The 113,469-nt window shown below is 65.0% G+C and carries 104 protein-coding genes and 5 pseudogenes (2 of these 109 cut by a window edge); 73 read left to right on the forward strand and 36 right to left on the reverse strand.

Annotation, left to right across the window (positions count from 1 at the left end):
- Both ACM62G_RS08420 and ACM62G_RS08425 read right to left on the reverse strand, forming a co-directional pair.
- Positions 1-1,103, reverse strand: partial view of a CoA-acylating methylmalonate-semialdehyde dehydrogenase gene (locus ACM62G_RS08420; RefSeq protein WP_054056977.1) — the 5' portion only. It extends 391 nt beyond the left edge of the window; only the first 1,103 of its 1,494 coding nucleotides appear in the window; its start codon is at positions 1,101-1,103; its stop codon lies off the left edge, out of view.
- 73 nt (positions 1,104-1,176) lie between these two features.
- Positions 1,177-2,526: an aspartate aminotransferase family protein gene (locus ACM62G_RS08425; protein WP_419736992.1), complete on the reverse strand. Its 1,350-nt coding sequence runs from the start codon at positions 2,524-2,526 to the stop codon at positions 1,177-1,179.
- Positions 2,527-2,651: 125 nt separating this feature from the next.
- On the opposite strand from ACM62G_RS08425, the gene ACM62G_RS08430 reads away from it, so the two are divergent.
- The 4 genes from ACM62G_RS08430 to ACM62G_RS08445 all read left to right on the forward strand — a co-directional run bounded on the left by ACM62G_RS08430 (position 2,652) and on the right by ACM62G_RS08445 (position 6,304).
- Positions 2,652-3,572 carry a LysR family transcriptional regulator gene (locus ACM62G_RS08430; protein ID WP_054056979.1) on the forward strand — a complete coding sequence of 307 codons (921 nt, stop codon included), beginning with the start codon at positions 2,652-2,654 and terminating at the stop codon, positions 3,570-3,572.
- A 213-nt stretch (positions 3,573-3,785) separates the two neighbouring features.
- Positions 3,786-4,436, forward strand: coding sequence for a TetR/AcrR family transcriptional regulator (locus ACM62G_RS08435; protein ID WP_054056980.1), 651 nt, complete (start codon positions 3,786-3,788; stop codon positions 4,434-4,436).
- 24 nt (positions 4,437-4,460) lie between these two features.
- Positions 4,461-5,042 (forward strand): IMPACT family protein, encoded by a 582-nt coding sequence (locus tag ACM62G_RS08440; protein WP_419736993.1) that lies wholly within the window; start codon positions 4,461-4,463, stop codon positions 5,040-5,042.
- 578 nt (positions 5,043-5,620) lie between these two features.
- Positions 5,621-6,304: an SDR family oxidoreductase gene (locus tag ACM62G_RS08445; RefSeq protein WP_054056982.1), complete on the forward strand. Its 684-nt coding sequence runs from the start codon at positions 5,621-5,623 to the stop codon at positions 6,302-6,304.
- 7 nt (positions 6,305-6,311) lie between these two features.
- Here the strand turns inward: ACM62G_RS08445 and ACM62G_RS08450 are convergent, their stop codons facing one another.
- The gene (locus ACM62G_RS08450) at positions 6,312-7,400 is read right to left on the reverse strand and encodes a calcium:proton antiporter (RefSeq protein WP_419736994.1); all 1,089 of its coding nucleotides are present in this window, start codon (positions 7,398-7,400) and stop codon (positions 6,312-6,314) included.
- 159 nt (positions 7,401-7,559) lie between these two features.
- On the opposite strand from ACM62G_RS08450, the gene ACM62G_RS08455 reads away from it, so the two are divergent.
- Positions 7,560-8,513, forward strand: coding sequence for an adenosine deaminase (locus tag ACM62G_RS08455; RefSeq protein ID WP_054056984.1), 954 nt, complete (start codon positions 7,560-7,562; stop codon positions 8,511-8,513).
- A gap of 154 nt (positions 8,514-8,667) precedes the next feature.
- Here ACM62G_RS08455 and ACM62G_RS08460 read toward each other — a convergent pair whose 3' ends face one another.
- From ACM62G_RS08460 to ACM62G_RS08470, 3 genes are all read right to left on the reverse strand, one after another.
- Positions 8,668-10,044, reverse strand: a complete 1,377-nt coding sequence (locus ACM62G_RS08460; protein WP_273822287.1) for an MFS transporter — start codon at positions 10,042-10,044, stop codon at positions 8,668-8,670.
- A 127-nt stretch (positions 10,045-10,171) separates the two neighbouring features.
- Positions 10,172-10,888, reverse strand: a complete 717-nt coding sequence (locus ACM62G_RS08465; protein ID WP_054056985.1) for an ArsR/SmtB family transcription factor — start codon at positions 10,886-10,888, stop codon at positions 10,172-10,174.
- Positions 10,889-11,131: 243 nt separating this feature from the next.
- A complete protein-coding gene (locus ACM62G_RS08470; RefSeq protein ID WP_054064683.1) occupies positions 11,132-12,064 on the reverse strand; it encodes a LysR family transcriptional regulator in 933 nt (310 codons plus the stop codon).
- A 142-nt stretch (positions 12,065-12,206) separates the two neighbouring features.
- On the opposite strand from ACM62G_RS08470, the gene ACM62G_RS08475 reads away from it, so the two are divergent.
- Entirely contained in the window at positions 12,207-13,220 is a 1,014-nt protein-coding gene (locus ACM62G_RS08475) for a zinc-binding alcohol dehydrogenase family protein (RefSeq protein ID WP_419736995.1), read from the forward strand.
- Between the two features lie 205 nt (positions 13,221-13,425).
- The gene (locus tag ACM62G_RS08480; protein WP_192842657.1) at positions 13,426-13,602 is read left to right on the forward strand and encodes a hypothetical protein; all 177 of its coding nucleotides are present in this window, start codon (positions 13,426-13,428) and stop codon (positions 13,600-13,602) included.
- A 1-nt stretch (position 13,603) separates the two neighbouring features.
- Here ACM62G_RS08480 and ACM62G_RS08485 read toward each other — a convergent pair whose 3' ends face one another.
- A complete protein-coding gene (locus ACM62G_RS08485) occupies positions 13,604-14,791 on the reverse strand; it encodes a multidrug effflux MFS transporter (protein WP_419736996.1) in 1,188 nt (395 codons plus the stop codon).
- A gap of 132 nt (positions 14,792-14,923) precedes the next feature.
- Positions 14,924-15,124 (reverse strand): heavy-metal-associated domain-containing protein, encoded by a 201-nt coding sequence (locus tag ACM62G_RS08490; protein ID WP_054056988.1) that lies wholly within the window; start codon positions 15,122-15,124, stop codon positions 14,924-14,926.
- A 146-nt stretch (positions 15,125-15,270) separates the two neighbouring features.
- Between ACM62G_RS08490 and ACM62G_RS08495 the strand changes: the two genes are divergently transcribed.
- From ACM62G_RS08495 to cueR, 3 genes are all read left to right on the forward strand, one after another.
- On the forward strand, positions 15,271-15,657 hold the full coding sequence (locus tag ACM62G_RS08495) for a hypothetical protein (RefSeq protein WP_017903813.1): 387 nt from the start codon (positions 15,271-15,273) through the stop codon (positions 15,655-15,657).
- A gap of 84 nt (positions 15,658-15,741) precedes the next feature.
- Positions 15,742-18,129 (forward strand): heavy metal translocating P-type ATPase, encoded by a 2,388-nt coding sequence (locus tag ACM62G_RS08500; RefSeq protein WP_419736997.1) that lies wholly within the window; start codon positions 15,742-15,744, stop codon positions 18,127-18,129.
- Positions 18,130-18,139: 10 nt separating this feature from the next.
- Positions 18,140-18,547, forward strand: a complete 408-nt coding sequence (gene cueR, locus ACM62G_RS08505; protein ID WP_054060659.1) for a Cu(I)-responsive transcriptional regulator — start codon at positions 18,140-18,142, stop codon at positions 18,545-18,547.
- A gap of 9 nt (positions 18,548-18,556) precedes the next feature.
- On the opposite strand, the gene ACM62G_RS08510 is transcribed toward cueR, so the two are convergent.
- Complete coding sequence (locus ACM62G_RS08510) at positions 18,557-19,456, reverse strand: PA4780 family RIO1-like protein kinase (protein ID WP_054060658.1); 900 nt, start codon at positions 19,454-19,456, stop codon at positions 18,557-18,559.
- A 622-nt stretch (positions 19,457-20,078) separates the two neighbouring features.
- Between ACM62G_RS08510 and ACM62G_RS08515 the strand changes: the two are divergent.
- Together ACM62G_RS08515 and ACM62G_RS08520 are read left to right on the forward strand one after the other, a co-directional pair.
- Positions 20,079-20,969 (forward strand): annotated as a pseudogene (locus ACM62G_RS08515) (cache domain-containing protein); the annotation flags it as partial.
- Between the two features lie 261 nt (positions 20,970-21,230).
- A pseudogene (locus tag ACM62G_RS08520) lies at positions 21,231-21,827 on the forward strand (methyl-accepting chemotaxis protein); the annotation flags it as partial.
- Positions 21,828-21,966: 139 nt separating this feature from the next.
- Here ACM62G_RS08520 and ACM62G_RS08525 read toward each other — a convergent pair.
- Positions 21,967-22,758 (reverse strand): AraC family transcriptional regulator, encoded by a 792-nt coding sequence (locus tag ACM62G_RS08525; protein WP_054060656.1) that lies wholly within the window; start codon positions 22,756-22,758, stop codon positions 21,967-21,969.
- 108 nt (positions 22,759-22,866) lie between these two features.
- On the reverse strand, positions 22,867-24,144 hold the full coding sequence (locus tag ACM62G_RS08530; RefSeq protein ID WP_054060655.1) for an acetyl-CoA C-acetyltransferase: 1,278 nt from the start codon (positions 24,142-24,144) through the stop codon (positions 22,867-22,869).
- Positions 24,145-24,264: 120 nt separating this feature from the next.
- Here ACM62G_RS08530 and ACM62G_RS08535 point away from each other — a divergent pair, with 120 nt between their 5' ends.
- The 7 genes and pseudogenes from ACM62G_RS08535 to ACM62G_RS08565 all read left to right on the forward strand — a co-directional run bounded on the left by ACM62G_RS08535 (position 24,265) and on the right by ACM62G_RS08565 (position 31,036).
- Positions 24,265-25,617 (forward strand): 3-oxoacyl-ACP reductase, encoded by a 1,353-nt coding sequence (locus tag ACM62G_RS08535; RefSeq protein WP_419736998.1) that lies wholly within the window; start codon positions 24,265-24,267, stop codon positions 25,615-25,617.
- A gap of 2 nt (positions 25,618-25,619) precedes the next feature.
- Entirely contained in the window at positions 25,620-26,474 is an 855-nt protein-coding gene (locus ACM62G_RS08540; RefSeq protein ID WP_273822277.1) for a MaoC family dehydratase, read from the forward strand.
- A 126-nt stretch (positions 26,475-26,600) separates the two neighbouring features.
- On the forward strand, positions 26,601-26,906 hold the full coding sequence (locus ACM62G_RS08545) for a MazG-like family protein (protein WP_054060093.1): 306 nt from the start codon (positions 26,601-26,603) through the stop codon (positions 26,904-26,906).
- The gene (locus ACM62G_RS08550) at positions 26,903-27,652 is read left to right on the forward strand and encodes a methyltransferase domain-containing protein (protein WP_054060092.1); all 750 of its coding nucleotides are present in this window, start codon (positions 26,903-26,905) and stop codon (positions 27,650-27,652) included. Before ACM62G_RS08545 ends, ACM62G_RS08550 begins: the two co-directional genes overlap by 4 nt.
- Positions 27,653-27,665: 13 nt before the next feature.
- Positions 27,666-28,274 carry a DUF4136 domain-containing protein gene (locus tag ACM62G_RS08555; protein ID WP_419736999.1) on the forward strand — a complete coding sequence of 203 codons (609 nt, stop codon included), beginning with the start codon at positions 27,666-27,668 and terminating at the stop codon, positions 28,272-28,274.
- A 29-nt stretch (positions 28,275-28,303) separates the two neighbouring features.
- Positions 28,304-28,867 (forward strand): DUF4136 domain-containing protein, encoded by a 564-nt coding sequence (locus tag ACM62G_RS08560; RefSeq protein ID WP_419737000.1) that lies wholly within the window; start codon positions 28,304-28,306, stop codon positions 28,865-28,867.
- Positions 28,868-29,024: 157 nt separating this feature from the next.
- Positions 29,025-31,036 (forward strand): annotated as a pseudogene (locus ACM62G_RS08565) (pilus assembly protein TadG-related protein).
- Here the strand turns inward: ACM62G_RS08565 and ACM62G_RS08570 are convergent.
- Positions 31,025-33,778 carry a PAS domain-containing sensor histidine kinase gene (locus tag ACM62G_RS08570; protein WP_419737001.1) on the reverse strand — a complete coding sequence of 918 codons (2,754 nt, stop codon included), beginning with the start codon at positions 33,776-33,778 and terminating at the stop codon, positions 31,025-31,027. The pseudogene ACM62G_RS08565 and the gene ACM62G_RS08570 overlap by 12 nt on opposite strands.
- Positions 33,775-34,221: a TadE/TadG family type IV pilus assembly protein gene (locus ACM62G_RS08575; protein WP_273822269.1), complete on the reverse strand. Its 447-nt coding sequence runs from the start codon at positions 34,219-34,221 to the stop codon at positions 33,775-33,777. The genes ACM62G_RS08570 and ACM62G_RS08575 overlap by 4 nt, the downstream gene beginning before the upstream one ends.
- Before the next feature lie 75 nt (positions 34,222-34,296).
- Between ACM62G_RS08575 and ACM62G_RS08580 the strand changes: the two genes are divergently transcribed.
- Together ACM62G_RS08580 and ACM62G_RS08585 are read left to right on the forward strand one after the other, a co-directional pair.
- Positions 34,297-34,767 (forward strand): A24 family peptidase, encoded by a 471-nt coding sequence (locus ACM62G_RS08580; RefSeq protein ID WP_054060087.1) that lies wholly within the window; start codon positions 34,297-34,299, stop codon positions 34,765-34,767.
- A 111-nt stretch (positions 34,768-34,878) separates the two neighbouring features.
- Entirely contained in the window at positions 34,879-35,664 is a 786-nt protein-coding gene (locus ACM62G_RS08585) for a response regulator transcription factor (protein ID WP_419737002.1), read from the forward strand.
- Between the two features lie 6 nt (positions 35,665-35,670).
- Here ACM62G_RS08585 and ACM62G_RS08590 read toward each other — a convergent pair whose 3' ends face one another.
- The 5 genes from ACM62G_RS08590 to cpaB form a co-directional block, all read right to left on the reverse strand.
- Positions 35,671-36,561, reverse strand: coding sequence for a type II secretion system F family protein (locus tag ACM62G_RS08590; RefSeq protein WP_273822266.1), 891 nt, complete (start codon positions 36,559-36,561; stop codon positions 35,671-35,673).
- Position 36,562: 1 nt separating this feature from the next.
- Positions 36,563-37,459, reverse strand: a complete 897-nt coding sequence (locus tag ACM62G_RS08595) for a type II secretion system F family protein (protein ID WP_054060084.1) — start codon at positions 37,457-37,459, stop codon at positions 36,563-36,565.
- Between the two features lie 12 nt (positions 37,460-37,471).
- Positions 37,472-38,746, reverse strand: a complete 1,275-nt coding sequence (locus ACM62G_RS08600; RefSeq protein ID WP_054060083.1) for a CpaF family protein — start codon at positions 38,744-38,746, stop codon at positions 37,472-37,474.
- A complete protein-coding gene (locus ACM62G_RS08605) occupies positions 38,746-39,933 on the reverse strand; it encodes an AAA family ATPase (protein WP_054060082.1) in 1,188 nt (395 codons plus the stop codon). The genes ACM62G_RS08600 and ACM62G_RS08605 overlap by 1 nt, the downstream gene beginning before the upstream one ends.
- 104 nt (positions 39,934-40,037) lie before the next feature.
- Positions 40,038-40,964: a Flp pilus assembly protein CpaB gene (cpaB, locus tag ACM62G_RS08610; protein WP_419737003.1), complete on the reverse strand. Its 927-nt coding sequence runs from the start codon at positions 40,962-40,964 to the stop codon at positions 40,038-40,040.
- A 304-nt stretch (positions 40,965-41,268) separates the two neighbouring features.
- Here cpaB and ACM62G_RS08615 point away from each other — a divergent pair, with 304 nt between their 5' ends.
- From ACM62G_RS08615 to ACM62G_RS08630, 4 genes are all read left to right on the forward strand, one after another.
- Entirely contained in the window at positions 41,269-41,460 is a 192-nt protein-coding gene (locus tag ACM62G_RS08615; protein ID WP_054060080.1) for a Flp family type IVb pilin, read from the forward strand.
- Positions 41,461-41,528: 68 nt separating this feature from the next.
- Positions 41,529-41,942 carry a response regulator gene (locus ACM62G_RS08620; RefSeq protein WP_026007664.1) on the forward strand — a complete coding sequence of 138 codons (414 nt, stop codon included), beginning with the start codon at positions 41,529-41,531 and terminating at the stop codon, positions 41,940-41,942.
- A 196-nt stretch (positions 41,943-42,138) separates the two neighbouring features.
- Positions 42,139-42,432 (forward strand): hypothetical protein, encoded by a 294-nt coding sequence (locus tag ACM62G_RS08625; RefSeq protein WP_054060079.1) that lies wholly within the window; start codon positions 42,139-42,141, stop codon positions 42,430-42,432.
- Between the two features lie 51 nt (positions 42,433-42,483).
- Entirely contained in the window at positions 42,484-43,833 is a 1,350-nt protein-coding gene (locus ACM62G_RS08630; RefSeq protein ID WP_419737004.1) for an MATE family efflux transporter, read from the forward strand.
- Here the strand turns inward: ACM62G_RS08630 and ACM62G_RS08635 are convergent, their stop codons facing one another.
- The 6 genes from ACM62G_RS08635 to ACM62G_RS08660 all read right to left on the reverse strand — a co-directional run bounded on the left by ACM62G_RS08635 (position 43,834) and on the right by ACM62G_RS08660 (position 50,517).
- Positions 43,834-44,613: a DUF4123 domain-containing protein gene (locus tag ACM62G_RS08635; RefSeq protein ID WP_273822259.1), complete on the reverse strand. Its 780-nt coding sequence runs from the start codon at positions 44,611-44,613 to the stop codon at positions 43,834-43,836.
- Entirely contained in the window at positions 44,610-45,902 is a 1,293-nt protein-coding gene (locus ACM62G_RS08640; RefSeq protein WP_419737005.1) for a contractile injection system protein, VgrG/Pvc8 family, read from the reverse strand. Before ACM62G_RS08640 ends, ACM62G_RS08635 begins: the two co-directional genes overlap by 4 nt.
- A 250-nt stretch (positions 45,903-46,152) precedes the next feature.
- The gene (speA, locus tag ACM62G_RS08645) at positions 46,153-48,066 is read right to left on the reverse strand and encodes an arginine decarboxylase (RefSeq protein WP_054062186.1); all 1,914 of its coding nucleotides are present in this window, start codon (positions 48,064-48,066) and stop codon (positions 46,153-46,155) included.
- 289 nt (positions 48,067-48,355) lie between these two features.
- Positions 48,356-48,727 carry a translation initiation factor Sui1 gene (locus tag ACM62G_RS08650; RefSeq protein WP_017903778.1) on the reverse strand — a complete coding sequence of 124 codons (372 nt, stop codon included), beginning with the start codon at positions 48,725-48,727 and terminating at the stop codon, positions 48,356-48,358.
- Between the two features lie 173 nt (positions 48,728-48,900).
- Positions 48,901-49,446: an NUDIX hydrolase gene (locus ACM62G_RS08655; RefSeq protein WP_054060073.1), complete on the reverse strand. Its 546-nt coding sequence runs from the start codon at positions 49,444-49,446 to the stop codon at positions 48,901-48,903.
- Between the two features lie 3 nt (positions 49,447-49,449).
- Positions 49,450-50,517 carry a DUF2333 family protein gene (locus tag ACM62G_RS08660; RefSeq protein ID WP_419737006.1) on the reverse strand — a complete coding sequence of 356 codons (1,068 nt, stop codon included), beginning with the start codon at positions 50,515-50,517 and terminating at the stop codon, positions 49,450-49,452.
- A gap of 325 nt (positions 50,518-50,842) precedes the next feature.
- Between ACM62G_RS08660 and ACM62G_RS08665 the strand changes: the two genes are divergently transcribed.
- The 13 genes from ACM62G_RS08665 (at position 50,843) to ACM62G_RS08725 (ending at position 67,963) form a co-directional block, all read left to right on the forward strand.
- Complete coding sequence (locus ACM62G_RS08665) at positions 50,843-52,504, forward strand: response regulator (protein WP_054060072.1); 1,662 nt, start codon at positions 50,843-50,845, stop codon at positions 52,502-52,504.
- 972 nt (positions 52,505-53,476) lie between these two features.
- Positions 53,477-54,520 carry a methyl-accepting chemotaxis protein gene (locus ACM62G_RS08670; protein WP_419737501.1) on the forward strand — a complete coding sequence of 348 codons (1,044 nt, stop codon included), beginning with the start codon at positions 53,477-53,479 and terminating at the stop codon, positions 54,518-54,520.
- A 266-nt stretch (positions 54,521-54,786) separates the two neighbouring features.
- Complete coding sequence (aroQ, locus tag ACM62G_RS08675; protein ID WP_054059592.1) at positions 54,787-55,239, forward strand: type II 3-dehydroquinate dehydratase; 453 nt, start codon at positions 54,787-54,789, stop codon at positions 55,237-55,239.
- 48 nt (positions 55,240-55,287) lie between these two features.
- Positions 55,288-55,752, forward strand: coding sequence for an acetyl-CoA carboxylase biotin carboxyl carrier protein (accB, locus tag ACM62G_RS08680; protein WP_017903772.1), 465 nt, complete (start codon positions 55,288-55,290; stop codon positions 55,750-55,752).
- Between the two features lie 17 nt (positions 55,753-55,769).
- Positions 55,770-57,128 (forward strand): acetyl-CoA carboxylase biotin carboxylase subunit, encoded by a 1,359-nt coding sequence (gene accC / locus ACM62G_RS08685; RefSeq protein WP_054059593.1) that lies wholly within the window; start codon positions 55,770-55,772, stop codon positions 57,126-57,128.
- Between the two features lie 253 nt (positions 57,129-57,381).
- Entirely contained in the window at positions 57,382-58,260 is an 879-nt protein-coding gene (gene prmA, locus ACM62G_RS08690) for a 50S ribosomal protein L11 methyltransferase (RefSeq protein ID WP_273822249.1), read from the forward strand.
- A gap of 30 nt (positions 58,261-58,290) precedes the next feature.
- Positions 58,291-59,619, forward strand: coding sequence for a DUF3426 domain-containing protein (locus ACM62G_RS08695; RefSeq protein ID WP_419737007.1), 1,329 nt, complete (start codon positions 58,291-58,293; stop codon positions 59,617-59,619).
- A 174-nt stretch (positions 59,620-59,793) separates the two neighbouring features.
- Positions 59,794-60,807, forward strand: a complete 1,014-nt coding sequence (gene dusB / locus ACM62G_RS08700) for a tRNA dihydrouridine synthase DusB (RefSeq protein WP_273822247.1) — start codon at positions 59,794-59,796, stop codon at positions 60,805-60,807.
- On the forward strand, positions 60,804-61,124 hold the full coding sequence (gene fis / locus ACM62G_RS08705) for a DNA-binding transcriptional regulator Fis (protein ID WP_003186237.1): 321 nt from the start codon (positions 60,804-60,806) through the stop codon (positions 61,122-61,124). Before dusB ends, fis begins: the two co-directional genes overlap by 4 nt.
- A gap of 80 nt (positions 61,125-61,204) precedes the next feature.
- Positions 61,205-62,812: a bifunctional phosphoribosylaminoimidazolecarboxamide formyltransferase/IMP cyclohydrolase gene (gene purH, locus ACM62G_RS08710; protein WP_054059599.1), complete on the forward strand. Its 1,608-nt coding sequence runs from the start codon at positions 61,205-61,207 to the stop codon at positions 62,810-62,812.
- A 154-nt stretch (positions 62,813-62,966) separates the two neighbouring features.
- Positions 62,967-64,262, forward strand: coding sequence for a phosphoribosylamine--glycine ligase (purD, locus tag ACM62G_RS08715; protein ID WP_419737008.1), 1,296 nt, complete (start codon positions 62,967-62,969; stop codon positions 64,260-64,262).
- A gap of 100 nt (positions 64,263-64,362) precedes the next feature.
- Positions 64,363-67,143, forward strand: a complete 2,781-nt coding sequence (locus tag ACM62G_RS08720) for a hybrid sensor histidine kinase/response regulator (protein ID WP_054059597.1) — start codon at positions 64,363-64,365, stop codon at positions 67,141-67,143.
- Between the two features lie 223 nt (positions 67,144-67,366).
- Positions 67,367-67,963, forward strand: coding sequence for a MarC family protein (locus tag ACM62G_RS08725; protein WP_054059598.1), 597 nt, complete (start codon positions 67,367-67,369; stop codon positions 67,961-67,963).
- 7 nt (positions 67,964-67,970) lie between these two features.
- Here the strand turns inward: ACM62G_RS08725 and cobJ are convergent, their stop codons facing one another.
- The 4 genes and pseudogenes from cobJ to cobG all read right to left on the reverse strand — a co-directional run bounded on the left by cobJ (position 67,971) and on the right by cobG (position 72,402).
- The gene (gene cobJ, locus ACM62G_RS08730) at positions 67,971-69,671 is read right to left on the reverse strand and encodes a precorrin-3B C(17)-methyltransferase (protein WP_419737009.1); all 1,701 of its coding nucleotides are present in this window, start codon (positions 69,669-69,671) and stop codon (positions 67,971-67,973) included.
- A pseudogene (locus ACM62G_RS08735) lies at positions 69,668-70,398 on the reverse strand (precorrin-2 C(20)-methyltransferase). The gene cobJ and the pseudogene ACM62G_RS08735 overlap by 4 nt, the downstream one beginning before the upstream one ends.
- On the reverse strand, positions 70,398-71,024 hold the full coding sequence (locus ACM62G_RS08740; RefSeq protein ID WP_054062177.1) for a precorrin-8X methylmutase: 627 nt from the start codon (positions 71,022-71,024) through the stop codon (positions 70,398-70,400). Before ACM62G_RS08740 ends, ACM62G_RS08735 begins: the two are co-directional and overlap by 1 nt.
- Positions 71,017-72,402: a precorrin-3B synthase gene (cobG, locus tag ACM62G_RS08745; protein ID WP_419737010.1), complete on the reverse strand. Its 1,386-nt coding sequence runs from the start codon at positions 72,400-72,402 to the stop codon at positions 71,017-71,019. The genes ACM62G_RS08740 and cobG overlap by 8 nt, the downstream gene beginning before the upstream one ends.
- Before the next feature lie 135 nt (positions 72,403-72,537).
- Here cobG and cbiE point away from each other — a divergent pair, with 135 nt between their 5' ends.
- From cbiE to ureC, 25 genes and pseudogenes are all read left to right on the forward strand, one after another.
- Entirely contained in the window at positions 72,538-73,740 is a 1,203-nt protein-coding gene (gene cbiE / locus ACM62G_RS08750) for a precorrin-6y C5,15-methyltransferase (decarboxylating) subunit CbiE (RefSeq protein WP_419737011.1), read from the forward strand.
- Positions 73,741-73,830: 90 nt separating this feature from the next.
- Positions 73,831-74,928 carry a cobalt-precorrin-5B (C(1))-methyltransferase gene (locus ACM62G_RS08755; protein WP_419737012.1) on the forward strand — a complete coding sequence of 366 codons (1,098 nt, stop codon included), beginning with the start codon at positions 73,831-73,833 and terminating at the stop codon, positions 74,926-74,928.
- Between the two features lie 8 nt (positions 74,929-74,936).
- The gene (locus ACM62G_RS08760; protein ID WP_419737502.1) at positions 74,937-75,662 is read left to right on the forward strand and encodes a cobalt-precorrin-6A reductase; all 726 of its coding nucleotides are present in this window, start codon (positions 74,937-74,939) and stop codon (positions 75,660-75,662) included.
- 55 nt (positions 75,663-75,717) lie between these two features.
- Positions 75,718-76,053 carry a type II toxin-antitoxin system RelE/ParE family toxin gene (locus ACM62G_RS08765; protein ID WP_419737013.1) on the forward strand — a complete coding sequence of 112 codons (336 nt, stop codon included), beginning with the start codon at positions 75,718-75,720 and terminating at the stop codon, positions 76,051-76,053.
- A 5-nt stretch (positions 76,054-76,058) separates the two neighbouring features.
- Positions 76,059-76,382: a DNA-binding protein gene (locus ACM62G_RS08770; RefSeq protein ID WP_054060496.1), complete on the forward strand. Its 324-nt coding sequence runs from the start codon at positions 76,059-76,061 to the stop codon at positions 76,380-76,382.
- 162 nt (positions 76,383-76,544) lie between these two features.
- Positions 76,545-76,948 (forward strand): annotated as a pseudogene (locus ACM62G_RS08775) (DUF2946 domain-containing protein).
- 47 nt (positions 76,949-76,995) lie between these two features.
- Positions 76,996-77,481 carry a copper chaperone PCu(A)C gene (locus tag ACM62G_RS08780; RefSeq protein WP_054060498.1) on the forward strand — a complete coding sequence of 162 codons (486 nt, stop codon included), beginning with the start codon at positions 76,996-76,998 and terminating at the stop codon, positions 77,479-77,481.
- A gap of 21 nt (positions 77,482-77,502) precedes the next feature.
- On the forward strand, positions 77,503-77,964 hold the full coding sequence (locus ACM62G_RS08785; protein WP_419737014.1) for a DUF2946 domain-containing protein: 462 nt from the start codon (positions 77,503-77,505) through the stop codon (positions 77,962-77,964).
- Positions 77,965-78,107: 143 nt separating this feature from the next.
- Positions 78,108-80,141 carry a TonB-dependent copper receptor gene (locus ACM62G_RS08790; RefSeq protein ID WP_419737503.1) on the forward strand — a complete coding sequence of 678 codons (2,034 nt, stop codon included), beginning with the start codon at positions 78,108-78,110 and terminating at the stop codon, positions 80,139-80,141.
- A gap of 113 nt (positions 80,142-80,254) precedes the next feature.
- Positions 80,255-81,637 carry a PepSY-associated TM helix domain-containing protein gene (locus ACM62G_RS08795; RefSeq protein WP_419737015.1) on the forward strand — a complete coding sequence of 461 codons (1,383 nt, stop codon included), beginning with the start codon at positions 80,255-80,257 and terminating at the stop codon, positions 81,635-81,637.
- Between the two features lie 151 nt (positions 81,638-81,788).
- Positions 81,789-83,909, forward strand: a complete 2,121-nt coding sequence (locus tag ACM62G_RS08800; RefSeq protein WP_419737016.1) for a TonB-dependent receptor — start codon at positions 81,789-81,791, stop codon at positions 83,907-83,909.
- Positions 83,910-83,923: 14 nt separating this feature from the next.
- Positions 83,924-84,712: an ABC transporter ATP-binding protein gene (locus ACM62G_RS08805; protein WP_273822179.1), complete on the forward strand. Its 789-nt coding sequence runs from the start codon at positions 83,924-83,926 to the stop codon at positions 84,710-84,712.
- Positions 84,709-85,659, forward strand: coding sequence for an ABC transporter substrate-binding protein (locus tag ACM62G_RS08810; RefSeq protein WP_054062168.1), 951 nt, complete (start codon positions 84,709-84,711; stop codon positions 85,657-85,659). Before ACM62G_RS08805 ends, ACM62G_RS08810 begins: the two co-directional genes overlap by 4 nt.
- The gene (locus tag ACM62G_RS08815) at positions 85,656-86,666 is read left to right on the forward strand and encodes a FecCD family ABC transporter permease (RefSeq protein ID WP_419737017.1); all 1,011 of its coding nucleotides are present in this window, start codon (positions 85,656-85,658) and stop codon (positions 86,664-86,666) included. Before ACM62G_RS08810 ends, ACM62G_RS08815 begins: the two co-directional genes overlap by 4 nt.
- Before the next feature lie 290 nt (positions 86,667-86,956).
- A complete protein-coding gene (urtA, locus tag ACM62G_RS08820; protein WP_054061503.1) occupies positions 86,957-88,222 on the forward strand; it encodes an urea ABC transporter substrate-binding protein in 1,266 nt (421 codons plus the stop codon).
- A 177-nt stretch (positions 88,223-88,399) separates the two neighbouring features.
- Complete coding sequence (urtB, locus tag ACM62G_RS08825; RefSeq protein ID WP_419737018.1) at positions 88,400-89,905, forward strand: urea ABC transporter permease subunit UrtB; 1,506 nt, start codon at positions 88,400-88,402, stop codon at positions 89,903-89,905.
- The gene (gene urtC / locus ACM62G_RS08830; protein WP_054062165.1) at positions 89,905-90,984 is read left to right on the forward strand and encodes an urea ABC transporter permease subunit UrtC; all 1,080 of its coding nucleotides are present in this window, start codon (positions 89,905-89,907) and stop codon (positions 90,982-90,984) included. The genes urtB and urtC overlap by 1 nt, the downstream gene beginning before the upstream one ends.
- Entirely contained in the window at positions 90,981-91,841 is an 861-nt protein-coding gene (gene urtD / locus ACM62G_RS08835; RefSeq protein WP_273822171.1) for an urea ABC transporter ATP-binding protein UrtD, read from the forward strand. Before urtC ends, urtD begins: the two co-directional genes overlap by 4 nt.
- A 126-nt stretch (positions 91,842-91,967) precedes the next feature.
- Positions 91,968-92,666: an urea ABC transporter ATP-binding subunit UrtE gene (gene urtE, locus ACM62G_RS08840; RefSeq protein WP_054061350.1), complete on the forward strand. Its 699-nt coding sequence runs from the start codon at positions 91,968-91,970 to the stop codon at positions 92,664-92,666.
- Between the two features lie 30 nt (positions 92,667-92,696).
- Complete coding sequence (locus ACM62G_RS08845; protein ID WP_054062163.1) at positions 92,697-93,536, forward strand: urease accessory protein UreD; 840 nt, start codon at positions 92,697-92,699, stop codon at positions 93,534-93,536.
- Between the two features lie 52 nt (positions 93,537-93,588).
- A complete protein-coding gene (ureA, locus tag ACM62G_RS08850) occupies positions 93,589-93,891 on the forward strand; it encodes an urease subunit gamma (RefSeq protein ID WP_003221215.1) in 303 nt (100 codons plus the stop codon).
- Positions 93,892-93,899: 8 nt separating this feature from the next.
- Positions 93,900-94,433 (forward strand): GNAT family N-acetyltransferase, encoded by a 534-nt coding sequence (locus ACM62G_RS08855; RefSeq protein ID WP_054062161.1) that lies wholly within the window; start codon positions 93,900-93,902, stop codon positions 94,431-94,433.
- Between the two features lie 4 nt (positions 94,434-94,437).
- Positions 94,438-94,971: a GNAT family N-acetyltransferase gene (locus ACM62G_RS08860; RefSeq protein ID WP_054058374.1), complete on the forward strand. Its 534-nt coding sequence runs from the start codon at positions 94,438-94,440 to the stop codon at positions 94,969-94,971.
- Positions 94,968-95,288 (forward strand): urease subunit beta, encoded by a 321-nt coding sequence (locus ACM62G_RS08865; protein WP_054058375.1) that lies wholly within the window; start codon positions 94,968-94,970, stop codon positions 95,286-95,288. Before ACM62G_RS08860 ends, ACM62G_RS08865 begins: the two co-directional genes overlap by 4 nt.
- A complete protein-coding gene (gene ureC, locus ACM62G_RS08870; RefSeq protein ID WP_273822156.1) occupies positions 95,285-96,985 on the forward strand; it encodes an urease subunit alpha in 1,701 nt (566 codons plus the stop codon). The genes ACM62G_RS08865 and ureC overlap by 4 nt, the downstream gene beginning before the upstream one ends.
- Positions 96,986-97,139: 154 nt before the next feature.
- On the opposite strand, the gene ACM62G_RS08875 is transcribed toward ureC, so the two are convergent.
- The gene (locus ACM62G_RS08875; RefSeq protein ID WP_054058377.1) at positions 97,140-97,445 is read right to left on the reverse strand and encodes a chaperone modulator CbpM; all 306 of its coding nucleotides are present in this window, start codon (positions 97,443-97,445) and stop codon (positions 97,140-97,142) included.
- Positions 97,446-97,447: 2 nt separating this feature from the next.
- On the reverse strand, positions 97,448-98,395 hold the full coding sequence (locus tag ACM62G_RS08880; protein ID WP_054058378.1) for a DnaJ C-terminal domain-containing protein: 948 nt from the start codon (positions 98,393-98,395) through the stop codon (positions 97,448-97,450).
- Positions 98,396-98,677: 282 nt separating this feature from the next.
- Between ACM62G_RS08880 and ACM62G_RS08885 the strand changes: the two genes are divergently transcribed.
- A complete protein-coding gene (locus ACM62G_RS08885; protein ID WP_419737019.1) occupies positions 98,678-99,943 on the forward strand; it encodes an Hsp70 family protein in 1,266 nt (421 codons plus the stop codon).
- Positions 99,944-100,104: 161 nt separating this feature from the next.
- Here ACM62G_RS08885 and ACM62G_RS08890 read toward each other — a convergent pair whose 3' ends face one another.
- The 3 genes from ACM62G_RS08890 to ACM62G_RS08900 form a co-directional block, all read right to left on the reverse strand.
- A complete protein-coding gene (locus tag ACM62G_RS08890) occupies positions 100,105-101,115 on the reverse strand; it encodes an AI-2E family transporter (protein WP_054058380.1) in 1,011 nt (336 codons plus the stop codon).
- 159 nt (positions 101,116-101,274) lie between these two features.
- The gene (locus ACM62G_RS08895) at positions 101,275-101,574 is read right to left on the reverse strand and encodes a PsiF family protein (protein ID WP_054058381.1); all 300 of its coding nucleotides are present in this window, start codon (positions 101,572-101,574) and stop codon (positions 101,275-101,277) included.
- 92 nt (positions 101,575-101,666) lie between these two features.
- Positions 101,667-102,452, reverse strand: a complete 786-nt coding sequence (locus tag ACM62G_RS08900; RefSeq protein ID WP_054058382.1) for an AraC family transcriptional regulator — start codon at positions 102,450-102,452, stop codon at positions 101,667-101,669.
- 100 nt (positions 102,453-102,552) lie between these two features.
- Between ACM62G_RS08900 and ACM62G_RS08905 the strand changes: the two genes are divergently transcribed.
- Entirely contained in the window at positions 102,553-103,443 is an 891-nt protein-coding gene (locus ACM62G_RS08905; protein WP_419737020.1) for a DMT family transporter, read from the forward strand.
- On the opposite strand, the gene ACM62G_RS08910 is transcribed toward ACM62G_RS08905, so the two are convergent.
- Positions 103,424-104,314 carry an esterase/lipase family protein gene (locus ACM62G_RS08910; RefSeq protein ID WP_419737021.1) on the reverse strand — a complete coding sequence of 297 codons (891 nt, stop codon included), beginning with the start codon at positions 104,312-104,314 and terminating at the stop codon, positions 103,424-103,426. The two genes, ACM62G_RS08905 and ACM62G_RS08910, sit on opposite strands and share 20 nt — an antisense overlap.
- A gap of 253 nt (positions 104,315-104,567) precedes the next feature.
- Here ACM62G_RS08910 and ACM62G_RS08915 point away from each other — a divergent pair, with 253 nt between their 5' ends.
- Positions 104,568-105,098, forward strand: a complete 531-nt coding sequence (locus tag ACM62G_RS08915; RefSeq protein ID WP_419737022.1) for a ferritin-like domain-containing protein — start codon at positions 104,568-104,570, stop codon at positions 105,096-105,098.
- Between the two features lie 119 nt (positions 105,099-105,217).
- Here the strand turns inward: ACM62G_RS08915 and ACM62G_RS08920 are convergent, their stop codons facing one another.
- Entirely contained in the window at positions 105,218-107,287 is a 2,070-nt protein-coding gene (locus ACM62G_RS08920) for an AsmA family protein (RefSeq protein WP_419737023.1), read from the reverse strand.
- 361 nt (positions 107,288-107,648) lie between these two features.
- Here ACM62G_RS08920 and ACM62G_RS08925 point away from each other — a divergent pair, with 361 nt between their 5' ends.
- From ACM62G_RS08925 to ACM62G_RS08955, 7 genes are all read left to right on the forward strand, one after another.
- Entirely contained in the window at positions 107,649-108,212 is a 564-nt protein-coding gene (locus ACM62G_RS08925) for a hypothetical protein (RefSeq protein WP_054058387.1), read from the forward strand.
- A gap of 163 nt (positions 108,213-108,375) precedes the next feature.
- The gene (locus tag ACM62G_RS08930) at positions 108,376-109,008 is read left to right on the forward strand and encodes a TetR family transcriptional regulator (protein ID WP_273822144.1); all 633 of its coding nucleotides are present in this window, start codon (positions 108,376-108,378) and stop codon (positions 109,006-109,008) included.
- 291 nt (positions 109,009-109,299) lie between these two features.
- Complete coding sequence (ureE, locus tag ACM62G_RS08935) at positions 109,300-109,800, forward strand: urease accessory protein UreE (protein WP_054058389.1); 501 nt, start codon at positions 109,300-109,302, stop codon at positions 109,798-109,800.
- The gene (locus tag ACM62G_RS08940; protein WP_054062154.1) at positions 109,797-110,471 is read left to right on the forward strand and encodes an urease accessory protein UreF; all 675 of its coding nucleotides are present in this window, start codon (positions 109,797-109,799) and stop codon (positions 110,469-110,471) included. The genes ureE and ACM62G_RS08940 overlap by 4 nt, the downstream gene beginning before the upstream one ends.
- Before the next feature lie 9 nt (positions 110,472-110,480).
- Positions 110,481-111,095: an urease accessory protein UreG gene (gene ureG / locus ACM62G_RS08945; protein ID WP_419737024.1), complete on the forward strand. Its 615-nt coding sequence runs from the start codon at positions 110,481-110,483 to the stop codon at positions 111,093-111,095.
- A 25-nt stretch (positions 111,096-111,120) separates the two neighbouring features.
- A complete protein-coding gene (locus ACM62G_RS08950; protein WP_273822138.1) occupies positions 111,121-111,693 on the forward strand; it encodes a HupE/UreJ family protein in 573 nt (190 codons plus the stop codon).
- A gap of 256 nt (positions 111,694-111,949) precedes the next feature.
- Complete coding sequence (locus ACM62G_RS08955; protein WP_419737025.1) at positions 111,950-113,083, forward strand: AGE family epimerase/isomerase; 1,134 nt, start codon at positions 111,950-111,952, stop codon at positions 113,081-113,083.
- A gap of 71 nt (positions 113,084-113,154) precedes the next feature.
- Here ACM62G_RS08955 and ACM62G_RS08960 read toward each other — a convergent pair whose 3' ends face one another.
- On the reverse strand, positions 113,155-113,469 hold the final stretch of the coding sequence (locus ACM62G_RS08960; RefSeq protein ID WP_054059818.1) for an SDR family oxidoreductase. It continues 450 nt past the right edge of the window; 315 of the gene's 765 nt are visible here — the last part of the coding sequence; its start codon lies beyond the right edge, outside the window — the gene reads right to left on this strand; the stop codon is at positions 113,155-113,157.

Below are 113,469 nucleotides of genomic sequence, written 5' to 3' on the forward strand. Positions count from 1 at the left end.
AGGGTACCGCCGACGAAGTAACCTTCCTCATGGCCGGCAACGCTGAAGCCACGACCATCCACCACCAGTTCGGCGCCGGCAGCCAGACCGTCATCGATATAGCCCACCACCTTGTCCCGAGCAGCCGCAGTGACCAGCGGCCCCATGTCCAAACCACAGGACGTGCCGGCACCGATCTTCAGCGCCTTGATCTGTGGCACCAGCTTGGCCACCAGGGCATCCGCCACCTGGTCACCGACGCACACCGCCACCGAAATCGCCATGCAGCGCTCGCCACAGGAACCGTAGGCCGCCCCCATCAGTGCACTGACGGCATTGTCCAGATCCGCATCCGGCATCAGCACCGCATGGTTCTTCGCGCCGCCCAGGGCCTGCACGCGCTTGCCGCGCCTGGTGCCCTCGGCATAGATGTATTCGGCGATCGGCGTCGAACCGACGAAGCTCAGCGCCTTGACTTGCGGCGCCTCGATCAGCGCATCCACCGCGCCCTTGTCGCCATGCACCACGTTCAGCACGCCCTTGGGCAGGCCGGCTTCGTGCAACAGTTGGGCAATAAACAGGGTCGAGCTTGGATCACGCTCGGACGGTTTGAGGATGAAACAGTTGCCGCAGGCGATCGCCAGCGGGTACATCCACAGCGGCACCATGGCCGGGAAGTTGAACGGCGTGATACCGGCCACCACGCCCAGGGGCTGGAAGTCCGACCAGGCATCGATGTTCGGGCCAACGTTGCGGTTGTACTCGCCCTTGAGCAACTCCGGCACGCCACAGGCGTACTCGACGTTCTCGATCCCGCGCTTGAGTTCGCCGGCGGCGTCCTCCAGGGTCTTGCCATGCTCTTCGCTGATCAGTTGGGCGATACGCGCCTCGTTCTGCTCCAGCAGATGCTTGAAGCGGAACATCACCTGGGCACGCTTGGCGGGCGGGGTGTTGCGCCAGGCCGGGAACGCCGCCTTGGCCGAATCGATGGCCTGCTGAATGGTCTCGCGGCTCGCCAGCGGTACCTGGTGGATGACCTGGCCGGTCGAAGGGTTGTACACCGCGGCCGTGCGGCCGGAATCGTTGACCAGTTGGCCATCGATCAGATGCTGGATTGCGCTCATTGGGGGCTCCTGAATGGGGTCGGCGGGAGCGCAGCGTTCGCTCCCGCAAAAGGTTCTTTGCTACCGGGCGGAATCAGTCGAGCTTGTTCAGCACTTCGCCGACCGCATCGAACAGACGATCGAGGTCTTCCGGCTTGCTGTTGAAGGTTGGGCCGAACTGCAGGGTGTCACCGCCGAAGCGCACATAGAAACCGGCTTTCCACAGCGCCATGCCGGCTTCGAACGGACGCACGATGGCATCGCCATCCCGCGGCGCGATCTGGATCGCGCCAGCCAGGCCGAAGTTGCGGATGTCGATCACGTTCTTGCTGCCCTTGAGGCCATGCAGGGCGTTCTCGAAATGCGGCGCGACTTCGGCCACGCGCTGCACCAGGTTTTCCTTTTGCAGCAGGTCGAGTGCAGCCAGGCCGGCGGCACAGGCCACCGGGTGCGCCGAGTAGGTATAGCCGTGGGGGAACTCCACCGCGTACTCGGGGGTCGGCTGGCTCATGAAGGTCTGGTAGATCTCACTGCTGGCGATCACCGCGCCCATCGGAATGGCACCGTTGGTGACCTGCTTGGCGACGCACATCAGGTCCGGGGTCACGCCGAAGCTGTCGGCACCGAACATGGCGCCGGTACGGCCGAAACCGGTGATCACTTCGTCGAACACCAGCAGGATGTTGTGCTGATCGCAGATTTCGCGCAGACGCTTGAGATAGCCCTGAGGCGGCACCAGCACCCCGGCGGAACCGGCCATGGGCTCGACGAACACGGCGGCGATGTTCGAGGCGTCATGCAACTCGATCAGTTTGAGCAACTCGTCGGCCAGGGCGACACCACCCTGCTCCGGCATGCCACGGGAGAAAGCGTTGCTGGCCAGCAGGGTGTGCGGCAGGTGGTCGACATCGTGCATGGCCTGGCCGAACAGCTTGCGGTTGCCGCTGACGCCGCCCAGGCTGGTGCCGGCGATGTTCACACCGTGATAGCCACGGGCACGACCGATCATCTTGGTCTTGGTCGGCTGGCCTTTCAGACGCCAGTAGGCGCGGACCATCTTCACCGCGGTGTCGGCGCACTCGGAGCCGGAGTCGGTGAAGAACACATGGTTCAGGTTGCCCGGCGTCAGCGAGGTGATTTTCTCCGCGAGCTGGAACGACAGCGGATGGCCGTACTGGAAGCCCGGCGAATAATCGAGGGTGCTCAACTGCCTGGCCACCGCTTCCTGGATTTCCTTGCGGGTATGCCCGGCACCGCAGGTCCACAGCCCCGACAGCGAGTCATAGACCTTGCGCCCCTTGTCGTCGGTCAGCCAGCTGCCCTCGGCAGCAACGATCAACCGCGGGTCACGCTGGAAGTTGCGGTTGGCGGTGTAAGGCATCCAGTGCGCATCGAGCTTGAGCTGGCTGGCTACGGAAGACGGAGCGTTTTCAGGCATGTTCATCGGCGAAACCTCGCAGGGCATTTAAGCGGCGTGGACGTTGAGAGCGTTATTGCGAGTAAGTTGCCACGGCGATAAAGTCGGTGAAATGCAACTTTTCTAACCTTCAGTTAAGAGCACACTAAACCATGAGCAGCCGTCGCCCCGACCCGCTGGCGCAAGTCAGCGACTTCGATATCCGCCTGCTGCGGATCTTTCGCAGCGTGGTGGAATGCGGTGGTTTCTCGGCGGCGGAAACCGTGCTCGGCATCGGGCGCTCGGCGATCAGCCAGCAGATGAGCGACCTGGAACAGCGTCTCGGCCTGCGCCTGTGCCAACGCGGGCGCGCCGGCTTTTCCCTGACCGAGGAAGGTCGCGAGGTCTATCAATCGGCCTTGCAGTTGCTCAGCGCGCTGGAGAGTTTCCGCACCGAGGTCAACGGCCTGCACCAGCACCTGCGCGGCGAGTTGACCATCGGCCTGACCGACAACCTGGTGACCCTGCCCCACATGCGCATTACCCATGCCCTGGCCCAGTTGAAGGAGCGCGGGCCCGACGTGCAGATCCAGATCCGCATGATCGCGCCCAACGAAGTGGAGCAAGGCGTGCTGGATGGCCGCCTGCATGTCGGCGTGGTGCCCCAGGCCAGCGCGCTCTCCGGGCTGGAATACCAGCCCTTGTACAGCGAACGTTCGCTGTTGTACTGCGCGGTGGGGCATCCGCTGTTCTATGTCGATGACCGGCAACTGGCGGACGAGCGCCTCAACGCCCAGGACGCGATCGCGCCGACCTTCCGCCTGCCGGCCGAGATCCAGGCGCACTACCAGGCGCTCAACTGCACGGCCAGCGCTTCAGACCGCGAAGGCATGGCCTTCCTGATCCTGACCGGGCGCTACATCGGCTACCTGCCGGATCACTACGCCAGCCTCTGGGTGCAACAGGGACGCCTGCGCGCGCTCAAGGCCAGCAGCCGCTTTTACGACCTGAGCCTGGCGTCGGTGACGCGCAAGGGCCGGCGTCCGCACCTGGTACTGGAAAGTTTCCTGGAAAGCCTGGCGGCGACACGCTGAGTCCATGAACTTGCACAGCCCGGGTCCCATGGAAGCTTCTGCACCTGTGGCAGCCCTGGAAGCCTGCAAAACCGGGTAATTGACGTCAACTATTCGCCCAAAGCCCCCCAATCAGCCCACATTCAGGCTTTATATGATGTCAGGACTTGTCTGAACCCGGCGGGTAAGTTATCTGTGCACAGGTTGCACCCACAGACCAGCTCGGAACTGCCTATGACCGTTGAAGTCCCTGCCCACGCCGGAAAACCCGCCAGCCGCATTCGCCAGAAGAACGAAGAAGCGATCATCAGGGCCGCCGAAGACGAATTCGCCCGTCACGGTTTCAAAGGCACCAGCATGAACACCATCGCGCAGAATGCCGGGCTGCCCAAGGCCAACCTGCATTACTACTTCACCAACAAGCTGGGCTTGTACGTCGCGGTGTTGAGCAACATCCTCGAACTATGGGACAGCACCTTCAACCACTTGAGCGCCGAAGACGATCCGGCCGAGGCCCTGAGCCGCTACATCCGCGCCAAGATGGAGTTCTCCCGGCGCCAGCCACAGGCCTCGCGAATCTTCGCCATGGAGATCATCAGCGGCGGCGAATGCCTGAGCGAGTATTTCAGCCAGGACTACCGTGCCTGGTTCCAGGGCCGGGCCAATGTGTTCCAGGCCTGGATCGACGCCGGCAAGATGGACCCGGTCGACCCGGTCCACCTGATTTTCCTGCTCTGGGGCAGCACCCAGCATTACGCCGATTTCGCCACGCAGATCTGCCGCGTCACCGGCCGCTCGCGCCTGACCAAACAGGACATGGAAGAGGCCGGCAACAACCTGATCCGCATCATCCTCAAAGGCTGCGGCCTGACGCCGCCGCTCTGACCCTTCACTCAAAGCCGATTCCGTATGCCCTTTACCCTTGCCGGCGTTTGCGAATACCGAGAGGAAATTCGCAAAAGCCGCTTCATCACCCTCGCTGCGCCGATCACCGGCGTTGCCGAAGCCCAGGCCTTCATCGAACAGCACAGCGACCTGGATGCCACCCACAACTGCTGGGCCTGGAAGCTTGCCGACCAGTACCGCAGCAGCGACGACGGCGAGCCCGGCGGCACCGCCGGCCGGCCGATCCTGGCGGCGATCGAGGCGCAGGACTGCGACCAGGTCGTGGTCCTGGTGATCCGCTGGTACGGCGGCATCCAACTGGGCACCGGCGGCCTGGCCCGCGCCTATGGCGGCGGGGCCAACAAGTGCCTGCAGAATGCCGAGCGCATCGAACTGATCAACCGGGTACCGCTGCACTGCGCCTGCAGCTTCAGCGAACTGGCGCTGGTCAAGCTACGGGTGGCCGAGGCCGGCGGTCTGGTGGTGGAGGAACACTTCACCGCCAACGGCGTGGAGCTGCAACTGGCGGTCGGCGAGAGCCTGATCGATACCTTGCAACGCCAACTGGCCGACCTTAGTCGCGGACGCATCCTGCTGCAACGCTGAGACTTGTCCACAAGCGCTGACGACACTCAACGCCAGTTTGCCCACAATCGCTGTGGGCCCGACTGTGGATAACCTGAGCACAGCCGTCTGCAACCCTTCTGCACCGTGGCTTTGCGGGCGCTGATCAGTTTTCGTACAGTTGTTTGCCAGCGCCGGCGAAACGTTCTCGAAACAACGGCTTAGGGCGCATTTATCGCGTTTCGGAGATAGCCACACAGTGCTTATGCCCGGCTTCGGCGCTTGCTCACAAATACTGTGGAGCAAGCTGTGGATAACCCGTGCAAGGGTGGCCCGGCAGCCGATACGATCTGGCCGGCGAACAACTGGCTATTTTTTGATCAATCGTGCCCCATTCCCTCAGGTTTGAGCATCCAGCCCGTGCAACGCCAAGACTGATTCAAGGAACACAGAGCCTGGAGCCTGGAGTATGCTCGAAGGTCAAACCCTGCGCAGGTCACGCAACGGCTAAAGAGCAAGCCGAACCTGGTCGAAACGCGCATCACCGGGCCGGACGAACTGCGCCTGCAACAGCGTTGTCCCTTGAGCATCCAGACTTCATGACACAAGGAATTACCCCCATGAGCAGTAAGAACGCATTGATCATCGGCGCCTCCCGAGGCCTTGGCCTGGGGTTGGTGCAACAGTTGCTGGCCGATGGCTGGAACGTCACCGCCACCGTGCGCGATGCCGGCAAGGCCGACGCGCTGAAAGCGGCCGGCCCGGTGCGCATCGAGACCCTGGACATGGACGACCAGGCCGCCGCCGCCGCCCTCGCCGAACGCCTGCAAGGCCAGGTGTTCGACCTGCTGTTCGTCAACGCCGGGGTCAAGGGCCCGGCCGACCAGAAGCCGGCCAATGCCTCACTGGCGGATATCGGCCAACTGTTTCTGACCAACGCCATCGCACCGGTCGCCCTGGCCCAGCGCTTCGTCGGGCAGATCCGCCCGGGCTATGGCGTGATTGCCTTCATGAGCTCGGGGCTGGGCAGCGTGACCACCCCCGACGCGCCGGAGCTGGCCTTCTACAAGGCCAGCAAGGCCGCATTGAACTCGATGACCAACAGCTTCCTGAGCGAAATCGAGGCGCCGACCTTCACCGTGCTGTCGATGCACCCCGGCTGGGTGAAGACCGACATGGGCGGCGAAGACGCGCAGATCGACGTCGCCACCAGCACCCGCGGCCTGGTCGACCAGGTGAACGCCTTCGCCGGCCGCGGCGGCCATCACTTCATCAACTACAAGGGCGAGACCATTCCCTGGTAAGGCCGGCCTACAGTCCCAGCAGCGAGAGCATGACGAAGGTGGCGAACAGCACGAAGTGCGTCATGCCCTCGATGGCGTTGGTTTCACCGTCGTTGAGGTTGATCGCGCTGACGACCAGGGTGATCAGCACCATCACCGTCTGCACCGGCGTCATCGCCATCTGGAACGGCTGGCCGGTGTAGAGCGCCATGGCCTCCATCACCGGCACCGTCAGGATCACTGTCGAGAGCGACGCGCCCAACGCGATGTTGACCACCGACTGCATGCGGTTGGCCAGGGCCGCACGCAGGGCGGTGAGGATTTCCGGCGCGGCGGAAATGGCCGCCACCAGAATCGCCGTGATCACCGGCGGCGCACCGCTGCCTTCCAGGCCGAGATCGAGAGCCTTGGACATCACCTCGGCCAGGGCGCCGATCACCACGATCCCCAACACCAGGGTGACGATCGACTGGGTCAGGCCACCCGGCGCATGTTCCTCATGGCCCGCCTCACGACGTTTTTTCTCCGGGTAGCTGTAGCTGAAGAAGTAGCTGTGCGGGCCGACCTGCATGCGCAGGAACAGGGTATACAGCAGCACCATCGCGCCGATGGTGAACGCCGAATAGACCTTCCAGTCCGACTCGGGAATGAACTCCGGCACCACCATGGACACGCCCATGGCGGTGAGGATCATCACGCTGTAGGTGCGCGCCGAGTCATCGTTGTAGGGCTGCTCGCCATGCTTGATGCCGCCCATCAGCGCGGCCAGGCCGAGGATGCCGTTGATATCGAGCATCACCGCCGAATAGATGGTGTCGCGCACCAGGGTCGGCGACGCCTCGTTGCTCATCATGATCGCCAGGATCACCACTTCCACCAGCACTGCCGACAGGGTCAGGATCATCGTGCCGTAGGGGTCGCCGACCTTTTCCGCCAACAACTCGGCATGGTGCGCCACGCGCATCGAGGCGCAGACGATGGCGGCGATCAGCACCAGCCCGGCAATCAGTGCCACGCCACGGCCGTTGCCGAGCAGCGCATGTTCCAGGGGGAAGGCGAGCACGGCCATGATCAGGGCCAACAGCAGGTATTTTTCTTCTCGTAACAGAGTGAGCATCGGAGGATCTCGAGGGTGATGACTTACAGACTGCGGCGAACCGACAGCGTTTCTTCCTTGTAGGCGACAGAGGCACGCTGAACGCCTGGTCAGGTTTTAGCAAATATTTTGTTTCACATCTGTAGAATGTTCGCGATCTGCACCTGATGAGAACCGAACATGTACGACTGGCTCAACGCCCTACCCAAGGCCGAACTGCACCTGCACCTCGAGGGCTCGCTGGAGCCCGAGCTGTTGTTCGCCCTGGCCGAGCGCAACAAGATCGCCCTGCCCTGGAAGGATGTGGACACCCTGCGCCAGGCCTACGCTTTCAACAACCTGCAGGAATTTCTCGACCTGTACTACCAGGGCGCCGACGTGCTGCGCACCTCCCAGGACTTCTATGACCTGACCTGGGCCTACCTGCTGCGCTGCAAGGAACAGAACGTCGTCCACACCGAGCCGTTCTTCGACCCGCAGACCCACACCGACCGGGGCATTCCCTTCGAAGTGGTACTCAACGGCATCGCTGCGGCCCTCAAGGATGGCGAGCAGCAACTGGGCATCACCAACGGCCTGATCCTCAGCTTCCTGCGGCACCTGAGCGAAGAGCAAGCGCAGAAGACCCTGGACCAGGCACTGCCATTCCGTGATGCGTTCGTCGCGGTCGGCCTGGACAGTTCGGAAATGGGTCACCCGCCAAGCAAGTTCCAGCGGGTGTTCGACCGCGCGCGCGCCGAGGGCTTCCTCACCGTGGCCCACGCGGGCGAGGAAGGTCCGCCGGAGTACATCTGGGAAGCCATCGACCTGCTGAAGATCCAGCGGATCGACCACGGCGTGCGCGCCATCGAGGACGAGCGACTGATGCAGCGCATCATCGACGAGCAGATTCCGCTGACGGTCTGCCCACTGTCGAACACCAAGCTGTGCGTGTTCGACCACATGTCCCAACACAACATCCTCGACATGCTCGAGCGTGGGGTGAAGGTGACAGTGAACTCGGATGACCCGGCGTACTTCGGTGGTTATGTCACCGAGAACTTCCATGCCCTGCACACCCACCTGGGCATGACCCAGGACCAGGCCCGGCGCCTGGCGCAGAACAGCCTGGATGCGCGCCTGGTCAAGCCATGACCGATCCCTGTATCTGACCAATAGCTGTATCTGGACCGATACCTGTAGGAGCCGGCGGTGCGGCGATCCGACTTGCCCACGAAGAGGCCGTTGAGGCCGCTAAAAGCTTCGCGGGCAGGCCCGGCTCCCACAAGGGGCGTTGGCCACGGCCGAATCAGCCAGCGGCCTCGCTCAGTTCTTCCAGCGAACGCCCGCGGGTCTCCATGCCGAAGCAGCCGACCACCAGCGCCGCGATCGCAAAGCACAGCGCCCCCAGCGCGAACACCCCGCCCTGCCCCAGCACCGGAAACACCAAGCCGGTCACCAACGGCCCGAGCAGCGAACCGACCCGGCCGATGGCCGAGGCGAACCCCGAGCCGGTCGCCCGCGCCGAGGTCGGATACAGCTCCGGCGTGTAGGTGTAGAGCACCGCCCACATGCCGAACAGAAAGAACTGCATCAGCAGCCCGGAGCCGATCAACAGGCTCACTTCACCCCCGAACACCGCGCTTTGCCCATAGAGAAACGCCATTACCCCGCCGCCGAGCAGGGTGACGATGCACACCGGCTTGCGCCCCCAGAACTCCACCAGCCAGGCCGCCACCAGAAAACCGGGAATCCCGCCGAGGGAAATCAGCACCGTGTAGTACACCGACTGGGTGACCGCGAACCCCGACTGCTGCAGCAACGCGCTGAGCCACGAGGTCAGGCCATAGAAGCCCAGCAAGGCAAAGAACCAGACGCTCCAGATCATCAGGGTGCGCTGGCGGTACAGCGGCGACCACAACTGCCGGAACGCGGCGAAGAAGCTCGGCTCACGCCCGACACCACGGGGCAGGCGCTCCGGCGTCGGCAGCGCGGCGAGTTTCAGCGAGGCCCGTACGCGTTCCTCGATACCGCGCAGCACCTGGTCCGCCGCGTCGTGGTGGCCGGCCTGTTCCAGCCAGCGCGGCGACTCGGGGATGAAGAAGCGGATCGCCAGGACGAACACCGCCGGCACCGCCAGCACCAGGAAGATGTCCCGCCAGCCCACCAGCGGCAGCAGGAAATATGACAGCAGCCCCGCCGCGACAAAACCGAGCGGCCAGAAGCCATCCATCAGGGCGATATAGCGCCCGCGTCGTTTGGTCGGAATCAACTCCGAGAGCATCGACTGGGCGATCGGGAATTCCATGCCCATGCCGATCCCCAGCAGCACCCGAAACAGCGTCAGCATCTCCAGGGTCTGCGCCGTGGAACACAGGTAGCTGGCCAGCCCCCACAGCACGATGCTCCACTGGAACACCGGCTTGCGTCCGAAACGGTCGGCGAGCATGCCCGACAACGAAGCCCCCAGCACCATGCCGAAAAAGCTCGAACTGGCCAGCAGGCCGGCCTGGGCACTGCTCAGGGCGAACTCGGCTTTGATCGAGCCGAGCAGGAAGGTCATCATCGCCAGGTCCATCGAGTCGAAGAAAAAGGCCAGGGCAATGATGATGAAGATCAGCCGGTGATAACCGCTGATCGGTAACCGCTCCAGACGTTCCGCCGCGCTGTAGCCTTGAGTTTCCATGGGATATCCCTCGATTCGAATGCTCGATCGAGTGTGCGGCATCACCGGATGGCGTTGCGCCTGAGGACGACCTGCCTGCAACCGTGAGCGACGCCTGCGGCCTCCCTGCCGCAGACAGCGGCGCGGCTCAGCCGGCCAGTTCGAGCTCGACCAGGGCGGCGAACTTGTCGATCTGCCGTTCACCGTTGGCAGACACTCGCAGCGCCCTGGAGTCCTCCATCAGGCCAAGCCAGCCCGACTGCAGGAACAACTGCAACAGGCCCGCGCCAAGAACGCCGCCCAGGTGTGGACGGCGTTCGCGCACGTCATGGCAGACACAGACCGTCTCGTGGCGTCCATGGGCCAACGCCTGGATGTACAAGCCGCGCTCGGCGAAACGCTGGGCGCCGATGCTGGTCACCCGGATGCGCTGGTCGTGCTGCTCGATCCAGCCGGCCGCCAGCAGCCGCTGATACAGCTCGCAGGCCAGCTCGCCACCGAGGTGGTCGTGGCATTGTCGCGCACGCTTGAGCGCCGCCGCGTCCGGGGCCTGCAGCTTGATCGAGTGGTTCACCGCCAACGGTGCGCTGGCCAGCGATGCGTTGGCCAGGGCTTCCACGGCCGTCGCGATCTCCGGCGCGGACAGGCGGAAGAAACGCTTGCGCCCACGGGCCTCGAGGCGCAGCAGGCCGCCGGCACTGAGCCGTGCCAGATGGGCACTGGCGGATGAAAGGGACAACCCGGCCAGCAGGGCCAGTTCATCGGCGGACCGTGCGCTGCCGTCAAGCAACGCCCACATCATCGCACTGCGCTTGGGGTCCGCAAGCAGCGTGGCTATCTGACTGATGCAAGGTGCATATTCCATGTCTTCACTCCCTGTTGAAACATTGATCGAATACACAACGCCATACCGAGCATGTCCTGAATTCAAACCAGGATGCAAAAAGGCCAAAAGCCGGGAATTCCTGGCTATCCGTCGATCAACTCCGGCAAACGTAACAAAATACGTGTCATCTCTCGGGCATTGGATCCAATAGATTCAAGCCTAAACCACAATGCCACAGGCGCCGACTTTTATTCCTGCACGGGTTGTAACAAGAGGCGCCAGCTATTCCATGCCGCGCGCGGGGCGCACCGGGGCCCGCCGCGACAGCTCGGCGCAACGCCGGGTGAGCATCTCACGCAACAGGTTCACCGGCTTACTCAATTGAGCGCGATGGGCGCACAGCAGATTCAGCGGCGCCCGCTCGCAGGACAGTTCCGGCAACAGCACCTTCAGGCGCCCGGCCAGCACATCGGCACCGACATCCAGCCAGGACTTGTAGGCGATCCCCGCCCCGGCCAGCGCCCACAGGCGCACCACGTCGGCATCGTCGCTGAAACGGTCGCCGCTGACCGTCAGGCCGATGTCGCGCCGACCATCGTGAAAGCTCCAGTGATCATGGACCCGGCTGCCGAGCATGAACAGCAGGCAATTGTGCTGGGCCAGTTGCTCCACGGTCGTCGGTTCGCCATGCCGCGCCAGGTAGTCCGGCGCGGCGCACAGCACCCGGCGGTTGTCGGCGGCGATCGGCAGCGCGACCAGGCTCGAATCCTCCGGCTCGCCATAACGCAGGGCGATATCCACCGGCTGGCGGAACAGGTCGGCGATCCGGTCGCCCAGCAGCAGACGCACCGTCAGCCGCGGATGCTCGCGCTGGAACTCGTCGAGCCAGGGCAGCAACACGTTGCGACCAAAATCCGAAGGTGCCGACAACTGCAGCACACCGCTGACCTGGTCCTGCCCGCTGGCCAGCAGGCGCCGTCCCTCGTCGAGGTTGCTCAGGGCCGCACGGGCGTATTCCAGGAACCCCTCGCCTTCGGCCGTCAGCCGCAGGCTGCGGGTCGAGCGGGCCAGCAGACGCGCGCCGAGCTGCTGCTCGATGCGCTTGAGCGAGGCGCTGGCCACCGCCGGCGACAGGTCCATGACCCGTGCCGCGGCGGAGAGGCTGCCCAGGTCGGCCGCCCTGACGAACAATTGCAAATCATCGAAACGTAGCATCCCGGCCCTCGGCATTATCAAAAAATCATTGAAAGAGCCTGCAGTTCTAGCCGGTTTTATCGCCAAGGGAAATAGCCAATCATTGCGCCATCGAAGGGGCCCGCCCCTTCACTCATCCCCTGTCGCGTTTGCGGAGCCCATCATGAAAGCCATTGCCTTCTACGCCGCCTTGCCCATCGACGATCCACAGTCGCTGCAAGACATCGAACTGCCCACCCCGGTTGCAGGTCCCCGGGACCTGCTGGTCGAGGTCAGGGCCATCTCGGTCAACCCGGTGGACACCAAGGTCCGCCAGAACATGCCGCCGGCCAACGGCGAAGCCCGGGTGCTGGGCTGGGACGTGGCCGGCGTGGTCAAGGCGGTCGGCAGCGAGGTCAGCCTATTCAAGGTCGGCGACAAGGTGTTCTATGCCGGCTCGCTGATCCGCCCCGGCGCCAACAGCGAACTGCATGTGGTCGACGAGCGCATCGTCGGGCACATGCCGAAAAGCCTCGGTTTCGCCGAAGCGGCGGCCCTGCCGCTGACCGCGATCACCGCCTGGGAACTGCTGTTCGAGCGCCTGCAGGTCAGCGAAGGCCAGGCCGACCAGGGCCAGAGCCTGCTGATCGTCGGCGCGGCCGGGGGCGTGGGTTCGATCCTGACGCAACTGGCCAGCCAACTGACCGGCCTGAAGGTCATCGGCACCGCCTCGCGCCCCGAGACCCGGGACTGGGTGCAGGCACTCGGTGCCGACCTGGTGATCGATCACAGCAAACCGCTGAGCGAAGAGCTCAAGGGCCGGGGCCAGGCCCAGGTCACCCATGTGGCCAGCCTGACCCAGACCGACACCCACCTGGAACAACTGGTCGAGGCCCTCAAGCCCCAGGGCAAGCTGGCGCTGATCGATGACCCGAAAAGCCTGGATGTCAGCCAGCTCAAGCGCAAGAGCCTGTCGCTGCACTGGGAGTTCATGTACACCCGCTCGATGTTCGAGACCGAGGACATGATCGAACAGCACAACCTGCTCAACCGGGTCGCCGAACTGATCGACGCGGGCGTGTTGAAGACCACCCTCGGCGAACACTTCGGCCGAATCAACGCGAGCAACCTGCGCCGAGCCCATGCCCTGCTGGAAAGCGGCAAGGCCAAGGGCAAGATCGTGCTGGAAGGGTTCTGAACAGTGACGGCGGGAACGACGGTGCGGATCGTCGTTCCCGCGGTGATATCCCAGGAGAAAAAGCCGGCAACCGCCGGCAAAAATCGGTCATCCACCTCTGACAAAAGAGGCGGAAATACCGTCAGTCAGATCCTTGATCAGCGTCATATTCATACACGGATTCAGGTTTACAATGGCCGCCTTTGCCAACCAAAGGAAGTCAGCCATGAAGATCCTTGTAAAAGAGTTAGCAAAAACCAACGGCAGCCAGTGGCAGGTCCGGCTCGACCAGCATGCGGTGACATTCCGCAGCGAAGCCGAAGCCCGCGCCTTCGTCACCACCCTGCAAGCCCGCCTGCAGGCTCCCCATACCTTTCCCGAACAACAGCGTGCCGTAGGCTGATTCAGCCGGCGACCACCCGCGCCTTCTCCAGGCGCCGCGTGACCATGGCGACCGTCACCGCCAGCACACCGCACAACGCGATCACCAGCGCCATCGGCGTCGCACTGCCATCGTGCAGCAACCCGACCAGGGACGCGGCACCGGCGGCGACGCTGAACTGCAGGCAGCCAAGCATCGCCGAGGCACTGCCGGCCCGTGCGCCCTGACCGCGCATGGCACAGGCAGCGGCGTTGGGGACGATGCAGCCAAGGCTGGCGATGCAGATGAACAGCGGGATCAGCAACGGCCAGAGCTGCGTGGGGTGCAAGGTGCTGATACCGAGCAGGACCAGCCCTGCCAGCACGTAGGCCCACACCGCACGGCTCAGCAGCAGCGCCGGCCCCAGCTTGCCCAGCAGGCGGGCATTGACCTGGGCCATCAGGATGAAGCCCGCGGCGTTGCTGCCGAACAACCAGCCGTAATGCTCGGCGGGCACGCCGTACAACTTGATGAAGACGAAAGGCGAACCGGCGATGTAGGCAAACATCCCGGCAATGGCGATGCCACCGGTCAGGGCGTGGCCGAAGAACACCCGGTCGGACAACAGGCGCCCATACTGGCGCAGCGCGCCCGACAACGGCTGGCGCGGCTGGCCGGCGGGCAGGCTCTCCGGCAGGCCGAGGGCCACGGCCAAGGCGGACAAGGCACTGAACAACGTCAGCACGATGAAGATCGACTGCCAGCCGTAGAGGTTGACCAGCACCCCACCGAGCATGGGCGCCAGGATCGGCGCCAGTCCGGTGACCAGCATCAGTTGCGAGAAGACCTTGGCCGAACCCACCGCGTCACACTGGTCGCTGACCACCGCCCGGGAAATCACCGAACCCGCACAGCCCCCCAGCGCCTGCAGGAACCGCGCGGCGATCAGCCACTCCAGGCTCGGCGCGAAGGCACAGGCCAGCGACGCCACGGTGAACAGGCCGACACCGACCAGCAACGGTCCACGCCGGCCAAAGCGATCCGCCAGCGGACCGTACACCAGTTGGCCGATGGACAGGCCGAAGAAGTACACCGCCAGCGTCAGCTGAATATGTTTTTCGTCGGTGCCAAAGGCGACGGCCATCGCCGGGAACCCCGGCAGGTAGAAATCGATGGCCAGGGGGGCGAAGGCACTCAGGGCCCCAAGAATCAGAATCGTACGTAGGTTCATCAGGCATCCGGTCAGCAGCTGTGCGCAGGGCCGCGTAGTCTAACCGTGCACGAATGCCTTGAACATTCCGATAGGTCGCTAACTAAATAAATACCCGACCAACGTACTCGGTCAGTCGGGCAGGCCCCGATTTCAACTGGCCAGCTTCGCCTGGTAGCCTTCCTCGACGATGACGCTGATGATCTCATCGGCCGACAGTCGGCTCTGCACCCCGACTTCCTTCGCCCCGAGGTCGACCCGCACACTGGCCGCCGGGTCCCGGGCCTGGACCGCTTCGGTGATCGCCTTGACGCAGTGACCGCAGGACATCCCTTGAACATTGAAGACTTGCATGACGCTTCTCCTGTATTGAGGTTGAAGACAGTTTCAGGCTTGCCACGATGGCAAGGTCAAGTTCCTGGACAATCTGCCGGGCTGGCATTTCGCTCGCCCCTGCGCCAAGCTTCGTCATCAACGATTCAACCGTAGGAGATTCAGCCATGCGCTGGTCAGCTTTCGGCCTGTTTGGCCTTCTCAGCCTGTTCGGGGCGTCGCCCTTTGCCAGCGCCGCCGGAGAAAACTATGGGGTGCTGATCATCTCCCGCGAACGCCTGGAGGTCTCGACCCCCTGTGAAATCGGCGTCTACCTGCAGGACCAGTTGTCGGCGCGGCTGTTCCAGGAGCAGGCCACCTCCTTCAACCTGCCGCCTGGCGATGTTTCGGTGCGCCTCAAATCCCTGCCGAGCCAGGCCCCGGGCTGCAACGCCAGCATGCTGGCGGCGCCCGAGCAGGTGATCAAGCTCAACGGCGGCGACGTGCGCAAGTTCGCCATTGTCGCCAGCCCCGCCGGCCTGCGCCTCAAGCAGGTGCCCCTGGGTTATCAATAGACCGCAGGCAACCTGAAATAGAGGCTTGACCTTGCCCACGTGGCAAGGTTGATCCTGTGGGCAACTTCTTCAGGAGTATCGCCCATGCCGGAATCCATCTCCTTTGACCTGCCGATCGCCGGCATGACCTGCGCCAGTTGCGCCGGCCGGGTCGAGCGGGCCCTGCGCAAAGTGGCAGGCACCAGTGCGGTCAGCGTCAACCTCGCCACCGAACAGGCCCGGGTCCAGGCCCCCGCCGACAGCCTGCCGGCGCTGCTGCAGGCAGTCGAGCAGGCCGGTTACCAGGTGCCCAGCCAGGAGCTGGAACTGGATATCGGCGGCATGACCTGCGCCTCCTGCGTCGGCCGGGTCGAACGGGCGCTGAACAAGGTTGCCGGGGTACGCAGTGCCAGCGTCAACCTGGCCAGTGAACGAGCCCACGTCCAACTGCTCGGGCAGCCAGACCCCGCCACGCTGATCGCCGCTGTCGAGGCCGCCGGTTACTCGGCAAGCCTGCACGAGGCCGACAGCCACGTCGCCCAGGCGCAGGAACAACGCCTGGGGCGTGAACGCTGGCACCTGCTGCTGGCTCTCGCCCTGGCCCTGCCGCTGGTGCTGCCGATGCTCGCCCAGCCCTTCGGGTACGACTGGATGCTGCCGGCCTGGCTGCAGTTCGCCCTGGCGACACCGGTGCAGTTCATCCTCGGCGCACGCTTCTACGTCGCGGCCTGGAAAGCGGTCAAGGCCGGTGCCGGCAACATGGACCTGCTGGTCGCCCTCGGCACCAGCGCCGGCTATGGTCTGAGCCTCTACCAGTGGGCCAACGCCCACCCGGGGCACATGCCCCACCTGTATTTCGAGGCTTCGGCGGTAGTGATCGCCCTGGTGTTGCTGGGCAAATACCTGGAAAGCCGCGCCAAGCGCCAGACCGCCAGTGCCATCCGCGCCCTGGAAGCCCTGCGTCCGGAACGGGCGACCCAGGTGATCGATGGCCGCGAGCAGGACGTCGCCATCAGCGCCCTGCGCCTGGGCGACCTGGTGCTGGTCAAGCCCGGCGAGCGCTTTCCGGTCGACGGTGAGGTGGTCGAGGGCCAGAGCCACGCCGACGAGGCTCTGATCAGCGGCGAAAGCCTGCCGGTGCCGAAACAGCCGGGAGACAGGATCACCGGCGGCGCCATCAACGGCGAAGGCCGCCTGCTGGTCAGGACCCTGGCGCTGGGTGCCGAAACCGTCCTGGCGCGGATCATCCGCCTGGTGGAAGACGCCCAGGCCGGCAAGGCACCGATCCAGAAGCTGGTGGACAAGGTCAGCCAGGTGTTCGTCCCCAGCGTCCTGCTGCTGGCCCTGGCGACCCTGGTCGGCTGGTGGCTGTACGGTGCGCCGTTGGAAACGGCGCTGATCAACGCGGTGGCGGTGCTGGTGATCGCCTGCCCCTGCGCCCTGGGCCTGGCGACGCCCACCGCGATCATGGCCGGCACCGGCGTCGCTGCGCGCCACGGCATCCTGATCAAGGACGCCGAAGCCCTGGAGCGGGCCCATGAGGTCAGCCGCGTGGTGTTCGACAAGACCGGCACCCTGACCTCCGGCACCCCGCGCATCGCCCACCTGTCGGCCGTCGACGCGGATCAAGCGCAGGCCCTGCAACTGGCCGGCGCCCTGCAACGCGGCAGCGAACACCCGCTGGCCAGGGCGGTGCTCGATGCCTGTGCCGAACGCGGCCTGGCGGTCGCGGATATCCGGGTCAGCCGCTCGCTGACCGGCCGCGGCATCGCCGGCGAACTGGACGGCCGCGCCCTGGCCCTGGGCAACCGCCGCCTGCTCGACGAAAGCGGGCTGCAGCCCGGCCCCCTGGAACACGCGGCGCAAGCCTGGGAGGCCGAGGGCCGGACCCTGTCCTGGCTGATCGAACAGAGTCCGCAACCCCGGGTGCTGGCACTGTTCGCCTTCGGTGACACGCTGAAGGCCGGCGCAGCGCAGGCGATCGCCCAACTGAGCGCACGGCAGATCAGCAGCCACCTGCTGACCGGCGACAACCGCGGCAGCGCCAACGTGGTGGCCGAGGCCCTGGGCATCGACGATGTGCACGCCGAAGTGTTGCCGGCCGACAAGGCCGCTACCGTCGGCGAACTGAAAAAGAGCGGCGTGGTGGCGATGGTCGGCGACGGCATCAACGACGCCCCGGCCCTGGCCGCCGCGGATATCGGCATCGCCATGGGCGGTGGCACCGACGTCGCCATGCAGGCCGCCGGCATTACCCTGATGCGCGGTGACCCGCGACTGGTACCGGCGGCGCTGGAAATCAGCCGCAAGACCTATGCGAAGATCCGGCAGAATCTGTTCTGGGCTTTCGTCTATAACCTGATCGGCATCCCGCTGGCCGCCTTTGGCCTGCTCAACCCGGTACTGGCGGGCGCGGCGATGGCCCTGTCCAGCGTCAGCGTGGTCAGCAACGCGTTGCTGCTCAAGACCTGGAAACCTACAGACCTCGATTGAAGGAGACGGCATGAACATCGGCCAAGCAGCCCGCCAGAGTGGCCTGAGCGCCAAGATGATTCGCTACTACGAGTCCATCGGCCTGCTCAGGGCCGCCAGCCGCACCGACAGCGGCTACCGTCTCTACGGTCCGGATGAACTGCACACCCTGGCGTTCATCAAGCGCTCGCGGGACCTGGGCTTCTCCCTGGAGGAAGTCGGCAAGCTGCTGACGCTCTGGCAGGACCGCCAGCGCGCCAGCGCCGACGTGAAGGCCCTGGCACGCCAGCATATCGACGAGTTGAACCGCAAGATCGACGAGTTGGTCGGTTTGCGCGACACCTTGCAGGAACTGGTGGAGCATTGCCATGGCGATCACCGCCCGGACTGCCCGATCCTCAAGGACCTGGCCTCGGGCAGTTGTTGCGCCAAGGCCTGAGCCTGCGTATCAGCGCTGCATCCAGGGGGGCGTCGGCTCTTCGGCATGGCGCCCGCGCGGGGCATCTTCTGCCGAGCGGATCGCCTGCCGGCGTTCCTCGTCGAAACGCGCCGCCTCGATCTCGCGCAGCACGCCACGGACATCCGCCCGTCCCTTCTCCTCGGCGAACCGGCCGGTCAGGACGCTCTCCGGATGCAGGGTGCCGGCCTTGTACAGGGCCCACATTTCCTTGGCATAACGGGTCTGCCTGAGCTCCGGGGCGAAGCGGCCGAAGTACGCGGCCATGTTGCCGACATCGCGTTCGAGCATGCTGAAGGCATGGTTGTTGCCCGCCGCATCCACCGCCTGGGGCAGGTCGATGATCACCGGACCATCCGGTGCCAGCAGCACATTGAACTCCGACAGGTCACCGTGCACCAGGCCGGCGCACAACATCCGCACGATCTGCGAGATCAGCAGGGCGTGATACTCGCGCGCCTGCTCCGGTTCCAGCACCACATCATTGAGACGCGGCGCGGCATCGCCGTGCTCGTCCGCCACCAGCTCCATCAACAGCACGCCATCGAGGAAGTCGAACGGCTTGGGCACCCGCACACCGGCACCGGCCAGGCGGAACAGCGCCGCCACTTCGGCGTTCTGCCAGGCATCCTCGGCTTCCTTGCGGCCGAACTTGGAACCCTTGGCCATAGCCCGGGCCTGGCGGCTGTTACGGACCTTGCGGCCTTCCTGATACTCGGCCGCCTGACGAAAACTTCGTTTGTTCGCCTCCTTGTAAACCTTGGCGCAACGCAGCTCTTTGCCGCAGCGCACCACGTAGACAGCTGCCTCTTTGCCACTCATGAGTGGGCGCAGCACCTCGTCGACCAGACCGTCCTCGATCAGCGGTTCAATGCGTTTTGGAGTCTTCATCAGCTTTTATTCTGGGTCCTTGTTACCAAATACGCGACCATCATTCGTGCACGACCATCCTCGCACAGCGTGCGAAAGATGCCGAACTCGAATGCCCTCCAATGCACTCAATGTGCCAGATTCCTGCGGCAATTCCAGCGGGCTACAGGATGATAGCCGACACCTGCCAGAGCATTCCCACTCCTGCATCCTCTCATCTCCGACCGTGACCGGAACACGAATACTCGGCAAAAACGCGAATATTCGCCAGATGGTCTAAATTTTTTTCCATCTGGGCCGAAGCGCTCAGAGAGAGTGGTGATTTTGTCGGACATTCGGCACGCCGCCTGCGAAACGGATCTTCATTGCCGCTCGACCTTCACAGCAGCCCTGTTCCGCGTGTCATCGTCGCCCGCGGGCCAAAAAGAACAAATCTGGAGCGCGGATGAACATCAAGCAGAAGTTGACCTGGGCGTTTGCAGTCGTCGCCTGTTTGCCGGTGGTGCTGGTTGCCACCCTGGTGGTATTGAATCTGCGCAGTGAGGCGCGCACCAACTTCGTCGATGGCAGCGGCCGGGAAATCCGCCAGGTCAACAATGCGATACAGGTGTTCTTCGATGGGGTCAGCCAGAACATCGATTACATGGCCAATCATCCGCTGCTCAGGAATGCCGATGGCAGCCTCAAGACCTACATGAGCGCCACCCCGCCCCAGGGGCCACTCGGCGAGCAGGACAAGCAGATATTCGACCTGTTCGAAGGCCTGGCCAAGACCCACCCGGCCTACTCCTACGTGTCCTATGGCGTCGGCACCGGCGGCTATGTCAGTTGGCCGGAAGACCTGAAGCTCAACAATTACGATCCACGCGCACGTCCCTGGTACAAGACCGCTCTGGCCAACCCCGGCAAGACCGTGCGCACCGCGGCCTACTACTGGGCACCCGACGACGCGGTGATGGTCGCGACCGTGCGTACCGTGGACAACAAGCTTGGCGCCCAGGGCGGCGTGGTCAGCGTCGACGTGACCCTCAAGCAGCTCACCGAAATCGTCAAGCAAATCAAGCTCGGTGACAGCGGCTACCTGATGCTGATGGAGAACAGCGGCAACCTGCTGGTCGACCCCAAGCAGCCGGAGCACAATTTCAAGAACCTCGACAGCCTCGGCGGCGGCTATGCCGAACTGGCCAAGGCCGGCAAGGGCCTGGTGGAAGTCGAGATCGATGGCGAACGCTACATGGCCAATGTCTGGCCATCGGAAAAGCTGGGCTGGACCTTCATCGGCATGGTCAAGCAGAGCGAAGTGATGAGCAGCGCCAACCAGTTGACCTGGCTGATCGGGATCATCGCCCTGGTGCTCGCGGTAGTCTTCGCCTTGGTCGGGGCCAGCTTCGCCAGCCTCATCGTGCGGCCGATCCGTGGGGTTTCCAGCGGCCTGGAGGGCATCGCCCAGGGCAATGGCGACCTGACCCAGAACCTGACGGTCCGTGGCAGCGACGAAACCGCGCAACTGGCCGGCTGGTTCAACCAGTTCCTGGGGGCGATTCGCGGGCTGATCCAGCATATCGGCCAGTCGGCGAACAAGATCCTCGATTCGTCGCACAGCTCGACCCGCGTCTCCAACGACATGGCCGACGCCGCCGGACGCCAGCGCGAAGCGGTGGACATGGTGTCCACGGCCTTCCACGAGATGGTCGCCACCGCCAACGAGGTCGCGCGCTCCTGCAGCCAGGCTGCGGAGTCCGCCGACAGCGGCCAGCGCCAGGCCCGCGAAGGCCAGCAGCAGATCGACGCGGCAGTGCACAGCGTCGACCAGTTGAGCCATGAAATCGAACAGTCGGCCCAGTCGATGCAGCAACTGGAGAATGACAGCAACAACATCCAGTCGATCCTCGGCACCATCCGTTCGATCGCCGAACAGACCAACCTGCTGGCGCTGAACGCCGCGATCGAGGCGGCCCGGGCCGGCGAGCAGGGCCGTGGCTTCGCCGTGGTGGCGGACGAAGTGCGGGCACTGGCCAAGCGTACCGCGGACTCCACCGCGGAAATCGACGGGCTGCTGGGCAACCTGGCCAAGCGCACCAGCCAGGTGGCGCAACAGATGCACGCCAGCCTCGAGGTTTCGCAAGAGTCGGTGACACGCATCGGCCTGGCCCGCAGCAGCTTCGGGCAGATCCGCGAATCGGTGGACGTGATCCGTGACATGAACACCCAGATCGCCACGGCGGCGGAGGAGCAGCATCAGGTGGCCGAAGACATCAACCGGCACATCAGCCAGATTCATGGCGATGCGCAACTGGTGGCGGAACTGGCGAACTCGGCGCGGCTGGACTCCCAGAGCCTGGCCGGGCTGTCCAATGAGCTGGACAGCCTGGTCAAGCGTTTCCGGACCTGATTCAGGCATCCGCTCAGGATTCCCGGCAAGGCTCAAGGGCTCTTTCGCGGGCAAGCCCTGCTCCTACAGGTTTGTGTCGTACACCAAACGGCTGCTGTAGGAGCCGGGCTTGCCCGCGAAGGGCTCCTCAAGATTCGTTTCAGTGGCGGAACAGTTCCCCCGGCGTATAGCCGAACAAGCCCTTGAACGCCGCGATGTACGCCGAGGTCGAGTCATACCCGCAGGACAGCGCCGCCCGCGTCACGCTGTCCCCCTCCTCCAGCGCACCGAGGGACGACAACAGCCGCATGCGCTGGCGCCAGCCACGGAAACTCAGCCCCGTCTCGCGCTGGAACAGGCGCATCAGGGTCTTCTCCGACATCCCCAGGCGTTGCGCCCACTGCCCCAGGCTCGCGCCCTGTTCCGGGCTTTCGATCAACTCATTGCACAGGCCGAGCAGGCGCGGATGGCGCGGCAATGGCAGGGAAAACCCCACTTCCGGCAGACTCGCCAACTGATCGAGCAACACCTGTACCAGACGCGACTCGGCGCTGCCCTCCTGGGGATAATCCACTGGCAGCAGGCAGAAACTCTTGATCAGCTCCCGCGCCAGCGGGGTCACCTCCAGCACCCGGCAACGCTCCGCCGCCCACCGGCAGTCCTCCCTGCGCACATACAGGCTGCGCATTTCCGCCTGCATCGAAGTCACCACCTCATGCTCCAGCCCGGCCGGGATCCATACCCCCCATTGTGGTGGTGCGAAGAAGCTGCCCTCGGCGGTGTGCACACCCAGGACGCCGCTGATGGCATAGGAAAACTGCACCCAGTCGTGACTGTGCCGTGAGGTCCAGGAACCGGCATCCAGGCTTTCCGCCCGGGCATACAGCGGACGTGGCAGGGCCGACAGCGCCGGGATCTGCCGCTCGGGCCCGCGTTGTCCGTTGTTCGACATGACTGAACCTTATAGCGCCTGGTGGCTGACGGATGCGACCTTAGGCCAGAGCCAGACACAAGACAATGCCCCCTCCACAGAAAGCAGGTAATGCCCACAAGTACTGCATCAGCGCTCGACGATCGCCGTCACGCCCTGGCCGCCGGCCGCACAGATGGAGATCAGACCGCGCCCCTGCCCCGCCCGGTCCAGCAGTTTCGCCAGGTTGGCGACGATTCGCCCACCCGTGGCCGCAAATGGATGTCCCGCCGCCAATGAGCTGCCCTTGACGTTGAGCCGGCTGCGGTCGATCGAGCCCAGCGGCGCGTCGAGCCCCAGCCGGTTCCTGCAGTATTCCGGATCTTCCCAGGCCTTCAGGGTGCACAGCACCTGGGCGGCGAACGCCTCATGAATCTCGTAGTAGTCGAAGTCCTGCAAGGTCAGGCCGTTACGCGCCAACAGCCGCGGCACCGCATAGACCGGCGCCATCAGCAGCCCCTCAGCTCCCTTGACGAAATCCACCGCCGCCGCTTCGCCGTCACGCAGGTAGGCCAGCACCGGCAGCCCGCGTTCGCGCGCCCAGTCCTCGCTGCCCAACAGCACCAGCGAGGCGCCATCGGTCAGCGGCGTGGAATTGCCCGCCGTCAGCGTTCCCCTGGCACTGCGCTCGAACACCGGTTTGAGCCCCGCGAGCTTTTCCAGGCTGAGGTCGGGGCGCAGGTTGTTGTCACGGTTCAGGCCGAGAAAGGGCGTGAGCAGGTCGTCATGCCAGCCTTCGGCGTAGGCGGCGGCCAGCTTGCGATGACTCTCCAGGGCCAACTGGTCCTGCTCGTCACGCGGGATACTCCAGGCCTGGGCCATCAACTCGCAGTGCTGCCCCATGGACAACCCGGTGCGCGGCTCACCATTGCGCGGCAGTTCAGGTTTCAGGTGCCCAGGGCGCAATTGCAGCAGGGTCCTGAGTTTCTCCCCGAGGCTCTTGCCCCGATTGATTTGCAACAAGATCTGTCGGAGACCTTCATTGACCCCGATCGGCGCATCGGAAGTGGTATCGACGCCACCGGCGATACCGCACTCGATCTGCCCCAGGGCAATCTTGTTCGCCACCAGCAACGCCGCCTCCAGCCCGGTGCCGCAGGCCTGCTGGATATCGTAGGCCGGGGTCTGCGGCGACAGCCGCGAGCCCAGCACGCACTCGCGGGTCAGGTTGAAATCCCGCGAATGCTTGAGCACGGCACCCGCCGCCACTTCCCCCAGGCGCAGGCCATGCAGGTTGAAACGTTCGATCAACCCTTCCAGCGCCGCCGTCAGCATCGCCTGGTTGCTCGCGCTGGCATAGGCACCATTGGAGCGGGCAAACGGAATGCGATTGCCCCCGATGATCGCAACACGGCGCAACGTATTCATAAAAAACTCCCTATTATTCGAATGACACTACCGCTAAAAGAGTAGGACCTTTCTTAGAAAACGAACCACCGCCACGCCTTCGCGGTCCACCTTTGAACCCCTGTCGCCGGAGAGCGTTCCATGTCTGACCGTTATATCGACTTCGCCAACTCGACGATCGGCCAGCGCCTGGTCGGCGCGCTTGGCCTGCCGGCACCGACGCGTCTGGAGCGCTGGCAGGCCGGCCGCCTGCGGCCGGTCGAGGGCGCCCTGCTGCTGGGCGGCGGGCCCCTGGCCGCGCAGATCGGCGGGTTCGCCCAGCGGCTGACCGATGCGGTCTACAGCTACGGCAGCGAAGTGCCTGGCTGCAGCGCCTGGATTCCCGGCCACGGGCCCCGCCTCAAGGCGCTGGTGTTCGACGCCGGCGCCATCGAACAGGTGGACCAGCTCAAGCAACTGCGCGAATTCTTCCAGCCGCTGCTGAGGAACCTCGAGTCGTGCGCCCATGTGCTGCTGCTCGGACGCGCCCCGCAGAGCCTGCGCGATCCCTTCGCCGCCAGCGCACAACGGGCCCTGGAGGGCTTCAGTCGCTCGCTGGCCAAGGAACTGCGCAACGGCGGCACCGTGCAGTTGCTGTATGTGGATGACGATGCCCAGGACCAGTTGGAAGGCGCCCTGCGCTTCTTCCTGTCCCCGAAAAGTGCCTATGTCAGCGGCCAGGTGCTGTACCTGAGCGCCTGCAGCCACCGGGTGCTGGACTGGAGCCGCCCGCTGGCCGGCCGCAAGGCGCTGGTCACCGGCGCGGCGCGGGGCATCGGTGCTGCCATCGCCGAGACCCTGGCCCGCGATGGCGGCGACCTCATCCTGCTCGACGTGCCCCAGGCCAGGAGCGATCTCGAAGCCCTTGCCGCCCGCCTCGGCGCGCGCAGCATCGCCCTCGATATCTGCGCCGAAGATGCCGCCACGCAATTGCTGGAGCAACTGCCGGACGGGCTCGACATCCTTGTCCACAACGCCGGCATCACCCGCGACAAGACCCTGGCGAACATGACCCCGGAGTTCTGGGACGCGGTACTGGCCGTCAACCTCGACGCCCCCCAGGTGTTGACCAGGGCGCTGCTCGACAGCGGTACCCTGCACGACCATGGCCGGGTGATCCTGCTGGCCTCCATCAGCGGGATCGCCGGCAACCGCGGCCAGACCAACTATGCCGCGAGCAAGGCCGGGCTGATCGGTCTGGCCCAAGCCTGGGCCCCGCTGCTGCGCGAGCGCGGCATCAGCATCAACGCGGTGGCTCCCGGCTTCATCGAAACGCAGATGACCGCGCACATCCCCTTCGCCCTGCGCGAAGCCGGGCGGCGCATGAGTTCCCTGGGCCAGGGCGGTCTGCCCCAGGATGTCGCCGAAGCCGTAGCCTGGCTGGCCCAGCCGGGCTCCGGCGCGGTCAGCGGCCAGGCCCTGCGGGTCTGTGGACAAAGCGTACTGGGGGCCTGAGCATGCTGGTGAACTGGCAATACCTGACCACTGCCCCCGGGCTGTCCGGCCTGTATCTCCGGGCAGCCCGCCGCCGCAAGATCACCGGCACGCAACTGCCAAGCGAGGGCCTGCGCTGCTGGGTCACCGTCGACACCAAGCGCCTGGCCGCCTACCGGCGGATCTGCGGGTTCGGCGACACCGGCCTGATGCCGGCGACCTATCCCCATGTGCTGGCCTTTCCCCTGCAATTGCAGTTGCTGACCGCGAAAAACTTTCCCTTTCCGCTGCTGGGCCTGGTGCACCTGAGCAACCGCATCCGCATCCTGCGCCCGCTCGGCGGGGTCACCAGCCTGCGGGTCGGGGTGCAGGTGCAGAATCTGCAACCGCACCCCAAGGGCGCGACCTTCGACCTGGTGACCCAGATCGACGACGCCCTCGGGCCACTGTGGGAGGCCGAAAGCCGCATGCTCTGCCGCGGCGTCGAATTGCCGGGCGAACCAACCGTCCCCCTGCAATCCGAACCGGCACCGATGCAGGAACTGACCCGCTGGCCGTGTCCGAGCGATATCGGCCGCCAATACGCCAAGGTTTCCGGTGACTACAACCCGATCCACCTGAGTGCCCTCAGCGCCCGGCTGTTCGGCTTTCCCAAGGCCATCGCCCATGGCCTGTGGAACAAGGCCCGTACCCTGGCGGCCCTGGGCAACCACCTGCCGGCGGCGAATATCGAGATCGCGGTGACGTTCAGGAAACCGGTGCACCTGCCCAACGAAATGGTGCTCTACGCCAGCGTTCCGGGCTCCAGTGGCGACCTGCGGCTGCTCGGCGCCGGCGAGCTGGAACACATGAGCGGTCATTGGCAGCCCATCGCCTGAGGCAAGCTGACAATTGGCTGAGGCCGATGAATATTTCATCCGCCTGGCACGTTCTCTTCATGGCCAGGCCCTTGCTTCCCGCTCCCATCCACCGGAAGCTAGTCGCCTGGAAGGAGAACACCACGCATGAACCTCGACGAACTGACCCAACGCCTGCACGGCATCCGCGATCGCAACGACTGGAAACCATTCCACAGCCCGAAGAACCTGGCGATGGCCGCCAGTGTCGAGATGGCCGAACTGGTGGAGATTTTCCAGTGGCTGACCGAGGATCAGTCACGCCAGCTGCCCGCGGAGAAGCTCGCCCATGCCGGGCAGGAAGTCGGGGACATCGTCCTCTATCTCCTGCTGCTGTGCAGCGAACTGGGGCTGGACATGAACGAAGTGGTGCGTGCCAAGCTGGCCGACAGCGAACGGCGGTTCGCCCAATGAGCGACCGTCATTTCGACCAGTTGGCCACCCGCTTCGCCGAGAAGATCTACGGCGGCGCCAAGGGCGCGATCCGCCTCGCGGTGCTGCAGGCCGACCTCGCCGAAAGCCTGCCGGACCGGCCGCTGCGGGTGCTGGATATCGGCGCCGGGCTCGGCCACATGTCGCTGTGGCTGGCCCAGCGCGGTCATCACGTTACCCTGGCCGAGCCCGCCGAGCCGATGCTCGAAGGTGCCCGCCAACGCTTCGCCGAGGCCGGGCAGCCGGCGATCTTCATCCAGGCGCCGTGGCAGGAACTGCTCGGCCAGCTCACCGAGCCCTACGACCTGGTGCTGTGCCACGCGGTGCTGGAATGGCTGGCCGAACCCCACGCGATCCTGCCGGTGCTGCACCAGTTGGCGAAACCCGGCGGCTGGTTGTCCCTGGCCTTCTACAACCGCGATGCGCTGATCTACCGCAACCTGCTCAAGGGCCATTTCCGCAAGATGCGCAAGAACGACATGGCCGGCGAGAAACAGAGCCTGACCCCCCAACAACCGCTTGATCCTCGGGAGCTGGCGGCGCAACTTGAAGGTCTGTGGAGCGTCGAGACCCAAAGCGGCGTGCGGGTGTTCCATGACTACATGCCGGTCGAGTTCCAGAATCGCGCCGAACTGGTCGACCTGCTGGAGATGGAACTGGCCCATCGTCGCCACCCCAGCTTTGCCGGGCTGGGGCGCTACCTGCACTGGATCTGCCGTCCGGTGTGATACGGAGGATGCAATGAATCGCCGTTTCGTGCTGTCAATGCTGTGCCTCGGGCTGGCAGCCTGTTCGAGCCCGAACCCGTACACCGCCAGTTCGATGCCGATCCCGCCAGCGCCACCCCAGGCCGCCAGGACTCTCGACCTGAGCGCCTACCCGGCGCCGGCCCGTGACTATGGCCGTTATCGGACCTGGGCCTGGCTCAACGATCGCCTGCCCGCCGGCACCACCTGGGCCGACTCCGCGCAGTTGGCCGAGATGGTCGGCAACGCCCTCGACGAACAGGGCCTGCGGCCCCGGCGTGACGGAGCGCTGGCGGACCTGCGGGTGAGCGCCGACGTGCACCTGGAAAAACGCCTGCGCCAGGTCCAGGAGGACTATGGCTACGCCGGGGCTTATGGCGGGGGGCCGTATGGCAACCGCTACGGCGTGTACAACAGCGTGCCGATCGTGCGCACCTATGAAGTCCAGGTGCTCGTGGCGCGAGTCAGTCTGTTCGACGCGGCGACCGGCCAACCGGTCTGGAGCGCCAGCGCCGAAACGGCCAACCAGGGCAATCAGCTCGAACGCGCGGATGCCCTGCGCGAAGCGGTGCACAAGGCCCTGGCCGCCTACCCGCCCAGCTAACCAACCTGCCAGGCTACCGGAGAAAAATCATGTTCCGCCGTCTCGCTTTAGTGGCTTTTGCCGTGCTGCTCAGCGCCTGCGAAACCACCCAGGTCAACCACGACTTCGACGCCAGCCGCGACTTCGCCGGCTACCGCAGTTGGAGCTGGAAAGAACCCGCGCTGCAATATCGACCGGATGATCCACGGATCAAGAGTGACCTGACCGAACAGCGCATCCGCCAGGCGGTCGCCGAGCAACTCGACCAGCGTGGCCTGCGTCCGGCGCCGGTCGGTGGCAAGGCCGACCTGAAGGTGCAGGCCTACCTGATCGTCGACAACCGCCAGCAACAGATCAGCACCAACTACGGCGGCGCCTGGGGCGGCCCATGGCGTGGCGGCGGCCTGTGGGCGGGCCCGGGCTATACCGAGGTACGCAACATCGACTACCAGGTCGCGACGATCCAGGTGGACCTCTTCGACGGCAAGGACGGCAAGCTGGTCTGGCGCGGCAGCGCCGAACAGGCGGTGGACAACACGCCAACGCCTGCCGAACGCAGCGCCGCCATCAACCGGACCGTGGCCCAGGTGATGGCCAACTATCCGCCCAGATAAACGGCCCTTTTCCCGCCAGGTTGTTGACCGTGGCGAACGGACCTCACCGTTCGCCGCAAACCTGGCGACTGGCCAGCGCTGTGCGCCGGCCTTGACTACACTGGCAGGCAATACAGGAAAGTAAGCGCTCGGCCACGCGCCGGCAAAGGAGTGCTCGATGTCTTTCCCCCGTCGCTCGCCGGTGTTTCGCGGCCCGTCGAAGCAGCGCGGCGCGATCGGCCTGATGGCCGCCCTGACGCTCGGCCTGGCGCTGCTGAGCATGGTGGTGGTGGTCGATAGCGGGCGACTGTACCTGGCGAAGCGCAGCTTGCAGCGGGTTGCCGATACGGCGGCGCTGGAGGCTGTCACTCGTGGCGGAAACTGCCAGGCAGGACTGAGCGCGGCCAGCTATGCCACGCAAAGCGCAACCCGTAACGGTTTTACTCCAGGCACCGGCCAGACCCTGAACGTCACCTGTGGCCGCATCGTGACCAGCGCCGCCAACCTGCGAACCTTCTCTGTCGACGCCACTCAATCCACGGCCATTCGCGTGATCGCCACCAACACCGTCACGACCAGTATCGCAGCGGGGATCCAGGCGCTGTTTGCAAAAGGAACAACCAGCACCACCACCCAGTTGACAGCAACCGCTGTCGCCGCCACGCCCCAACCGACCATTGCCCAACTGACGCTGCGCAGTTCACTGGGAACGGTCGATACCGCCAAGTCCAACCTGCTCAACCCCATCTTCTCCGGGCTGCTGGGGGCAGCGTGAGTCTGACTGCAGCCGGGTGGAATGGCCTGCTCGGCACCGATATCAACCTGCTCAGTTATCTGGACCAACTGGCAATCAGGCTGAATGTCGCGGCAGGCAACTACACGCAGTTGCTCAACACGACGGTGGCAGTGACCCAACTGGTCCAGGTGGCCGCAACCGTTGCCCAAATCAATGGCGCGAGCGCCGATGTCGTGACGGCGCTGGGCAATCTGCAAATCGCCGCGGCCAATACCACCCCGATCAGGGTTGGCGACCTGCTGCAATTGCAAACCGGCACGCCCTCGAGCGGGCTGAACGCCAACATCCAGTTATTCCAACTGATCCAGGGTTTCATCCAGCTCTCCAACAGTCAAAGTGCAGCAGCAGCGACGCTCCCGGTCAATGTGCTGGGGCTGGCGGGTGTGACACTGCAGGTGAAGGTCATACAGGCGCCACAACTGTCCGCGATGGGCGATCCGAAACTGGCCGTTGCCGGCGACACTAGACTGGGCCCCAACCGTATTTATGTACGTACAGCACAAGTCAGAACCTTCATATCCGTCAACCTGCCCGTACTGTCGGGTATAACCGGCCTGGCCAATGCGACCCTGGGACTTGTCGCCAATCTGACCCCCACCCTGAACGCGCTGCTGAGCCTGAACCTTGCCGCAACCATCAACTCGGCAAGCTGCCTGCTGGGAGCCGGCTGCATGCAGCTTAGCCCGCAGATACTCAACACCCCGCAAATCAACGTCAGCCTGGACACCGGAGGGGCCGAAAGCTATGTCACCGCCTATAGCTGCCCGGTGAACAATGCCGGTACAAAAAGCCTGACCGCTCGGACCACCACATCGATAGCCAGCCTGAAAGTGGGCCAGATAGACCCGACGAGTGCCTTCTCATCCTCGGCAGAACCTACCGTCGCCCCACTGCCGCTGATCGATCTGGGAACCTGGACATGTCACAAGATTCTCGGCGTAGGCAGTTGCGGCCCGGCCAGAAACGCATTTGCGGCGGGGGGCATAGGCCTCATGGTAAACACCAGCGTCGGACAAAATACCCAGGACCTGGTATTCGCCAGCGCCGCCTCACCCTATGCGACGCCTCCCAACCTCAATCTGCCGCCCAGCGTATTGGCCGCGACGCCGACTTCGAATGTGGTCGCCAGCCTGGCCAGTACCTTGTCGGGCATCAGCTTGAACGTCTACCAGCCGGTCAACAGCAATCCGCTGGGAAACATCGTCGCTGCCGCTGGCGGCCTGATCAGCGGCGTCAGCAGCCTGCTGACGCCCGTGATAACCGGCCTGCTCAGTCCATTGCTGGACCCCCTGGTCAATAATCTGCTGTCCGCCCTGGGCATCAACCTCAACCAGACCGACGTCGGCGCCAACCTCACCTGCGGCCAGACCGGCAAGGCCTACCTAGTGATCTAGCACCAGCGGCAACTCGACACAGAACCGGGCGCCATCGTCGCCGTTGCGCACGCTCATCCGCCCGCCCATGTTCTCGACGATGCCGTAGCTCACCGACAGCCCCAGGCCGGTACCGATGCCCACCGGCTTGGTGGTGAAGAACGGCTCGAAGATCCGCTCCAGCAGGCGCGGGTCGATGCCGCCGCCATTGTCCTCGACGATCAGCCGTACCGAACGCTCGTCACGCTCGGCGGTGACCGAGATCCAGGGTTCGAAGTCGCGCTGCTTCTCGCGCTTGCTCAGCAGCGCATCCCGGGCATTGACCATCAGGTTGATCAGCACCTGCTCCAACTGGTCGACAAAACCCCGCACCTGTACCTCGAACTCGATCGGTGGCACGCGCAACTGCACGCCCTTGCCCTTCATGCCTTCGCTGAGCAGCGACAGGGTGCCCTCCACCGCCTGGGCCGGGTTGAACGGCGCGGCCTCGATCTCCGACCGACGGCCGAACACCCGCATGTGATCGACCACCCGCGCCGCCCGCTGGACCTGGGCATCGATGCGGTTGAGCTTGTCCTGCAGATAGTCGATCTGCACATCGCCATTGCCCAGGCGCTTGAGCACGTTGACGATGGCCATGCGCATGACGTTCAGCGGCTGGTTGATTTCATGGGCCAGGCCCGTGGCCATCTCGCCAAGGGTGGCCATTTTCGCACTCTGGGTCAGCTGTTGCTGGGAACGGCGCACCTCGGTGTTGTCGCGGCCGACGGCCTGGATCTCCTGCAGGCGACCCTGCGCATCGAACAGGCCACGGTCCGACCAGACCCACCAGGCATGCTCGCGGCCGGGCAATTGCAGACTGATCTCGGCCGTGCTGACCGGCAGCTCGGGCGTCAGTTGTTCCAGGCGTCGAACGAATGCCGCATGCTGCTCCGGCGACATCCAGTTGCCCAGGTTCATCCCCGGCAACTGCTCCGGCGCGTATTCCAGATACTTCGCCAGCGGCTGGTTGCCGAAAATCAGGGTCAGGTCCGGCCGATAGCGGCAAATCATCGCCGGCGAGTCCTCCACCAGGACCCGATAGCGCTCCTCGCTTTTTTCAATGCGTTCGGCGGCCAGGGTCGCCTCGGTGACGTCCATCCACAGCCCCACCGCCTCCACCGGCATCCCCAGGTCATCGCGCAACAACCGGGCCTCGTCGAGCAGCCAGTGGTAGTCGCCGCGCTGATCCTGGAGCCGGTAACGGCAACTGACATGGCCTTCGCGCAACAGTTGGCGGGTACGCTCGAAATAGCGGTCGCGGTCCTCGGGATGAATCCACTGCGCCAGGCCATCCCGGGTGCAATCGGCCAGGGTCCGGCCCAACAGGGGCAACAGGCTGTGGCTGAAGAACACGGGTATCAATGCCCCCTCGACGTAACGCTGGACATAGATCACCGCCGGTGAGCTGGCGATCAGGTTTTCCAGCCGCGCATGGGCAGCGGCAGCCGCCTGCTCCTGGTTCTTGACGTCGCTGATGTCGAGCATGAAGCCGACGATCCGTTGCGTCTCGCCGCTCCCCAGTGCCTGGCCCTGGAGCCGATACCAGCGCGGATTGTCCGCACTGTCGTCCTGGTACAGGCGCACGCAAAGCAGCATCGACCGGCCCTGGCGCAGATCATTCAGGCAACTGCCCAGTTCCTCGCGGTCCGCGGGATGGATCACCGCCAGCCAGTCTTCCATCGACAGCAGCGAGGTCGATTCGCCCAAGCCCAATGTCTGGGCCAGGGGGGCCGCCAATTGCAACTCGTCCCTGGCCGGCGACCATTCCCACCAGCCCGTGCCCAGCAGTTCCTGGAGGCTCTCCAGGCGTTCCTGCTGCTGCAGATGCAACTGCTGACGGCGCCGGCCCAGTAAGGGTGCGGCCAGGGCTGCCGTCAGTTGCAGCCAGTCCTGGTCGCTGAGCTGCGGTGCGCGTTGCCGCACCGGATAGAACCCGCACAGCAGCCAGGCGGCGACGCCATGCTCATCGTGAAAGGGCACCAGCAGACCATCGGCATTGCCCATCACGCCCAGCAGGCGCGGGTACTCGCTGAGGCCGTCACGCACGTCCAGACGCAGCGGCGCGGTGCCGTTCAGGCTGTCCAGGCCGGTGCCCAGGGTCTGGCCTTCGTGCCAGAGCGGCGGGGCGTCATGGGCCCGGTAGTGGCTGTGCACCTGCCACTGCTGCCCGGGCCCATCGAGCAGGGCCAGGGCCAGACAGGGAATATGCCAAAGCTGGGCCAGGGCCTGCAGTTGCTCGGCCAGCACCTGGGGCAGGCGCGCCACGCTGCACAGGCGCAACTGTTCGCTCACGCGGGCGGCGAAGTGCTGCAGGTACTCACGATTCTCCGCGGCCTGGTGGTCCTTGAGCAGATCACCGACATCCAGCGCCTGCAACAGCCAGCCGCCCTGATGGGGCTGGAGCCAGCCACGGGTGTGCACGACCTGTCCGGCCAGGCCGTTGAAGTCCAGGTCGAGGATATGCCCGAGCCAGTCCGCCGGCAGCCCTTCGACCGACAGGTGGCTGGACACCCTCAGCAGCTCCCGCAGGGGATAGCTTGCTGCCTGAGGCAGTGCCGCCAAGCCATGTCGCAGCGGCCCGGCAACCTCCAGTACGCGGCCGTCGCCATCGAGGCGGATCCGCAATTCGGCCGCCGAGGTCGACGGTTCGGGCGCAGGAGCGAGCGCGGGCTCCGCCGCCCGGCCGAGCAGACGACCCAACAGCCGATCCCCGGAACTCAAAACTGCATGCTCGCGCTGGCCTTGAGATTGGCTGGCAGGTTGGGCACCGTGCCGATCCCGGGCAGCACCAGGAACGGCAGCACGCTGCGCAAGCGGGAGGTCGGATACTGGATACTGACCGTCAGCAGGCCCCCCGTATAGGTGGCGGTGATATCGCTGGACGCATTGAAACTCAGCGTCGCCGGAATCCATTGCAGGCGTTGGGCCGCCGCCGCTGTCGCCGTGCTCTTGAGCAGCGTGGCGTAGTTGTTGCCGCTGGCCACCGGGTCAACCTGGGCGCCCTGCCGCACGCCCTCGGCGGTCGCGGCATTGAAGGACTGCACCATGAGCATCGGCAGGCTGTAGCTGACCAGGCCATAGAGCACCGCGAAGAAGATCACGAAGACCAGCGCGAACTCGATGGCGGCAGCGCCTTTTTGCTTTCCGGGGAGGCCTGGGATCATGACTGCGTCTACCCTGACAACTGCACGTTGCTATCAGCATAGAATCATTCATCGGAAAAGGACGTTTTTTAGCCGATGCACAGCCTCATCCTGCTTCTGTGGTTCACACTCTGCGCGGCACAGGACCTGCGCCAGCGGGAAATCGCCAACAGCCTGACCCTGGGGGGCTCGGCACTGGCGCTGTTCTATCTGCTCTGGAGTGGCACTACCTGGCTGGGGGCCTCGGCAGAGCAAGGTGGCTGGGCCTTTCTGCTGGCCCTGTTGCTGACCCTGCCCGGCTACGTCACGGCACGCCTGGGAGCCGGCGACGTCAAGCTGCTGATCGCCCTGGCCCTGGCCAGCGACAGCCGCTACCTGCTCGGGACGGTCATCGGCGCCGGCGTCGCCAGCCTGCTCTGGCTCTGGCTGGGCCCGCGGCTCTGGCCACTGCTGGGCAAGCCGCTGAAGCGGATGCTGCACAACCTCGAGCCGGGAACCTCGGACAAACAGCCGTTCGCGCCTTTCCTGTGGGTCGGCCTGCTGTGCATGACCACCAGCCTCCATTAGGGGCCGCAGTGTACAGCGGGCGAAAGTGCGTCTACTTTTATCTCAGGCCCCCAGGCTGCGCGCATGGGCGGGGAACTCGTGGTCATTGGCTTGCAAAGCATGGAGTAGCGCGTGAACAGGCTTGTCTCTGAGATGAAGGTGCTGGTGGTCGATGACGAACCGCTGATCGTGGAAGAACTCTGCGAATTTCTTGAAAAAAGCGGCTATCGCTGCGTGCCCGCCCTGACCAGCCAAGTGGCCATCGACCGTTTCAGGGAAGACTCCGGGATCGCCCTGGTGCTGTGCGACCTGCATCTGCCCGACCTCGATGGCGTCGAGCTGGTGCATGAGCTGCAGCGCCTGGCCGGCAAGCGCCGGATCTTCGAGTCGATCATGCTGACCGGGCGCGCCGACAAGCAGGACGTGATCAAGGCCCTGCGCGCCGGGATCGCCGATTACTACCAGAAACCGGTGGACCTCGCGGAACTGCTCGAAGGCATTCAACGCCAGGAGGCGGTGATCGCCGAACGCCTGCACCATGAAAGTCTGGGTCACCTGAATCAGAAGCTGCAATTTCTCGCCGAGTCCATCGATGACCTCTATCACGACCTGGACAGTGTCCGACGCTCGCCCCAGGGGCGTCGCGAGGAGGCCGCCGAAGACGCATCGAACACGGCGCAGGGCCCGTCGGGTGCGCAGATCTTCAGCCAGTTGTCACCGCGCCAGATCGAGGTGGCGCGCCTGGTGGGCAAGGGCCAGACCAACTACCAGATCGCCTGCGAACTGGGCATCACCGAAAATACCGTAAAGCTCTATGTGTCACAGGTGCTGCGACTGACCCACATGCATAACCGCACGCAACTGGCCCTGGCACTGTCGCCCGCCGGGCCAAGGCAGCGGGATGCGGCGGCTCACTGAACCCGCCTAGGACGTGCCGAAGGCCTTGCTCAGGGCGGTAAAACCCGGGCCGGCGAGCACGATCAACAACGCCGGAAACAGAAACACCATCATCACCACCGACATCTTCGCCGACATCTTCGAGATGTACTCCTGCAAGCGGGTCAGGCGTCGGTCATCGAGCAGTTGCTTGAGCGCCAGCAACGACTTCATCGCTCCACCGCCCTGCTGGAGCAGTTGCTGGAGAATGACGCAAGTGTCGTCGAACTCGTCGACCGCCAGAAACCGCGCCATCTTGCCCAGTTCCTCGCTCAACTCCAGACCGGAATCGACCCTGGCCAGGACCAGTTGCAACTCGCCGCTCAGCACCGGCAGCAGTTGCCGGGATTCGCTGGCGAGCACCCGCAACGCCTGCTCCACAGCCATGCCCGACTCGAAGAGGATGCGCAACAGCGGAATGAAGGTCGAAACCTCGACAGTGACCTGCCGCTGTCGACGCGTGGCGGCCATGACCAACAGGCGCTTGGGCAGCAGATAGCCGGCGGCCAGCCCGAGGAACGGCGCGATCCAGGGTGATTCCAGCTCGGTAAAGAACAGCCCCTGTACCAGCAGGACGAGCACCAGCACCAGTATCGGCGTGCCGATCTGGCAGGCGGCGAACAACGAGCGCTGGTTCGCCTTGCGCCAACCGATACGGTTGAGCAGCACTTGGGTTTCGTTGTCGATACTCACCGAGCGCTGGCCGAAACGGGTTTCACCCAGAACACGCAGCCAATCGCTCAGCTTGTGTCGCTCACGCACCATGTGCCCCTGCAAACGCTCGGTCACCGCCCGTTCGCGCTGGCGCCTCTGCAGCCTGTCGCCGACGATCAGCACCAGGGCGGCGAGAAACAGCAGCACACTCATCAGCAGGGCCATGTCATACGCTCCGCAGCATGCGCCACAGCGCCAGGCAACCGAGCGCCTGCAGACCAAAGGAAAACAGCAGCATCCGCTGGCCGCTCGGATCCTGCCACATGTTCAGCAGATACCCCGGGTTGGTCACCATGAAGTAACCCGCCACGCTGATCGGCAGGAGCGCCAGGACCACCGCGGTCATGCGGGTCTCGCCGGTCATCGCGCGCAGTTGCCGCGCGGCCTGATCGCGCTCGCGGATCAGCTTCATCAGGTTTTCCAGCAGTTCGCTGGCATTGCCGCCGTAACGGTGGTTGACCTTCAGGCCAAGGGCCAGGAAGCGAAACTCCTCGCGCTCGTAGAACTCGGCGAAATCGCTGGCCGCCTCCGGCAGGCTGACGCCCAGTTCGACGTTACGCCGGATACGCGCCATGGACTCGCGCAGCGGATCGGCCGACGCCTCGATGCCACCGAGGATCGCATCGGCCAGGGTCCGCCCGGACTTCAGGCTGCGCACCGCATAGTCGAGCATCTGCGGCAATTGCTCGACCATCCGCCGCACCCGCCGCCGGTAACGCCAGCCCACGAACAGCCTCAGGCCTAGCGGCGGTATCAGCAATACCAGCACCAGACCGACCACCCCCACTGACAACCCTCCCAGGAAGACCAGCGCCATCCAGACGACCAGCCACAGGACCAGCCGCTCACCCGGACGATCCAGCCCGGCACGCAGGAACAGCCGGTCCAGATGGTTCCTCAGCGGGCCGGCGGGACTGGCGACAGTCACCAACTCCGGCTGCCCCTCGGTCAGACGGCTGAGCACCCGCTCGTTGCCGGTCTTGCGCATCGCCAGGTAGAACAGCCGCAGCGAGAGCCCGAGCAGCAGCAGGCAGGTGAGCCCAAGCAACAGCGGAGCGAACATGGCCAGACCTCCTCAATCGTCGAAACCCAGGTGCAACTCGCGCCGCAGCTTGTCGCCCGCCGGGTTGACGGCATCGCGCTGGAAACTGAAGCCGTTGCGGCGATCGAGCCGGAACAGGGTGTTGGTGACATAGATGTCATCGCGAACCCCGACCACCTCCACCACTTCGCTGACACAGCGACGGCCATCGGGCAGGCGGGTCAACTGGATCACCACGTCCAGCGCCGCGCAGATCATCTGGCGCAGGGTCTTCTCCGCCACCTGGCGTCCGGTCAGCCCCACCAGGGTTTCCAGGCGCAGCAGGGCGTCCTGGGCATTGTTGGCGTGCACCGTGCTCATCGAACCGTCGTGGCCGGTGTTCATCGCCGTCAGCACGTCGAGCACTTCCACGCCGCGAATCTCGCCGAGGATGATCCGATCCGGGCGCATCCGCAGGGCGTTGCGGATCAGGTCGCTGGACCTCACCTCGCCATGGCCCTCGGCGTTCGGCGGACGGGTCTCCAGGCGCACCACATGGGGATGGTTGAGTTGCAGTTCGGCGACGTCCTCGATGGTGACCAGGCGCTGGTGACGGTTGATCAACTGGCTGAGGATATTGAGCAGGGTGGTCTTGCCGGTGCCGGTGCCGCCACTGATCAGGATGTTGCAGCGCTTGCCCACGGCGTCCTGGAAGAATTCGAGAATGGCCTGGTCGATGGTCTGCATCGCCACCAGATCGTTGCTCTTGAGCATGTCCTTGCGAAACTTGCGGATCGACAGGCAAGGACCGTCCAGGGCGATCGGCGGAATGATCGCGTTGACCCGGCTGCCATCGGGCATCCGTGCGTCGACCATCGGTGACGACTCGTCCAGGCGTCGACCGAGGGGCGCGAGGATCCGCTGGATGACCCGTTCCACGTGGTGGTCGTCGATAAAACGCAGGTCGCTCTGGTGCAACAGGCCATCGCGTTCGAGAAACACCCGATGCGGTCCGTTGACCAGAATCTCGGTGACCGCCGTGTCACGCAGCAGCACCTCCAGCGGACCGAAGCCGGTCAGTTCATCGACGATCTCCTCCGCCAGCCGCTCCATCTCGTAACGGGAAATCGCCAGGTGCAGGCGCGACACATACTCGCCGACCTTGTCGATGACGAACTGCGCCAGGACCTGGCGCGAGCCTTCCAGCAGGTTCTTCCCCGACTCCTCGATGGCATCGATGATGTAGCGATGCAAAACCAGCTTGAGCCCTTCATGATCGGTGTTGCCGGCCGCTCCACGGCTCTGGCCGCCGAACAGTTTCTCGCTCATCACTTATGCCCCCAGATCCGGTTGAGCCAGCCCTCGGCGGTCCTGGTACGGCCCTCGGAGCGCTTGGCCAGGTGCTCGCCCAGGGACTTGAGGCCCTGGGTCAGGGCTTCGCGCGGGGCCAGCTCGAACAGCGTCTGGCCCTGGTTCTTCGCATTCAGCCGCACCTCGACATTCAAGGGCAGTACCGACAGGACCGGCAGCCCGAACGTCTTGCCCAGGGTTTCGGAGTCCGGTGAAACATTCTTGAGATAACGGTCGACCAGCAGCCGCGCGTGGTCGAGCTTCATGCCCTTTTCCCGCCACAGGTTGAGGATCGTCAGGTTGCGTCGGCAATCGAGCACACTCTGGTCGGTGTACCAGAGCAGCTTGTCGCAGTGACTGACGAAAGTGCGCAGGGCCTCGCTGTCGGACTGTCCGGTGAGATTGACGATGATGTGCTGGAAGTGCTGGCGCAGGGCGCTGAGCAACATGTACAACTCGGCGGCGCTGGTGCGCTTGAGAGGCTCGTCGGCACTGGCATAGGCGAGGATGCGCAGCCCCTCTTCGGTGCGGGTGAAGGCACTGTCGATCATCGTCGAGTCCAGGCGGCGCAGGTGGCGCAGCGCGTCGCCAAAATGGAACGAGCTTTCCAGACCGAGCAACGCCAGGCTGTCGCCCCGGGGCAGGCCGAGGTCGAGCAGCAGGGTCTGTTGCCCGCTCTTCTGCACCACCAGGGCCAGGTGAGTGGACAACAGTGCCCCATCGGCATTGCCCTGGGCGCCGTACAGAACGGTGAAACCGCCCATCTGCGCACTCGGTGCCACCGCCGGCAGGCGCTTGCTCAGGCGTCGGACCAACCCGGCCACTTCGCTGGAGCGCGAGCCGTAGGCGACGAAGTCCCGGGCTCCGGCGCGCATTGCATTGAGCACCAGCTGGTTGTCCATGCCGTCGCCGAGGGCGACGATCGCCAGCATCGGCTTGGCCTCCAGCAACCCTTCGATCAGGGCGCTCTGGGCCACCAGGTTCTCCCGGTCGAGGCCGACGAAAATCAGCCCGGCAAAGGTGACGTCCACCAGCGACAGCAACTCGTCGAGACTGCCGCCGGCGCTGACCACCTGGCCCAACGGCGCCAGGGCGCCCTGCAGCCATTCCAGGTCGGTGGTATTGCGGGTGATTGCCAGGAAGGTCTGGCTCAGGCTCTGGCTCATTTCGATAATCCGCTACGTTGCACCGACAAACGCCACCGGAACAAGGCCCGGGCCACTCGTTTGACGCTCGACAGGGATCCACTCATCCGAAGTTTCCTTGCAGATCAGGGTGTTGATTGACTGACTTGGTTGCCACGGATCACCACGGCCCCCTGGCCACGCCCGCCGCTCTCGACAGCCGGGGGCTGGCCCCTGGGGGCCCCGGCCAGGGCCAACTGGTTGAACTGGAACAGCTCGGCGCTGGCCGCCTTGAGGTTGGCGGCACCGACCTTCTCCCCAGCCCAGTAGCGAGGCAACAGGTGCTCATCGGCACTGCGCACCGCCAGGCGCAGGGTGCCGACCTGGGTCGCCAGCATCAACCGGCTCAACAGCGGTTCGGGAACCGCCAGCACCACGGTACGGGCAGACGCGCGACGCAGTTCCTGATTGGCCCGCTCACTGGCACTGGCGCCCGACGCGGGCTTGCCATCATTGGTCAGGCCCAGTTGCTCGCCGACGCTGAGCAGACGCATCGCCGGAATCACCACCTGGGCCGACTGCTGCAGATTGCTGGCATCCTGGCGCAGGAACAGCAGCACATCGACATAGTCCCCGGGCGTCAATTGCCCGCCGGCCCCGATCACCTCGTCCACGGCCACTGCCAGTGCACGCTCGTCGGAACGGATCATGCGTGCCAGCGGGCCACCGGCCTGGAAACTCTCGTCACTGAGCCAGGTCCCGGCCTTCAGGGGCCGCCAGGGAATGCGGTCCACCGCTTCCTGCAACGAACCGAAGCTGCCGGGTGGGGCGATACGCAGGCGCTCGATCACCAGGTCGGCGGCCGTCAGGGGAACGAAGGGAGGGACATCGTGGGCCAGCACCACCACCGGCTGGCGCGCCGGTTCCTCGGCAGCGGCCGGGTTGTCCACAGGTGCGCTGACGGCCGGAACCACAGGTGCCGGCGGATGACTGAGCATCAGCCCCCAATATCCGACAACCAGCGCTGCGATCAACAAGATGGCCGCCAGCCCCATGGTCACTCGACTGTTCATGACGGCTCTCCCTTTCCGACTGCGCGACCCGCGAAACCCTCGCATTCAGGCAGCTATGAACATCAACTTTTTCGCTATTTGAAGGTAGTCCAGCTAGGACGAAATGCCATTACCCAACCGAAAATATCCGCAGATTAGAGAAAGGAAACCGACGTTTATTGACGCCAACCTTCGGACTAATACTTTGTGATTAATCCTTTCTTACAGTTGTTGCCCGCCGCTTTGTTGACGATGCTGTGATGGCATAGGGAAACCATGTCGTAAGGCGGCTGATACAGCGTTTAAAGACGTAAGGAGTTGTCAGATGATCCTTGATTTCATTACCAGGCTGTATGTTCAGGTTCAGCTTTTCATGAGTCGCAAGGAGGGTGCTTCGGGTATCGAATATGCGATTGTGGCGGCGATGGTGGCTGTCGTGATTGCAGGGCTGTCGACTGGAATCGGTGACAAGATCAAGACAGTTTTCACAAACCTGTCCTCAGGCTTGGGGACTTGAATTCAGCATTCTTTTCTACCTCGAAGAGGCGCTACACTCTCAAGACGAATCAGCCACAGGAATCGTTCATGACTTCCTCTGTTCCCCCACGCCAACAGCTCCTTCTAGTGGATGACGAAGAGGACGCACTCCTGGAGCTGGCCGAGTTGCTGGAAGGAGAAGGGTTCTCCTGCTTCACCGCGACCTCGGTCAAGCAGGCCCTGTTCCACCTGACCAAGCACCCCGACATCGCGCTGGTCATTACAGACCTGCGCATGCCCGAGGAAAGCGGCATGTCGCTGATCAAGCGGCTGCGCGAGCACACCTCACGCCAGCACCTGCCGGTGATCGTGACCTCCGGGCATGCCGACATGGACGATGTCAGCGACATGCTGCGCCTGCAGGTGCTGGACCTGTTCCGCAAACCCATCTATCACGTGCGCCTGCTGGAAACCCTCAACAATCTGTTCCCGCAGCCGCGGATCCATGTCGTGGGCTCCTGACAACCCGCGTTTGCGAGAGCGGGCCTGCCTGCGAAGAATGCCGCCTGGCCCGCCAGCCTGAAATGACCATCGCCGCTCCAGGGATCTCCCCCAGCGATCAGCCCCTGTTCTCGACACGCCATGCCAGCGGGAACCTTGCTGCCAGTTCCACAGCCAAAGGCTACAATCCGCGCCACACGCTCATCAGGGTATGCATATGCAGGTAGAAGGCTTTTTCGAGTGGCTGGGTCGGGTGCTCGGCTCGGTGATCCGCTTCATCGTCGATGGCCTGGGCGGACTGTTCAGCCTGCTGGCCAACGCCGGCGGCAACTTCATCGACGGCCTGGCCCGGGCCCTGGGCATGGACACCTCGCTGATCAGCATCCTGGCCCTGATCGTCGGCCTGATGTTCCTCTACTCGGCAGTCCGGGCCTTCATGCGCGCCTCGATCTTCCTCGGCATCATCTGGCTGCTGCTCGGGCTCTGGCTGCTGAGCTGGATCATTCACTGACGACCGCTGCGCGACCGACGGCTACAATGCGCGCTCTTGCGAGGAGCCTGCATGTCCACCCTGCTCACTGACTGGCGCGACCGCCCCACCCATCGGCGGGTTTGGGCGCTCGCCGCACCGATGATTCTGTCGAATATTTCCGTTCCACTGGTGGCGCTGGTCGACAGCACGGTGATCGGTCACCTGCCCCATGCTCACCAGTTGGGCGCCGTGGCGGTGGGGGCCAGCCTGTACATTTTCCTGGCCTGGGCCATGGGTTTCCTGCGCATGGGCTCTACCGGCTTCGCCGCCCAGGCCGCCGGACGCGGCGACGGGACCGCGCTGCGGCAGGTTCTCCTGCAGGGGCTGCTGCTGAGTCTGCTGCTGGCGCTGTTTCTCGGGGTCATCGCACTGCCCTTCAGCCATCTGGCGCTGCAAGTCATGCAACCCTCGGTCGAACTGCGGCAACTGACCCTGGACTTCTTCCATACCCGCCTGTTCGGGCTGCCGGCGGCACTGGCCAGCTACGCGCTGGTCGGCTGGTTCCTCGGCACCCAGAATGCCCGGGCGCCGCTGGCGATCCTGCTGACCACCAACCTGATGAACATCGCCCTGAACCTGTGGTTCGTACTCGGCCTGGAATGGGGCGTGGTCGGCACGGCGCGGGCGTCGGTCGTCGCCGAATGGAGCGGTGCCCTGCTCGGCCTGGCGCTGACCGGCGGCGCCCTGCGCAGCTACCCCGGCAAGCTGGCCTGGGCAGCCTTGGCCCTGTGGCGCAACTGGCGCCCCTTGCTGACCGTCAACCGCGATATCTTCATCCGCAGCATGGCCCTGCAATCGGTGTTTTTCCTGATCACGATACAAGGTGCCCGCCTGGGCGACGCCACCGTCGCCGCCAATGCCCTGCTGCTCAACGGCCTGCTGCTGACCGCGCACGCCCTCGATGGCCTGGCCCATGCGGTCGAAGCCCTGTGCGGGCACGCGATCGGTGCCGGGGATCGTCAGACCCTGCGTCGCTCGCTGGTCGTTGCCGCGGGTTGGTCACTGCTGGCCAGTCTCGGCTTCGCCTTGCTGTTCCTGCTCGGCGGACACCTGTTCATCACCCTGCAGACCGACATCCCCAGTGTGCGCGAAACCGCCTTTGGCTATCTGCCCTACCTGGCCGCGCTGCCGCTGGTCGCGGTCTGGAGTTATCTGCTGGACGGCTTGTTCATCGGTGCCACCCGCGCCCGTGAGATGCGCGACGCGATGCTCGCCAGCGTGCTGATCGCGTTGCCCTTCGCCTGGATCCTGAGCGGCTACGGCAATCACGGCCTGTGGATCGCGTTCCTGCTGTTCATGTCGCTGCGCAGCCTGACCCTGGGCGCTAGTGCCTGGAAACTGCAGCGGCGGGATCGCTGGTTCAACAGCCCGACGCACTAGTCAGCCCCGCGCCCGCATCCAGGCCTGGCGCAGATGCTCCAGGCGCTCGCCCGGCGTATCGCCCGGTAGGCCGGATGGAAATGGCGCCGCTGGATACTGCGCCCGCAACCATAGCCAGTCATCGAGGCTGGCACTGTCGCGAAAGCCCTGGGCGACGCCCTCCTGCAGATGACCCCAGGTCCTGGCGTAATCGTGGCCGCTGGCCCGGCTCCACTGGTAGGCATGCCGCTCCAGCAGACACACCTGCAGCCGCCGCTGCTGAGCGGCACTGAGGGGTTCCCCGGCGCCGAGGGCCGCCCCTTCCAACTGCGGATTGATCAACTGCTGCCAGCCGAGACAACCGGCAGCCTTGTCGGCCCAGGTGCCGCCGTACCAGTAGAGAAGACTGATCGGCCCAAGCCAACGGCTCAGTTCACGGCTATCGGCACCGTCGAAAAAATAGCTGGCGGTCTGCGGGTTGTAATAGCTGACCACGCCCTGACGCTCGCCGTCGAAGCGCACCACCAGCATCTGCCGCAAATGGGCCAACAGGACGGGGACGGGAACCCGGCTACGCAGAAACAGCCCACCCCAGGCCGTGGGCCGGGCCTGGCTCAGCGTCGCCAGCGGACAATCCGCCGCCAGTCGCAGCAGCCGCGGCCCCCAGTCACGCACACCGTGGAACGGCGTACCCTCGAACAACGGGTAGCTTTCGTAGTGCGCATAGCGCTCCCGCAAGGCCGCAACCAGGCCGGGTGCCGTGGGGATATCCAGCAGCAGCCATGTCGCATTCGTGTTCACGGCAGGCAACCCCGGCAACCGCAGGAAGCTGACCGGCTATCGCTTGCAGGGGGGCACAGCAATACCAGTGGATGCCCCATACCCAACAGTTCACATACCGGGTCACCGGCAGACTGCGCCTGCCACTGCCGGGTCTCGGCGCGCCCGACAATGTGCGGCCGGTCCGGGTCGCCATCGGCAAACCGCACCCAGAGCGGCGTCCCCACCTCCAGCCCTGCAACGAATGCATCGGCGTCGGCCATCGCCGAGCGGTCGAGCGGCAGGTGGCAGGTGCTCTGCCGGGCCCCCTCGCCCTGATAGAAGACCAGCAACTGCACGGCGAGCCGCACTTGCCCGTCCGGGCTGGCGCGCCTCTCGCCAGCGGCCAGCCGGGCCCGAAACAGGCCGGACAACCGCGGTTTCGGATAACGGCGGGAGGTGCGCAGTGCCACCTCCCAGGAGGTCGCGCTGAACAGGTTGCGGTAGAACAACCCCCAGGGTTCGCGCGGGCTGCTGTCGCCGCGATGCTCAAGCACCGTGATCAGCCACAGGCGGTTCCACGCCGCGCAGGGATGCCCGGACAGCGGCATAAAGGCTGCACAATGAAGCCCCGGCAAATCGCTTTCGCCCTGCGCCAACTCCTGGCCGCGCCCGCCACGGCGGGGCAGCCGCCCCGACAGGGCGACCTGGAAATCCTCGACCCCGGGTCCGTCATCCGGGCAGAAGCGCGCTTCCCGGGTCCGCCGCAAGGCACCCAGCCCATCGGTGAATACCAGGCGATGATGGTTCCGCGAGTGCTGGAAGTGAAAGTGGATGCCTTCCTCGGCACAGAGTCGCTGGACGAACTCCAGGTCGGATTCGTCGAACTGCACGCAATACGGTCGCGGGACACAACGCGCCTTGAGAGAGAAACGAAACGCGTCATCCCGCAGGCCGTGCTCACCCAGCACCTGGGCAATGATCCCCGGTACCGTGCGCTGCTGGAACAGGCGCCGACGCAGACGCTGCGCCAGCAGCCCCAGGCGCGGCCCGAGAAACAGCCGGCAGTGGCCCGGAGCCAGGCCGGAACAACGCAGGTTGACGCCCTGGATCTGTGCATGGATACCCTGATCGGCGGCCCCCAGGCACAGAAAACAACTGCGGTACATCAGCCTGCCCGGATCCGTTCCAATGGTCTCGTCGGGCACGTCCAGTTCGAAGGCGAACAGCTCGCTGACCGCCTCGCGACCGCTGAAGGAAGTGACAGCCAGAGGACGGGACAAGCCGGCAACATCCAGACGGAAAAACGGCTGGTTGGCTGGATCGAACATGGATATTCCTCTACATGGGCCCGACGTGGACCGGGGATTTTCGCCGAGGGAAAAGAGCGAGTAGAGGGGCAAACAGGCGTTAGAGAAATCACCTACACAAAACACGGAAGCGATGAAGCCATCACTTTGCCGTTAGGCAATAAAAAACCCACCGCAGAGGGTGGGTTTTCGAGATTCAGACCAAGCCTACACGATCAAAGGAAAAGCCCCTTATTGAAAGGGCTGGTTCCGAGGAACTATCGGCCTTGCCTCATGAGGACAGGTAAGACGAACGGGTCAGGCCCAGACGCAATGCATCGAGGAACTGGGTCCGCTCCTTGACGCTGATGCTGGCACTGGCGACCTTGTCGCGGTAGTGGGTCATCAGTTCCTCCGGCGACAGGTGCACATAACGCAGCATGTCCTCGATGGTATCGTGGGTTTCGATACCGGCGTGGTACACGCTGCCGTCGGCATTCTGGTAGATGTTCACCGAGTCGGTGTCACCGAACAGGTTGTGCATGTCGCCGAGAATTTCCTGGTAGGCACCGACCAGGAAGATCCCCAGCAGGTAGTCTTCGCCTTCGTTCACCGCGTGCACCGGCAGGCTGGTCTCGATGCTCTGCTCGTCGACGTACTGCTTGATCTTGCCGTCGGAGTCGCAGGTCAGGTCCTGCAGCACCGCACGCCGCAGCGGCTCCTCGTTCAGCCGATGCAGCGGCAGGATCGGCAACACCTGGCCGATGGCCCAGGTATCGGGCAGGCTCTGGAATACCGAGAAGTTGCAGATGTACTTGTCGGCGAGCTTGTCGTTGAGTTCGTCGAGCACCTGGCGGTGCGAACGCTGGCGGGCCTTCAGCGAGTTGTGCAGGCGCCGGCACACGGCGAAGTAGCACTGCTCGGCCAGGGCCTTTTCGGCCAGGGTCAGCTTGCCATCGGCGTACTGGGTGGCCACGTCGCTCATGTAGTGGGTGGCGCGCCAGTAGGTTTCGGTGACCATCTCGATATCGGTCGGGCCCAGCAATTCCACCAGCCACTGCACGGTTTCCGGCAGGTTTTGCGGATTCTCGATGTGCGGCACGTCGTCGTTGTGTTTCTCGACGTCGGTCACCTGCACCACCAGCATCGCGTGGTGGGCGGTCAGCGACCGGCCACTCTCGGAGAAGATGTTCGGATGCGGCAGGTTCTGCGCGTCGCAGAACTCCTTGAGCATGCCGACCACGACACCGGCGTAGTCATCCATGTCGTAGTTGATCGAACTGGCGTTACGCGAGTGGGTACCGTCGTAGTCGACCCCCAGGCCGCCACCGACGTCGATGTGATCCACCGGCAGGCCGAGGTTGCGCAGCTCGCCATAGTAGCGGATCGCTTCCTTGAAGCCGTACTGGTAGTCGGCCAGGTTGGCAATCTGCGAACCCATGTGGAAGTGCAGCAGGCGGATGCCCTGGTCGAGGCCGGCCGTGCGGAAACGCTCGACCACCGACAGCAGTTGCGCCGCCGACAGGCCGAACTTGGATTTCTCGCCACCGGTATCGGCCCACTTGCTCGACGCCAGGGACGACAGGCGCACCCGCAGGCCGACCTGGGGCTTGACCTTGAGGGAGGCGGCCTCCTCGATCACCAGTTCCACCTCGGACTCTTTCTCGATCACGATGAACACGTTGTGACCGAGCTTCTGGCCCATCAGCGCCAGGCGAATGAACTCGCGGTCCTTGTAGCCGTTGCAGACGATGGTGCCGCCTTTCGGCGCCAGCGCCAGCACCGCCAGCAGCTCGGGCTTGGAGCCGGCTTCCAGGCCGATCGAGACGTTCTGGGTGGCGATGATGTTCTCGATCACCGCTTCCTGCTGGTTGACCTTGATCGGATACAGCGCGGTGTACTTGCTCTGGTATTCCAGGCGCGCGATGTTCGCGTCGAACGCGCCGGTCAGTTGGCGGACGCGGTCCTGCAGGATATCCGGGAAGCGCACCAGCAGGGGCAGGGACAAGCCGCTCTTGCGCAGCTCGTCGACCTGTTCGAAGAGATCGATGGGCGAACTGTTCGGGCCGTTCGGACGAACCTCTACGCGACCGGCATCATTGATCGCGAAATATCCGGCCCCCCAATGGCGAATCCCGTAAACACTGCGGCTGTCCGCAACTGTCCATTGGCTGCCATCGTCTTTGCGTGTGCGTCGTACGGACATCGAAGTCCCCTATAGAAGAAGTCAGGTAGCGCCGCCTGGACCCAGGCTGTGCGCAGTCTAAAGAATGAAAATGACGATTCGCCTGCATCCGTGTGAGACCACGGATACAGCTCCGAGTTTAGGCTCTGTACGCTATGTATCCGCGCTCGCCCAGGCTGCGTTGAAAACATTTCGTACAGCCCCCAAGAGGCTGTGCGGGAACAGGCTCTGTGAAAACCATGGGCGCGACTGCCAGGCCGGGTTCATCCGGGCTGGCGGGTCGACTGCACGGTGGTTTTCACAGAAGCTGCTAGCCGCCGGACTTCTTCGCCTTGAAACCGTGTTTGACCAGCTCGCCCAGCAGCAACTCGACATGGTCGCCCTGGATCTCGATGACGCCGTCTTTCAGGGCGCCACCGGTACCACAGCGTTTCTTCAAGGTACTGGCCAGTTCCTTGAGGGCGTCTTCGGCCAGGGGCACGCCGGTGATCGTCGTCACCGTCTTGCCGCCACGGCCCTTGCTTTCGCGGCGCACGCGGGCAATACCGTCGCCTTCGGGGATACGGGTCTGTTTGCAGGTACAGGCGGCCACCGGCTGGCTACAGTCGGGGCAATGTCGGCCTGCGTCGGTGGAAAACACCAGGCCGCCGAGAGCGGCGAAGGATGCGGCTTTTTTGGCCACCGGCAATCCTCTTGGGAGGACGAAAGACTGGTCGAAAGCCATGACGGGCGACGACCGCGAAGCCCCACTCAGGCAGGGGCAGCGCTACTCAAGGCGGCCAGGCCGCTTGAGCTTGAAAAGTCGCGCAGTGTAACGGCAAAAGGCCGATGACCCAAGAGCCAATCGGCGCCATTTCATGAAGGTTTTGCGACGCCCTGCAAATAGCGCTTCAGGGCCGCCAGGGAGTCCGGGCAGTAGGGCTTGCGCGCGCTTTCCTCCACGGCGGTATCCACCGCGACGAAACGCGCCTCCAGCACTTCTTCCGGCTGCAGGCGCAAGGGCCCGTCCCAGACGGCACTGAACACCGCGCACCAGAGCCGGTTGCCCGGCTGGTCGAAGAAGAAACGCTCGTGGGCGGTCAAGGGTACGCCACTGACGCCCAGTTCCTCCTCCAGCTCGCGGGCGGCCGACTCGGCGTAGCTTTCATCGGCCTGGACCATGCCGCCGGCCGCCACGTCCCAGTAGCCGGGATAGATGGCCTTGCTCAGGGTCCGCCGATGCACGCACAGCTCACCGGCCGAATTGAACAGCAGGATGTAGGTGCCACGTCCGATCAGGCCGCGCTCACGCAACTCGGCGCGGGCGAGGCTGCCTTGCAGGCGATCGTCGTCGTCGACCCAGGCGATCAGCTCGGCATCGGAGGCGGCGCGATGCGCCACCTCGTTCGGGGAGACATTCATCGATCAACCCTGGTTGAGCAGTTGGCGCAGGTCGATCACCGCGGCGTTGGCCCGCGAAATGTAGTTGGCCATGACCAGCGAGTGGTTGGCCAGGACGCCGAAGCCGCTGCCGTTGAGGATCATCGGGCTCCAGACCGGCTCCTGCGAGGCTTCCAGCTCGCGGATGATCTGCCGCACGCTGACCGTCGCATTCTTCTTCGCCAGCACGTCGGCGAAGTCGACCTCGATCGCCCGCAGCAGGTGCGACAGCGCCCAGGCCTGGCCACGGGCTTCGTAGAACACGTTGTCGATCTGCAGCCACGGCGTCTCGACCACTTCTTCGTCAACCTGCGGCACCTGGCCCGGGGCCACGCTTTCGGTTTTCAGCGCGGAGTTCAGCTTGACCCGCCCGACACTGGCCGACAGGCGCTGGGACAGCGAGCCCAGGCGCGTGGCGACATCGCCGAGCCAGTTGTTCAGGTTGTCGGCACGGGCGTAGAACAGCGCGTTGTTCTGGTTCGGGTCGGACAGCCGGGCCTGGTAGCGATCCAGGGAGTTGATGCCCTCCTGGTACTCCGCCTCACTGGACGGCAGCATCCAGCTGCGGTTGTCGAAGTTGAAGCGCGGCTCGGCCTTGGCCAGGTTGGCGTCTTCGGCCGACTGCGACTGCGAGCGGGCGAAATCCTTGCGCAGGGCGCGAGTCAGGTCGCGCACCTGGACCAGCACGCCGTATTCCCAGCTGGGAATGTTGTCCAGCCAGACACCTGGCGGGAAACGATCGTTGGAGAGATAGCCACCCGGCTTGTTCAGCAGGGTACCGACCACCGTCTTGAGGGTCTCGACCGTGGTATAACCGACGACCATCTTGCGCCCCTGCTTCTCGGCGGCCATCTGCGCGTTCTGCTGGACGGGAAACAGCGCCGGCTCCTGGCTCCAGTACCAGCCGAGCAGAATCGTCACCACCAGGTACAACCCGACCAGGGTTGCCAGGGCACGACTGAACAGCAGGCCGGCAAAATAGCCGCGGGGTGCCGGCGAGGGTTCTGCAGCGCGTTCCGGCGCGCTGCCTGCGCGTTTTTTCCAGTCCAGCATGGCTCTATTCCTTTCGATCACTTGAGTTCATCGGTTGACCACAACCCTGGCCCATCGTGCCCTGTCCAACCGAATTCGCCTCAAGGCCGGCGTTCGTCGGGCAAGGCACGGCCGCGTTGCCATCCATCGCCCCACTATAAATCAAGCGGCTGCGGGACGCTTCATGCAAGCGCCGCCCAATTGACCATCTCCGTCACTCCGGACGCTGACCAGAGGGTCACGAAATGAATTCGAGAAGTTGACGCATGGCACATATACCGCGACCACAGAAGTGCTAGCATAGAGCCACTATTTCCTCCGCCGTTCGTCTAACCAGTAGCCCGATATGAGCGAGCCAGAAGACCCCAACCGCGAGCGCCTCAGGCAGCACTTTGCCCAGCGGGTCATTCACCAGGCCCGCCAGATCCTGGAGATATGGCAACGCCTGCAGCGCAGCGAATGGTCGAGCGGCGACATGTCCGAACTCAATGAGGCGAACCTGCGCCTGCTGCGTTTCGCCGAACGTTTCGAACAACCGGAACACGTCCAGCTGGCCCATGGCATCCATCGCTCGCTGGAGGCGGTCGACGCCAACCGTGGTCGTCTCAGCAGCGGCCTGATCACCGAACTCAATCGCCTGATGCAGCGCCTGTCGCGCACCGGCCTGCGCCATGGCGACCAGCTTGAGCACACCTTCCTGCCGCCGTTGCGCAAGCCGGTCTATGTGATGCTGCAGGATCACGAGCGCGCCGAGCGACTGGCCAAGCAACTGGAATTCTTCGGCCTCGGCGCCCAGGCGCTGGAAAATGTCGCGGCGTTTCGCTCGGCCATGGCCGAACGCCTGCCGGCCGCGATCGTCATGGACGTCGACTTCAGCGGCAGCGGCATGGGCCTGCACCTGGCGGCCGAAGCCCAGCTCGGTCTGGAACAGAAGCTGCCGCTGCTGTTTTTCAGCCTGCATGAAACCGACACACCCACCCGCCTGGCCGCCGTGCGCGCCGGTGGCCAGGAATTCCTCACCGGAACCCTGGAGGCTTCCAGCCTGCTGGAAAAGATCGAGGTGCTGACCTGCGTCGCCCAGTACGATCCGTACAAGGTGCTGATCATCGACGATTCACGCGCCCAGGCCCTGCACACCGAACGCCTGCTCAACAGCGCCGGCATCGTCACCCGGACCCTGATCGACCCGATCCAGGCCATGGCCGAACTGGCGGACTTCCAGCCGGACCTGATCATCCTCGACATGTACATGCCGGCCTGCACCGGTACCGAACTGGCGAAGGTGATCCGCCACAACGACCGCTATGTCAGCGTGCCGATCATCTACCTGTCCGCCGAGGACGACCTGGACAAGCAGCTCGACGCCATGAGCGAAGGCGGCGACGACTTCCTGACCAAGCCGATCAAGCCCCGCCACCTGATCACCACCGTGCGCAACCGCGCGGCCCGGGCGCGCAACCTCAAGTCGCGGATGATCCGCGACAGCCTGACCGGCCTCTACAACCACACCCATATCCTGCAACTGCTCGAGGACTGCAGCTTCCGCGCCCGCCGCGAATGCAAGCCGCTGAGCTTCGCGATGCTCGACATCGATCACTTCAAGCGGGTCAACGACAGCCACGGCCATCCCATGGGCGACCGGGTGATCAAGAGCCTGGCGCTGTTTCTCAAGCAGCGCCTGCGCAAGACCGACTTCATCGGCCGCTATGGCGGCGAAGAGTTCGCCATCGTCATGCCCGATACCGACCTGGAATCGGCCTATAAGGTGCTCGAAGAAATCCGCCAGCGCTTCGCGGAAATCCATTACCCGGCCCAGCCGGAAGACCTGTGGTGCACCTTCAGCGCCGGCGTGGTCGAACTGCAGGAGGACAGCGACAGCCTGATCATGGCAAGCCAGGCCGATGAAGCCCTCTACCGGGCCAAGCATGCCGGGCGCAACCGGGTGCAGGTAGCGAGGCAAAGTGCCACTTTTTCATCGGATTCGACGGAGTCCGTCATAACGCTGTAATTAAACAGCAATAAATTCAGGCGCTTACCACTCTTGTCGTGGATAGGATCGAGAATGCGCCTGAAGTTGCTGACCAATCTCAACACCCTGCTGCTCGTTGCCGTCTGCCTGGCACTCGGGGCCACGCTCTGGTGGTCGCAGCGGGCGCTGGAGCGCCCCTATCAATTGATGGAACGTTATCTGGGCCTGTCGCAGCAGTTCCAGAACCAGGCCGCGCGTAATATCGAAGACTACCTGGGCAGCGGTGACGCCCTGCGCTTGAGCAGCGCCGGACAGTCCATCGAAGCGATGGACAAGGAAATCACCGCCCTGCCGCCGTCGATGACCGAAAGCCTGCGCGCCAGCCTGGCCGCCCTGAACGACTTCAGCAAGACCGACCTGCTGGCCGCCGGCAAGCTGGCCGGCGATCCACAGGCCCTGTTGCTGCAGGCCGAACGCGAGCTGGGCGGCAACCTCGAACAGTTGACCCGGTACGCCACCGGCGTCAGCAGGCCCGAGGCCGCGGCCTATCTGCCCCCCCTGCTGGCGGCCTCCTCGCACCTGGCGAAACTGTCGCTGGCGCGGGACAAGCTGGTCAGCAGCGGCCGCAGCGAGCTGGCCGCCGACGTCGAGCGCGAACTGGCCAGCATCCGCAGCCAGGCCGAACAGCTGGAAGCCCTGCCCCTGCTCGGCGTGACGTCCAGCAGTGAGTCCGGCGCGGACGACTTCAACGCCATGATGGGCCTGGAGGCCACCGAGAAGGCTGCGGCCGAAGACACCGGCGTCGGCCTCAAGCGCGAGCTGCACAGCCTGCTGAACCGCTACCCGGCCGAATTGGCCCGCACCCGCGAGCAGATCCAGCGCCGAGCCGACCTGGCGGCGGCGACCCACCAGAAAATCAGCGCCGTGCAGCAGGCGATCGCCGCCATGGAGCCGCTGGTCCGCGCCCAGCACGGCCAGATCGAGAGCGAGGTACGCCTGATGCAGGGCGCTATGATCGGCCTGATCCTGCTGATCGCCCTGTTGATCGACACCCTGCAGCGCAAGTTGGCCCGGGTCCTGACCAACCTCGCCCCGGCTCTTTCGATCTGGGCCGAAGGCGACTTCAGCCGGGACATCCAGTTGGGCAGGACCAACCGCGAACTGCACGATATCGAAGCCTCGCTGAATCGCCTGCGCGCCTACCTGGTGGATCTGGTGGGCACCATTCGCGAGAACGCCGAGCAGGTCGCCGGCAGCAGCCGTACCCTGGCCGACCTCAGCCGCGGCCTGCACAGCGGCGCCGAACGCCAGGCCGGCGACACCGGACAGATCCGCGATGCCCTGGGGGAACTGGAGGCGACCATCCAGCAGGTCAGCGGCGATGCCAGCCAGGCGGCGGACGCCAGCCGCAGTGCCGGCCTGGCGGTCGGGCACGGCCAGACGGTCATCGGCCAGAGCCTGGCCGGCCTGCATGCGCTGGTTGGCGAGGTGCAGGGCAACGCGCAGATGATCGAGCACCTGGCCGAGGAATCGGCGACCATCGGCGGCGTGCTGACGGTGATCCGCTCGATCGCCGACCAGACCAACCTGCTGGCGCTCAACGCCGCCATCGAGGCCGCCCGCGCCGGGGAAATGGGCCGAGGCTTCGCGGTGGTCGCCGAAGAGGTGCGAACGCTCGCCCAGCGCACCGCCGGTGCCACCGGAGAAATCCAGACCCTGATCGCCGGGCTGCAGAGCGCCGCCCGTGAATCGGTGGAAGGCATGCGCGCCCAGGTCGAACACGCCGAGGCCACCGCCAACCAGGCCCAGGCGGCCGACGGCGCGCTGGATGAAATCGTCGGGGCGATCCAGACCATCTCCGACACGGCGGTACGCATCGCCGACGTCACCGCCCAACAAAGCGGCGCGGTCAGCGAGATCCGTGACCACAGCGAACGTATCCACCAACTGGGCGAGGACAATCTGCTGCGCATCGGCGAAGGGCGCAGCCAGGGCGAGCGACTGCTGGAACTGGGTAAACAGCTGAATACGGCGGTGCAGGCTTTCCGCGTCTGAGCAGGCAGGCCTGCCATTTTCTCCATGCCCGCACAGGGTATTCTCACGGTCCGGCCGGTCGTTCCATGAACCTCTGGTCAGCCCCTGTAGGCAACGTCGCCGAACCGGCACTGAACGTGAATGACCGGTTTTCGTATATGAGTCACAAACTTTTCGCGAACATCGGACATCGTGCTGGCTATTGCGGTCAACTGGACAGTCGCCGGCCCTTTGCGGCATAGTCGGCGCGCATTGACACCTGCGCACCGATGACAAGGAAACAGCCGATGGCGACCCTACTGGTCCTGAACGGACCCAACCTGAACCTGCTGGGCACCCGCGAGCCGGGCGTCTACGGCGCGGTCACGCTGGCCGAGATCAACCAGGACCTGGAGCGCCGGGCCCGGGAGGCCGGGCACCATCTGATGTATCTGCAAAGCAATGCCGAGTACGAGTTGATCGATCGGATCCATGCCGCCCGAGACGAAGGCGTGGACTTCATCATCATCAATCCGGCAGCTTTTACACATACAAGTGTCGCATTACGTGACGCATTGCTGGCAGTGAGCATCCCATTCATCGAAGTGCATCTTTCGAACGTGCACAAACGCGAACCTTTCCGCCATCACTCCTACTTTTCCGATGTCGCGGTAGGAGTGATCTGCGGCCTTGGCGCCAGCGGTTACCGACTGGCCTTGGAGGCCGCCCTAGAGCAGCTTGAAAGACTGGCAACAGCTTGAACGACAAGCGATAAACGCCCCTGACCGACCCTTGGGAGTTGACGATTCATGGATATCCGTAAAGTTAAGAAACTGATCGAATTGCTGGAAGAGTCCGGCATCGACGAGCTCGAGATCAAGGAAGGCGAAGAGTCCGTACGCATCAGTCGCCACAGCAAGGCCCCGGCGCAGCAGTACTACGCGCCCGCACCGGTACAGGCTCCGGCCCCAGCCGCCGCGCCGGCCGCTCCAGCTGCCGCCGCTGCCGCGCCTGAAGCTGCCGCCGCACCGAAGCTGAACGGCTTCGTGGTCAAGTCGCCGATGGTCGGTACTTTCTACCGCACCCCGTCGCCAACCTCGGCTCCGTTCGTCGAAGTCGGCCAGACCGTCAAGAAAGGCGACACCATCTGCATCGTCGAAGCGATGAAGATGATGAACCACATCCAGGCCGAAGCCAGCGGTGTGATCGAATCCATCCTGGTAGAAAACGGTCAGCCGGTTGAGTATGACCAGCCGCTGTTCACCATCGTTTGAACCGCGGAGTGCCTTCGATGTCCAAACCTGCGAAGCTGGAAAAAGTCCTGATCGCCAACCGTGGCGAGATTGCTCTGCGTATCCTGCGCGCCTGTAAGGAACAGGGCATCAAGACCGTAGCTGTTTACTCGACGGCCGATACGGAACTGATGCATGTGAAACTGGCGGACGAAAGCATCTGCATCGGCCCGCCCCTGGCCACCCACTCGTACCTGAACATCCCGAACATCATCGCGGCCGCCGAAGTCACCGGTGCCACCGGGATTCACCCAGGCTACGGCTTCCTCGCGGAAAACGCCGACTTCGCCGAACAGGTCGAGAAATCCGGTTTTGCCTTCATCGGCCCGAAAGCCGACACCATTCGCCTGATGGGCGACAAGGTTTCGGCCAAGGCAGCCATGATCGCCGCCGGCGTTCCGACCGTACCCGGCTCCGACGGCCCGCTGCCTGAAGACCCGGAAACCGCTCTGCGCATCGGTCGTGAAGTCGGTTACCCGGTGATCATCAAGGCCGCTGGCGGCGGCGGTGGTCGCGGCATGCGCGTGGTGCACAGCGAGGAAGAGCTGGTCGAAGCGGCCAAGCAGACTCGCGAAGAGGCCGGCGCCTGGTTCAGCAACCCGATGGTCTACCTGGAGAAGTTCCTGACCAACCCACGCCACGTGGAAGTTCAGGTGATTTCCGACGGCCAGGGCCATGCGATCCACCTCGGCGACCGCGACTGCTCGCTGCAGCGTCGTCACCAGAAGGTTTTGGAGGAAGCTCCGGCACCGGGTATCGACGAAAACGCGCGCAAGGAAGTCCTGGCCCGCTGCGTCCAGGCCTGTATCGACATCGGCTACCGCGGTGCCGGTACGTTCGAGTTCCTGTACGAGAACGGCCGCTTCTACTTCATCGAGATGAACACTCGCGTGCAGGTGGAGCACCCGGTATCGGAAATGGTCACCGGCATCGATATCGTCAAGGAGATGCTGAGCATCGCCGCTGGCAATCCGCTGTCGTACACCCAGGATGACGTGAAGATCCACGGTCACGCGCTGGAGTGCCGGATCAACGCCGAAGACCCCAAGACCTTCATCCCGAGCCCTGGCCTGGTCAAGCATTTCCATGCTCCAGGCGGCAACGGCGTGCGGGTCGACTCGCACCTGTACAGCGGCTACAAGGTTCCGTCGAACTACGACTCCCTGATCGGCAAGCTGATCACCTGGGGAGCCACTCGCGACGAAGCCATGGCGCGCATGCGCAACGCCCTGGACGAAGTCGTGGTGGACGGGATCAAGACCAACATCCCGCTGCACCGCGACCTGGTTCGTGACGCAGGCTTCTGCGAAGGTGGTGTGAACATTCACTACCTGGAACACAAGCTCGCCCACCAGTGAGTCGGTGATCCGAACGACAAGGCCGCTTTCGAGCGGCCTTGTCGTTTTCTGCAGGAGCGGGCTTGCCCGCGAAGCGGTGCGGCGCAGGCACAGGTGCCAGTCGGTGGATGACCTTCGCCAACAAGCCCGCTTCCAACCCGACAGGTCCGTTCCCAGCAGAGCAAGCCCACTCCCACAAAGCATCGCGCTGGCGTAAACTGCCGCGTTTCTCGCGACCACCCCGGTCGCACACTCATTTTCACAGGTGCCCGCCATGCCTTGGCTGCAAGTACGCCTCGCCATCAGCCCGGAACAAGCCGAAACCTACGAAGACGCTTTCCTGGAAGTCGGCGCTGTTTCGGTAACCTTCATGGACGCCGAAGATCAGCCGATTTTCGAACCCGAACTGAACACCACTCCACTGTGGTCCCACACCCACCTGCTGGCACTATTCGAAGCCGACACCGAGGCCGCCAGCGTACTGGCGCACCTCGAACTGCTGACCGGTGCCCCGTTGCCCGAACACCACACCGAAGTGATCGAGGACCAGGACTGGGAACGCAGCTGGATGGACAACTTCCAGCCGATGCGTTTCGGCCAGCGCCTGTGGATCGTGCCGAGCTGGCATGCCGCACCGGAGCCCGGAGCGGTCAACCTGCTGCTCGATCCGGGCCTGGCCTTCGGCACCGGCACCCACCCGACCACCGCCCTGTGCCTGGAATGGCTCGACGGCCAGGACCTCAAGGACTGCAGCGTTCTCGACTTCGGCTGCGGCTCGGGGATCCTGGCGATTGCCGCGCTGCTGCTCGGCGCCCGCGAAGCGGTCGGCACCGACATCGACGTGCAGGCCCTGGAAGCCTCCCGCGACAACGCCGGCCGCAACAATATCGCCGCCGAACTATTCCCGCTGTACCTGCCCGAGCAACTGCCAAAGATGCAGGCCGACGTGCTGGTGGCGAACATCCTCGCCGGCCCGCTGGTCGCCCTGGCCCCGCAACTGTCGACCCTGGTCAGGCCCGGTGGGCGCCTGGCGCTGTCCGGCATCCTCGCCGAACAGGGCGAGGAAGTGGCCGCCGCCTATGCCAGGGACTTCGATCTGGACCCGATTGCCGATCGCGACGGCTGGGTGCGCATCACTGGCCGTCGGCGCTAGAATGGGCGCTTGCATGAACCGGATCGCCGCATGACCGACAGCTTCGTCACCCAGTGCCCGCATTGCCAAACCAGCTTTCGCGTCAGCCATGCCCAGTTGAGCGTGGCGCGTGGCGTCGTGCGCTGCGGTTCGTGCCTGCAGGTGTTCAATGCGGCGCGCCAACTGCTGGAACAGCGCGCGGCCCGGGAAGCGGCGGCCAATCCACCCGCAGCGCCCGTCGCCCCCAACCCTCCCCCGGCACCGGCGACACCCGCATCGCCGCCTCCCGCCGCGCCAATAGCGCCAGCCGAGCCACCTCGCGCCATCAGCCAGAAGCAATGGACGGCGCAGGAGCTGGACCTGGACGATCTGGATCTCGACGAAGAGCTGGCCCGCCTGGAACAGCGGGAAATCCAGCCGGCCCGCTCATTCGGCCAGGACCACCCGGGCAAGGACGAATCCTTCAGCGCCCGGCGCGACAACGACGATGACGACACCCAATGGTCCGGCAGCCTGTTCAGCGCTCCGGCCAGCGAACCCGACGAAATAGCCGACGACGATCAGGAGCGGCCAGCGCCGACCCCGAAAGCCGAGCGCAAGATCGAACGCAAGGTCGAACAGCCCAAGCCGGGCCGCACCGAGCCTTCGCTGTCCTTCGACCTCGCCGACCTGGACGACGAGCCCCAGGCGCCACGCCTGGCCATCGAAGACAGCGAACTGGAAGAGCTCACACCGCACGAACACGTGAGCGCCGACCAGGACGACGCGGATGAACCCGCCGCCGATCAGAAAAAACCCGCCCGCGCCCGCAGCGAACCCGGCGTCGGCGCACACGACGACGTGCTGCTGGACCTCGAGGACGACCCGATCCATCTCGACTGGCAACGCCGGCGCTCGCCCTGGGGCAAGCGCCTGCTCTGGCTGCTGCTGGTGCTGCTCGCCGGCGCCGCGCTGCTCGGCCAGTACGTCGCCTACCACTTCGACGAACTGGCGCGCCAAGACCAGTACCGGCCGTGGTTCCAGCAACTGTGCCCACAGTTGGGCTGCAAGGTGCCCTCCAAGGTCGATATCGCCCGGATCAAGAGCAGCAACCTGGTGGTGCGCAGCCACCCGGACTTCAACGGCGCCCTGGTGGTGGATGCGATCATCTACAACCGCGCGTCGTTTTCGCAGCCGTTTCCCCTGCTGGAGCTGCGTTTTGCCGATCTCAACGGCCATCTGATCGCCAGCCGGCGCTTCAAGCCCGGTGAATACCTGGGCGGCGATCTCGCTGAACAGAGCGAAATGCCGCCCCAGACCCCGATCCATATCGCCCTGGATATCCTTGACCCAGGCGCCAAGGCCGTGAACTACAGCCTCAGCTTCCATTCGCCCGAGTAGCCGGGGTCGTCAGGTTGTTTGACGGCAGTTTTCCGCCGACGACCAAACTGCTGGCGATAACAGATCAGCTGTTCAGATTTTATCCAATTTTGCCTTTATCCGGTCATCGAGAGCGGGTATCATGCCAACCCTTTTTCGAACTCCAATGATCCGGCCCCACAACAGGGAAGTCCTATGTCGGCGGTACGCATCGGCCCATACACACTGCAGAACGGTTTGATTCTCGCCCCGATGGCGGGGGTGACCGACCAGCCCTTTCGTCAGCTTTGCCGACGCCTGGGCGCGGGCCTGGTGGTTTCGGAAATGGTCACCAGCGACATGAGCCTGTGGAACAGCCGCAAGTCGCGTCTGCGCATGATCCACGAAGGCGATCCCGAGCCGCGCTCGGTGCAGATCGCCGGCGGTGATGCACAGATGCTGGCGGATGCGGCCCGGGCCAACGTCGAGCTGGGCGCACAGATTATCGACATCAACATGGGGTGTCCGGCCAAGAAGGTCTGCAACAAGGCCGCCGGCTCCGCCCTGTTGAAGGATGAAGACCTGGTGAGGGAGATCCTGCACGCCGTCGTGGCGGCGGTCGATGTCCCGGTCACCCTGAAGATCCGCACCGGCTGGGACCGGGAGAACAGAAATGGCCTGACGGTGGCGAAGATCGCCGAACAGGCAGGCATCACCGCCCTGGCGGTGCATGGACGGACCCGTGCAGACCTGTACACCGGCGAAGCCGAGTACGACACCATTGCCGCGATCAAGCAGGCGGTGTCGATTCCGGTTTTCGCCAACGGCGACATCGATTCGGCCGAAAAGGCCCGGTACGTGCTGAACGCCACCGGTGCCGACGGCCTGTTGATCGGCCGGGCCGCCCAGGGGCGGCCGTGGATTTTTCGTGAGATAGAGCATTTCCTGCGTACCGGTGAAACCCTCCCGGCACCGGAGCTGTTGGAAGTGGAACGCATTCTGCTAGAGCATCTGGCCGCGCTGCATGCCTTCTATGGAGAGGTCATGGGCGTGCGTATCGCCCGCAAGCATGTCGGTTGGTATCTCGCAACCTTGCCGGGCGCCAGGGAGTTTCGCGCCCACTTCAATCGTTTGGAAGATACGGAAGCACAGTGCGCCAACGTTCGTGAGTTCTTCGCCGGACGTTACAAGAGCCTGGTGACAGGGGACGGAGAGGGGGTGGCCGCATGACGATGATGACCGAGACTTTAGTGAGTGGAACAACGCCCGTGAGCGACAACGTCAATTTGAAACAGCACCTCAATACGCCGAGCGAAGAGGGCCAGACCCTTCGCGGCAGCGTCGAGAAGGCGCTGCACAATTATTTCGCCCACCTCGAGGGCGCGGCCGTCACGGACGTATACAACCTGGTGCTCTCCGAAGTCGAGGCTCCCCTGCTCGAAAGCGTGATGAACTACGTCAAGGGCAACCAGACCAAGGCCAGCGAACTGCTCGGCCTGAATCGCGGTACCCTGCGCAAGAAACTCAAGCAGTACGATTTGCTGTAAGCATTCAATAAAACCAGAAAGGCGCCCGCGTAGAAACGGTCGCCTTTTTTGCTGACTCCCTTGTTTTGATGGACATCGAGATGACCGACCAGACTACCCGCCTGCCGATCCGCCGCGCCCTGATCAGCGTTTCCGACAAGACCGGAATCCTCGATTTCGCTCGTGAACTGGAAGCCCTGGGCGTGGAGATCCTCTCCACCGGCGGCACCTTCAAGCTGCTGCGGGACAACGGCGTCGCCGCCGTGGAAGTCGCGGACTACACCGGCTTTGCGGAAATGATGGACGGCCGGGTGAAGACCCTGCACCCGAAAATCCACGGCGGTATCCTCGGTCGTCGCGGCATCGACGATGCGATCATGAACGAGCACGGCATCCAGCCGATCGACCTGGTCGCGGTCAACCTCTACCCGTTCGAAGCCACCATCAGCAAGCCGGGCTGTGACCTGCCGACCGCCATCGAGAACATCGACATCGGCGGCCCGACCATGGTCCGCTCGGCAGCCAAGAACCACAAGGACGTCGCCATCGTCGTCAATGCCAGCGACTACGCCCAGGTCCTGGAAAACCTCAAGGCCGGCGGCCTGACCTACGCTCAGCGCTTCGACCTGATGCTCAAGGCGTTCGAACACACCGCCGCCTACGACGGCATGATCGCCAACTACATGGGCACCGTGAACCAGGCCGCCGAGACCCTGTCGACCGAAGGCCGCAGCGAATTCCCGCGCACCTTCAACAGCCAGTTCGTCAAGGCCCAGGAAATGCGCTATGGCGAGAACCCGCACCAGAGTGCGGCGTTCTACGTCGAGGCCAAGCCGGCCGAAGCCGGCATCGCCACCGCGACCCAGTTGCAAGGCAAGGAACTGTCCTACAACAACGTGGCCGACACCGACGCCGCGCTGGAGTGCGTGAAGAGCTTCGTCAAACCGGCCTGCGTGATCGTCAAGCACGCCAACCCGTGCGGCGTGGCCGTGAGCCCGGACGCCGAGGGCGGCATCCGCCAGGCCTATGAACTGGCCTACGCCACCGACAGCGAATCGGCCTTCGGCGGCATCATCGCCTTCAACCGCGAACTGGACGCCGAGACCGCCAAGGCCATCGTCGAACGCCAGTTCGTCGAAGTGATCATCGCCCCTTCCGTCAGCGAGCAAGCCCGTGCCATCGTCGCCGCCAAGGCCAACGTGCGCCTGCTGGCGTGCGGCCAGTGGGACGCCGAGCGTGCGCCGGCCTGGGACTACAAGCGCGTCAACGGCGGTCTGCTGGTACAAAGCCGCGACATCGGCATGATCACCAGCGCCGACCTGAAGGTCGTGACCAAGCGCGCTCCGACCGAGCAGGAAATCAACGACCTGATCTTCGCCTGGAAAGTCGCCAAGTACGTCAAGTCCAACGCCATCGTCTACGCCAAGAACCGCCAGACCATCGGCGTTGGCGCCGGCCAGATGAGCCGCGTGAACTCGGCACGTATCGCCGCGATCAAAGCTGAACACGCCGGCCTGCAGGTGCAGGGCGCGGTCATGGCCTCGGACGCCTTCTTCCCGTTCCGCGACGGCATCGACAACGCGGCCAAGGTCGGTATCACCGCGGTGATCCAGCCAGGCGGCTCGATGCGTGACAGCGAAGTGATTGCAGCGGCCGACGAAGCCGGCATCGCCATGGTCTTCACCGGCATGCGCCACTTCCGCCATTAATGACAGGCGTGTGAACGCCACCGAGCTGTAGGAGCTAGGCTTGCCCGCGAAGGGGCCCTTGAGGCCGCCAAAAGCTTCGCGGGCAAGCCCGGCTCCTACAGTCAGGCGGTGGCCGACAGCGCTCCCAGAATTCTGCGTCATCGAGGTTTTTCAAATGAATGTCCTGATCATCGGCAGCGGCGGCCGTGAACACGCCCTGGCCTGGAAAGTCGCCCAGGATCCGCGCGTCGAGAAAGTCTTCGTCGCCCCGGGCAACGCCGGCACCGCCATTGAGGCCAAGTGCGAGAACGTCGCCATCGACGTCCTGGCCCTGGAGCAACTGGCGGACTTCGCCGAGAACAACGTTTCCCTGACCATCGTCGGCCCGGAAGTGCCGCTGGTGGCCGGCGTGGTCGACCTGTTCCGCTCCCGCGGCCTGGACTGCTTCGGTCCGACCGCCGACGCTGCCCAGCTGGAAGGCTCCAAGGCCTTCACCAAGGACTTCCTGGCCCGTCACAAGATCCCGTCCGCCGACTACCAGAATTTCACCGAGATCGAGCCAGCCCTGGCCTATCTGCGTGAAAAAGGCGCACCGATCGTGATCAAGGCCGACGGCCTGGCCGCCGGCAAGGGCGTGATCGTCGCCATGACCCTGGCCGAAGCCGAAGACGCCGTGCGCGACATGCTCGCCGGCAACGCCTTCGGTGACGCAGGTTCGCGCGTGGTGATCGAGGAGTTCCTCGACGGCGAGGAAGCCAGCTTCATCGTCATGGTCGACGGCAAGAACGTCCTGCCGATGGCCACCAGCCAGGACCACAAGCGCGTCGGCGACGGCGACAGCGGTCCGAATACCGGCGGCATGGGCGCCTACTCGCCCGCTCCGGTGGTCACCGCCGAAGTCCACCAGCGCGTGATGGACCAGGTGATCTGGCCGACCGTGCGCGGCATGGCCGAGGAAGGCAACGTCTACACCGGTTTCCTCTACGCCGGTCTGATGATCGACAAGGCCGGTAACCCCAAGGTCATCGAGTTCAACTGCCGTTTCGGCGACCCGGAAACCCAGCCGGTGATGCTGCGCCTGCAGTCGAGCCTGGTCCTGCTGGTCGAGGCCGCGCTGGCCCAGGCCCTGGACAAGGTCGAGGCCCAATGGGACCCGCGGCCGAGCCTGGGCATCGTCCTGGCGGCCGGCGGCTATCCGGGCGACTACGCCAAGGGCGCGGCGATCAGCGGCCTCGACGCTGCAGCGAGCCTGGAAGGCAAGGTTTTCCACGCTGGTACCGCCCTCAAGGACGGCCAGATCGTCACTTGCGGCGGCCGTGTGCTCTGCGCCACGGCGCTGGGCGAGAGCGTTGGCGCCGCTCAGCAGCAGGCTTACCAGCTCGCAGCTAAAATAAATTGGGAAGGCTGCTTCTACCGCAGCGATATTGGGTATCGTGCAATTGCACGCGAACGCGCAGAAAGCCAGGAATAAGCTATTCGTTCGGATAGGCAGGGGCGTCAAGCCCTTGCCGTCTTATTCCCGCCCCGCGCATAGTTATGACTCAGGCATCAACCTACGAAGGGATTTCGCCGTGCGCTGGCTCAGGATCGCCATAAGCTTCACCGTCAGCCTGCTGACCCTGCTTTGCCTCGCAACGCCTGCCCAGGCCTCGCAAGGCAGTGGCTGGGCGGTATTGCTGGACGACCAGGCCGACCTGCAACTGAGCGATATCCGCTCTTCGCGCTACATCAACCAATTCAGTCCCATCGAACTCGATCGCCTCACCGCCGCCCCCTCCGACGGTGCGCTGTGGTTACGCTTTCGTCTGCAACCGGGCAAACACGAACAGATCCTGCGGATCTTCGCCCCGGACCTGGCCCGATTGGACCTGTACACCTTCGAAGGCGACACGCTGATCGACCAGGTACGCAGCGGCAATGAACTGTCCAAGGTCGAACGGCCACTGCCCAGCCGCGACTTCATGCTGCCGCTGGTGCAAAGTCCCAAGCCGCTGGATATTTACCTGAGGCTGGTTTCCAAGCATGAGCTGCGACCGCACATCACTCTCGAATCCGCGGTGATGAGCGCCGCCGATCGCGGCCAGAGCCTGCTCTACGGGCTGCTGTTCGGCTGCCTGGCGATGCTGATCCTGCACAACCTGACCCGCTTCGCCTACACCCGTTCACGCAGCAGCCTGTGGCTGGCTTCCTGCGAGTTCCTGCTCCTGCTCAGCGCGCTGTTCCTGTTGAACGTGATCGGCCCGTGGTTCCCCGGCTGGCAAGGGGCGCAGACCGCCGGTGCGTACATCGCCCTGTTGCTGACCGCCCCCTGTGGGCTGATGTTCACCCACAGCTTTTTCTCGCCCCTGGGCCCGCATCCGCTGAACAAGCTGCTGCTGGGCGATATCCTGGTGATCTGCCTGGGCGGGCTGTTGCTGCTGTTCGTCGACACCCTGCCGCTGAACGTGATGACCTACGGCCTGGTCGGGCTGGCCAGCCTGAGCATCCTGCTGGTTTCCACCTATCACTGGCAGAAGGGCTATCGCCCGGCGCGGCTGTTCGTCGTCGCCATGGTCATCTTCAACATCGGTACCCTGGTCATACTGCCCGCTCTGCTGGGCCTGACCCTGGTGGCCCCGGAAGGCCTGATCGTCGCCCTGCTGATCTTCATTTCCGTCAGCGGGCTGCTGATGAGCATCGCCCTGGGCGAGCGCCGCCGCAGCATCACCGAAGACCAGTTCAGCCTCAGCCGCGACCTGGCGGCCAGCAACGCCGAAATCGCCGCCAAGGCCGAGTTCCTGGCGAAGATCAGCCACGAGATCCGCACTCCGATGAACGGCGTCCTGGGCATGACCGAACTGCTGCTGGGTACGCCGCTGTCGGTCAAGCAGCGCGACTACGTGCAAACCATCCACAGCGCCGGCAACGAGCTGCTGACCCTGATCAACGAGATCCTCGATATCTCCAAGCTGGAATCCGGGCAGATCGAACTGGACGATGTGCAGTTCGATCTCAATGCCCTGATCGAGGATTGCCTGAGCATCTTCCGCGCCAAGGCCGAACAGCAGAACGTCGAGCTGATCAGCTTCATCCAGCCCCAGGTGCCGCGGGTGATCAGCGGCGACCCGACACGCCTGCGCCAGACCTTGCTGAGCCTGCTGGAAAACGCCATGAAGAAGACCGACGAGGGGGAAATCCTCATCGTCGTCGCGCTCGACGAACGCAGTGGTCAGCCGCGCCTGCGCATTGCCGTCCAGGACAGCGGGGTGCCGATGGACGAGGAGGAGCGCGACGCCCTCCTGCATGCCGAACTGCAGAGCAAGAACTTCCTCGCCGCGACCCGCCTGGGTGGCCACCTGGGCCTGGTGATCGCCCGGCAGTTGGTGCTGCTGATGCGTGGCGAGTTCGGCATCAAGACCGGTGCCAACCAGGGCAGCACCCTGTGGCTGACACTGCCGCTGGACCCCCAACACCTCGAACACCCGACCTCCGACCTCGACGGCCCGCTCAAGGGTGCCCGGGTGCTGGTGGTCGACGACAACGACACCTGCCGCAAGGTCCTGGTCCAGCAGTGCAGCGCCTGGGGCCTGAACGTCAGCGCCGTGCCATCCGGCAAGGAGGCCCTGGCCCTGCTGCGGACCAAGGCCCACCTGCGCGACTATTTCGACGTGGTCCTGCTGGACCAGAACATGCCCGGCATGACCGGCATGCAACTGGCGGCCAAAATCAAGGAGGACCCGAGCCTCAACCACGACATCCTGCTGGTGATGCTCACCGGCATCAGCAACGCGCCGAGCAAGATCATCGCGCGCAACGCCGGCATCAAGCGCATCCTGGCCAAGCCGGTGGCCGGCTATACCCTCAAGACCACCCTGGCGGACGAACTGACCCAGCGAGGCAAGGGCCAGGTCGTGTCGACGCCGTCGAGCGCAGCCGTCGCGCCGGCGGTCACGGTACCCAGCGACTTCCGCATCCTGGTGGCCGAGGACAACAGCATCTCCACCAAGGTGATCCGCGGCATGCTCGGCAAGCTCAACCTGCAACCCGATACCGCCAGCAACGGCGAGGAGGCGCTGCGGGCGATGAAAGCCCAGCGCTACGACCTGGTGCTGATGGATTGCGAAATGCCGGTGCTTGACGGGTTCTCCGCCACCCAGCAGCTACGCGCCTGGGAGGTCGGCAACCAGCGGGTCCGCACACCGGTGGTGGCCCTGACCGCGCACATCCTCAGCGAGCACAAGGAACGCGCCCGCCAGGCCGGCATGGACGGCCACATGGCCAAGCCCGTGGAGCTCTCGCAACTGCGCGAGCTGGTCGAGCACTGGGTCGCCCAGCGCGACAGCCAGCAGGTCCAGGAGCAGACCACCTCCTGAGCCGACAGACGGCCGAGTGGCCTGTACGGTTAATTCGCATACTCAAATTCGGCTCCGGGGTTTTGCCAGACAAGGCGCCATGACGAGTCGTGGCAGGGCTACGGCGAAGAATGGCAACGCAGCCTGGCGAAGCCATGGGCCCGGAGTGGGGTATGCGAATTAGCCACACAGGCCACTAGCGCCTGATAGACTGCCCGGGCCCTTCTCCGTTCGAGCTCAGACCATGCTCCACGTGTTGTTCAGCGTTTACCTGAAGATGCTGGTGCTCTACAGCCCGTTCTTCGTCCTGTCCTGCTTCATCAGCCTGACCCGCGGCTACTCCAGCAAGGAGCGCCGTCGCCTGGCCTGGAAAGTCGCCCTTGCCACCCTGGTGTCCAGCGTCCTGCTGTACCTGTTCGGACGGGTCATCTTCAGCGTGTTCGGTATTACCGTGGATGCCTTCCGCATCGGCGCGGGGAGCGTGCTGTTCATCTCGGCGCTGGGCATGGCCCAGGGCAAGTCGGCGGTACAGAGCGACAATGTGCAGCAGGACGTGACCATCGTGCCGCTGACCATCCCGCTGACGGTCGGCCCCGGCACCATCGGTGCGCTGCTGGTGATGGGCGTGAGCCAGCCGCACTGGGACGACAAGCTCACCGCTATCGTCAGTATCGCCCTGGCGAGCCTTACCGTCGGCGTGGTGCTGTACCTGTCGAACCGGATCGAACGACTGCTGGGCGACCAGGGGCTGCAGATCGTCAGCCGCCTGATGGGCCTGTTCGTCTGCGCCCTGGCGGCGCAGATCATCTTTACCGGGGTACGCGGCTACCTGGCGCCCTGAGGGCTGCTCAGGAACCCGGTTTCTCGCCGTACCAGCGTGGCGTGTAGACCCACTCGCCACCCTCGGCGCGGGGAAACACGCAGGTGGTGGACGAACCGACGATGACCAGGGTGCGCATGTCCACCTGGTCCGGAGTCAGCTTGCCCAGGGTGGTCACCCGCAGCGTCTGCCCTGGTCGACCGATGTCGCGCCCCAGCACCACTGGCGTCTGCGGCGTGCGATGCCGGGCCACGATCTCCAGTGCCCGACCCAGTTGCCAGGGGCGGGAACGGGAAATCGGATTGTAGAACGCCAGGGCGAGGTCAGCCTCGGCGGCGAGATCGAGGCGTTTCTCGATGATCGTCCAGGGCTTGAGGTTGTCCGACAGCGACATCACGCAGAAGTCGTGCCCCAACGGTGCCCCGGCCTGGGCGGCGGTGGCCAGCGAAGCGGAAACGCCGGGCAGGATCTCCAGCTCGACACCCTGCCAGGCGGGGTCGTCAGACTCGTGCAAGGCCTCGAGCACCGCCGCCGCCATGGCGAACACTCCCGGGTCGCCGGACGATACCACCACCACCGAACGCCCCGCGGCCGCCAGCTCGAAGGCGTGCCGGGCACGCTGCATCTCCTCGCGGTTGTCGGTGCAGTGCAGCACCTGGTCGGCCCGAAACGGTCCGGCCATGCGCACGTAGGTCTCGTAACCGAGCACATCATTGGCCCGATCCAGTTCGGCCCTGACCGCCGGCACCATCAGCTCGGCCGCACCGGGGCCGAGGCCGATCACCGCCAGGCGGCCGCGCGGACGGCCGATTTGCAGCGGGTCCAGCGGCTGCGCGGCAACGGCCAGCGTCAATTCCCCACTGATGCGAAGCGAGGCTGACGGGAGCGCCTGCCGCGCCAGCGTCTCGATGTCGGCGGCGGCCACGCCAAAACGCAGTGGCACCCCCAGTTGCCCGGCGGCCTCATGCAAGGCCGGGCTGGGCATCTGCGTGTCCGCTGCCAGCAGGCAGGCCAGGGACTGTTGTGCAATCCCCGCCTCCCGCAGCGCCGCACGCACGCGTTCGGCCAGCTCCGGCACCTCCGCCGAAACCGCCGCCAGCACGCAGCGCGGATAGATCAGCAGCTCGTCCGTGGTCGGCGTGCGCTCGGCGCTGCCCACGTGAATCGACAACCGGGCGTCCTGGTGCTCGGGCAAACGCGCCTCGGCCAGCCAGAGTGCGTCGCCCTCGACCCGCACGCTTTCGCCCGCCAGCAGATCCGAGACGAAACGCTTGCCCAGCTCCAGGTCGGCCAGGGCGTAACCGCTCGGCGGGTTGAGCAGGCAGGTGCCGAAGCGCAGTTCGCCACTGGTGGTAATCGCGGCCGCCACACCCAGGCCGGCGGCCATTTCCCGGGCCATGACGTTCACCCCACCCAGCCCGCCGAGCAACGGCACCACCGCGCTGCCATCCTCGGCCACCGCCAGCACCGGCGGCTCGGCGCCCTTCTCCAGCAGCACCGGGGCCAGGCTGCGGATGACGATACCGGCCGCACACAGGGCGATGATCGGCGTGTCCTGCTGATAGAGCTGGCGCAAGGTCGCGCCGAACTCGCTGTAGCTGCGGTCAGCGCCCTCGACCCGCTCGGCCAGGCCGTGGATCAGGGCATTCGGGTAAATCTGCTGAAGCCTGCGCGCGGTGGCCAGGCTGCCATTGCCGAGGATGACAATGGCCGGTGCCGGGCGATTCATCCCTGCCACCGTTCACCGGGCACGATGATCAGCGAGAAATACGGCGAGGACATCGGGTCCACCTCATCGAGCGGGACGATCTTCTGGTTGGCCATGGTGGCCCGCTCCACATACAGGGCGCGGCCAGCCAGCCCCAGTTCTTCCAGGACCTGGCGAACCTTGGGGAAGTTGCGCCCCAGCTTCATGACCACCGCCGCATCGGCGTCGGCCAGGCGGCGCTTGAGTTCGTCGTGGGGCAGCACGCCGGACAGCACCGACAGGCTCTGGTTGCGGTACACCAGCGGCACGCCGAGCACCGAGGCCCCCCGAGCATCGAGCAGACGCCAGGGACCACCTGGGCTTCGTAGCGGTCGGCCAGGCGGTCGTGCAGGTACATGTAGGAGCCGTAGAAGAACGGATCACCCTCGCAGATCACCGCCACATCGCGGCCGGCATCCAGGTGCGCGGCCACCTCCAGGCTGGCTTCGTCGTAGAAGTCGCTGATCACCTGCTCGTAGGACAGCGGTGCCGGCAGGGCTTCGGTGGTCACCGGGTAGACCAGCGGCAGCAGGGTCTGGGCCTGCTGCAGATGCCCTTCGATGATACCGAAGGCATTGCCCTTCTTGCCCTTGGCGACGAAGTACGCCACCACTGGCGACTCGCGCAGCAGGCGCAGCGCCTTCACCGTGATCAGCTCCGGATCACCCGGCCCCACGCCGAGGCCGATCAGACGTCCTGGCTTGTGCATCATTCCACCTCCGTAGCGAGGGCATTGACAGCCGCGGCGGCCATGGCGCTGCCGCCGAGGCGGCCCTGCATGATCACGAACGGCACGCCACGGCTGTCGGCGGCGAGCATCGCCTTGGATTCGGCGGCGCCGACGAAGCCCACCGGGAAGCCGAGGATCAGCGCCGGTTTCGGCGCTCCGGCATCGAGCATTTCCAGCAGATAGAACAGCGACGTCGGCGCATTACCGATCACCACCACGCTGCCTTCCAGATGCGGCCGCCACAATTCCAGGGCCACCGCCGAACGGGTGTTGCCCAGTTCCTGCGCCAGCGCCGGTACACGCTCGTCACGCAGGGTGCAGATCACCGGGTTGTCGGCCGGCAGGCGGGCACGGGTGATGCCCTCGGCCACCATCCGCGCATCGCAGAGGATCGGTGCCCCGGCCGCCAGGGCCTCGCGCCCGGCCTTGCCGGCCCCCGGCGAAAATTGCAGGCCATCGATGGCATCGACCATGCCGCAGGCATGGATCACCCGCACGGCCAGTTTTTCCAGGTCGGCGGGGATTCGCGCCAGGTTCGCCTCCGCGCGAATGATCGCGAAGGAGTTGCGATAGATCTCCTGACCATCGCGGATGTAATCAATCATCGGTACTGCTCCGTGAGCGGGCTTCGAGCAGGGCGCCCGCCGCATCAATAGTAAGGTTGCGTGCGTGCAGCAGGCCGAAGCCGGGCTGGGCTGCATCACGAAAATAAAGGTCGTAGCGGCCCGGGCCGACCGCCAGCAACGTGGCCGGGGCCACATGGGCCGCGGCGCAGGAACGTTGGCAGCCGGACAGGTGCACGGCCGGGGCAGGCACCGGCAGAAGTGTCGCCAGACGGCGGGCATCGGCCTTGGTGTCGGCCTGCCCCTTGGCGCAGCCGGCAGAACCGGTGCAGGCGATAATGCGTGCCAGCGGCTGGTCGGCATCGCAGAGCAGGCCAAGCTGTTGCAGCCGTGCGCTGACCTGGCTCGCCTGTTCCTGGCGGATGCCGGGCAGCAACAGGCTTTGCCAGGGCGTCAGGCGCAGGTTGCCGTCACCGTATTGCTGCGCCAGTTGGGCAACGCCCTCAAGCATTGCCGTATCGAGGCGGCCCAGGGGAAACACCGCGCCGACATGGACCAGGCCCGGCTGGCGCTGTGGATAAGTTCCCACATGCAGCCCGTCGGTGGCGGGCGCCCGACGCCAGTCGCCAACGGCCAGTGGCGTGAAGCCGAGCCGTTCGGCCAGTTGTGCCAGGAACGCGGCGCTCGACATCTCGGCCAGGAGATGCCGCATGCGTGTCTGCTCGGGACGGGCCAGGTCGAGAAACAGCTCCAGTACCGCCACCACCAGCGCATGCCCGTGCTCCAGAGGCACCGCCGCCAGCGGCGCATCAGCGGCCGGACAGCCGGCGAGACCGAAGGCCAGGCAAGGGCGGTTCTCGATCGACAGGGCCGAGAGCCACAGGTCATGGGGATGTTCGAGCATCGCCAGGGCCTCGCCGCCATCGAGCTGGATGGCGAACTTGGCCGACAGCTCATGGAAGCGCGCCCGGCCCTGCAGGCTGGCGAGAATCTGCGCCGCCAACGGGCGCGTATCGATCAGCATCCGCGAGTCGATGCCGGCACCGGGGCTGAGCATCAGGTTGCGCACATCGTCGGCCCCACTGACGCGGGATACCTCCGTTCCGGTGGCGGGCTCCCTTCCCATGGCTGGCTCTGCTCCTGCGGGAGCGGGCCCAAGCCCGGCCGCCAGCAGGCTGTCGATCAGGGCCTGATGCGCCGCCCCGATCCCGCGGATCTGCAGATTGGCCCGGTTGGTCGCCTCGATCACTCCGCCGGCATAACGCGCGGCCGCCTGGGCCACGGCCCGGGCCTGATCGGCACTGATCACCCCACCAGCCAGCTTGATCCGGCAGATGCCGCCATCCAGTGCCGGGACGATGCGCAACAACCCCGGACAGGCCGAGGGGCGGACAGCGTTGGCAAGCGGGTGTTCGTTCAAGGGGCTACCGGCAGTCAGGGAAAGTGTTCGTTGTCATCCAAAGGCGTTTCGCCGTCGAAGGCGCGGTATTATGCCTGCTTTGTCCGAAGGCATGAAAAGACTGCCGGTCGGAACGCTGCGTTTTGAGGATTCTAGATGGCGCCCTGGCTGACAGTAGTGGGAATCGGTGAAGACGGCTTCGATGGCCTCGGCAAAAACGCCCGGCAGGCACTGCTGGGCGCGGCGCGGGTATTCGGTGGGCCGCGCCAGCTCGACCTACTGCCTGCGAGCGTGACGGCCGAGCGCCAGGCCTGGCCGAGCCCGTTCTCTCTCGAACCGGTACTGGCCCTGCGCGGCACGCCGGTGTGCGTGCTGGCCAGCGGCGATCCGATGCTGTTCGGCGTCGGCGCCAGCCTGGCGCGTCAGGTCGAGCCACAGGAAATGCACGTGCTGCCCGCCCCGTCCGCCTATTCGCTGGCCGCTGCCCGCCTGGGCTGGGCCCTGCAGGAGGTGGTGTGCCTGTCGGTGGTCGCCCGTCCCGTCGCCGCGCTCGGCGCGCACCTGCACACTGGGTTGCGCCTGCTGGTGCTGAGCAACGACGAACACAGCCCTGCCGCCATCGTCGCCCTGCTGCGCGAGCGTGGCTTCGGCCCCAGCCGGGTCAGCGTGCTGGAGCATCTGGGCGGGCCGCTCGAACGGCGCATCGATGGCCGTGCCCGGGGCTGGCAGGAGCAGCCGTTCGCCCGCCTCAACCTGGTCGCCATCGAATGCCAGGCCGACCCGGCCACGCCCCGCCTGTCGCACATCGGCGGGTTGCCGGACTCCGCCTTCCGCCATGACGGCCAACTGACCAAGCGCGACGTTCGTGCCATTACCCTGGCCCGCCTCGCACCGGTCCCCGGCGAACTGCTCTGGGATGTTGGTGCCGGCAGCGGCTCCATCGGCATCGAGTGGATGCGTGCCCATCCCTCCTGCCGGACCATTGCCATCGAAGCGGACGCAGGCCGCCAGCAACTGATCGAGCACAATCGCGACGCCCTGGGCGTCCCCGGGTTGCGCCTGGTCCGCGGCAATGCCCCGCAGGCCCTGGACGGGCTGGAACAGCCGGATGCGATCTTCATCGGTGGCGGCGTGACCGTTCCCGGTGTTGTCGAGACCTGCTGGGCCCGGCTCAAGCCCGGCGGACGGCTGGTGGCCAATGCCGTGACCCTGCAAAGCGAACTGCTGCTGATGAACTGGCGACAGAGCCACGGCGGCGAACTGACCCGCCTCCATGTCGCCCAGGCCCAACCCCTGGGCGACTTCGATACCTGGCGCCAGGCCTTGCCGATCACCCTGCTCGACGTGGTGAAACCTTGAATGCCCTGAAAGCCCCGAGCCTTGCGGAAGCGGGCTTGCCCGCAAAAAATTGCCTGGACCCCGCCTCGCTCGGAGCCGGAGCACGTAGCCATGCGTGACGAAACCGCCGAACAACCCGCGCCCCTGCGCAGCGGCCTGACCACCGGCAGTTGCGCCACCGCCACTGCCCTGGCGGCGGCGCGCCTGCTGCTGAGCGGCGTCAGTCATGACGCGGTGCGGATCATCCTGCCCAAGGGCAAGCAGGTCGAGATGCGCCTGGAGTTCTGCCGCCGGCACGAGGACGGTGCCGAGGCCGGGACCCTCAAGGATGCCGGCGACGATCCGGATGTCACCCACGGAGCCCTGCTGTACACACGGATACGACTGACCGCCGAGCCTGGCGTGCACTTCCACGCCGGCAGCGGCGTCGGCACCGTCACCCGCCCCGGGCTGGTGCTGGCGGTCGGCGAGCCGGCGATCAATCCGGTGCCGCGCAGGATGATCACCGAACACCTGCAGCAACTGGCGGCCGAACACGCCTACGACGGGGGCTTCTCGGTCACCGTCAACGTCGAGGGCGGCGAGGCGCTGGCACTGAAAACCATGAACCCGCGCCTGGGCATCCTCGGCGGGCTGTCGATTCTCGGCACCAGCGGCATCGTCCGGCCATTTTCCTGCTCGGCCTACATCGCCTCGATCCACCAGGGCATCGATGTGGCCAGGACCAACGGCTACCTGCATATCGCCGCCTGCACCGGCAACGCCAGCGAAGACACCATGCGCCGGGTGTACGACCTGCCGGAAATCGCCCTGATCGAAATGGGCGACTTCGTCGGCGCCGTACTCAAACACCTGCGCAAGGTGCCTGTGGATAAGCTGAGCCTGTGCGGCGGCTTCGGCAAGATCAGCAAGCTGGCGGCCGGGCACCTGGACCTGCACAGCCGGCATTCGAGCATCGACCTCCCGCAACTGGCCGAATGGGCCGCCGCGGTGGGTGCCGACGAGGCCCTGCAACAGGCCATTCGCCAGGCCAACACCAGTCAGCAGGCCCTGGCAATGGCCAGCGCCGCCGGGGTCGCCCTCGGCGATGCGGTCTGCCGGCACGCCCTGGAGTTCGCCCGCAGCGTGGTCCCGGCCCAGGTGCAGGTGGAGGTTTTCGCCATCGATCGCCAGGGCGGCATCGTCGGCCATGCCGGAGCGTTTCAATGAACCAGCCGATCAAGCGCCTGCTGTTGCTGGGTGGTGTCACCGAAGCCCTGGCGCTCGCCCGTACGCTCGGGCCGCAGCATATCTACAGCCTCGCCGGTGTCGGCCGGGTGCCCACCGACCTGCGCTGCCAGGTGCGTGTCGGTGGCTACGGCGGCGCCGAAGGCCTGGCGCAGTTCATCCGCGAGCAGGGCATCGACCTGCTGCTCGATGCCACCCATCCCTACGCTGCGCAGATCAGCCGCAATGCGGCGGCGGCGGCACACTCGAGCGGCATCCCCTGCTGGGCCCTGCGCCGCCCGACCTGGGTCGCCGAACCCGGCGACGACTGGCGGGAAGTGGCGGACTGGGCCGAACTGATCAAGGCCCTTGAGCCGTTCCGCCGACCGCTGTTCACCCTCGGCCGCGAGCCCTTGCAGCACCTGGATGAAATCCCCGGGAACCAGTTCTGGACCCTGAGGGCCCTCGACCCCTACCCTGGCAACGCGCGCTGCGAAGTGATCGGCGCCCGCGGCCCCTTTCACCTGGAAGAGGAACGAGCCCTGTTCGAACAGCGCGCCATCGACGTGCTGATCAGCAAGAACAGCGGCAGCGGCGCCACCGAACCCAAGCTGCAGGTCGCCCGGGAGCGCTCGCTGCCGGTCCTGATCCTCAAGCGTCCCTCCCTGCCGGCGGTGGACCGGGAGTTCCGGACGCCAGAGGAAACACTTGCCGCCTTGGCAGCGGCACTTCAATAGATCACGATCCCGGCTTGTCAAAAAAGTAACCTATTTGTTACCTTGAGAAGCAGGGATGATCGACCTCGAAGAATACGTGCGGGACAACCACAGCAACCCGTTCGAGCGCCGGTTCTCTTCACTGGATGTGCAAGCGGCCGCCAAGGTTTCCACCGCCCTGCTCCGACTGGAGATGGGCAACACCTCGAACATCAAATGGTTCGAAGGCCTCGGGGAGTACCGCATCGACTGGGGCCCTGGCTATCGGATCTACCTGATACGCGAAGGCACGCGCCTGATCATCCTGTTGGGCGGCGGCGACAAGTCGACTCAGAAAAGAGACATCCAGCAAGCCAGGCAGTTGGTTGAAGAATACCAACGTCGCAGACGCATAGAACCGCAAACGAGGTAGACCCCATGGCGCTGAGCCGCAGCTTCAAACAGACCATCGCCGAGCGCGCGCAACGCGACCCGGCATTCGCCGAGGCACTGCTCGACGAGGCCGCCAGCCTGTTTCTCAATGGCGAGCCGGAAATGGCCCGGGTCATCCTGCGCGACCTGGTCAACGCCACGGTGGGTTTCGAAGGCCTCGCCCGGGAAACCGACAAACCGAGCAAGAGCCTGCACCGGATGCTTTCGGCCAATGGCAATCCCAGCATGGACAACCTGGCCGCGATCTTCGCCGTCATACGTACCACACTGGGCGTCAACATCGAGGTGCATAGCGTTCCGCTGAGTTGACCGACTTCGCCATCCCGTCAGGGCTGCTACGCTTTCCCGGAGCGCCTGCGGCAAACAGCCTACAAAGTATTGCGACCTTTCACCGCAGCCCGTGCTTTTACTTATGCAGGACGTTCAGGCTAAATAACCCACCGGTTTGAAACATCCGACGGAAACCCTTCCATGTCCCGACAACGGCTCGCCGCAGCTACCTGGATCGCCTGCCTCGCAGTGCTGTTCAATCTGCTTGCCATGCCGATTTCCGGGGCCATGGCGCCAGCGGCGGATCGCTCCGCCACCGACCAGCTGCTCTGGGGCAGTTTCTGCTCGGCCAGCGGTACCAAGCTGGTTGCCACCGTCATCGGTAAGCTGGAGCAGAAAGCCCCCCGGGCGATGACCACTCCAACATGCAGCATTGCTGGTGTTGCTCCGGCTCCGCGCCACTGGTGGCCTTGCCCGGCCATGTGCCGCAACTGGCACTTGCGCCGACCGAAAGCGGCCCGCTGCACGCGGCCCTCCCGGTCGACTCGCCAACACCGCGACAACAGTGGCCCTCACTCAATCCCCGAGCCTCTCCAGCGGCCTGATTCACACTCGCAACCCTTTGCGTTTCGAATCGTTATGGAGAACTCCCATGCTCAAGAATGCCCTGCTTCTGGCCGCCTTGCTGCTGCCCGTCGGTTTTGCCGATGCCCACGAATTCACGGTTGGCGACCTACGGATCGACCACCCATGGTCCCAGGAACTGCCACCCAACGCGCCCACGGTCGCGGCCTATTTCACGCTGCATAACCAGGGGACAACGGCCGACCGCCTGACCGGCGTCGACAGCCCCATCGCCGGCAAGGCCGAACTGCACGAGCATGTGATGCAGGCGAACCTGATGAAGATGCAACAGGTGCCGGACGTGACCATCCCCGCCAAGGGCGAGGTCAGGTTCGCGCCCATGGCCTACCATGTGATGCTGCTCGATCTGCGCGACCGCAGCCTGCTGCAGGACGGCCAGCATTTCCCGCTGACCCTGCACTTCGAGAAGGCCGGCGCTGTCACCGTCGAGGTCTCGGTGCAGAAGCAGGCACCTGCCGCGACCCCGGACAAGATGCACATGCACGCCCAGTAAGCCTCGGCCCCGTTGCACGCCATGCGCACTCGCCGCAGCAGCTCCAGCCACTCCCGCACCCAGGTACGCGGCAGTTGGCTGAGCCTGTTCGCCATGCTGATGATCTTCATCGGTCCGCTGATTTCCCAGGCGATGCCGATGGACCGGCACGCCATGTCGATGGCGATGAACATGGACATGGACATGCCCGGTCACCACGGCACACAGGCCGGGCAAGACGCCAGCGAGCACCACGGCAATAGCGCCGAACACCATGCGCTCTGGGAAAAATGCGGCTACTGCAGCCTGCTGTTCAGTTGCCCGGCACTGCCGCAGACCCTGAGCTTCGCCGCCCTCGACGGCCCCCGACCGGTCCCCACGGTCGACTCCCGAACCCGTCTGGGACATGCCCGGCAGAGCATCTTCCCCGGCGCCCGCACCCGCGCGCCGCCAGCCTTCCATCAGGTAACGAGCTATCTCTCACCCGGCTTGACCGCCCTGTAACCGCAGCGCGGTGGCCGTGTTGTATTCGCTTGAATGATGGAACACCTATGTCCACTGCAAAGACTCGCCTGCGCGCTGCGCGGGCGAAAAACCCTTTCGTCCCGAACGAGCTGCACCTGAGCCTGCGCCAGACCACTGCACTCATGTGCGCAGCGCTGCTGGCACCGACGGTGTTCGCTGCCGATGCCGCAGACGACCACGACCAGCACGCCCGGGAAATCAGTCCGACCGTGATCACCGCCGTCGCGCCCAGCTCGCCGCTGACGGTCATCACCAACCCCAGGGACCCGCGCCAGCCGGTACCGGCCAGCGATGGCGGCGACTACCTCAAGACCATTCCCGGCTTCGCCCTGGTGCGCAATGGCGGCACCAACGGCGACCCGGTGCTGCGCGGCATGTTCGGCTCGCGCCTGAACATCCTCACCAACGGCAGCATGATGCTCGGCGCCTGCCCGGGCCGGATGGATGCACCGACCTCCTACATCTCGCCGGAAACCTACGACAAGCTGACCGTGATCAAGGGCCCGCAAACCGTGCTCTGGGGCCCGGGCGCCTCCGCCGGGACGATCCTGTTCGACCGCGAGCCGGAACACTTCGGCGAACTCGGCAGCCGGATCAACGCCAGTGTCCTCGCCGGTTCCAACGGCCGTTTCGACAAGCTGGTGGATGCCGCCGCAGGCGGCCCGCTCGGCTACATCCGGGTGATCGGCAACCAGGCCCACGCAGATGACTACAAGGATGGTCACAACGACACCGTGCCCTCGCGCTACGACAAGTGGAACGGCGACGTCGCCCTCGGCTGGACCCCGGACGCCGACACCCTGCTGGAACTCACCGCCGGCAAGGGCGACGGCGAGGCCCGCTACGCCGGGCGCGGCATGGACGGCGCACAGTTCAAGCGCGAAAGCCTCGGCCTGCGCTTCGAGAAATCGAACATCGGCGACGTGCTCGACAAGCTCGAAGCCCAGGTCTACTACAACTACGCCGACCATGTGATGGACAACTACACCCTGCGCCAGCCGTCCGGCACCGGGATGATGGCCGGCCCCATGGCCTCCAACGTCGACCGCCGCACCCTGGGCGCGCGGATCAAGGCCACCTGGCACTGGGCCGACTGGCAACTGATCGGCGGCCTCGACGCCCAGACCAATGAGCACCGCCAGCGCAGCAGCATGGGCATCGACACCTACAAGGACCTGCCTCGGACCAGGGACGCCGATTTCCACAACTACGGTGTGTTCGGCGAGCTGACCTGGTACGCCGCCGAGCGCGATCGCCTGATCAGTGGTGCTCGACTGGACCGCGCCTCGGCCCGAGACTTGCGGCAGACCCTCGGCTCCGGCATGAGCGCGCGGGCCAATCCGACCGCCGACGACACCCGCGCCGACACCCTGCCCAGCGGCTTCGTCCGCTACGAGCACGACCTGGCCGAGACACCGGCCACGTTCTACGCCGGCCTCGGCCACGCCGAACGCTTCCCCGACTACTGGGAGCTGTTCTCGCCCAACCGCGGCCCGGGCGGGTCGCTCAATGCCTTCGACGCGATCAAGCCGGAGAAGACCACGCAACTGGACTTCGGCGTGCAATACAAGACCGCCGACCTTGAAGCCTGGGCCTCGGGCTACATCGGCCAGGTGCGCGACTTCATCCTGTTCGACTACCAGCCTGGCATGATGGGCATGACCTCCCAGGCACAGAACGTCGATGCGCGGATCATGGGCGGCGAACTCGGCGCGGCCTATCAACTGACCTCCAACTGGAAGGCCGACGCGACCCTGGCCTATGCCTGGGGCAAGAACACCAGCGATGGCAAGGCCCTGCCGCAGATCCCGCCGCTCGACAGCCGCTTCGGCCTGACCTATAGCGAGGACGACTGGAGTGCTGGCGCCTTGTGGCGGGTGGTCGCGGCGCAGAACCGCATCGACCAGAACAAGGGCAACGTGGTCGGCAAGGATTTCTCCAAAAGTGCCGGCTTCGGCGTGTTCTCCCTCAACGGCGCGTACCGCCTCAACAAACACCTGAAGCTCAGCACGGGCGTCGACAACCTGTTCAACAAGGCCTATGCCGAACACCTGAACCTGGCGGGTAATGCCGGCTTCGGCTACCCGGCCAATGACCCGCAGGCGATCAACGAACCGGGGCGGACCTTCTGGACCAAGGTGGACATGGCTTTCTAAAGAACACCACCGACTTTGTAGGAGCAGGCGATGCGGCGACCCGACTTGCCTGCTCCTACAAAAAACAACCACATATCCAATACCCGAATCATCAAACCTTGCGGAGCGCTCCCATGAGCCAACCGAAAATCTCTTTCTACAACCTGGCCTGGCGCTGGCATTTCTACGCCGGGCTGTTCGTCGCCCCGTTCATGATCCTGCTGGCGCTGACCGGGATCATCTACCTGTTCAAGCCACAGCTCGACCCGCTGATGTACGGCCACCTGCTCAAGGTCGAGCCCGGCCATCAGCTGATCAGCGCCGACGAGCAGATGCGGCGGGTCCAGGCCACTTATCCACAGGCGCGGATCAAGCAGTACCTGCCGCCCGCCACTGCCGGGCGCAGCGCGCAGTTCGTGGTGATCCGGGACGGCCGCGAACTCAACGTGTTCATCGATCCCTACCGCGGCAACGTGCTCGGCGAACAGGACGCCAAGCTCAACCTGCAGGCCGTTGCCCGCGCCCTGCACGGCGAACTGATGATCGGCACCGTCGGCGACCGCCTGGTGGAACTGGCCGCCGGCTGGGGCGTGATGCTGGTGGTGTCCGGGGTCTACCTCTGGTGGCCGCGCGGCCGTTCCCAGGGCGGTGTGCTCTGGCCGCGCCTGAACGCCCGGGGCCGGGTCCTGTGGCGCGACCTGCATGCGGTCAGCGGGTTCTGGGGCTCGATCCTGCTGCTGTTGATGCTGCTCAGCGGCATGACCTGGACCGGCTTCTGGGGCAAGCAGTACGCCGAGGTCTGGAACAGGTTTCCGGACCCGATGTGGAACAACATGCCCAAGTCCGACGTCGAGGCCCGCAGCCTGAACACGGCTGCACGCCAGACCGTGCCCTGGGCCATGGAAAACACGCCGATGCCGATGTCCGGCGACCACGCCGAGCACATGCATCACGGCGGCGCCTCGGCCGGCCCGGCGGCACCGGGCATCGCCCTGCAGCAGGTGGTCGACATCGCCACCGCGCGCCAGGTCGAGCGCGGCTACAGCATCACCCTGCCGACCACCGCCGAGGGCGTCTTCACCATCGCCGTGTTCGCCGACGACCCGCGCAACGACGCGACCCTGCATGTCGACCAGTACACCGGCACGGTCCTGGCCGACGTGCGCTGGCAGCAATACGGCAACGTCGCCCGGGCCACCGAGATGGGCGTGATGCTGCACGAGGGCAAGCTGTTCGGACCGATCAACCAACTGGTGATCCTGCTGATCTGCCTGATGATCCTGCTGGGTTCGGTCAGCGGCCTGGTCATGTGGTGGAAGCGTCGCCCGCAGGGCAGCCTCGGCGTGCCACCGCTGCGCCACGACCTGCCACGCTGGAAGAGCGCGATGCTGGTGATGCTGGTACTGGCGGTGCTGTTCCCGCTGGTGGGGGCATCGCTGATCGTGGTCTGGCTGCTCGACAGGCTGCTGTTGTCGCGCCTGGGCCGCCAACATGAACCGGCCTCACCTTCAGCCTGAAGAACGTGAGATGCGTGGAATAGAGGGATCTATAGACTTCGGAGGCTATCCACTTGCAACCACATATTGTTATATTATAACAATATCGCAAGGCTCCCGCCCGCGGCCACAAGCCGCGGGACTCTCCGAAAAAAAGCGACTCACTACCCCGATGAACAAGTATTTCGTCTCCGGCCTCTGCCTGCTGGCGTTCAACCACGCCCACGCGGATGCCACGCTGACCCTGCCCACCGGCACCATCACCGCGCCTGCCGTCGACCCCGACAGCATCGACCTGAAAACCCCGACCAGCGCCGGTTCGCGCCTGGGGCTCAGCGCCCTGGAAACCCCGGCCAGTACCGAAAGCCTGAGCGGCGCACGGATTCGTGAACGCGGTGATGCCAGCGTGCAGGATGCGGTCTCGCGCAGCACCGGAATCAGCCGCACCGGTACGCCGGGCGACGGTGGCACCTCGTTGCAGGCCCGCGGCTTCACCGGCCAGGGCTCGGTGATGCAGTTGTACGACGGCAACCGGATGTACACCGGCATGGGCACCGTGACCTTCCCGGTGGACACCTGGTCGGTGGAACGCGTCGACGTACTGCGCGGCCCGGCCTCGGTGCTGTATGGCGAAGGGGCGACCGGCGCGGTGATCAATACCATCCCGAAGAAGCCGTTCGAAGGCGGGATCGAGAACCACCTGCGCCTCGGCTATGGTTCCTACGACAGCCAGCAGCAGGCCTTCGACAGCGGCGGCTCGCTGAGCGACAACCTGAGCTACCGGGTCAACCTCAACCGCCTGCGCAGCCACGGCTGGATCGACCGCGGCGACTCCGCCGGCGACTTCGTCAGTGCCGCGCTGCGCTGGCAGGCCAATGACAGCCTGGTGTTCACCCTGGCCCATGACTACGGCGACCAACAGCCGATGAACGATTTCGGCGTACCGCTGATCAACGGCCGCTACCAGGGCCATCTGCGCGACCGGAACTACAACGTCGGCAACGACACCCAGCACTACAACGACCAGTGGACACGCCTGACCACCGAGTGGCAGGTCTCCGACAGCGTCAGCTCGAACAACGAGCTGTATTACCTCAAGGCCCGGCGTCGCTGGCAGAACGCCGAGAACTACAGTTTCGACCGCGCCAGCCAGCAGTTGCTCAGGAGCGGTTTCCTCGGCATCGGCCACCACCAGGAACAGCTCGGCGATCGCCAGACCTTCACCTTTAGGCACAGCCTGTTCGGCCTCGACAGCCAGACCCTGGCCGGGGTGGACGTCAACCGTATCCGCTTCAAGCTCTCCAGCAACTCACCGTTCGAGGACCTGCTGCCGAGCGGCCAGCCGATCGACATCGAGCACCCGACACCGGGTGCCTTCGACAGTGCCAGCCCCTACCGCGAGCAGTTCAAGAGCAGCACGCGGCAGTTCTCGGTGTTTGCCGAAAACCGTACTCACCTGACGGAGCAGTGGTCGCTGGTGACCGGTGTGCGCCGGGACTTCGTGCACATCGATCGCGACAACCTGGTCGACGGCAGCGACAGCGACAAGAGCCTGGTCGGCAGCAACTGGAAGGTCGGCCTGGTCTACGCCATGACGGCCGACACCTCGCTCTACGGCCAGTACTCCACCAGCACCGACGGCGTCGGTGGCCTGATTTCCCTGAGCCCGAGCCAGCAGCAGTACGACCTGTCCACCGCGAAGCAGACCGAGGTCGGTCTCAAGCAGATGTTCTGGGACCAGCGCGGCGAGTGGACCCTGGCGGCCTACCACATCGTCAAGAAGAAGCTGTTGACGGATGACCCCGGCAATACCCAGAACAAGCTGCAGGTCGGCCAGCAATCCTCTGACGGCCTGGAGGCCAGCCTCGACCTGCAACTGGCCCACGACTGGCAGTTGCAGGCCAATGCCGCGATCGTTCGGGCGCAGTACGACGACTTCCAGCAGAAAGTCGAGGGTGTCTACGTTTCCCGCGACGGCCAGCGCCCGGTGGATGTGCCGCGGCGGACCGCCAATCTGTGGTTGAGCAAGGCCCTCGGCGACGATGTGAAGGCCGGCGCCGGCGTACGGTATGTCGATGCCCGCTATGCCGACCTGGCCAACAGCACCGAGCTGCCGAGCTACACCGTGGTCGACGCGAACCTGTCGTGGAAGGCCCTGCGCAATACCACCCTGGGGCTGCAATTGAACAATCTGTTCGACCGCCAGTACGCACAAAGCCAATACAATGACGGCCAGCAATGGATTCCGGGACAGCCGCGCTCGCTCTTCGTGACGGCCGATTACACCTTTTGACCACAGAGCAGACAATGACCTCGCTGACCCTCGCCAACCTGGCCTGGACACCCCCGGACCAGGGCCACTGCCATCACCGGTTCCAACTGCGTGACGCCCACCTGCAGGTGGCGGCGGGCGAGTTCGTCGGCCTGATCGGGCCCAACGGCAGCGGCAAGACCAGCCTGCTCAAGTGCGCCTATCGCTTCAGCCAGCCGGAAAACGGCGAGGTCCTGCTCGAACACCGGAACGTCTGGCAGCAGTCGCCACGCTGGTGCGCCCGGCGCATTGCCGTGGTCCTGCAGGAATTTCCCGATGCCTTCGGCCTGACCGTCGAGGAAGTGGTCGCCATGGGCCGCACACCGCACAAGAAACTGTTCGACGGCGAAACCGGGCACGACCGCCAGCTGATTCACCAGGCACTGCAGTCGGTGAACATGCTCGGCTTCGAGGACCACGCCTTCGCCACCCTCTCCGGTGGCGAAAAGCAGCGGGTGATCCTCGCCCGCGCCCTGGCACAGCAACCGCAACTGCTGATTCTCGACGAACCGACCAATCACCTCGACCCACGCTACCAGCTGGAATTGCTGACCCTGGTCAGACGCCTGAACATCGGCACCCTCGCCAGCATCCACGACCTCAACCTGGCCGCCGCCTTCTGCGATCGGCTGTACGTGCTCGACCACGGCCGCATCGTCGCCAGCGGTACCCCGCAGGCGGTGCTGAACGCCGACCTGCTACGCGAGGTGTTCGGCGTCGAAGCCCTGGTCGACAACCACCCGCTGGGTGGCTACCCACGCATCACCTGGATAACCCAACCATGAAGAGACTGCGCCTGGCGCTCTGCCTCGGCTCCCTGTTCGCCTCGACGGCCTGCCTGGCCGAATCGACGCACTACCCGTTGACGATCCACAGTTGCAACCGCGAGGTGACGTTCCAGCAAGCCCCCCGCCATGCGCTCAGCCACGACATCAACATGACCCGGATGATGCTCGCCCTTGGCCTGAAGTCGCGCATGGTCGGCTACAGCGGCATCAGCGGCTGGAAGTCGGTCACCCCGGAAATGGCCAGGAGCCTCGACGGCCTGCCCGAGCTGGCGGCCAAGTACCCGTCGGTGGAGACCCTGCTCAACGCCAACGTCGACTTTTTCTTCGCCGGCTGGGACTACGGCATGCGCGTCGGTGGCGACCTTACGCCACAAACCCTGGCGCCGCTGGGCATCAACGTCTACGAGCTGACCGAGTCCTGCGCCTTCGTGATGAAGCGTCCGGCCGCCAGCCTCGACGACACCTACAACGACCTGCGCAACCTCGGACGGATCTTCGACGTGCAGGACCGCGCCGAAGCGCTGATCGCGCAGATGCAGGCCCGCGTCGCCGACGTGCAGAAAGACCTGCCGGCCGACCGGCCGCGGGTCTTCCTCTACGACAGCGGCGAAGACCGTGCCATGACCTCCGGTCGCCTGGCCATGCCCCAGGCACTGATCGAGGCGGCCGGCGGGCGCAATGTGCTGGATGACGTCGAGGCGAGCTGGACCCGGGTGAACTGGGAAAGCGTGGTGGAGAAGAACCCACAGGTGATCGTCATCGTCGACTACAGCGAAATCACCGCCGAGCAGAAGCAGCACTTCCTGGAGAGCAACCCGGCCCTGCAGTCGGTGGAGGCGATCCGCAATAAACGCTTCGTGGTCATCCCCTATGTCGAGGCGACACCGGGCATCGATAACGTCCACGCCATCGAAACCCTGGCCAAGGCGTTCCATCCACGATGATGAGCCGTCGCTATACCCTGCTGCTGGTCGTGCTCAGCGCACTGCTGCTGGTGTCCTGCGTGGTGTCGCTGGGCTCCGGTCCGGCGCGGCTGCCGGTGGACCTGGTGTGGCGCATCCTGGCGTACAAGCTGTTGGGCAGCGGCACACCGGACTGGAGCCCCGGCCAGGACCATATCGTCTGGCTGATCCGCGTCCCGCGCATGCTGCTGGGGGCCCTGGTCGGTGCCGGCCTGGCGCTGATCGGCGCGGTGCTGCAGGCGGTGACCCGCAACCCGCTGGCCGACCCGCACCTGCTCGGCGTGACATCCGGGGCCACCCTCGGTGCGGTGATCGTGGTGCTGCATGTCGGTGAAATTGCCGGCCTGCTGAGCCTGCCCATCGCCGCCTTCATCGGCGCCCTGGGCAGCATGCTGCTGGTGCTGGGCATCGCCAGTCGCAATGGCCGGCTGGACAGCGAGCGCCTGCTGCTGTGCGGGGTGGCGGTGTCCTTCGTGATGATGGCGCTGGCCAATCTGCTGCTGTTTCTCGGCGACCACCGGGCCAGTTCCGCGGTGATGTTCTGGATGCTCGGCGGCCTCGGCCTGGCGCGCTGGGAGTTGCTGCTGGTGCCGATGCTGAGCGTGCTCTGCGGGCTGCTCCTGCTGCTCGGCATGGCGCGGTCGCTGAACGCGCTGATGGCCGGCGAACAGACCGCCGTGACCCTCGGCCTGAGCGCACGCCATGTGCGCCTCAAGGTGTTCCTGATCGCTTCGCTGATGACCGGCGTGCTGGTTTCCATCAGCGGTTCGATCGGCTTCGTCGGGCTCATGGTGCCGCACATCGCCCGCTACCTGGTGGGCGCGGAACACCGCAGGCTGCTGCCGGTGTCGGCGCTGCTCGGCAGCCTGTTCCTCATCTGGGTCGATGTCGCCGCACGCACCCTCATCGCCCCGGAGGACCTGCCGATCGGCGTAGCCACCGCGGCCATCGGCGGCCTGTTTTTCATCGGCCTGATGCGGCGCCGGTAAGGGCGCTACTCCATCCTGTGGGGAGCGGGCTTGCCGGGGCACCGAACCGCCGGGGCCCGCGATACGGCTGACAGCTTCGCAGGCAAGCCCGCTCCCGCAGAGCACCAATCTGGCGCTCCCGGCGCACCGCGCAGCTCACGCCGCCCCCGCTTGGTGCGACTGTTCAGACCAGCTACCGGGCAAAGCGCGCTGTTGCGGCCCTCCGCGAACTCGGCACACCCCTTGCAAAACCCTCTTCAGCATCTGCATCTGCCAACCCCAAAAAAAATTGAGACCCTGGAGATCGCAACATGAAGCGTCGTAGTTTGATCAAGGCTTTTACCCTGACGGCATCGATTGCCGCCATGGGCCTGACCTGGACCGTCGAGGCCGCCGAGACCATCAAGGTCGGCATCCTGCATTCGCTTTCCGGCACCATGGCGATCTCCGAGACTTCGCTCAAGGACATGGCGCTGATGACCATCGACGAGATCAACGCCAAAGGCGGGGTCAACGGCAAGATGCTCGAGCCGGTGGTGGTCGACCCGGCCTCCAACTGGCCGCTGTTCGCCGAGAAGAGCCGCCAGTTGCTGACCCAGGACAAGGTCGCGGTGGTGTTCGGCTGCTGGACCTCGGTATCGCGCAAATCGGTGCTGCCCGTATTCGAGGAACTCAATGGTCTGCTGTTCTACCCGGTGCAATACGAAGGCGAAGAAATGTCGCCAAACGTCTTCTACACCGGCGCCGCGCCAAACCAGCAGGCGATCCCGGCGGTGGAATACCTGATGAGCGAGGATGGCGGCAGCGCCAAGCGCTTCTTCCTGCTCGGTACCGACTACGTCTACCCGCGCACCACCAACAAGATCCTGCGCGCGTTCCTGCATTCCAAGGGCGTGGCGGACAAGGATATCGAAGAGGTCTACACCCCGTTCGGCCATGCCGACTACCAGACCATTGTCGCCAACATCAAGAAATTCTCCGCCGGCGGCAAGACCGCGGTCATCTCCACCGTCAACGGCGACTCCAACGTACCGTTCTACAAGGAACTGGCGAACCAGGGCCTGAAGGCCACCGACGTACCGGTGGTGGCCTTCTCCGTCGGCGAGGAAGAACTGCGTGGCATCGACACCAAGCCACTGGTGGGCAACCTCGCCGCCTGGAACTACTTCGAGTCGGTGAACAACCCGGTGAACCAGAAGTTCGTCGCCGACTGGAAGGCCTATGCCAAGAAGAAAAACCTGCCGGGCGCCGACAAGGCGGTGACCAACGACCCGATGGAAGCCACCTACGTCGGCATCCACATGTGGGCCCAGGCGGTGGAAAAAGCCAAATCCACCGATGTCGACAAGGTCCGCGAAGCCCTCGCCGGGCAGACCTTCGCCGCACCGTCGGGCTACACCCTGACCATGGACAAGACCAACCACCACCTGCACAAGCCGGTGATGATCGGCGAGATCCAGCCGGACGGTCAGTTCAACGTGGTCTGGCAGACCGAAGGGCCGATCCGTGCCCAGCCCTGGAGCCCGTTCATTCCGGGCAACGACAAGAAGCCGGACTATGCGGTGAAGAGCAACTGAGTCATCGGGCCTGGAACAGCTGTCCAGGCCCGATCCACACCCTGTGGGAGCGGGCTTGTCGCGGCGCCGAACCGCCGCGAAGAACGATGACGCGATGCACCTGACACACCGCGTCGCCCTTACGCTTCGCCGGCAAGCCGGCTCCCACGGTGTACGTGCGTTTTCAAGGACCTCGTTATGCCCACTGCCCTTCGTCGCCTGATCCTCACCGCACTCCTGGCGCTGCCCATGACCGCTCAAGCCAGCGATGCCAGCGACTTCATCGCGGCCAACCCGACCCAACAGGCCAGGCTGCTGGAAAGCTGGGCCGCCCAGCCGGACCCGGCCCGTATCGAGTTGATCGCCAGCCTGCAACAGGGCGAGATCAGCGTCGACGGCGCGCCGGCCCAACCGGTACGCCTGAACAACCGCCTGCGCGGCCTGATCGACACCGCGGTCGCCGCCCAGCAACTGCTCGCCGCCGATGCCAAGGTGCGCCTCGCCGCCGCCCTGCAACTGCAGAAAAGCGCCAAACCGGCACAGCTTCCCTTCCTCGACAGGCAACTGGCCGGGGAAACCAACCCCGACGTGCATGCCGCCCTGAGCCTGGCCCTGGCCAACCTGCAACTGGTCGACCCCAACCCCGGCATCCGCCTGGCCGCGGTGCGCCTGCTCGGCGAGAGCGGCGATCCCCTGGCCCGCACCCGCCTCGAAGACCTGCTGCAACCCGGCGTGGAGTCGGATGCCGGCGTGCACACCGCCGCCGAGACCAGCCTGGCCCAGGTCAAGCGCAAGCTGATGGTCGGCGAACTGCTCGGCCAGGCCTTCAGCGGCATGTCCCTGGGCTCGATCCTGCTGCTGGCGGCCCTCGGCCTGGCCATCACCTTCGGCCTGCTCGGGGTGATCAACATGGCCCACGGCGAGATGCTGATGCTCGGTGCCTACGCCACCTACGGCGTGCAACTGCTGTTCCAGCGCCTCATGCCCCAGGCCCTCGACTACTATCCGCTGGTGGCCCTGCCGGTGGCGTTCTTCGTCACCGCCGCCATCGGCATGGCCCTGGAGCGCACGGTGATCCGCCACCTCTACGGCCGGCCACTGGAGACCCTGCTCGCCACCTGGGGCATCAGCCTGATGCTGATCCAACTGGTGCGCCTGCTGTTCGGCGCGCAGAACGTCGAGGTCGCCAACCCGAGCTGGCTGTCCGGTGGTATCCAGGTCCTGCCCAACCTCGTGCTGCCCTACAGCCGCCTGGTGATCATCGCCTTCGCCCTGTTCGTGGTGGCGCTGACCTGGCTGCTGCTGAACCGCACCCGCCTCGGCCTGAACGTGCGCGCCGTGACCCAGAACCGCAACATGGCCGCCTGCTGCGGCGTACCCACCGGCCGCGTCGACATGCTCGCCTTCGGCCTCGGCTCGGGGATCGCCGGACTCGGCGGCGTGGCCCTGAGCCAGATCGGCAACGTCGGTCCCGACCTCGGCCAGAGCTACATCATCGACTCGTTCCTAGTGGTGGTGCTCGGCGGCGTCGGCCAGTTGGCCGGCAGCGTCACCGCCGCGTTCGGCCTGGGGATCGCCAACAAGATCCTCGAACCGCAGATCGGCGCGGTACTGGGCAAGATCCTGATCCTCGCGCTGATCATTCTGTTTATCCAGAAACGTCCGCAAGGGCTCTTCGCACTGAAAGGACGGGTGATCGACTGATGAACCAGCCCCTGCTGTTGAGCGCCACCCAAAAGGCCGGCCCACGCCTGACGATCGCCGTCGGCGGCCTGCTCCTGGCCCTGCTGCTGGCCCTGCCGCTGCTCTCGCTGCTGCCGGCGCAGAACCCGCTGCAGGTCTCGGCCTATACCCTGACCCTGGTGGGCAAGATCCTCTGCTACGCCATCGTCGCCCTCGCCCTCGACCTGGTCTGGGGCTATGCCGGGCTGCTGTCCCTGGGCCACGGCCTGTTCTTCGCCCTGGGCGGCTACGCCATGGGCATGTACCTGATGCGCGAAGCCTCCGGCGACCAGTTGCCGGCGTTCATGACCTTCCTGTCGTGGAGCGAACTGCCGTGGTACTGGGTCGGCACCGAACATTTCCTCTGGGCCCTGTGCCTGGTGGTGCTGGCGCCGGGACTGTTGGCGCTGGTGTTCGGTTTCTTCGCCTTCCGCTCGCGGATCAAGGGCGTGTATTTCTCGATCATGACCCAGGCCCTGACCTTCGCCGCGATGCTGCTGTTCTTTCGCAACGAGACCGGTTTCGGCGGCAACAACGGCTTCACCAACTTCCGCAGCATCCTCGGCTTCGGCATCACCGAGCCGGGCACCCGTGCCGCGCTGTTCCTGGCCACCGTGCTGCTGTTGCTGGCCAGCCTGTACAGCGGCTGGCGGCTGGCGCGCAGCAAGTTCGGCCGGGTGCTGACCGCCCTGCGCGACGCGGAGAACCGGCTGATGTTCTGCGGCTACGACCCACGCGGCTTCAAGCTGTTCGTCTGGGTCCTGAGCGCGGTGCTGTGCGGCCTGGCCGGGGCGCTGTACGTGCCCCAGGTGGGGATCATCAACCCCAGCGAAATGTCGCCGACCAACTCCATCGAGGCTGCCGTCTGGGTCGCCCTCGGCGGCCGCGGCACGCTGGTCGGCCCGCTGCTCGGCGCCGGCCTGGTCAATGGCATGAAGAGCTGGTTCACCGTGGCCTTCCCGGAATACTGGCTGTTCTTCCTCGGCGCACTGTTCATCGTCGTCACCCTGTACCTGCCCAAGGGCGTGATCGGCCTGCTGAAGAAAAGGGGCGAAGCATGAGAATCACACCGACCGCCGAGTTCATGCTCGAGCCCGTATTCGACGCCAACCGCGATGCCGGCGCCGGCCGCGATGCCATCGGCCTCGGCCAGGCCGCCGGCAAGGGGCTCGATACCCGCCATGGAACCATCCTGACCCTGGAGGGCATCAGTGTCAGCTTCGATGGTTTCAAGGCGCTGAACGACCTCAACCTGTACATCGGCGTCGGCGAGCTGCGCTGCATCATCGGCCCCAACGGGGCCGGCAAGACCACCCTGATGGACGTGATCACCGGCAAGACCCGGCCCGGCCTGGGCAAGGCCTGGTTCGGCGAAACCCTGGACCTGACGCAGATGAGCGAAGTGCAGATCGCCCAGGCCGGGATCGGCCGCAAGTTCCAGAAACCCACGGTGTTCGAAGCCCTGAGCGTGTTCGAAAACCTCGAGCTGGCGCAGAAGACCGACAAGTCGGTGTGGGCCAGCCTGCGCGCACGCCTGACGGGCGAGCAGAAGGACCGCATCGCCGAGGTACTGGAGACCATCCGCCTGACGGCCTCGGTCAATCGCCCCGCAGGTCTGTTGTCCCACGGCCAGAAGCAGTTCCTGGAGATCGGCATGCTGCTGATGCAGGACCCGCAATTGCTGCTGCTCGACGAACCGGTGGCCGGCATGACCGACGCCGAGACCGAGTTCACCGCCGAGCTGTTCAAGAGCCTGGCCGGCAAGCATTCGCTGATGGTGGTGGAACACGACATGGGCTTCGTCGGCGCGATCGCCGACCACGTGACCGTGTTGCACCAGGGCAGCGTGCTGGCCGAAGGCTCGCTGGCGCAGGTACAGGAAAACGAGCGCGTCATCGAGGTCTACCTCGGCCGCTGAAACGACGCGCCCCTGTAGGAGCCGGGCTTGCCCGCGAAGGCGTCCTGACGATCGCTAAAAGCTTCGCGGGCAAGCCACGCTCCTACAAGGGGCGATGCAAGACAAGACAGAGTGGGGAAACTGAGCATGCTGCAAGTCGACAAGCTGCACCAATACTACGGCGGTAGCCACATCCTGCGCGGCCTGTCGTTCGATGTGAAAGTCGGTGAGATCACCTGCCTGCTCGGGCGCAACGGCGTGGGCAAGACCACCCTGCTCAAATGCCTGATGGGCCTGCTGCCCACCCGCGAAGGCAGCGTCAACTGGGAGGGCAGCGCCATTACCGGGTTCAAGCCGCACCAGCGGGTGCACGCCGGGATCGCCTATGTGCCCCAGGGCCGGGAGATCTTCGGCCGGCTGACCGTCGAGGAAAACCTGCTGATGGGCCTGTCGCGCTTTCCCGCCTCGCAGGCCCGGGAAGTCCCCGCGTTCATTTACGAGCTGTTCCCGGTCCTGCAGCAGATGAAGCATCGGCGCGGTGGCGACCTCTCCGGCGGTCAGCAGCAACAGCTGGCGATCGGCCGGGCGCTGGCCAGTCGTCCGCGGCTGCTAATCCTCGATGAACCGACCGAGGGCATCCAGCCTTCGGTCATCAAGGAAATCGGTGCGGTGATCCGCAAACTGGCGGCCCGCGGCGACATGGCGATCCTGCTGGTGGAGCAGTTCTACGACTTCGCCGCCGAGCTGGCCGACCAGTACCTGGTGATGTCCCGGGGCGAGATCATCCAGCAGGGCCGCGGAGAAAATATGGAAGCCGAGGGTGTACGCGGGTTGGTTACGATCTAACCTGTAGCGTCCGGACAATAATCGATCATCATGACCTCATCTGCCACCAACGCCCTGTTCACACCCAGCTGGCACGCCGAGCTGGAGCTGGGTTACGCCCGCTTCGGCGACACCACACGGCCGGTCCGCCGCCGTCACCTGGGCCCGCTGCGGGTACAGAAACACCTGTATGCCGAAGGCCCCGAAGTCTGCCAGCACATCATCGTTCATCCGCCCGGCGGGATCGCCGGCGGCGACCGGCTGGACATCAGCGCCCACGTCGAACGCGACGCCTGGGCACAGTTGACCAGCCCCGGCGCGGCCAAGTGGTATCGCGCCAGCGGGCCCGCCCACCAGAGCATCAGGCTCCGGGTCGGCGCTGGCGCCACCCTGGAATGGCTGCCCCAGGAAACCATCGTGTTCAGCGCGGCCCAGGCCGAGCTCGACACCCGGATCGAGCTGGAAGGCGATGCCCGGCTGTTCTACTGGGACATGGTTGCCCTCGGCCGCCCGGCCAGCGGCGAACGCTTCGACCTCGGCCACTTCCAGTCCCACCTGGACATCCGCCGCGACGGGCGGCCGCTCTGGCACGAACGCCAGCGCATTCTCGGCAGCGACGGCCTGCTGGACTCGCCGATCGGGCTCGACGGCCAACCGGTCTTCGCCACCCTGCTGGTCACCGGTGACATCGACAGCGAACTGCTCGAACGCTGCCGCCACCTGCCGACACCGGTGCGCGGCGACCTCAGCCAACTGCCCGGCCTGCTGGTGGCCCGCTGCCTGGCCGGGCAGGCGCTGCATGCGCGGGCCTGGCTGATCGAGCTGTGGCGGCTGCTACGGCCGACGCTGCTGGGCCGCGAGGCCGTGCCGCCGAGGATCTGGAATACATGAACTGCCCCTACGACTTGCGTTTTTCAACTGCCTGCCAACGGATCTGTAAACCATGGACCTGACTCCCCGCGAAAAAGACAAACTGCTGATTTTCACCGCCGGCCTGGTCGCCGAACGACGCCTTGCCCGCGGGGTGAAACTCAATTATCCGGAAGCCATGGCCTACATCTCGGCCGCGCTGCTCGAAGGCGCCCGCGACGGCCAGACCGTGGCCGAACTGATGCACTACGGCACCACGCTGCTCAGCCGCGAACAGGTGATGGAAGGCATCCCGGAGATGATCCCGGAGATCCAGGTCGAAGCGACTTTCCCCGACGGTACCAAGCTGGTCACCGTCCACCAGCCGATCGTCTGAGGCCGCCCATGTCCTACGTCATCCGCGATGCCCTGCATGCCGACCTGCCGGCCATTCGCGACATCTACAACGACGCGGTGCTCAACACCACGGCGATCTGGAACGAGCAACCGGTGGACCTCGGCAACCGCCAGGCCTGGTTCAGCGCCCGCCAGGCCCAGGCCTACCCGATCCTGGTGATCGTCGACAGTACCGACAGCGTGCTCGGCTACGCTTCCTTCGGTGACTGGCGGCCCTTCGAGGGCTTCCGCCACACCGTCGAACACTCGGTGTACGTGCGCAACGACCAGCGCGGCAACGGCCTGGGACCCAGGCTGATGACGGCGCTGATCGAACGCGCCCGCCATGGCGGCAAGCACATCATGGTCGCCGCCATCGAGAGTGGTAACAGCGCCTCCATTCGCCTGCATGAACGCCTGGGTTTCGTCACCACCGGGCAGATGCCCCAGGTGGGGGTGAAGTTCGGCCGCTGGCTGGACCTGACCTTCATGCAACTGTGCCTGAACCCGGGCGCCCTGCCGCCCGCCATCGCCAAGGAGTAAGCCGATGAACGCTGCCCAGCTGCGTCGCGTGACCCACGAAAGCTTTGCGCATTACCGCCAGGGGCTGATCGAATTGTTGCTCGATGCCGTGGAGCACGGTGCCTCCGTAGGCTTCATGGCCGATCTCGATGCACGCCAGGCGCGTGCCTATTTCGACGGTGTGCAGGCGGCCCTGGACAACGGCGGCCTGCTGCTCTGGGTGGTGGTGCGTAACGAACAGGTGCTGGCCAGCGTGCAACTGCAGTTGTGCCAGAAGCCCAACGGGCAGAACCGTGCCGAAGTGCAGAAACTGCTGGTGCGGGGCGAGGCCCGTCGCCATGGTCTCGGCCAGCAGTTGATGCAGGCCGTGGAGCAGGCGGCCCGCGAACAGCGGCGCGGCCTGTTGTACCTCGACACCCAGGCCGGCTCCGATGCCGAAGCCTTCTACCGCGCCCTCGGCTACACCCGGGTGGGCGAACTGCCGGATTACTGCACCACACCGGACGGCCGGCATCACCCGACCGCCATTTACTTCAAGACTCTGGGACGACCCGAATGATTCCTGGTGAATATCAGATCCAGCCTGGCGACATCGAGCTCAATGCCGGTCGCCGGACCGTCAGTCTGAGCGTGGCCAACAGCGGCGACCGACCGATCCAGGTCGGCTCCCACTACCACTTCTTCGAAACCAACGACGCCCTGAGCTTCGACCGCGCCGCCAGCCGCGGCATGCGCCTGAACATCCCGGCCGGCACCGCGGTGCGCTTCGAGCCGGGGCAAAGCCGCGAGGTCGAACTGGTGGAACTGGCCGGGCTGCGCCGCGTGTTCGGCTTTGCCGGCCGGGTCATGGGCAATCTGGACAAGGAACCGACATGAAGATTTCCCGACAAGCCTACGCCGACATGTTCGGCCCCACCGTCGGCGACAAGGTCCGCCTGGCGGACACCGAGCTGTGGATCGAAGTGGAGAAGGACTTCACCACCTACGGTGAGGAAGTGAAGTTCGGCGGCGGCAAGGTGATCCGCGACGGCATGGGCCAGGGCCAACTGCTCGCCGCCGAGGTGGTCGACACCCTGATCACCAACGCCCTGATCATCGACCACTGGGGCATCGTCAAGGCCGACGTCGGCCTCAAGGACGGACGCATCGCCGCCATCGGCAAGGCCGGCAACCCGGATATCCAGCCCGACGTGACCATCGCCGTCGGTGCCAGTACCGAAGTGATCGCCGGCGAGGGCATGATCCTCACCGCCGGCGGTATCGACACCCACATCCACTTCATCTGCCCGCAGCAGATCGAAGAGGCGCTGATGAGCGGCGTCACCACCATGATCGGCGGCGGCACCGGGCCGGCCACCGGCAGCAACGCCACCACCTGCACCTCCGGGCCCTGGCACCTGGCACGCATGCTCCAGGCCGCCGACGCCTTCCCGATGAACATCGGCCTGACCGGCAAGGGCAACGCCAGCCTGCCGGAACCGCTGGTCGAACAGGTCAGGGCCGGTGCCATCGGCCTCAAGCTCCACGAGGACTGGGGCACCACCCCGGCGTCGATCGACAATTGCCTGGGCGTGGCCGACCAGTACGACGTGCAGGTGGCGATCCATACCGACACCCTCAACGAGTCCGGTTTCGTCGAAACCACCCTGGGCGCGTTCAAGGGCCGCACCATCCACACCTATCACACCGAGGGTGCCGGTGGTGGCCATGCGCCGGACATCATCAAGGCCTGCGGCTTCGCCAACGTCCTGCCGAGTTCGACCAACCCGACCCGGCCGTTCACCCGCAACACCATCGACGAGCACCTGGACATGCTGATGGTCTGCCACCACCTCGACCCCAGCATCGCCGAGGACGTGGCCTTCGCCGAGAGCCGCATCCGTCGCGAGACCATCGCCGCCGAGGACATCCTGCACGACCTCGGCGCGTTCTCGATGATCAGTTCGGACAGCCAGGCCATGGGCCGGGTCGGCGAAGTGATCACCCGCACCTGGCAGACCGCCGACAAGATGAGGAAACAGCGCGGGCCGCTGCCGGGCGACGGTGAAGGCAACAGCAACTTCCGGGTCAAGCGCTACATCGCCAAGTACACCATCAACCCGGCGATCACCCATGGCATCAGCCATGAGGTCGGTTCCATCGAAGTGGGCAAGTGGGCCGACCTGGTGCTCTGGCGCCCGGCCTTCTTCGGCATCAAGCCGACGCTGATCCTCAAGGGCGGCGCGATTGCCGCCAGCCTGATGGGCGATGCCAACGCCTCGATCCCGACGCCTCAGCCGGTGCACTACCGGCCGATGTTCGCCAGCTTCGGCGGCTCGCGGCATGCCACCAGCCTGACCTTCATCAGCCAGGCGGCGCTGGAAGCGGGGTTGCCCGAGAAGCTCGGGTTGAAGAAGCGGATCGCCGTGGTCAAGGGCTGTCGCGACGTGCAGAAGACCGACCTGATCCACAACGACTATCTGCCGCAGATCGAGGTCGACCCGCAGACCTACCAGGTCAAGGCCGATGGCGTACTGCTGTGGTGCGAGCCGGCGGAGGTGCTGCCGATGGCGCAGCGCTACTTCCTCTTCTGATACGAGGCCGCCGGGCAAGGCTCCGCGTTCAGCGGGGCCTGTTCGTGGATAACCGTGTCAGCGTCGTTCGCAGGGTTCATGCACGGCGCGAGCACTTGTGGGGCCGGACTCAGCCGCGAACAAGCGGGCGGGCCGGCCACCGTCCCCACAAGACTCAGTCGGGGACGAAACGCTGCAACCGCTGGCGCAGCATCTGGTTCTCCGCGCGCAATTGCCGGACTTCGCCCAACAGCTCCAGGGCCAGGGCGACGCCCTGCCACTCCAGTTCCAGATCCTGGCGCAGCTTCGCCGCACGCCGGGCAATCGGCAGTTCATGGTCGAGAAAACGCCAGGCGTCCGGTGAGCGGCCCTGAGGTTCGAGGATGCCGTGTTCGACGATTTCGATCACACAGGCGACCGGCAGGTCGGACGCCTCGCAGAAGGCTTGCATATCCAGTTGAACGCTCAGGGCAGGACTCATGATCAACTACTCCATTGTTCTCTCGGGTCGAATGCGGCCTTCTTCGCCAGTTCCTGCCACAACGCCTTCACCGCGTCGTCGCTGTGCCTGGGCATGACCGCCTTGAGTTGCACGAACAGATAACCGCGTTGCCCGGCCTTGTTCAGCAGGCCATGGCCCTTGGCCCGCATGCGCTGGCCGTTCTGGCTGCCGGCGGGCACCTTCAGATTGATTTTACCCGTCAGGGTCGGTACCGCCACTTCGGTCCCCAGCGCCAGCTCCCACGGTGCCAGCGGCAACGTGATGATCAGGTTCTCACCTTCGACATCGAATTTGGGGTGAGGTGCGAAACGGATGGTCAGGTACAGATCGCCATTGGCCCCGCCGCCGACACCCGGTGCGCCCTGGCCCTTGAGGCGGATGCGTTCGCCGTCGGTCACCCCGGCCGGAATCTTCACGTTCAGGCTCTTGCTGGTGTTGCTCACATGCTGGCCGGCCGCGTTGTACTGAGGCACCTGGAAGGTGACCTTCTTCGACTCGTTCGACAGGCTCTCTTCCAGGAAGATCGGTAATTCCATTTCCACGTCTTGTCCTCGCCGGCCGGCGCTGCGACCTGATTGTCCGCCACCAAATCCGGCGCCGCGCGAGCCGAAGATCGAACTGAAGAAGTCCGAGAAGTCACCGCCGCCGCCAAACCCACCGTTGCCACCACGCCCCTGCCAGCCAGGCGGGCCCTGGAACGGCTGGCCGTGCTGGCCGTATTTGCGCAGTTCATCGTACTCGGCGCGCTTGTCGGCGCTTTTCAGCGCTTCGTAGGCTTCCGAGGCGTCCTTGAACTTGGCCTCGGCGTCCTTTTCCTTGCTGACATCCGGGTGGTACTTGCGCGCCAGCTTGCGGTACGCGGCCTTGATCGCCTTGTCATCCGCCGTCGGCTCGACACCCAGGATCTTGTAGTAGTCTTTGAAGTCCATCTAGGGATCACCCTGCATTATCGATATCGCGCCGCTCGGCAGGACACAGCATGCGCCTTCGCGATCTCAAGGCTGTGACTGGGCGGGGCGTCAGAAGTTTATCGGCCGTGCCGGCGATTTCTTGTCATCGCCGATACACAACACGAACCAGTGACAGCAAGTTTGGGTGCAATGGCGCACCTTTCAAGTCATCCATGCACGATTGAGTGGATAACCGGCCTTCGATTCCGCGCTCGACTGGCATACACTGCGCGGCCGTTTTTTCACCGGAACTCGAAAGACATGAAAGACGCCTCTGCGGCCCGTGCCTGCGGCATCGACTTCGGCACGTCCAACTCCACTGTCGGCTGGCTGCGCCCCGGCATGGAAACGCTGATCGCACTGGAGGACGACAAGATCACCCTGCCTTCGGTGGTCTTCTTCAATATCGAGGAACGCCGCCCGGTCTACGGCCGGCTGGCCCTGCACGAGTATCTGGAAGGTTACGAAGGCCGCCTGATGCGCTCGCTCAAGAGCCTGCTGGGCTCCAAGCTGATCAAGCACGACACCAGCGTGCTGGGCACCGCCCTGCCGTTCAAGGACCTGCTCGGGATGTTCATCGGTCAGTTGAAGGGCCGCCTGGAAGCGACCGCCGGTCGGGAGTTCGAGCAGGTGGTGCTGGGCCGCCCGGTGTTTTTCGTCGATGACGACCCGGTTGCCGATCAGGAAGCCGAGGACACCCTGGTGGAAGTGGCGAAGAAGATCGGCTTCAAGGAGGTGTCCTTCCAGTACGAACCGATTGCCGCGGCCTTCGACTACGAGTCGAGCATCGAGCGCGAGGAACTGGTGCTGATCGTCGACATCGGCGGCGGTACCTCGGACTTCTCGCTGGTGCGCCTGTCGCCGCAGCGTCGCGGCCTGGACGAGCGTCATGAAGACATCCTCGCCACCGGCGGCGTGCACGTCGGCGGTACCGACTTCGACAAGCAGTTGAGCCTGCAGGGCGTGATGCCGCTGTTCGGCTACGGCAGCCGGATGAAGAGCGGCGCCTACATGCCCACCAGCCACCACATGAACCTGGCGACCTGGCACACCATCAACTCGGTGTACTCGCAGAAGTCCCAGCTGGCCCTGGGCAGCATGCGCTACGACATCGAGGACACCGTGGGCATCGACCGTCTGTTCAAGCTGATCGAACAGCGCGCCGGACACTGGCTGGCGATGGAAGTCGAGGAAACCAAGATCCAGCTGACCCATGCCGAGAACCGGCATGTGCCACTGGACCGCATCGAGGCCGGCCTGAGCGTCGACCTGAGCCGCGCGCTGTTCGAGTCGTCGATCGACAACCTGCTGGAACGGATTCGCCAGAGCGTCACGCAGATCCTCGGCACCGCCTGTGTATCCGTCGAGCAGGTCGACACGGTGTTCTTCACCGGCGGTTCAAGCGGCATCCCGGCGCTGCGCCAAAGCGTCGCGGCCATGCTGCCGAACGCCCGGCACGTCGAAGGGAACATCTTCGGCAGCATCGGCAGCGGCCTGGCGATCGACGCGCAGAAGCGCTACGGCTGATCCTGCGCCCGCGGATCAGGAACACGAACCCAACGAACTGCGACACCTTGTAGGAGCAAGGCTTGCCTGCGAAAGCGATGCCGGAATCGTCAAATGCTTCGCGGGCAAGCCGGGTCGCCGCGGCGCCAGCGCCTATAAGTCCTGCAGCACGACTGCGCCAGTCAGACCAGCTCCGCCCGCTTCAACTCGCTCTTGAGGTACGCGTAGTAGATCGGCCCCGCCACCACCCCGGGCAGGCCGAACGCCGCCTCGAACACCAGCATCGCCATCAGCAGTTCCCAGGACTTGGCACTGATCTGCCCGCCGACGATCCGCGCGTTGAGGAAGTATTCCAGCTTGTGGATGAAGATCAGGTAACCCAGCGCCGCCGCCGCGACCCAGATCGACAGCGACAGGGCGACGATGGTGATCAGGGTGTTGGACATCAGGTTGCCGATGACCGGCAGCAGCCCCAGCAGGAAGGTCAGCACGATCAGCGTCTTGGTCAGCGGCAGCTTGATCCCGCACAGCGGCAGGATCACCGCGAGGAACACGGCGGTGAACGCGGTATTGAGCGCCGAGATCTTGATCTGGGCGAAGACGATATTGCGAAACGCCTGCACCAGCAGGCGCAGGCGGTCGAACAACGCCGCCGCCAGCGGTTTGCGCTGGCTGGCATCGGGCACATGCTGCAGCGCGACGATCGCCCCCAGCACCATGCCGATCAGCAACGTCACGAACATGTGCGCCGCATCCTTGCCCACCAGTTGCAACTCGCTCAGGTGACGCTTGAGCCATTCGCCGATGGCCACCTGGAATTCCGCCGCGCTGGCCGGCAGGTAGGCATCGATGAACGGTGGCAACTGTCCGCGGGCCTTGTCCACCACCTGCATGAACTTGCCCAGGGAAGCGCCGGGATTTTCCGCCTCGTGCAGCAGGAAGCTGATGGCCCCGGCAAAGATCAGCGCCAGCACGCTGACGATCAGGGTACCCAGCAGCACGACCGCCAGCCAGCGCGCGCGGCGCCCGGCAATCAGGTGTTCGAGCTTGGGCGTAAGCATGTTCACCAGTTCGAACACCAGCAGGCCGGCCAACAGGCTCGGCAGCAGCCGCAGCGGCAGGACCAGCAGCAGGCTGCCGCAGACGATGATCAAACTGGCCAAGACTACATAACGCTGGGGAAACGCCGACATACAGCCTCAAAACGTAAAGAGAGCCAAGGGATTGGCAGTCTGCCAGCGTTCATGTGACAGAACCAGGGGGACGTACACGCGACGATACAAACTCCCCCGCGACCCAACTCGACCGCCGAAGACCTCCAACTGCCACCCTGGAGGTCCTGTCGGCCCGGGCTACTTCTTCAGGCAGGTGCTCATGAAGGTCTTGCGCTCGTCGCCCTTGAGCGCCTTGGCGGTGGCGTCGGCATTGCAGGTCTTCATCTTGTCCTGCTGGGTCATCGCCTTGGCCGGTTGGGCCTTCAGGCAGTTGCTCATGAAGGCTTTGCGTTCATCGCCCTTGAGGGCCTTGGTGGTGGCTTCGGCATTGCAGGTTTTCATCTTGTCCTGCTGGGCCTGTTGGGCAGCAGTGGCGGCAAAGCCCTGGGAGCACAGCAACAGGCCAGCCAGCAACAAAGGGATACGCAGCATGTTCATGGAGTTTTCTCCTGGTTGCCGCACCGATGGGCACGGCTCCCGAAGAAGTGTAGACAAACCCTGTTACACCTCCAGCGGCCAGCCCCCCCTGCTCAAGGCAGCCGTGACTGGCGTCGGTACTGCTCCGGTGTACAGCCGGCCTGGCGCTGGAACATGGCAATGAAGGCCGAAGCGGTGCTGTAGCCCATGTCGAAGGCGATCTCCTGGACGCTGCGACCGCCTTCCAGGGCCTGAACCGAACAGACGAACCGCAGGCGCTGGCGCCACTCGCCAAAACTCACCCCCAGTTCACGCACGAACAGGCGCGCCAGGGTCCGCTCGCTGACATGCAGGCCGGCCGCCCATTGCGCCAGCGAGCGGTTGTCCGCCGGGTCGTCCTGCAATCCTTCGAGCACGCTGAGCAGGCCCGGGTCGTCGGAGTACGGCAGGTAGGAGCTGTGGACCTTGGCCAGGTGCAGCTGGTCCACCAGCACCTGGGCCAGGCGGATATCGGCAGGATCACAGGGGATCTTCACGTCGCGCCGGGCGAAATCGCCGAGGATCGCCTTGAGGATGTCGCTGATGGCCAGGGTGCTCGCCACCTCGGGCATGCCACGGCAGTGCTCCTCGGCCACATAGACCGAGCGGTAGACGATTGCCTGGGTGTTGTAGGCACTGTGCTCGGTGCCGGGCGGAATCCACAGGGCATAGCGCGATGGCGACATGAAGCGCCGGCCGGCCACTTCGTAATGGATGACGCCATGGGACACGTAGTCCAGCGAGCCCCAGCGATGACGGTGGCTGGCCGCATGACTGCCAGGACCGAATTCGGCATAGCGAAAATACACCGGTGCCGGCAAATCAGGGAAAGAAGGGATCTCGATGGGGATCTTGCGCATGCTGTCCGGATTCCGACGCCGATTGACCGGATTGAAGTATAAGTCTTGATTCGGACAAACGGATAATTCGCCTCATCCTGTCCTTGCGGTCTCAACTCCCATGCAATACGCGTTTCCCCTGCTGGCCATCCTCATCTGGGCCGGCAACACCGTCGTCAACAAAATGGCCGTCGGGGCGATCTTCCCGGCGGAAATCGGCTTTTACCGCTGGCTGCTGGCGGCACTGCTGTTCACCCCCTTCCTGCTGCGCCCGGTCATCGCCAACCGCGCGGCGATCCGCCCGCACCTGGGCAGGATCGTCGCCCTCGGCGTGCTCGGCATGGTCGCCTACCAGAGCCTGGCCTACTACGCAGCGACCCTGACCACGGCGACCAACATGGGCATCATCCTGTCGCTGATGCCGTTGATGTCGCTGGCCCTGGCGATCGTCAGCCTCGGCCAGCGCCTGACCGCCGGCGCACTGTCCGGCGCGGCGCTGTCCTTCATCGGGGTGCTGGTGGTGGTCTCGGCGGGCGACCTCGCCTCGTTGCTGACCCATGGCCTGAACCTGGGCGACGCCATGATGCTCGGCGCGACCCTGGCCTATGCGGTCTACAGCACCCTGCTGAAAAAGTGGCAGTTGCGCCTGCCACCGTTGCAGTTGCTCTACCTGCAGATTCTGGTGGCGGTGGTCGCGCTGTTGCCGCTGTACCTGCTGTCGCCCAAGGTCGGCCCGAACCTGCACAACGCCGGCCTGGTGCTGTACGCCTGCCTGCTGGCCTCGATGCTCGCACCGCTGCTGTGGATGAAGGCGGTGGCCCGGCTGGGCCCGAGCCGCACGGTACTGTTCTTCAACCTGCTGCCGCTGCTCACCGCGCTGATCGCCGCCGGGGTCCTGCGTGAACAACTGGCGCTGTATCACCTGCTGGGCGGCGCCATGACGCTGGGCGGGGTGATCCTCTCCGAGCGCTGGACCACGGCGCTGCGCCAGGTCAAAGCCCGGCAGCCTTGAGCCGCCGGGCATGCTCGACAAACAGCCGGATCGGCTCGGCGCCCTTGCCCACCAGGCCCAGTGACTGGTTGACGATATCGAAGTGATCGAGGGGATAGTCGTCGCCGATGACCGTCCCCAGGTGCGAACTGTAGCGTCCGACCATGCCATCGCACTGCCCGGCCTCGCGGATGAAGGTCCTGGCGAACAGCCGGCAACTGCGGTGGGTGCCGTCGAACAGATTGCGCCCACGATCGGTGATGCCCGGCTGCAGGATCCCCGCCCAGGAGTAGTAATGCACGCCATCGACCCGTTCCGCGCCCTGCCCACCCCAGCTGTCCGGCAACCCCTGGGGGTACTGGCGATTGAACAGGGCGACACCTTCGCTGGTCAGCGAGTGATGCGAGGCGTTCAGATCCATGGGCAACGCCGGGCCGCGACAGCCGGTTTCCAGCCAACCCATCAGCCGTGCGACGGCGCAGAGCACGAAGGTCAGCAGGCGCCCACGGGCACTGCTCGGCGGGTAGTGACGCAGGAAGTGATCCGCCAGTTCCGAGCCATGATTGGGCCCGGCTACCGAGGTCACCGAGGCCGCCCAATCCGGCCGCTTGGCCGCCGCATACCGCGCGGTCAGCGCGCCCTGGCTGTGACCGATCAGGTTGACCTTTTCCGCCCCTGTCTCGCGGCGGATCTGCTCGATCCGCGACAGCAGTTGTTCGCCCCGCACCTCATTGGAGTGCAGCGGCGAAACCCGGACCGGGAACACCGTTGCGCCGCCCGCGCGCAAGGCCGGGGTGATGCCATACCAGTAGGGAAACCACAGCAGCCGGACGAACCCGAGCATGCCCGGTACCAGCACCAGCGGATAACGCGTGGCGAGTTCTTGCGACATCAGTGAGCATCCATGACAGGTTACGAATGAGAGCCTAGTGGCCCGGAGTCGGGTATGCGAATCAGCCGCACAGGCCACTGAGCCAGGGGCGAAAGCATCGGCATGGAAGATGACAACACGGCGACATCCTGCGTTCGACCGCCCTTTACGTAACAATCGGATAAAACTTTTTCGCTCTCGCGCCACTCACACCCAGGGTAGCGATCTCGCCAACAGAGCGAGGCGCCCCAACCGGATCAGTCAGGAGATCGAGATGAGCGATATGCATTTGTCCGATGTAACCACCCTGCGTGAACGTGCGCGCAAGAATGTCGAGAACGGCGCGGTCACCGAAGGCTACGGGGCCGACCGCAGCGAAATCCTGCGGCTGCTCAACGAATCGCTGGCCACCGAGCTGGTCTGCATCCTGCGCTACAAGCGCCACTACTTCATGGCCACCGGGCTCAAGGCCAGTGTCGCTGCCGACGAGTTCCTCGAGCACGCCAACCAGGAAATGGCCCACGCCGACCGGCTGGCCGAGCGCATCGTGCAACTGGGCGGCGAGCCGGAGTTCAACCCGGACCTGCTGTCCCAGCAGTCCCATGCCCAGTACGTGGCCGGCAAGACCCTCAAGGAAATGGTCTACGAGGACCTGGTGGCCGAACGGATCGCGGTGGACAGCTACCGCGAGATCATCCAGTTCATCGGCGACCAGGACCCGACCACGCGGCGGATCTTCGAGGACATCCTAGCCCAGGAGGAAGAACATGCCGATGACATGGCGGACATCCTGCAGGATCTGTAGAGCACTGCCCGGCCCCCTGTAGGAGCGTGGCTTGCCCGCGAATAGGCCTTCAAGGCCGCTAAAAGTTTCGCGGGCAAGCCCTGCTCCTACAGGTAACCTGTGCAATCCTCGCTACAAAATCAGTTCCTGACTGTCCGCGGCGCCTTGCCCGACTTCATCTGCTCCAGCAACGGCGCGCACTGGTTCGGCACATCGCCACCCGGGGCCACCAGCGCCAGCAACCCGGTCGCCGGCCCGGCGATCACGCCCAGGGCAACCATGCCGGCACCGCGCAGCAACAGCGGCACCGCCTGCACACCGGCATCCGGCTTGATGAACTTGCCACGCACGTACAACGGCGAGCGCAGGGACAGCAGCCGGAAACCCTTGGACTCGGGGCTGATCTTCAGATCCAGCTGTTCGCTGGCAAAGTTGGCCGTGCCGTCGACGTAGATGATCGCGTTCTCGGTGTCGAAGACGAACAACCGGGTGGTCGCCAGGCCGCTCTTGATGCCGAGGTCGGCCGCCGCGCAGTTGATCTTCACCTCCTTGTCACCAAAGATCTTGCCCACCACGTAGTTGCCGACGTTGAGCCCGGCGATCTCCATCAGGCCACGGCTGATGGCGCCATCGTTGACCAGCATCTTCAGGTCGCCATTGGAGGCGCCCAACAGGCGCGCCACCGAGTTGCCGGTGCCGCTGATGTCGGCATCGCCATTGAGCTCGCCGAAGCTGGTCTTCATCGGCTCGAAGGTGGGGAACAACTGCTTGAGCTTGAAGTTGCGCGCGGTCAGCTTCGCCCGCCCCTGCATCGGCGTGGCGCGGCCATTGAGGCGGATCTGTGCGTCGAGCTTGCCGCCCGCCACGCCGAAACGCAGGGGCTCCAGGCTCAGCTCGCCATCGTTGAGCACCAGGTGGGTGTAGAGGTCGGTGAACGGCAGCTCGGCGCTGTGGACGATGCGCTTGCCGGTGAATTCCACATCGGCGTCCATGTCGCGCCAGCGCTCGGTACGGAACTCTTCCACCGGCAGCACCTTGTCCGCCGGTTGCTTGCTTTCGCCGCCGCGGGCCTTCTGCTTGGCATTGGAATCCGCGCCGATCAGCGGCGCCAGGTCGGTCATCAGCAACTGGTTGGAGACCAGCACGCCGGTGAGTTTCGGCCGAGGCTGGCTGGCGGCGTAGGACAGGTCTCCATGGATATCGCTGGTACCGATTTTGCCGTTGAACTGCTCATACTGGAAGGTCGCCCCGGTCGGCTCATGCAGCCTGGCGATCAGGTGGCCGTCGGTCTCGTAGGCCGGCGAGTCCGGCAGGGTCACCCCGATCAGCGGGTAGAGATTGCCCAGGCTGTTGCCGGCCAGCTTCAGGCGCAGGTCCAGAGCCCCCAGGTTGCGCGGATCGGTCAGGGTGCCGGCCACGGCGATCCGGGTGTCGGCGATCTTCACATCGGCCTGCACCGGGAACGGCCTGGCCGCGTCCTGCAACGCCAGCAGGCCGCCGACCTTGCCGGTCCCGGCGAGATTCTGGCCATGGTACTGGCCCTTGACCTTCAGCGCGAACGCATAGTCCTGTGGCGCCGAGCCCTTTTCCAGGGCCTTTTTCGCCGCGCTGTCGCCGACGATATCGCTGAACGGAATCGGCTTGCCCAGCGGGTCGATCAACAGGTCGAGCTGAGTCTTGAGGCTCTTGTCGTCCAGGGTGACATGCCCCTTGTCGAAGCCGATGGCGCCGATGTCCACCGTCCAGGCGGACGGCGGCTCGTCGGGATCCTTGGGATCGAACTGGAACGTCCAGTTGGCGCGGCCATCGGCCAGCCGTTCGAGACTGGCATTCGGCTCGGTCAGGTCGATCCGCGGAATCACCACCTTCCGGACCAATAATGGCAACGGCGCAAGGCGCAGTTCGACACGCTTGAGGCTGACCATCTGCGGATTTTTCGACCAGTCCGGATTGCCCAGTGTCAGGTCCTCGGCGATCACGTGGGGCCAGGGCAGCCAGGCGCGCCAACCGCCTTCGTCGGGCTCACGCTGCCAACGCACCGACAGGTCGCCATTGATGGCGAACGGGCGATGAAGGATTTCGGAAACCTTGGCATTGACCGGCGGCTTGATCCGGTTCCAATCGAAGAACGCGATGATCGCCACCAGCACCGCCAGCAGCAGGACCAGGCAGGCACCGGTCCAGAGAAAGATTTTTCGAGTGCGCGTCATTGCACGAGGCTCCTGATAACGGCTGAACGTCCAAAAAGCGACGCGATATACCTTTACGACTGACAAAACCCGGGCAAGGTTTAATGGAAAAAGCCCTCGGCCGGGAAAATCGAAGCGGGCCGAAGCTGACCGATCCATCAGTTTTTCGTTCCCCGGCATGCCCTCGGATGAAGCAGGACTGGGTAGAAAATACCCAGTACGGAGCAGGGGTAACACGCTGTAAGGCCCGATCTAGAGCCATCGCCCGGAACAATCAATTCCGTTGATTATTAACATTGTCCTTATGAACTTTTATATCGATTTTGCAAGGGTAACATTAGCTCCGTACCCACTTTATCGCCCTCCAACGGAGCAAACGATCATGAAACGCCAATTACTTCTCAGCCTTACCCTTGCCGTCCTGACTGCCAACGCCTATGCCTTGCCAGCCCGTGAACAGGCCGCCCCACAAGCTCAGGCCAGCCACGCCACCGTCAGCCAGTCGCTGAACACCCTGGCCTCGGATGGTTCCGAACGCACCCCACAAGGTCAGACCCTTGCCGAAGGCGGCAGCGATCGTACCCCACTGGGTCAAACCCTGGCAGAAAACGGCAGCGACCGTACCCCTCTGGGCCAAACCCTGGCAGAAAACGGTAGCGACCGTACTCCTCTGGGCCAGACCCTGGCAGAAAACGGCAGCGACCGTACTCCTCTGGGCCAGACCCTGGCAGAAGGCGGTAGCGACCGTACCCCATTGGGTCAGACCCTGGCAGAAAATGGTAGCGACCGCACCCCACTGGGTCAGACCCTGGCAGAAAACGGCAGCGACCGCACACCTTTGGGCCAGACGCTCGCCGAAGGTGGTAATGATCGCCTGAAGGACAAAGGCCTGATCACCGAAGGCGGTGCCGATCGCCTGGCCGAACGTCATCAAGCCTTGAGCTGAGGCCATGATGGCCTGGAACGAAGCCCGATCCACCGGATCGGGCTTCGACATTTCTGCAACCCCGATTTCCTGCTTCCTACCCTCGCTCCCGCTCCACGTTCGACGCCGGCAAAGCTGATTTGCTAGAGTGCGCCGCTCCTGTCTTTCAGAAAACGTCCCGTCGATGCTGCCTCGTGCCGAACAGAAACAACAGACCCGTCATGCCCTGATGGACGCAGCACGCCATCTGATGGAGGGTGGGCGTGGCTTTGGCAGCCTGAGCCTGCGTGAAGTAGCGAAAACCGCGGGTATCGTGCCAACCGGTTTCTACCGGCATTTCGACGACATGGACCAACTCGGCCTAGCACTGGTCAGCGAAGTGGGCCAGACCTTCCGCGAAACCATCCGCCTGGTTCGCCACAACGAGTTCGTCATGGGCGGCATCATCGACGCCTCGGTGCGGATCTTTCTCGACGTCGTGGCGCAGAACCGCTCGCAGTTTCTGTTTCTCGCCCGCGAACAGTACGGCGGCTCCTCACCGGTGCGCCAGGCCATCGCCCGCCTGCGCGAGAACATCAGCTCGGACCTGGCCGCCGACCTGGCCCTGATGCCCAAGCTGCAGCACCTGAACACCGACGGGCTGGAGGTGATGGCCGACCTGATCGTCAAGAGCGTGTTCGCCACCCTGCCGGAAATCACCGACCCGCCACAGGAGCCTCTGCCCGACTACCTGGCGCCGCAGGCGAAGATCACCCAGCAGTTGCGCTTCATCTTCATCGGGCTGAAACACTGGCAGGGGCTCGGCAGCACCGAGTGAACCCGCCCCACCCCACCGCATGGGAAGCGCGTAGGAGCCGGGCTTGCCCGCGAAGCTTTTCAACGCCCTGAGCGAACGAAACGCCCTTTACCACCTCCCCTGCCGGGCGCCCCTCAAACGCACCGCAAACGTGCAGAAAAACAGACCGCGCACCATCTTGAAACATCCAGAAACATCACTACGCTCCTTTTTCAGGCGCACGGCGCTTTCTGACAGGGATTTCCCAGGTTTCGTCCGACTGGCAAGCCCTTTGCTCTAGCTCAGGCATTGCTCATTGCTGGAAGCCCCAAGATGCTGGTGATTCATCGCAGAATCGAACCCCAATCCGCCTGGAGCGCCGAACTGCACCTGAACTTCGAGGCGCGTAGCAAAAGCCGCCTGCGCTGTTTCAGTGCCACCGGTGAAGACGTGGGATTGTTCCTGGAGCGCGGTCAGCCGCCTCTGTACGACGGTGAATTCCTGCAAGCCGAGGACGGTCGTATCGTCCGCGTCTGCGCCCGTCCCGAACAGCTGCTGCATGTCACCTGCGCCAATGCCTTCGAACTGACCCGCGCCGCCTATCACCTGGGCAATCGCCATGTCGCGCTGCAAGTCGGCGACGGCTGGCTGCGGCTGCTCGACGACTATGTGCTCAAGGCCATGCTCGAACAGTTGGGCGCCCACGCCGAAACCATCGAGGCCCCCTTCCAGCCGGAACACGGTGCCTACGGCGGTGGCCATCATCATTCCCGGCATGGCGACGAAGACTTCAACTACCCGCCACGCCTGCACCAGTTCGGTGTGCGCACATGAATCCGGCCTGGGCGCTGCTGCGCCTGGCCAGCCCGCAACTGCCGATCGGTGGCTACAGCTACTCCCAGGGCCTGGAAATGGCCGTGGAGCAGGCCCGGGTGCATGACCCGGCCAGCGCCCGCCGGTGGATCGGCGACCAGTTGCTGCTCAATCTCGCCCGCTTCGAGGCGCCACGGCTGCTGGCCCACTGCACTGCAGCGGCGCAGGCCGACTGGCCGCGCCTGGCACAGTTGGCCGAAGAACACCGCGCCAGCCGCGAGACCCGCGAGCTGTATCTGGAAAGCCGGCAGATGGGCTATTCGCTGCAGCAACTGCTCGATGGCCTTCCCGACCTTGATGCCCCCGCACGGGACTTCCTCGCCCGCCAGACCGAACCGCACCTGGCCCTCGGCTGGGCGCTGGCCGCCCGCGCCTGGCGGATCAGCCCCGAGGATGCCCTGGCCGCCTGGCTCTGGAGCTGGCTGGAAAACCAGCTGGCGGTGCTGATGAAGACCCTGCCGCTCGGCCAGCAGGCCGCCCAGCGCCTGACCAGCGAACTGCTGCCCCTGCTGCAGCAGGCGCAGCAGGTGGCCAGCGAACAAGATCCGCAACACATCGGCAGTGCCGCCTTCGGCCTGTCACTGGCGTGCATGGCCCACGAGCGCCAGTACAGCCGCCTGTTTCGTTCCTAGGAGAGCAAGATGAACGCACAACCCCTGCGCGTCGGTATCGGCGGTCCCGTCGGCTCCGGCAAGACCGCCCTGACCCTGGCCCTGTGCCTGGCCCTGCGCGAGCGCTACAACCTGGCAGTGGTCACCAACGATATCTACACCCGCGAGGACGCCGACTTCCTGGTGCGCAACCAGGCATTGGCGCCGGAACGGATCATCGGCGTGGAAACCGGTGGCTGCCCGCACACCGCGATTCGCGAGGATGCCTCGATCAACCTCGAGGCCGTGGACCAGTTGAACCGGCGTTTCCCGGGCCTGGACCTGATCCTGGTGGAGTCGGGTGGCGACAACCTGTCGGCGACCTTCAGCCCGGAGCTCTCCGACCTGACCATTTACGTGATCGACGTCTCGGCCGGCGACAAGCTGCCGCGCAAGGGCGGGCCGGGTATCTGCAAATCCGACCTGCTGGTGATCAACAAGATCGACCTCGCCCCGCTGGTGGGCGCCTCGCTGGAAATGATGGACGGCGACACCCGGCGCATGCGCGGCGGCAAGCCGTTCGTGTTCAGCAACCAGAAAACCGGGCAAGGCCTGGACGACATCATCGCCTTCATCGAACGCCAGGGCCTGCTGACCGCGGCCTGATCATTCAACCACCAGGAATTTGCCCATGAGTCTGAAGAAACTCCTCAGTGCCCTCTCCCTGCTGCTGGCTCCGGCCATGGCCTTCGCCCACCCTGGCCATGGCGACAGCGGCCTGGTCGCGGGCATCAGCCACCCGATTGGCGGCCTCGATCATCTGCTGGCCATGCTTGCGGTCGGCCTGTGGGCCGCGCAGCAGCAGGGCAGCGCGCGCTGGGCCCTGCCCTGCACCTTCGTCGGCACCATGCTGGTCGGTGGCCTGCTCGGTTTCGCCGGCCTGGAACTGCCGGCCCTGGAAAGCGGGATTGCCGCCTCGGTGCTGGCGCTGGGCCTGGCCGTAGCGCTGGCGGTACGACCACCGGTGAGCTTGGCGATCACCGCCACGGCGCTGTTCGCGCTGTTCCACGGCGTGGCCCATGGCCTGGAACTACCGGAGATGTCCAGCCCCTGGGCGTATGCCGCCGGTTTCGTGCTGGCAACGACGGCCCTGCATGGCCTGGGCTATGGGCTGGTGCGGATCTTGCCGCAGGCAGCGGCGCCGTTGGTACGACTGGCTGGCGCGGCGTCGGCGGCGACCGGGGTCTGGTTGCTGGCCGGTTGAGCCCTGCGGCGCCCTGGCAGGCCCGTTCGCGGGCAAGCCCGGCTTCTGCAGGAGCTGTGTCGAACGCATCACGGCGGCACAGCATGACCTTGTAGGAGCCTGGCTTGCCCGCAAATGGGCCTGCCCCCCTCTCGGCTTACCCTCCCCTTGCCTGCCCAGACCAGGTACTGCCTACCTCGGAAAAGCCACTGATCTGACACGACGACAAGTCGCCTGCTACCATGTTGCGCACACTCCTGCCCGACGACTCCTGCCGATGCCTGATGTTTCCAGCTCTGCCGCCGCCCCCGAATCGAAGAGCCTGTTCACCACCGTGCAACAGCACTTGCGCCAGGTAATCATCCCCCTGTGGCAAGGCCCCGGCTGGAATGCCGAACTGGCGCTGCCGTATGAGGCGCTGGACGCCGAGCACCGCCCGCTGCCGCCACAACGCTATCGCGCCATGGCCTGCGCCCGGCAGCTGTACCTGTTCTCCAGCCTGATCGGCGATGCCGCCTTCCCCGGCGCGGGCACTCGCGCCGCCGCCCTGTTCCGCTCGCTGCAGCGGCATTTCCATGATGCCGAGCACGGTGGCTGGTTCTACAGCATCGACCCACAGGGCGCCCCGCTGGACACCCGCAAGGACCTCTATACCCACGCCTTCATCCTGTTCGCCTGCGCTCATTACTGGGCCAAGGTCCGCGAACCGCTGGTGGAGTCGGTACTCGATGCCGCACTGGAAGTGATTGCCGTACGCTTCGCCACCGGTGACGGCCTCTACGAGGCGGACCTGACCCGCGACTGGTCGTCGCTCGGCAGCGGACCGTTGCAGAACCCCCTGATGCACCTGACCGAAGCCTTCCTGGCCACCCTTGCGGCACGCAAGGATGCCCGCGTACAGGCCGACATGCTGGCGCTGGTCACGGCCCTGCAGAAACGCTTCGTCGATCGCCAGCACGGGGTGATTCTGGAAAAGCCGCTGGGCACTGTGGATAACTGGTTCGAGCCGGGTCATCAGTTCGAGTGGATGTTCCTGCTCGAATCCTCGGCCGTGCTGCGTGACAGCGCCCTGTACCAGTCACTGCAACGGGGTTTCGCCTATGCCGAGCAGACCGGCGTCGACCCGCACAGCGGAGCCGTCAGCGCGATGCTGGCCATCGATGGGACACTGCGCGACGCGACCCAGCGGATCTGGGCACAGGCCGAATACCTGCGGGCGCTGACCCTGCGTGTGGATAACTCGGCGCGCCTGCAGCGCCAGCTCCGGGCCCTGCACGCACAGTTCATGCACCCGGGCGGCTGGCATGAATGCCTGGATGCACAGGGTGTGGTCAGCCGCGCGGACATGCCGTCGACCACGCCCTATCATCTGGCGACCTGCCTGTACGGCCTGGCCGACCATCTGGGCTGATCACCCGCAAGCCGGCGGCCGATACGGTTACTGTGGGAGCCCGCAAGCCGGCTCCCACGATCACCTGGGTTTCAGGCCTTGTCGCGCTCGATGGCGAACCCGGCCCAGGTCTGGCTCACCGGCATCAGTTCCAGGCTGTTGATGTTGACGTGAGCCGGTGTGTTGAGCACCCAGAAGATGGTCTCGGCGATGTCCTGCGGCTGGATCGGCTCGGCGCCGGCGTAGGTGGCGTCGTAGCGCGCCTGGTCACCGCCGAAACGCACCAGCGAGAACTCGCTTTCACACAGCCCCGGCTCGATGTTGGTCACCCGCACGCCCGTGCCCTGCAGGTCGCAACGCAGGTTCAGGGAGAACTGTTTGACGAACGCCTTGCTCGCGCCATACAC

The organism is Pseudomonas sp. COR18 (genome assembly GCF_048568395.1).
GTDB lineage: Bacteria > Pseudomonadota > Gammaproteobacteria > Pseudomonadales > Pseudomonadaceae > Aquipseudomonas > Aquipseudomonas fuscovaginae_B.

Excerpts from the sequence above, each read along its gene's own strand:
- ACM62G_RS08425 (WP_419736992.1), bottom strand. The coding sequence starts at position 2,526 with ATGAACATGCCTGAAAACGCTCCGTCTTCCGTAGCCAGCCAGCTCAAG.
- ACM62G_RS08430 (WP_054056979.1), top strand. The coding sequence starts at position 2,652 with ATGAGCAGCCGTCGCCCCGACCCGCTGGCGCAAGTCAGCGACTTCGAT.
- ACM62G_RS08435 (WP_054056980.1), top strand. The coding sequence starts at position 3,786 with ATGACCGTTGAAGTCCCTGCCCACGCCGGAAAACCCGCCAGCCGCATT.
- ACM62G_RS08440 (WP_419736993.1), top strand. The coding sequence starts at position 4,461 with ATGCCCTTTACCCTTGCCGGCGTTTGCGAATACCGAGAGGAAATTCGC.
- ACM62G_RS08445 (WP_054056982.1), top strand. The coding sequence starts at position 5,621 with ATGAGCAGTAAGAACGCATTGATCATCGGCGCCTCCCGAGGCCTTGGC.
- ACM62G_RS08450 (WP_419736994.1), bottom strand. The coding sequence starts at position 7,400 with ATGCTCACTCTGTTACGAGAAGAAAAATACCTGCTGTTGGCCCTGATC.
- ACM62G_RS08455 (WP_054056984.1), top strand. The coding sequence starts at position 7,560 with ATGTACGACTGGCTCAACGCCCTACCCAAGGCCGAACTGCACCTGCAC.
- ACM62G_RS08460 (WP_273822287.1), bottom strand. The coding sequence starts at position 10,044 with ATGGAAACTCAAGGCTACAGCGCGGCGGAACGTCTGGAGCGGTTACCG.
- ACM62G_RS08465 (WP_054056985.1), bottom strand. The coding sequence starts at position 10,888 with ATGGAATATGCACCTTGCATCAGTCAGATAGCCACGCTGCTTGCGGAC.
- ACM62G_RS08470 (WP_054064683.1), bottom strand. The coding sequence starts at position 12,064 with ATGCTACGTTTCGATGATTTGCAATTGTTCGTCAGGGCGGCCGACCTG.
- ACM62G_RS08475 (WP_419736995.1), top strand. The coding sequence starts at position 12,207 with ATGAAAGCCATTGCCTTCTACGCCGCCTTGCCCATCGACGATCCACAG.
- ACM62G_RS08480 (WP_192842657.1), top strand. The coding sequence starts at position 13,426 with ATGAAGATCCTTGTAAAAGAGTTAGCAAAAACCAACGGCAGCCAGTGG.
- ACM62G_RS08485 (WP_419736996.1), bottom strand. The coding sequence starts at position 14,791 with ATGAACCTACGTACGATTCTGATTCTTGGGGCCCTGAGTGCCTTCGCC.
- ACM62G_RS08490 (WP_054056988.1), bottom strand. The coding sequence starts at position 15,124 with ATGCAAGTCTTCAATGTTCAAGGGATGTCCTGCGGTCACTGCGTCAAG.
- ACM62G_RS08495 (WP_017903813.1), top strand. The coding sequence starts at position 15,271 with ATGCGCTGGTCAGCTTTCGGCCTGTTTGGCCTTCTCAGCCTGTTCGGG.
- ACM62G_RS08500 (WP_419736997.1), top strand. The coding sequence starts at position 15,742 with ATGCCGGAATCCATCTCCTTTGACCTGCCGATCGCCGGCATGACCTGC.
- cueR (WP_054060659.1), top strand. The coding sequence starts at position 18,140 with ATGAACATCGGCCAAGCAGCCCGCCAGAGTGGCCTGAGCGCCAAGATG.
- ACM62G_RS08510 (WP_054060658.1), bottom strand. The coding sequence starts at position 19,456 with ATGAAGACTCCAAAACGCATTGAACCGCTGATCGAGGACGGTCTGGTC.
- ACM62G_RS08525 (WP_054060656.1), bottom strand. The coding sequence starts at position 22,758 with ATGTCGAACAACGGACAACGCGGGCCCGAGCGGCAGATCCCGGCGCTG.
- ACM62G_RS08530 (WP_054060655.1), bottom strand. The coding sequence starts at position 24,144 with ATGAATACGTTGCGCCGTGTTGCGATCATCGGGGGCAATCGCATTCCG.
- ACM62G_RS08535 (WP_419736998.1), top strand. The coding sequence starts at position 24,265 with ATGTCTGACCGTTATATCGACTTCGCCAACTCGACGATCGGCCAGCGC.
- ACM62G_RS08540 (WP_273822277.1), top strand. The coding sequence starts at position 25,620 with ATGCTGGTGAACTGGCAATACCTGACCACTGCCCCCGGGCTGTCCGGC.
- ACM62G_RS08545 (WP_054060093.1), top strand. The coding sequence starts at position 26,601 with ATGAACCTCGACGAACTGACCCAACGCCTGCACGGCATCCGCGATCGC.
- ACM62G_RS08550 (WP_054060092.1), top strand. The coding sequence starts at position 26,903 with ATGAGCGACCGTCATTTCGACCAGTTGGCCACCCGCTTCGCCGAGAAG.
- ACM62G_RS08555 (WP_419736999.1), top strand. The coding sequence starts at position 27,666 with ATGAATCGCCGTTTCGTGCTGTCAATGCTGTGCCTCGGGCTGGCAGCC.
- ACM62G_RS08560 (WP_419737000.1), top strand. The coding sequence starts at position 28,304 with ATGTTCCGCCGTCTCGCTTTAGTGGCTTTTGCCGTGCTGCTCAGCGCC.
- ACM62G_RS08575 (WP_273822269.1), bottom strand. The coding sequence starts at position 34,221 with ATGATCCCAGGCCTCCCCGGAAAGCAAAAAGGCGCTGCCGCCATCGAG.
- ACM62G_RS08580 (WP_054060087.1), top strand. The coding sequence starts at position 34,297 with ATGCACAGCCTCATCCTGCTTCTGTGGTTCACACTCTGCGCGGCACAG.
- ACM62G_RS08590 (WP_273822266.1), bottom strand. The coding sequence starts at position 36,561 with ATGGCCCTGCTGATGAGTGTGCTGCTGTTTCTCGCCGCCCTGGTGCTG.
- ACM62G_RS08595 (WP_054060084.1), bottom strand. The coding sequence starts at position 37,459 with ATGTTCGCTCCGCTGTTGCTTGGGCTCACCTGCCTGCTGCTGCTCGGG.
- ACM62G_RS08600 (WP_054060083.1), bottom strand. The coding sequence starts at position 38,746 with ATGAGCGAGAAACTGTTCGGCGGCCAGAGCCGTGGAGCGGCCGGCAAC.
- ACM62G_RS08605 (WP_054060082.1), bottom strand. The coding sequence starts at position 39,933 with ATGAGCCAGAGCCTGAGCCAGACCTTCCTGGCAATCACCCGCAATACC.
- cpaB (WP_419737003.1), bottom strand. The coding sequence starts at position 40,964 with ATGAACAGTCGAGTGACCATGGGGCTGGCGGCCATCTTGTTGATCGCA.
- ACM62G_RS08615 (WP_054060080.1), top strand. The coding sequence starts at position 41,269 with ATGATCCTTGATTTCATTACCAGGCTGTATGTTCAGGTTCAGCTTTTC.
- ACM62G_RS08620 (WP_026007664.1), top strand. The coding sequence starts at position 41,529 with ATGACTTCCTCTGTTCCCCCACGCCAACAGCTCCTTCTAGTGGATGAC.
- ACM62G_RS08625 (WP_054060079.1), top strand. The coding sequence starts at position 42,139 with ATGCAGGTAGAAGGCTTTTTCGAGTGGCTGGGTCGGGTGCTCGGCTCG.
- ACM62G_RS08630 (WP_419737004.1), top strand. The coding sequence starts at position 42,484 with ATGTCCACCCTGCTCACTGACTGGCGCGACCGCCCCACCCATCGGCGG.
- ACM62G_RS08640 (WP_419737005.1), bottom strand. The coding sequence starts at position 45,902 with ATGTTCGATCCAGCCAACCAGCCGTTTTTCCGTCTGGATGTTGCCGGC.
- speA (WP_054062186.1), bottom strand. The coding sequence starts at position 48,066 with ATGTCCGTACGACGCACACGCAAAGACGATGGCAGCCAATGGACAGTT.
- ACM62G_RS08655 (WP_054060073.1), bottom strand. The coding sequence starts at position 49,446 with ATGAATGTCTCCCCGAACGAGGTGGCGCATCGCGCCGCCTCCGATGCC.
- ACM62G_RS08660 (WP_419737006.1), bottom strand. The coding sequence starts at position 50,517 with ATGCTGGACTGGAAAAAACGCGCAGGCAGCGCGCCGGAACGCGCTGCA.
- ACM62G_RS08665 (WP_054060072.1), top strand. The coding sequence starts at position 50,843 with ATGAGCGAGCCAGAAGACCCCAACCGCGAGCGCCTCAGGCAGCACTTT.
- ACM62G_RS08670 (WP_419737501.1), top strand. The coding sequence starts at position 53,477 with ATGATCGGCCTGATCCTGCTGATCGCCCTGTTGATCGACACCCTGCAG.
- aroQ (WP_054059592.1), top strand. The coding sequence starts at position 54,787 with ATGGCGACCCTACTGGTCCTGAACGGACCCAACCTGAACCTGCTGGGC.
- accB (WP_017903772.1), top strand. The coding sequence starts at position 55,288 with ATGGATATCCGTAAAGTTAAGAAACTGATCGAATTGCTGGAAGAGTCC.
- accC (WP_054059593.1), top strand. The coding sequence starts at position 55,770 with ATGTCCAAACCTGCGAAGCTGGAAAAAGTCCTGATCGCCAACCGTGGC.
- prmA (WP_273822249.1), top strand. The coding sequence starts at position 57,382 with ATGCCTTGGCTGCAAGTACGCCTCGCCATCAGCCCGGAACAAGCCGAA.
- ACM62G_RS08695 (WP_419737007.1), top strand. The coding sequence starts at position 58,291 with ATGACCGACAGCTTCGTCACCCAGTGCCCGCATTGCCAAACCAGCTTT.
- dusB (WP_273822247.1), top strand. The coding sequence starts at position 59,794 with ATGTCGGCGGTACGCATCGGCCCATACACACTGCAGAACGGTTTGATT.
- fis (WP_003186237.1), top strand. The coding sequence starts at position 60,804 with ATGACGATGATGACCGAGACTTTAGTGAGTGGAACAACGCCCGTGAGC.
- purH (WP_054059599.1), top strand. The coding sequence starts at position 61,205 with ATGACCGACCAGACTACCCGCCTGCCGATCCGCCGCGCCCTGATCAGC.
- purD (WP_419737008.1), top strand. The coding sequence starts at position 62,967 with ATGAATGTCCTGATCATCGGCAGCGGCGGCCGTGAACACGCCCTGGCC.
- ACM62G_RS08725 (WP_054059598.1), top strand. The coding sequence starts at position 67,367 with ATGCTCCACGTGTTGTTCAGCGTTTACCTGAAGATGCTGGTGCTCTAC.
- cobJ (WP_419737009.1), bottom strand. The coding sequence starts at position 69,671 with ATGAATCGCCCGGCACCGGCCATTGTCATCCTCGGCAATGGCAGCCTG.
- ACM62G_RS08740 (WP_054062177.1), bottom strand. The coding sequence starts at position 71,024 with ATGATTGATTACATCCGCGATGGTCAGGAGATCTATCGCAACTCCTTC.
- cbiE (WP_419737011.1), top strand. The coding sequence starts at position 72,538 with ATGGCGCCCTGGCTGACAGTAGTGGGAATCGGTGAAGACGGCTTCGAT.
- ACM62G_RS08755 (WP_419737012.1), top strand. The coding sequence starts at position 73,831 with ATGCGTGACGAAACCGCCGAACAACCCGCGCCCCTGCGCAGCGGCCTG.
- ACM62G_RS08765 (WP_419737013.1), top strand. The coding sequence starts at position 75,718 with ATGATCGACCTCGAAGAATACGTGCGGGACAACCACAGCAACCCGTTC.
- ACM62G_RS08770 (WP_054060496.1), top strand. The coding sequence starts at position 76,059 with ATGGCGCTGAGCCGCAGCTTCAAACAGACCATCGCCGAGCGCGCGCAA.
- ACM62G_RS08780 (WP_054060498.1), top strand. The coding sequence starts at position 76,996 with ATGCTCAAGAATGCCCTGCTTCTGGCCGCCTTGCTGCTGCCCGTCGGT.
- ACM62G_RS08785 (WP_419737014.1), top strand. The coding sequence starts at position 77,503 with ATGCGCACTCGCCGCAGCAGCTCCAGCCACTCCCGCACCCAGGTACGC.
- ACM62G_RS08790 (WP_419737503.1), top strand. The coding sequence starts at position 78,108 with ATGTGCGCAGCGCTGCTGGCACCGACGGTGTTCGCTGCCGATGCCGCA.
- ACM62G_RS08795 (WP_419737015.1), top strand. The coding sequence starts at position 80,255 with ATGAGCCAACCGAAAATCTCTTTCTACAACCTGGCCTGGCGCTGGCAT.
- ACM62G_RS08800 (WP_419737016.1), top strand. The coding sequence starts at position 81,789 with ATGAACAAGTATTTCGTCTCCGGCCTCTGCCTGCTGGCGTTCAACCAC.
- ACM62G_RS08805 (WP_273822179.1), top strand. The coding sequence starts at position 83,924 with ATGACCTCGCTGACCCTCGCCAACCTGGCCTGGACACCCCCGGACCAG.
- ACM62G_RS08810 (WP_054062168.1), top strand. The coding sequence starts at position 84,709 with ATGAAGAGACTGCGCCTGGCGCTCTGCCTCGGCTCCCTGTTCGCCTCG.
- ACM62G_RS08815 (WP_419737017.1), top strand. The coding sequence starts at position 85,656 with ATGATGAGCCGTCGCTATACCCTGCTGCTGGTCGTGCTCAGCGCACTG.
- urtA (WP_054061503.1), top strand. The coding sequence starts at position 86,957 with ATGAAGCGTCGTAGTTTGATCAAGGCTTTTACCCTGACGGCATCGATT.
- urtB (WP_419737018.1), top strand. The coding sequence starts at position 88,400 with ATGCCCACTGCCCTTCGTCGCCTGATCCTCACCGCACTCCTGGCGCTG.
- urtC (WP_054062165.1), top strand. The coding sequence starts at position 89,905 with ATGAACCAGCCCCTGCTGTTGAGCGCCACCCAAAAGGCCGGCCCACGC.
- urtD (WP_273822171.1), top strand. The coding sequence starts at position 90,981 with ATGAGAATCACACCGACCGCCGAGTTCATGCTCGAGCCCGTATTCGAC.
- urtE (WP_054061350.1), top strand. The coding sequence starts at position 91,968 with ATGCTGCAAGTCGACAAGCTGCACCAATACTACGGCGGTAGCCACATC.
- ACM62G_RS08845 (WP_054062163.1), top strand. The coding sequence starts at position 92,697 with ATGACCTCATCTGCCACCAACGCCCTGTTCACACCCAGCTGGCACGCC.
- ureA (WP_003221215.1), top strand. The coding sequence starts at position 93,589 with ATGGACCTGACTCCCCGCGAAAAAGACAAACTGCTGATTTTCACCGCC.
- ACM62G_RS08855 (WP_054062161.1), top strand. The coding sequence starts at position 93,900 with ATGTCCTACGTCATCCGCGATGCCCTGCATGCCGACCTGCCGGCCATT.
- ACM62G_RS08860 (WP_054058374.1), top strand. The coding sequence starts at position 94,438 with ATGAACGCTGCCCAGCTGCGTCGCGTGACCCACGAAAGCTTTGCGCAT.
- ACM62G_RS08865 (WP_054058375.1), top strand. The coding sequence starts at position 94,968 with ATGATTCCTGGTGAATATCAGATCCAGCCTGGCGACATCGAGCTCAAT.
- ureC (WP_273822156.1), top strand. The coding sequence starts at position 95,285 with ATGAAGATTTCCCGACAAGCCTACGCCGACATGTTCGGCCCCACCGTC.
- ACM62G_RS08875 (WP_054058377.1), bottom strand. The coding sequence starts at position 97,445 with ATGAGTCCTGCCCTGAGCGTTCAACTGGATATGCAAGCCTTCTGCGAG.
- ACM62G_RS08880 (WP_054058378.1), bottom strand. The coding sequence starts at position 98,395 with ATGGACTTCAAAGACTACTACAAGATCCTGGGTGTCGAGCCGACGGCG.
- ACM62G_RS08885 (WP_419737019.1), top strand. The coding sequence starts at position 98,678 with ATGAAAGACGCCTCTGCGGCCCGTGCCTGCGGCATCGACTTCGGCACG.
- ACM62G_RS08890 (WP_054058380.1), bottom strand. The coding sequence starts at position 101,115 with ATGTCGGCGTTTCCCCAGCGTTATGTAGTCTTGGCCAGTTTGATCATC.
- ACM62G_RS08895 (WP_054058381.1), bottom strand. The coding sequence starts at position 101,574 with ATGAACATGCTGCGTATCCCTTTGTTGCTGGCTGGCCTGTTGCTGTGC.
- ACM62G_RS08900 (WP_054058382.1), bottom strand. The coding sequence starts at position 102,452 with ATGCGCAAGATCCCCATCGAGATCCCTTCTTTCCCTGATTTGCCGGCA.
- ACM62G_RS08905 (WP_419737020.1), top strand. The coding sequence starts at position 102,553 with ATGCAATACGCGTTTCCCCTGCTGGCCATCCTCATCTGGGCCGGCAAC.
- ACM62G_RS08910 (WP_419737021.1), bottom strand. The coding sequence starts at position 104,314 with ATGTCGCAAGAACTCGCCACGCGTTATCCGCTGGTGCTGGTACCGGGC.
- ACM62G_RS08915 (WP_419737022.1), top strand. The coding sequence starts at position 104,568 with ATGAGCGATATGCATTTGTCCGATGTAACCACCCTGCGTGAACGTGCG.
- ACM62G_RS08920 (WP_419737023.1), bottom strand. The coding sequence starts at position 107,287 with ATGACGCGCACTCGAAAAATCTTTCTCTGGACCGGTGCCTGCCTGGTC.
- ACM62G_RS08925 (WP_054058387.1), top strand. The coding sequence starts at position 107,649 with ATGAAACGCCAATTACTTCTCAGCCTTACCCTTGCCGTCCTGACTGCC.
- ACM62G_RS08930 (WP_273822144.1), top strand. The coding sequence starts at position 108,376 with ATGCTGCCTCGTGCCGAACAGAAACAACAGACCCGTCATGCCCTGATG.
- ureE (WP_054058389.1), top strand. The coding sequence starts at position 109,300 with ATGCTGGTGATTCATCGCAGAATCGAACCCCAATCCGCCTGGAGCGCC.
- ACM62G_RS08940 (WP_054062154.1), top strand. The coding sequence starts at position 109,797 with ATGAATCCGGCCTGGGCGCTGCTGCGCCTGGCCAGCCCGCAACTGCCG.
- ureG (WP_419737024.1), top strand. The coding sequence starts at position 110,481 with ATGAACGCACAACCCCTGCGCGTCGGTATCGGCGGTCCCGTCGGCTCC.
- ACM62G_RS08950 (WP_273822138.1), top strand. The coding sequence starts at position 111,121 with ATGAGTCTGAAGAAACTCCTCAGTGCCCTCTCCCTGCTGCTGGCTCCG.
- ACM62G_RS08955 (WP_419737025.1), top strand. The coding sequence starts at position 111,950 with ATGCCTGATGTTTCCAGCTCTGCCGCCGCCCCCGAATCGAAGAGCCTG.